95 protein-coding genes and 1 pseudogene (1 of these 96 only partly in view) are annotated in these 115343 nt (G+C 39.7%); 40 read left to right on the top strand and 56 right to left on the bottom strand.

Annotated elements, in window-relative coordinates; all coding sequences use genetic code 11:
* Positions 1–22: 22 nt before the first annotated feature.
* The 9 genes from ATS76_RS17240 to ATS76_RS17200 all read right to left on the bottom strand — a co-directional run bounded on the left by ATS76_RS17240 (position 23) and on the right by ATS76_RS17200 (position 13602).
* Positions 23–2686, bottom strand: coding sequence for a glycoside hydrolase family 16 protein (locus ATS76_RS17240; protein ID WP_058553064.1), 2664 nt, complete (start codon positions 2684–2686; stop codon positions 23–25).
* A 262-nt stretch (positions 2687–2948) separates the two neighbouring features.
* Positions 2949–3740: a sterol desaturase family protein gene (locus ATS76_RS17235; RefSeq protein WP_058553063.1), complete on the bottom strand. Its 792-nt coding sequence runs from the start codon at positions 3738–3740 to the stop codon at positions 2949–2951.
* Positions 3733–4377, bottom strand: coding sequence for a CDP-alcohol phosphatidyltransferase family protein (locus ATS76_RS17230; RefSeq protein WP_058553062.1), 645 nt, complete (start codon positions 4375–4377; stop codon positions 3733–3735). Before ATS76_RS17230 ends, ATS76_RS17235 begins: the two co-directional genes overlap by 8 nt.
* A 31-nt stretch (positions 4378–4408) precedes the next feature.
* Complete coding sequence (locus ATS76_RS17225; protein ID WP_058553061.1) at positions 4409–5047, bottom strand: ATP-binding cassette domain-containing protein; 639 nt, start codon at positions 5045–5047, stop codon at positions 4409–4411.
* 22 nt (positions 5048–5069) lie between these two features.
* Positions 5070–6824 (bottom strand): ABC transporter permease, encoded by a 1755-nt coding sequence (locus tag ATS76_RS17220; RefSeq protein ID WP_058553060.1) that lies wholly within the window; start codon positions 6822–6824, stop codon positions 5070–5072.
* Positions 6821–8098, bottom strand: coding sequence for an ABC transporter substrate-binding protein (locus ATS76_RS17215; RefSeq protein WP_058553059.1), 1278 nt, complete (start codon positions 8096–8098; stop codon positions 6821–6823). Before ATS76_RS17215 ends, ATS76_RS17220 begins: the two co-directional genes overlap by 4 nt.
* Complete coding sequence (locus ATS76_RS17210; protein WP_058553058.1) at positions 8085–8903, bottom strand: DUF547 domain-containing protein; 819 nt, start codon at positions 8901–8903, stop codon at positions 8085–8087. The genes ATS76_RS17215 and ATS76_RS17210 overlap by 14 nt, the downstream gene beginning before the upstream one ends.
* Position 8904: 1 nt before the next feature.
* Entirely contained in the window at positions 8905–11058 is a 2154-nt protein-coding gene (locus tag ATS76_RS17205; protein ID WP_058553057.1) for an FAD-dependent oxidoreductase, read from the bottom strand.
* Between the two features lie 189 nt (positions 11059–11247).
* Entirely contained in the window at positions 11248–13602 is a 2355-nt protein-coding gene (locus ATS76_RS17200) for a TonB-dependent receptor (protein WP_058553056.1), read from the bottom strand.
* A gap of 246 nt (positions 13603–13848) precedes the next feature.
* Here ATS76_RS17200 and ATS76_RS17195 point away from each other — a divergent pair, with 246 nt between their 5' ends.
* Entirely contained in the window at positions 13849–14262 is a 414-nt protein-coding gene (locus tag ATS76_RS17195) for a hypothetical protein (protein WP_058553055.1), read from the top strand.
* An 85-nt stretch (positions 14263–14347) separates the two neighbouring features.
* On the opposite strand, the gene ATS76_RS17190 is transcribed toward ATS76_RS17195, so the two are convergent.
* The 7 genes from ATS76_RS17190 to ATS76_RS17160 all read right to left on the bottom strand — a co-directional run bounded on the left by ATS76_RS17190 (position 14348) and on the right by ATS76_RS17160 (position 24775).
* Entirely contained in the window at positions 14348–14773 is a 426-nt protein-coding gene (locus ATS76_RS17190; protein WP_006792655.1) for a hemerythrin domain-containing protein, read from the bottom strand.
* A 247-nt stretch (positions 14774–15020) separates the two neighbouring features.
* Complete coding sequence (locus tag ATS76_RS17185; RefSeq protein WP_058553054.1) at positions 15021–16940, bottom strand: tetratricopeptide repeat-containing diguanylate cyclase; 1920 nt, start codon at positions 16938–16940, stop codon at positions 15021–15023.
* Positions 16941–17224: 284 nt separating this feature from the next.
* Positions 17225–18877 carry an RluA family pseudouridine synthase gene (locus tag ATS76_RS17180; protein ID WP_058553053.1) on the bottom strand — a complete coding sequence of 551 codons (1653 nt, stop codon included), beginning with the start codon at positions 18875–18877 and terminating at the stop codon, positions 17225–17227.
* 139 nt (positions 18878–19016) lie between these two features.
* Complete coding sequence (locus ATS76_RS17175) at positions 19017–21065, bottom strand: S9 family peptidase (protein ID WP_058553052.1); 2049 nt, start codon at positions 21063–21065, stop codon at positions 19017–19019.
* A gap of 145 nt (positions 21066–21210) precedes the next feature.
* Positions 21211–22437, bottom strand: coding sequence for a threonine/serine ThrE exporter family protein (locus ATS76_RS17170; protein ID WP_082664371.1), 1227 nt, complete (start codon positions 22435–22437; stop codon positions 21211–21213).
* Positions 22438–22544: 107 nt separating this feature from the next.
* Entirely contained in the window at positions 22545–23774 is a 1230-nt protein-coding gene (locus ATS76_RS17165) for a glycosyltransferase (protein WP_058553051.1), read from the bottom strand.
* Complete coding sequence (locus ATS76_RS17160) at positions 23771–24775, bottom strand: LacI family DNA-binding transcriptional regulator (RefSeq protein ID WP_039037561.1); 1005 nt, start codon at positions 24773–24775, stop codon at positions 23771–23773. Before ATS76_RS17160 ends, ATS76_RS17165 begins: the two co-directional genes overlap by 4 nt.
* 164 nt (positions 24776–24939) lie before the next feature.
* Here ATS76_RS17160 and ATS76_RS17155 point away from each other — a divergent pair, with 164 nt between their 5' ends.
* Positions 24940–27402 carry an alpha/beta hydrolase family protein gene (locus tag ATS76_RS17155; RefSeq protein ID WP_058553050.1) on the top strand — a complete coding sequence of 821 codons (2463 nt, stop codon included), beginning with the start codon at positions 24940–24942 and terminating at the stop codon, positions 27400–27402.
* Between the two features lie 71 nt (positions 27403–27473).
* Positions 27474–28091: a LysE family translocator gene (locus ATS76_RS17150; RefSeq protein WP_008129686.1), complete on the top strand. Its 618-nt coding sequence runs from the start codon at positions 27474–27476 to the stop codon at positions 28089–28091.
* A gap of 52 nt (positions 28092–28143) precedes the next feature.
* On the opposite strand, the gene uvrA is transcribed toward ATS76_RS17150, so the two are convergent.
* Positions 28144–30726, bottom strand: a complete 2583-nt coding sequence (uvrA, locus tag ATS76_RS17145; protein ID WP_058553049.1) for an excinuclease ABC subunit UvrA — start codon at positions 30724–30726, stop codon at positions 28144–28146.
* Between the two features lie 195 nt (positions 30727–30921).
* On the opposite strand from uvrA, the gene ATS76_RS17140 reads away from it, so the two are divergent.
* Complete coding sequence (locus tag ATS76_RS17140) at positions 30922–31326, top strand: hypothetical protein (protein ID WP_058553048.1); 405 nt, start codon at positions 30922–30924, stop codon at positions 31324–31326.
* Positions 31327–31343: 17 nt separating this feature from the next.
* Here the strand turns inward: ATS76_RS17140 and ATS76_RS17135 are convergent, their stop codons facing one another.
* From ATS76_RS17135 to ATS76_RS17125, 3 genes are read right to left on the bottom strand one after another with little or no spacing between them, the layout of a single operon-like run.
* A complete protein-coding gene (locus ATS76_RS17135; RefSeq protein ID WP_058553047.1) occupies positions 31344–32132 on the bottom strand; it encodes a LytR/AlgR family response regulator transcription factor in 789 nt (262 codons plus the stop codon).
* The gene (locus tag ATS76_RS17130) at positions 32129–33169 is read right to left on the bottom strand and encodes a sensor histidine kinase (RefSeq protein WP_010556810.1); all 1041 of its coding nucleotides are present in this window, start codon (positions 33167–33169) and stop codon (positions 32129–32131) included. The genes ATS76_RS17135 and ATS76_RS17130 overlap by 4 nt, the downstream gene beginning before the upstream one ends.
* Positions 33170–33196: 27 nt before the next feature.
* Complete coding sequence (locus tag ATS76_RS17125) at positions 33197–35050, bottom strand: CIA30 family protein (RefSeq protein ID WP_058553046.1); 1854 nt, start codon at positions 35048–35050, stop codon at positions 33197–33199.
* A 518-nt stretch (positions 35051–35568) separates the two neighbouring features.
* Here ATS76_RS17125 and ATS76_RS17120 point away from each other — a divergent pair.
* A complete protein-coding gene (locus tag ATS76_RS17120; protein WP_058553045.1) occupies positions 35569–35889 on the top strand; it encodes a hypothetical protein in 321 nt (106 codons plus the stop codon).
* Between the two features lie 450 nt (positions 35890–36339).
* Positions 36340–36774, top strand: coding sequence for a potassium channel family protein (locus ATS76_RS17115; protein WP_058553044.1), 435 nt, complete (start codon positions 36340–36342; stop codon positions 36772–36774).
* Positions 36775–36905: 131 nt separating this feature from the next.
* Here ATS76_RS17115 and ATS76_RS17110 read toward each other — a convergent pair whose 3' ends face one another.
* Positions 36906–38489 carry a tetratricopeptide repeat-containing sulfotransferase family protein gene (locus ATS76_RS17110; protein WP_058553043.1) on the bottom strand — a complete coding sequence of 528 codons (1584 nt, stop codon included), beginning with the start codon at positions 38487–38489 and terminating at the stop codon, positions 36906–36908.
* Positions 38490–38580: 91 nt separating this feature from the next.
* Positions 38581–40995: a TonB-dependent receptor gene (locus ATS76_RS17105; RefSeq protein WP_058553042.1), complete on the bottom strand. Its 2415-nt coding sequence runs from the start codon at positions 40993–40995 to the stop codon at positions 38581–38583.
* Between the two features lie 465 nt (positions 40996–41460).
* On the opposite strand from ATS76_RS17105, the gene ATS76_RS17100 reads away from it, so the two are divergent.
* On the top strand, positions 41461–42555 hold the full coding sequence (locus ATS76_RS17100; RefSeq protein ID WP_058553041.1) for an NADH:flavin oxidoreductase/NADH oxidase: 1095 nt from the start codon (positions 41461–41463) through the stop codon (positions 42553–42555).
* Between the two features lie 55 nt (positions 42556–42610).
* A complete protein-coding gene (locus ATS76_RS17095; protein ID WP_058553040.1) occupies positions 42611–43807 on the top strand; it encodes an MFS transporter in 1197 nt (398 codons plus the stop codon).
* A gap of 43 nt (positions 43808–43850) precedes the next feature.
* Here ATS76_RS17095 and ATS76_RS17090 read toward each other — a convergent pair whose 3' ends face one another.
* The 4 genes from ATS76_RS17090 to ATS76_RS17075 all read right to left on the bottom strand — a co-directional run bounded on the left by ATS76_RS17090 (position 43851) and on the right by ATS76_RS17075 (position 48158).
* Entirely contained in the window at positions 43851–44708 is an 858-nt protein-coding gene (locus tag ATS76_RS17090; protein ID WP_058553039.1) for an EamA family transporter, read from the bottom strand.
* A gap of 206 nt (positions 44709–44914) precedes the next feature.
* A complete protein-coding gene (locus ATS76_RS17085; protein ID WP_058404589.1) occupies positions 44915–45658 on the bottom strand; it encodes a FadR/GntR family transcriptional regulator in 744 nt (247 codons plus the stop codon).
* 470 nt (positions 45659–46128) lie between these two features.
* The gene (locus ATS76_RS17080) at positions 46129–47124 is read right to left on the bottom strand and encodes a Gfo/Idh/MocA family protein (protein WP_058553038.1); all 996 of its coding nucleotides are present in this window, start codon (positions 47122–47124) and stop codon (positions 46129–46131) included.
* A gap of 2 nt (positions 47125–47126) precedes the next feature.
* Entirely contained in the window at positions 47127–48158 is a 1032-nt protein-coding gene (locus ATS76_RS17075; RefSeq protein WP_058553037.1) for an AraC family transcriptional regulator, read from the bottom strand.
* Between the two features lie 96 nt (positions 48159–48254).
* On the opposite strand from ATS76_RS17075, the gene ATS76_RS17070 reads away from it, so the two are divergent.
* A complete protein-coding gene (locus ATS76_RS17070) occupies positions 48255–49859 on the top strand; it encodes a GMC family oxidoreductase (RefSeq protein WP_058553036.1) in 1605 nt (534 codons plus the stop codon).
* Here ATS76_RS17070 and ATS76_RS17065 read toward each other — a convergent pair.
* The 3 genes from ATS76_RS17065 to ATS76_RS17055 all read right to left on the bottom strand — a co-directional run bounded on the left by ATS76_RS17065 (position 49856) and on the right by ATS76_RS17055 (position 51545).
* Complete coding sequence (locus tag ATS76_RS17065) at positions 49856–50668, bottom strand: class I SAM-dependent methyltransferase (protein WP_058553035.1); 813 nt, start codon at positions 50666–50668, stop codon at positions 49856–49858. The genes ATS76_RS17070 and ATS76_RS17065 overlap by 4 nt on opposite strands.
* Before the next feature lie 6 nt (positions 50669–50674).
* A complete protein-coding gene (locus ATS76_RS17060; RefSeq protein ID WP_058553034.1) occupies positions 50675–51058 on the bottom strand; it encodes a hypothetical protein in 384 nt (127 codons plus the stop codon).
* Positions 51059–51125: 67 nt separating this feature from the next.
* Positions 51126–51545: a DUF3429 domain-containing protein gene (locus ATS76_RS17055; RefSeq protein WP_058553033.1), complete on the bottom strand. Its 420-nt coding sequence runs from the start codon at positions 51543–51545 to the stop codon at positions 51126–51128.
* A 263-nt stretch (positions 51546–51808) separates the two neighbouring features.
* Between ATS76_RS17055 and ahpC the strand changes: the two genes are divergently transcribed.
* Together ahpC and ahpF are read left to right on the top strand one after the other, a co-directional pair.
* Entirely contained in the window at positions 51809–52378 is a 570-nt protein-coding gene (gene ahpC / locus ATS76_RS17050) for an alkyl hydroperoxide reductase subunit C (RefSeq protein ID WP_058404596.1), read from the top strand.
* Between the two features lie 154 nt (positions 52379–52532).
* Positions 52533–54116 (top strand): alkyl hydroperoxide reductase subunit F, encoded by a 1584-nt coding sequence (gene ahpF, locus ATS76_RS17045; RefSeq protein WP_058553032.1) that lies wholly within the window; start codon positions 52533–52535, stop codon positions 54114–54116.
* Positions 54117–54232: 116 nt separating this feature from the next.
* On the opposite strand, the gene ATS76_RS17040 is transcribed toward ahpF, so the two are convergent.
* The 4 genes from ATS76_RS17040 to ATS76_RS17025 all read right to left on the bottom strand — a co-directional run bounded on the left by ATS76_RS17040 (position 54233) and on the right by ATS76_RS17025 (position 57841).
* A complete protein-coding gene (locus tag ATS76_RS17040) occupies positions 54233–54472 on the bottom strand; it encodes a hypothetical protein (protein WP_058553031.1) in 240 nt (79 codons plus the stop codon).
* A 31-nt stretch (positions 54473–54503) separates the two neighbouring features.
* Entirely contained in the window at positions 54504–56540 is a 2037-nt protein-coding gene (locus tag ATS76_RS17035; RefSeq protein ID WP_058553030.1) for a hybrid sensor histidine kinase/response regulator, read from the bottom strand.
* 158 nt (positions 56541–56698) lie between these two features.
* Positions 56699–56920, bottom strand: coding sequence for a hypothetical protein (locus ATS76_RS17030; protein ID WP_058553029.1), 222 nt, complete (start codon positions 56918–56920; stop codon positions 56699–56701).
* 81 nt (positions 56921–57001) lie between these two features.
* Entirely contained in the window at positions 57002–57841 is an 840-nt protein-coding gene (locus ATS76_RS17025; RefSeq protein WP_058553028.1) for a patatin-like phospholipase family protein, read from the bottom strand.
* Between the two features lie 414 nt (positions 57842–58255).
* On the opposite strand from ATS76_RS17025, the gene ATS76_RS17020 reads away from it, so the two are divergent.
* Positions 58256–59128 carry an SMP-30/gluconolactonase/LRE family protein gene (locus tag ATS76_RS17020; protein ID WP_058553027.1) on the top strand — a complete coding sequence of 291 codons (873 nt, stop codon included), beginning with the start codon at positions 58256–58258 and terminating at the stop codon, positions 59126–59128.
* Between the two features lie 15 nt (positions 59129–59143).
* On the opposite strand, the gene ATS76_RS17015 is transcribed toward ATS76_RS17020, so the two are convergent.
* The 3 genes from ATS76_RS17015 to ATS76_RS17005 form a co-directional block, all read right to left on the bottom strand.
* The gene (locus tag ATS76_RS17015) at positions 59144–59599 is read right to left on the bottom strand and encodes an NfeD family protein (RefSeq protein ID WP_058553026.1); all 456 of its coding nucleotides are present in this window, start codon (positions 59597–59599) and stop codon (positions 59144–59146) included.
* A 17-nt stretch (positions 59600–59616) separates the two neighbouring features.
* On the bottom strand, positions 59617–60570 hold the full coding sequence (locus ATS76_RS17010) for a slipin family protein (RefSeq protein WP_058553025.1): 954 nt from the start codon (positions 60568–60570) through the stop codon (positions 59617–59619).
* Positions 60571–60688: 118 nt separating this feature from the next.
* Positions 60689–62131, bottom strand: coding sequence for a sensor domain-containing diguanylate cyclase (locus ATS76_RS17005; RefSeq protein WP_058553024.1), 1443 nt, complete (start codon positions 62129–62131; stop codon positions 60689–60691).
* 217 nt (positions 62132–62348) lie between these two features.
* On the opposite strand from ATS76_RS17005, the gene ATS76_RS17000 reads away from it, so the two are divergent.
* Positions 62349–63242 (top strand): cation diffusion facilitator family transporter, encoded by an 894-nt coding sequence (locus ATS76_RS17000; protein ID WP_058553023.1) that lies wholly within the window; start codon positions 62349–62351, stop codon positions 63240–63242.
* A gap of 355 nt (positions 63243–63597) precedes the next feature.
* Here ATS76_RS17000 and ATS76_RS16995 read toward each other — a convergent pair whose 3' ends face one another.
* Positions 63598–68064, bottom strand: coding sequence for an EAL domain-containing protein (locus tag ATS76_RS16995; RefSeq protein ID WP_058553100.1), 4467 nt, complete (start codon positions 68062–68064; stop codon positions 63598–63600).
* Positions 68065–68266: 202 nt separating this feature from the next.
* On the opposite strand from ATS76_RS16995, the gene ATS76_RS16990 reads away from it, so the two are divergent.
* From ATS76_RS16990 to ATS76_RS16975, 4 genes are all read left to right on the top strand, one after another.
* Positions 68267–68818 carry an isochorismatase family protein gene (locus tag ATS76_RS16990; protein ID WP_058553022.1) on the top strand — a complete coding sequence of 184 codons (552 nt, stop codon included), beginning with the start codon at positions 68267–68269 and terminating at the stop codon, positions 68816–68818.
* Between the two features lie 129 nt (positions 68819–68947).
* Entirely contained in the window at positions 68948–70414 is a 1467-nt protein-coding gene (locus ATS76_RS16985) for a methyl-accepting chemotaxis protein (RefSeq protein WP_058553021.1), read from the top strand.
* Entirely contained in the window at positions 70380–70922 is a 543-nt protein-coding gene (locus ATS76_RS16980) for a DUF6436 domain-containing protein (RefSeq protein WP_082664370.1), read from the top strand. Before ATS76_RS16985 ends, ATS76_RS16980 begins: the two co-directional genes overlap by 35 nt.
* A 297-nt stretch (positions 70923–71219) precedes the next feature.
* Positions 71220–71414 (top strand): (2Fe-2S)-binding protein, encoded by a 195-nt coding sequence (locus ATS76_RS16975; protein ID WP_058404608.1) that lies wholly within the window; start codon positions 71220–71222, stop codon positions 71412–71414.
* 65 nt (positions 71415–71479) lie between these two features.
* Here ATS76_RS16975 and bfr (ATS76_RS16970) read toward each other — a convergent pair whose 3' ends face one another.
* Complete coding sequence (gene bfr / locus ATS76_RS16970; RefSeq protein ID WP_058404609.1) at positions 71480–71944, bottom strand: bacterioferritin; 465 nt, start codon at positions 71942–71944, stop codon at positions 71480–71482.
* 14 nt (positions 71945–71958) lie between these two features.
* Positions 71959–72429 carry a bacterioferritin gene (gene bfr, locus ATS76_RS16965; protein WP_058553019.1) on the bottom strand — a complete coding sequence of 157 codons (471 nt, stop codon included), beginning with the start codon at positions 72427–72429 and terminating at the stop codon, positions 71959–71961.
* Between the two features lie 457 nt (positions 72430–72886).
* On the opposite strand from bfr (ATS76_RS16965), the gene ATS76_RS16960 reads away from it, so the two are divergent.
* The 5 genes from ATS76_RS16960 to ATS76_RS16940 all read left to right on the top strand — a co-directional run bounded on the left by ATS76_RS16960 (position 72887) and on the right by ATS76_RS16940 (position 76829).
* The gene (locus ATS76_RS16960; RefSeq protein ID WP_058404611.1) at positions 72887–73369 is read left to right on the top strand and encodes a GNAT family N-acetyltransferase; all 483 of its coding nucleotides are present in this window, start codon (positions 72887–72889) and stop codon (positions 73367–73369) included.
* A 77-nt stretch (positions 73370–73446) separates the two neighbouring features.
* A complete protein-coding gene (locus ATS76_RS16955; protein WP_058553018.1) occupies positions 73447–74802 on the top strand; it encodes a DNA-3-methyladenine glycosylase 2 family protein in 1356 nt (451 codons plus the stop codon).
* Complete coding sequence (locus tag ATS76_RS16950) at positions 74799–75269, top strand: methylated-DNA--[protein]-cysteine S-methyltransferase (RefSeq protein ID WP_058553017.1); 471 nt, start codon at positions 74799–74801, stop codon at positions 75267–75269. The genes ATS76_RS16955 and ATS76_RS16950 overlap by 4 nt, the downstream gene beginning before the upstream one ends.
* 73 nt (positions 75270–75342) lie before the next feature.
* Positions 75343–76152 (top strand): hypothetical protein, encoded by an 810-nt coding sequence (locus ATS76_RS16945; RefSeq protein WP_058553016.1) that lies wholly within the window; start codon positions 75343–75345, stop codon positions 76150–76152.
* A 92-nt stretch (positions 76153–76244) separates the two neighbouring features.
* Entirely contained in the window at positions 76245–76829 is a 585-nt protein-coding gene (locus tag ATS76_RS16940) for a thymidine kinase (protein ID WP_058404633.1), read from the top strand.
* On the opposite strand, the gene ltaE is transcribed toward ATS76_RS16940, so the two are convergent.
* Together ltaE and rlmF are read right to left on the bottom strand one after the other, a co-directional pair.
* A complete protein-coding gene (ltaE, locus tag ATS76_RS16935; protein ID WP_058553015.1) occupies positions 76812–77816 on the bottom strand; it encodes a low-specificity L-threonine aldolase in 1005 nt (334 codons plus the stop codon). The genes ATS76_RS16940 and ltaE overlap by 18 nt on opposite strands.
* Before the next feature lie 18 nt (positions 77817–77834).
* Positions 77835–78767, bottom strand: coding sequence for a 23S rRNA (adenine(1618)-N(6))-methyltransferase RlmF (gene rlmF / locus ATS76_RS16930; protein ID WP_058553014.1), 933 nt, complete (start codon positions 78765–78767; stop codon positions 77835–77837).
* 127 nt (positions 78768–78894) lie between these two features.
* Between rlmF and ATS76_RS16925 the strand changes: the two genes are divergently transcribed.
* Positions 78895–79800: an alpha/beta fold hydrolase gene (locus ATS76_RS16925; RefSeq protein WP_058553013.1), complete on the top strand. Its 906-nt coding sequence runs from the start codon at positions 78895–78897 to the stop codon at positions 79798–79800.
* Here ATS76_RS16925 and ATS76_RS16920 read toward each other — a convergent pair.
* The 3 genes and pseudogenes from ATS76_RS16920 to ATS76_RS19145 form a co-directional block, all read right to left on the bottom strand.
* A complete protein-coding gene (locus ATS76_RS16920) occupies positions 79781–81217 on the bottom strand; it encodes a tetratricopeptide repeat-containing sulfotransferase family protein (protein ID WP_058553012.1) in 1437 nt (478 codons plus the stop codon). The two genes, ATS76_RS16925 and ATS76_RS16920, sit on opposite strands and share 20 nt — an antisense overlap.
* A gap of 85 nt (positions 81218–81302) precedes the next feature.
* A pseudogene (locus ATS76_RS16915) lies at positions 81303–83884 on the bottom strand (TonB-dependent receptor plug domain-containing protein).
* A gap of 302 nt (positions 83885–84186) precedes the next feature.
* Entirely contained in the window at positions 84187–84384 is a 198-nt protein-coding gene (locus ATS76_RS19145) for an oxidoreductase-like domain-containing protein (protein ID WP_082664369.1), read from the bottom strand.
* A gap of 102 nt (positions 84385–84486) precedes the next feature.
* Between ATS76_RS19145 and ATS76_RS16910 the strand changes: the two genes are divergently transcribed.
* Together ATS76_RS16910 and ATS76_RS16905 are read left to right on the top strand one after the other, a co-directional pair.
* Positions 84487–84909 (top strand): hypothetical protein, encoded by a 423-nt coding sequence (locus ATS76_RS16910; RefSeq protein ID WP_058553011.1) that lies wholly within the window; start codon positions 84487–84489, stop codon positions 84907–84909.
* Between the two features lie 88 nt (positions 84910–84997).
* Positions 84998–86362, top strand: a complete 1365-nt coding sequence (locus ATS76_RS16905) for a leucyl aminopeptidase family protein (protein WP_058553010.1) — start codon at positions 84998–85000, stop codon at positions 86360–86362.
* Between the two features lie 31 nt (positions 86363–86393).
* On the opposite strand, the gene gloA2 is transcribed toward ATS76_RS16905, so the two are convergent.
* Together gloA2 and ATS76_RS16895 are read right to left on the bottom strand one after the other, a co-directional pair.
* Entirely contained in the window at positions 86394–86780 is a 387-nt protein-coding gene (gene gloA2 / locus ATS76_RS16900; protein ID WP_058404621.1) for an SMU1112c/YaeR family gloxylase I-like metalloprotein, read from the bottom strand.
* A 68-nt stretch (positions 86781–86848) separates the two neighbouring features.
* Entirely contained in the window at positions 86849–87922 is a 1074-nt protein-coding gene (locus ATS76_RS16895; protein ID WP_058553009.1) for a ketoacyl-ACP synthase III, read from the bottom strand.
* Between the two features lie 153 nt (positions 87923–88075).
* On the opposite strand from ATS76_RS16895, the gene ATS76_RS16890 reads away from it, so the two are divergent.
* The 6 genes from ATS76_RS16890 to ATS76_RS16865 all read left to right on the top strand — a co-directional run bounded on the left by ATS76_RS16890 (position 88076) and on the right by ATS76_RS16865 (position 92398).
* Positions 88076–89380: a metal-dependent hydrolase family protein gene (locus tag ATS76_RS16890; RefSeq protein ID WP_058553008.1), complete on the top strand. Its 1305-nt coding sequence runs from the start codon at positions 88076–88078 to the stop codon at positions 89378–89380.
* A gap of 8 nt (positions 89381–89388) precedes the next feature.
* Positions 89389–89796: a nuclear transport factor 2 family protein gene (locus ATS76_RS16885; RefSeq protein WP_058553007.1), complete on the top strand. Its 408-nt coding sequence runs from the start codon at positions 89389–89391 to the stop codon at positions 89794–89796.
* A gap of 54 nt (positions 89797–89850) precedes the next feature.
* Positions 89851–91086, top strand: coding sequence for a sensor histidine kinase (locus ATS76_RS16880; protein ID WP_201023515.1), 1236 nt, complete (start codon positions 89851–89853; stop codon positions 91084–91086).
* Positions 91086–91610, top strand: a complete 525-nt coding sequence (locus tag ATS76_RS16875) for a response regulator transcription factor (protein WP_058553005.1) — start codon at positions 91086–91088, stop codon at positions 91608–91610. The genes ATS76_RS16880 and ATS76_RS16875 overlap by 1 nt, the downstream gene beginning before the upstream one ends.
* Before the next feature lie 17 nt (positions 91611–91627).
* Positions 91628–92050 (top strand): thiol-disulfide oxidoreductase DCC family protein, encoded by a 423-nt coding sequence (locus ATS76_RS16870; RefSeq protein WP_058553004.1) that lies wholly within the window; start codon positions 91628–91630, stop codon positions 92048–92050.
* Between the two features lie 69 nt (positions 92051–92119).
* The gene (locus tag ATS76_RS16865) at positions 92120–92398 is read left to right on the top strand and encodes a peptidylprolyl isomerase (RefSeq protein ID WP_004588770.1); all 279 of its coding nucleotides are present in this window, start codon (positions 92120–92122) and stop codon (positions 92396–92398) included.
* A gap of 62 nt (positions 92399–92460) precedes the next feature.
* Here the strand turns inward: ATS76_RS16865 and ATS76_RS16860 are convergent, their stop codons facing one another.
* The 5 genes from ATS76_RS16860 to ATS76_RS16840 all read right to left on the bottom strand — a co-directional run bounded on the left by ATS76_RS16860 (position 92461) and on the right by ATS76_RS16840 (position 96348).
* Positions 92461–93120 (bottom strand): DsbA family oxidoreductase, encoded by a 660-nt coding sequence (locus ATS76_RS16860; RefSeq protein ID WP_058553003.1) that lies wholly within the window; start codon positions 93118–93120, stop codon positions 92461–92463.
* Positions 93121–93229: 109 nt separating this feature from the next.
* Entirely contained in the window at positions 93230–94450 is a 1221-nt protein-coding gene (locus tag ATS76_RS16855; RefSeq protein ID WP_058553002.1) for a M24 family metallopeptidase, read from the bottom strand.
* 156 nt (positions 94451–94606) lie between these two features.
* Positions 94607–95215: a flavin reductase family protein gene (locus ATS76_RS16850; RefSeq protein ID WP_058553001.1), complete on the bottom strand. Its 609-nt coding sequence runs from the start codon at positions 95213–95215 to the stop codon at positions 94607–94609.
* 9 nt (positions 95216–95224) lie between these two features.
* Positions 95225–95953: an SDR family NAD(P)-dependent oxidoreductase gene (locus ATS76_RS16845; protein WP_058553000.1), complete on the bottom strand. Its 729-nt coding sequence runs from the start codon at positions 95951–95953 to the stop codon at positions 95225–95227.
* A complete protein-coding gene (locus ATS76_RS16840; RefSeq protein WP_058552999.1) occupies positions 95950–96348 on the bottom strand; it encodes a thiol-disulfide oxidoreductase DCC family protein in 399 nt (132 codons plus the stop codon). The genes ATS76_RS16845 and ATS76_RS16840 overlap by 4 nt, the downstream gene beginning before the upstream one ends.
* A 120-nt stretch (positions 96349–96468) precedes the next feature.
* On the opposite strand from ATS76_RS16840, the gene ppc reads away from it, so the two are divergent.
* Together ppc and cdd are read left to right on the top strand one after the other, a co-directional pair.
* Entirely contained in the window at positions 96469–99114 is a 2646-nt protein-coding gene (gene ppc / locus ATS76_RS16835; RefSeq protein ID WP_058552998.1) for a phosphoenolpyruvate carboxylase, read from the top strand.
* A gap of 433 nt (positions 99115–99547) precedes the next feature.
* Positions 99548–100474 (top strand): cytidine deaminase, encoded by a 927-nt coding sequence (gene cdd, locus ATS76_RS16830; protein WP_058552997.1) that lies wholly within the window; start codon positions 99548–99550, stop codon positions 100472–100474.
* 61 nt (positions 100475–100535) lie between these two features.
* Here cdd and udp read toward each other — a convergent pair whose 3' ends face one another.
* Positions 100536–101291, bottom strand: a complete 756-nt coding sequence (gene udp, locus ATS76_RS16825) for a uridine phosphorylase (RefSeq protein ID WP_058404050.1) — start codon at positions 101289–101291, stop codon at positions 100536–100538.
* Between the two features lie 444 nt (positions 101292–101735).
* Here udp and ATS76_RS16820 point away from each other — a divergent pair, with 444 nt between their 5' ends.
* From ATS76_RS16820 to ATS76_RS16790, 7 genes are all read left to right on the top strand, one after another.
* Entirely contained in the window at positions 101736–102845 is a 1110-nt protein-coding gene (locus ATS76_RS16820; protein ID WP_058552996.1) for an arginase family protein, read from the top strand.
* A 112-nt stretch (positions 102846–102957) separates the two neighbouring features.
* A complete protein-coding gene (locus tag ATS76_RS16815; RefSeq protein ID WP_058552995.1) occupies positions 102958–103659 on the top strand; it encodes a transporter substrate-binding domain-containing protein in 702 nt (233 codons plus the stop codon).
* A 133-nt stretch (positions 103660–103792) separates the two neighbouring features.
* On the top strand, positions 103793–105085 hold the full coding sequence (locus ATS76_RS16810) for a hemolysin family protein (RefSeq protein WP_058552994.1): 1293 nt from the start codon (positions 103793–103795) through the stop codon (positions 105083–105085).
* Positions 105086–105542: 457 nt separating this feature from the next.
* Positions 105543–106700 carry an efflux RND transporter periplasmic adaptor subunit gene (locus ATS76_RS16805; protein WP_058552993.1) on the top strand — a complete coding sequence of 386 codons (1158 nt, stop codon included), beginning with the start codon at positions 105543–105545 and terminating at the stop codon, positions 106698–106700.
* 12 nt (positions 106701–106712) lie between these two features.
* Positions 106713–109844 carry an efflux RND transporter permease subunit gene (locus ATS76_RS16800; protein WP_058552992.1) on the top strand — a complete coding sequence of 1044 codons (3132 nt, stop codon included), beginning with the start codon at positions 106713–106715 and terminating at the stop codon, positions 109842–109844.
* Positions 109844–111250 carry an efflux transporter outer membrane subunit gene (locus ATS76_RS16795; protein ID WP_058552991.1) on the top strand — a complete coding sequence of 469 codons (1407 nt, stop codon included), beginning with the start codon at positions 109844–109846 and terminating at the stop codon, positions 111248–111250. Before ATS76_RS16800 ends, ATS76_RS16795 begins: the two co-directional genes overlap by 1 nt.
* A gap of 156 nt (positions 111251–111406) precedes the next feature.
* Complete coding sequence (locus ATS76_RS16790; protein WP_058552990.1) at positions 111407–112021, top strand: TetR/AcrR family transcriptional regulator; 615 nt, start codon at positions 111407–111409, stop codon at positions 112019–112021.
* Between the two features lie 290 nt (positions 112022–112311).
* Here ATS76_RS16790 and ATS76_RS16785 read toward each other — a convergent pair whose 3' ends face one another.
* The 4 genes in view from ATS76_RS16785 to ATS76_RS16770 are tightly spaced (at most 42 nt apart) and all read right to left on the bottom strand, a layout consistent with a single transcriptional unit that may run on beyond the window.
* On the bottom strand, positions 112312–113412 hold the full coding sequence (locus tag ATS76_RS16785) for a HupE/UreJ family protein (RefSeq protein ID WP_058552989.1): 1101 nt from the start codon (positions 113410–113412) through the stop codon (positions 112312–112314).
* A 5-nt stretch (positions 113413–113417) separates the two neighbouring features.
* Positions 113418–114425: a tetratricopeptide repeat protein gene (locus tag ATS76_RS16780; protein ID WP_058552988.1), complete on the bottom strand. Its 1008-nt coding sequence runs from the start codon at positions 114423–114425 to the stop codon at positions 113418–113420.
* Positions 114426–114467: 42 nt separating this feature from the next.
* Complete coding sequence (locus ATS76_RS16775; RefSeq protein ID WP_058404060.1) at positions 114468–114974, bottom strand: Ig-like domain-containing protein; 507 nt, start codon at positions 114972–114974, stop codon at positions 114468–114470.
* Between the two features lie 11 nt (positions 114975–114985).
* Positions 114986–115343 carry the 3' portion of a DUF4331 domain-containing protein gene (locus ATS76_RS16770; protein WP_058552987.1) on the bottom strand. Its footprint extends 1235 nt past the window's final position, so 358 of the gene's 1593 nt are visible here — the last part of the coding sequence; its start codon lies beyond the right edge, outside the window; it ends in the stop codon at positions 114986–114988.

Genomic DNA, 115343 nt, shown 5'->3' with positions numbered 1-115343 from the left:
CACCTACCATTCAATGGTTGTTCTACGGGTTTGCGATAATTACGTTATCGATACGATAAACCGCGCCTTCACCCGTACTCCATGCTGGGAAAACCATTAACACGTTGATATCACTGATGTCTAAACCGGCGTCAAAAAGTGATTGCAATGTAAATGTGTACGTTTGCCATTGACCAATAACCGGTACTTGACCTTCAACACTTTCTGCAAGAGGAAGCTCCACTGCAGACGCAGCGCCAGTTGATTCAATTTTAAATAACCATTGAGCGTCTGTTGCGTTAGGTGGAGTCACCATTTTCATTTCAAATTGTACAACCCCATTTGCAAGGATAGACGAGGCATCAAAAGAAACACCTTCATCGGCTAAAAAGCCCATAACAGTTGGCGCTGAGCCAATTACAAATTCAGCAACGGTACCGTGATCGCTATCGTCTGTTTCCTCAGTAGGTGTTGAACCACCACAACAATCCCATATGCTCCATTGCTCAGCAGCAGTATCTTGGAATATTGTAATTTCACTTCCTGCAGTAGATGCTGCACTTGGGTCATAAACTTTAGCGTTATCTACACGGTAAACTGCGCCTTCACCCGTTCCCCATGCTGGGAAAATCATAACAACATCTATCGCGCTAACATCTAAACCTGCACCTGCTAGGTCGGCTAAGGTGTAAGTGTAAGTTTTCCATTCACCTGCAACTGGCGCGTCACCTGCGTCTGTTAACGGAAGTTCTACCGCTGAGTCACCCTCATTAGATTCAATTTTCATTAACCAAGTTGAGTCAGGGTTATTAGGGTTTGACATTACTTTTAGTTCAAACTGCAGAACGCCATTTTCTAAAATACTAGTCGCATCGAATGGTGTGCCGCTTCCGCCTGCAGAAGTGCGTGTGTTAAAGCCCATTACTGTAGGTGCTTCACCAATGCTAAACTCTGCAGTTAAACCGTGTTCTTCGTCGTCTAATGCTTCAACTGGTGTTGAACCACCACAGCAATCCCACATAGGCCAATCTAAACTTTGTCCGTTGTCGAATAAGACAACCTCAGGAGAAGCGCCCAAGTCACCTTCAATTGCTACATTAGTAATAAGGTACTCAGCACCTTCACCTGTTTGCCATGCCGGGAATACCATAAGCACATCAATTGCGCTTAAATCTAGGCCTTTTTCTTGAAGTAGTGATAATGGAAAGGTATATGTTTGCCATTGACCAGTTACAGGTGTTACACCTTCATTGCTTTCACTTAATGGTACGTCGCCTGTATTTGGGCCACCGTCACCTGCTTCTGCTTTAAGTATCCATGTAGTATCCGACGTTGGAGGTGTTACCACTTTCATGTCAAACGTTAAACGGCCGTTTAATTCAAGTAATGGAGATGCATCAAATGGAGACGATGTTCCTGTAAAGTCGTCTGGAAAGTGACCACCGCGCGTAGAGAAGCCAAGCACAGTTCCGTTGTTATCGTTTATATTAAATTTAACAGCGTCACCTTTGTCTGCATCAGTAATAACCTCTGGTACAGTGCCGCCACAACAATCCCATGCAATCCAGTTAGCGTCTAGGCTACCGTTAAATACATCAAGGTTTCGGGCTACGCCGTCGCTTGGTGGGGTAGGTACAGGTGCTGCACCTTCTACAAGTGCGTCGTCTAGGCTGTCGTAACCTGGGCGAACTGTTTCACAACCTTTGCCTGTGCTTGGGTCTGATGCACATTCGTATACTCGAACGTAATCAATTTCAAAGCTTTGGCCTTGTGCAAATGCGTCTGCATCAATACCTAGGTTGTTAACGTTTTCAGGCCAATCGCCACCCACTGCATGGTTTAATATAAGGTAGAAATCTTTATCGAAAGGGGCGTTATCCCAATGTGTTGTAAGTTCGCCGCTTCCTTGTTCAAAGTATTCCGCAAACCAGCCTTTGTGCTTAAGGCCAACAGCTTCGTCTTTTGAATTGTAACGAACTTCAGAACGACGTTGTGTAGCGTAAAGGTAATCATCTACATACCAGCGGATTTCACCCTCTTGCCACTCAATAGCGTAAGTATGAAAATCATCAGCTGGGTTCATATCTTCAGGTAACAAATAAGCTTTACCTGAGCTAGAGTTATTTGGCCACTCACGACCGTAATGAAGAGTACCGTGCACGTAAGATTCAATAGTGCCATCTTCAGCGGCTACTTTTAGATTTACAGCTTCTAAAATATCAATTTCACCAGAACGTGGCCAAGTGCCATACTCTTCATCAGTTGGCATCATCCAAAATGCAGGCCAGCTACCCTGACCAGACGGTAATTTTGCGCGCATTTCAAAGCGGCCGTATGTAAAGTCTGCGTTGTAACGGGTATTTAAGCGGGCTGATGTGTAAGGTTTAGCTGCGCCTTCTTCTGCAGGGAGTGCGACGATGTTCAGCATGCCGTCTTTGATAAAGGCATTTTCTTCGTTATCGGTATAACATTGCTTTTCGTTGTTACCACCACCAGCACAGTTTAATTCAAAGTTCCATTTGTTTGTATCAATGCTAGTGCCGTCAAATTCGTCATTCCATACCATGCGCCAGTCTGAGACTGGCTCTGAAGAATTAACGACTTCTGTATTTGTGTTTGTTGTTGCAGCGTCACCACCACAGCCGGCCAAAGACGCTAATGAAATAGCAGCCAGAAGGCGTGTAATGCGTGTTGTTTCAATGTTCATAACTGAACCCCGTTCAACTGATAATTGTCAGAATATGTGTTTAAGTTTAGTTGATTTTATAGCTTTTATACTTTCTGTAAGCGCTTACATTTGCGTGTGTAATTGTAAGCGCTTACAAATAGTATTGTGCAGTTGTGATTTGGTCAACATATTTGTCTAAATTATTTACAATTAATTTACTGTTTAACGAATAAATAGTAGTTCTAAAATCATTAAACTGCATAATTTTGTTTAATGATTTTATTTTTTAAGAGGATAGTTGTTACTTTTTTTGAAATGGCATGGTTAACAAAGCCCAAAGAGAGGCGTTTTGCTTTTCGCTTGGGTATTCTCTTAGGCCTACATCTATGTCGTTATCGGTTTTTTGCGCTTCATTTTTGTAACTACCAAACAGTTTATCCCACCAAATAACGCTAAATCCATAGTTTGAATTGGTTTCGCTCACGCGTTGGCTATGATGAATACGATGTAGTATTTGGGTCATTAATATTAACCGAAGGGGCTTTTCTATTGCATTTGGCAAGCGAATATTCGCATGGTTAAACAGCGCTAATCCATTAAGTGCTATTTCAAATATTAATACTGCAATAGCGGGTACCCCTAAAGCGGTAACGGCAATCAATTTTATAACTATGCTGAGTACAATTTCGATAGGGTGAAAACGCAAACCTGTGCTGGTATCTACATGGGCATCGGCGTGGTGTACGCGATGCAAACGCCACAAAATAGGCACGTTATGAAATAACCTATGCTGCCAATAAATAAGTATATCAAGCAGTAGCATACTTAAAATAATAGCAACACTACTTGGTGTGGCTATTTGATTAAATAAACCAATACCGTGCTCTTGGTTATAAAGCGCTACGGCGGTTAAGCCTATGGGTACACTTAAGCGAGCAATCAGTGATGAAGCAAACACGAGTCCAAAATTAGCAAACCATCGGGTGTTACTTTTTATAGGCGATTTACGTGCGGGCATACGCGATTCTAGCAGCATCATAATAATCAAAATGCTAAAAAAGAATCCTAAACGCCACCAAATTTCATTACTCATTGGCTTGTGTAACCTCATCAGCTTCTTGGAGTTTTAGCGTGTTATAACCACCATGTATACGTGTAAAAATAGTAATAGCGCACGCAGTGGCAAAAATACTCGCCATTATGGCAAAGTGCTGCGGCCAAATACAAAAGGCAATAAACAGCGCTATGGTTTCTGTGCCTTCGGTTAAACCATTTAAATAGTAAAAGCTTTTGTATTTAAACTGGGGTTTTTCGAGCTTAAATTTTTCGGCGGCTATGGCAAAGGCTAAAAAGCTTGAGCCTGTGCCTATAAAAGTGGCCAGTAATATGCTACCTGCAATGGCGTTTTGCTCGGGGTTTGCCAAAATAAAGCCAAGCGGAATTGCCGCGTAAAATAAAAAATCGAGGGTAATATCTAAAAAACCGCCAGCGCTTGAACTTAAATTTGCATGGCGTGCCAATGCGCCATCTAGCCCATCTAAAATACGATTTAAAGCAATAGCTGTTAACGCTGCGTACCACATTTCAAACGCAATTAATGGCACAGCTAATAGGCCTATTAAAAAACCAACCACAGTGAGTTGGTCGGGCGTTATACCACGCTTGTGCATTAATGCCACAACAGGGGTTAACAGTGGCTTTATTACCGGGGTGATGTATTTGTCTAACATGCTTAGTGCCTTGTGCTTTTTGTGCGTGTATTTATTTGGCTAAATTTAAGGTGATCATTTTGCCGTTTGCGGCTTCTGCATCGCTATGATCGTGGGTGACCATAATAGCGGGCAGTTTATGCTCACGTATTTGGCTAAATACCAGCTCGCGGGTATCTACTCTTAATTGGGTGTCGAGCTTGCTAAAGGGCTCATCAAGTAAAATCGCTTTTGGCTCGCTTAATAGCATACGCAATAAAGCAACGCGGGCTTGTTGCCCACCAGAGAGGTTGTCGGGGTGGCGATTAGCCATGCCTTTTAATCCTATTTGTTCAAGGGCGTTCTCTATTTTTTCAAGGCGTTGTTTTTTATTGCCTTTAGGCATAGCAAAGGCAATGTTACCGCTTACCGATAAATGCGAAAATAATAACGCGTCTTGATAAAGCACGCCTATGTGGCGTAAATTTGCGGGTAAATCATTAATACTTTTACCGTTAAGCCACACTTCGCCATTTGCGCTAAAGCCGCTGGGTAATGTGCCGGTAAGCCAGTTTAATAAACTTGATTTACCACTGCCTGATGGCCCCATAATAGTAAGTATTTCGCCGCCTTTTACCTGCTCGTTTAAGCTTAGTAATAGCTCGTGTTGACGATAAAGCTCACAATTTTTAATCTCTAAAGATGACTGCATTAAAAACCTTTTAATTTATGGGTTAGCGATGTGCGCTTTTAAAAAAGTACTTAGGTAAAACCCACGCCAGTATAAAGCCAATGAGTGGTAATGCCATTTGCATAATGGCATACACTGCACTGGTGCGCCTACTTGCGCCATTTGCAAGGGTAACCGCTTCTGTTGTAATTGTTGCTATGCGCCCGCCACCGGCTAAAAGAGTCGGTAAATATTGGCCAAAACTAATGGCCAAACCAAGTGCGGCCGCAATTAAAATAGGGGCAAATAACTGGGGTAATTTTACTTGTAAAAACACTTTGCAGGGTGTTGCGCCAAGGCTTGCTGCTACATGAGCAAAGCGAGGGTCTAATCGCCTATAACTGCTCGCAAGCGATAAAAACACATACGGCAGTACAAACAATAAATGGGTAAATACCACATTAAAAAACGCGGCTTGGTTATTTATTAGTTGTTGCAGCCACACTAGGCCAAATAAAAATGCAATACTTGGTACAAGCAACGGTAAATAAATAATTAAGCTGGTAAAGCGCGACATGGGTTTTGCACTTAACTGCTCTGACTCTAAGCACAAAAGGGTAATAATAATGGCAAATAACGTAGTAACTAGCCCTATAGCAAGGGTATTACAAAGCGGGCTTTGCATTTGCATTAGCGCACTTTTAAAGTGAAGTAGCGTGAGCTGATCGGGCAGTGCCGCCGGAAAACGCCAAAATCCGGCAACCGACCACATAATTAAGCCAATTAACGAGAGCAAAATAAAGCCAATTACAAATACTGTTAATACGGTCGTTATTTTTTGCCAATAAACACCGCCATATTCTCGCTCGCCATTGGTGAGTAAGTCACTAAATAATGCTTTTATGGTTTTTTCGCCGCCAAGCCAAAGTGCTAGCAAACCACCAGTAAGTACAAGCTGCAATAATGCCCCAGCAGAGGCTTTAATACGCAGGTTTAAATCTACATCGTTAAACCAGTGCATAATAGCTACAGCCAATGTGGGTGGTGTATTTGGCCCTAGAATAAGTGGCATTTCTACACTTGCGCTGGCATAAGCCAATACGGCTAAAATGGGTAGGCGCAGTAATGGGTAAAGGCTTGGTAATACTACTTTAAAAAAAGCAGTCATAGGGCAGTAGCCTAAATTAAGCGCTACTTTATGTTGTTGGCGCAGTTTTTTGCCAAGCTCAGGTTGGGCAAGCACACCTAGCGCCATTAACAGTAAAAAAGGCAGCTCTTTAAGGGTTAAGCCTAAAATTATACTAATACCAAAAGCGTCATGCGGAAACATGCCGTTAGGCGCAAGTTCCCATCCACTAAACCAAGGCGATACTAAACGCGAGATCATGCCCGAAGGAGCAATTAAAAAACCAACCGCTATAGCCGCTGCTGCGTGGGGAATTACCAGTATTGGGCTCAGTAAACGCTGAATACGGTTAAGCCACGGGCTATTAAAAAATGCCGCTAAAATCATTAACGTAATGATAAAGGCAAGTAAGGTACTTATTAATCCGCTGCCAACACTTAGCATAACCATGTGTGTTAGGCCGGGTGTTTGCATGAGCATAGTAAAGCCATGTAGGCCAAGTGTTGTGTGCTCAAGTACCGGCGCATAACCAAAAGCGGGCAATAGCACGCTAATTAAGCCGCCTATTACAGGTAAAATAAGCAATGCCAGTAAAAAGCGTGGGCTTAATGTAACTAATTTACTAAACATATCGGCGCTTTTATGCGGTTTAAGCGTTGGGCTTGCTGCTAACTTATTTGAAACAACACTCATTGGCTTACTCCAAAACGCGCTTGCCAACCTTCCATAATAGCGTTTACCCAGCTTGGGTGAGGCTCACTTAGCGTGCGTTTAATACTATTCAAAGGCAGCGCGCTTGGATGTGGTTGCGTTGTTTTAAATAAGGCTTGCTGCTGTGGTGTTAGCGTTGACTGAATAAGTACACTTTTATCGCCCCATATAGGCGCTTTTTGTTTTTGAGCTTGCGCCTTTGGGCTTAATAAAAAATTAGCCACTAACTGCGCACTTTGCTGGTGGCTTGCATTATAAGGTATGGCTACAAAATGGGTGTTACTTAAACTGCCATCTTGCATTGCATAACTGCGCATACTTTTTGGTAAATCATAACGTTTAACAGCGGCGGGGACTTCGGGCGCTGAAAACGTAAACGCTATGCTTAGCTCTGTGTCGCCGACTAAGCGGCGCATTTGTGCACCACTTTGCATAAAATGTTTCCCGCCGCGCCAAAGTGTTGGGTGCAGCTTATTTAAAAAGTCCCATAATGGGTTTAATACTTGGGCTGTGTTTTGTGCAGTAGCTGGCTGATTTAACTGCGCTTTAAGTGTATCATCACTTTGTTGATGTAGCATAACAAGCGCGTATTTTAAAAAGCTCATGCCTAAAAAGTCAGGCGGTTTGGGGTAGCTAAATCGCCCTGGGTTTTGTGCGCTCCAGCTAAGTAATTGGTTAAGAGTTGTTGGTAGTGTGTTATTTGCAGTGCCGTCAATTGCTAAACTGTCGTAGTAAAAGGTGAGTGAAGCTTGGCCCCAAGGAGCTTCCATCCCGTTGGTGGGTATTCCAAAATCAAAATTAACCGCGGGGTTATTGTCAGGGTCGGTGTAGCTAAAATTAGGCAGCTTATTAGCCCATTGTTTAAGTAATAATGAGTGCTCGCTCATGGTGGCAAAGTTAGCACCGTTTATCCAAATTAAATCTACGCTGCCTTTATCGTTATTGTTTGCTGCTTTTTCGGCAAGTACGCGGCTTACCGCTTCGCTGGTATCACTTAGTTTAACGTGTACTAAGTTAATGTTGTATTTGGTTTTTACTTGCTGTGCGGCCCATTGAATATACGCATTTATTTGCGCATCGCCGCCCCACGCATAAAAATATACGCTTTGGTCTTTGCCTAAGCTTTCAACTTGCTGCCAACGGCTTTGTAATTGTGTACTTGCTAGGCTTTTAAAGCTAATAACAAGGCAAATGCAAAACGCGACACAGCAAAAGCTGTATCGCGATAATGTTTGCCAACATTTATTGGCGAGCATTTAAATCCCAGTTGTAGTCTAAAAATTTAACTTTCATGTCATTATTTTTAAGCGCTTTTTGCTGAGCGGGTATCAGTTTTAGTGCTTTTGGGTATTGCATAAAAAACTGTTGCAGCGTATTCGCACCTTTAAAGCCTTGTTCAAAATCATCGCCGTACCACTTAAATATTGAAGACACACTTAGCGTGTTATCTTGCGCTATATTGCGGGTCATGTCTGATAAAAAACGTACCGTTTGCGCTTGCAATTGGCTTTCTAAATCAGTGGCTGTGTAGGCTTCTTCACGTAGTGCTGGGCAGCCAATACTTGCGCAATTTACAGCAAAGTGAATACGTGGGTCGTTGTATTTACCACTGCCACGTATTAAACCATGTTCTATATCATCAAGGCTGCGAGTTTTACCAAGTAATGGCACAAACTCTTTGCTCCATGGTGAGCTAAAAAAGCTGCCTAAATCTTTAATTGACTTAAGATCTGGGTATTTTGTTAATATAAGCTCAACAGTAAAGGCGTTATATGCGTTAATTAAAAACGCCAGCTGCTTAGGTTTTTCCCATGTATCAAACTCATTTTGCGTAACAGCCGATAGCGAATCTAAATAGGTTTTAAGCTCGCTTTGCTTAGCTTTTATTGCTGAATAATCAACCTCTGTGCTGTGGCCATGATTAATAGCTACAACATGGTTGTTTAATAAGGCGTTCCAGCCTTCGTGCATGTTTTGAGCTTGGGCCGAAAATGACGTTGCAAACGATGTTGCAAGCAAAGTAGACCCTAACAATAGCGCTTTTAAAGGTGTTTTAAACATATTAGCCTCTGCGCCATGTGTGGTATTTTTCAAGCATGTTAAGTACTTTCTCAGGTGCATGAGCGCGTTTCCACTCGCCTGCTGCGTACTTGTTACCTTCAGCCCAAGTAGGGTAGCTGTGAATAGTGCCTAGTATTTTGTTAAGGCCTAAACCGTGTTTCATTGCTAGTACAAACTCTGCTATTAAATCGCCAGCGTGCTCAGAAACCACAGTAACACCGAGTATTTTGTCTTTGCCTTTGGGTGTAATTACTTTAATAAAGCCTTTGGTGGCGCTGTCGGTAATGGCGCGGTCTAGCTCTTCAAATTCAAAGCGAGTGATTTCATAGTCAATGCCTTTATCAATAGCGTCTTGCTCGTTTAAGCCAACACGTGCTACTTCTGGGTCAATAAACGTAGTCCACGGAATAACACGGTAATCTACTTTAAACTTTTTAAGATTACCAAATAAGCCATTTACTGCTGCGTACCAACCCTGATGAGCGGCTACGTGCGTAAACTGATATGGACCTACAATATCGCCAGCGGCAAAAATGTTAGGGTAAAGCGTTTCAAGGTATTCGTTAGTGACTACAGTGCGATTAGTTTCAATACCGAGTTCTTCAAGGCCGTAACCTTTAAGGCGAGCGCTTCGGCCCACAGCACATAGTAGCTCATCGTATTCAATATCGATTTTGGTATCGTTATGTTTTACCACAATGAACTTTTTGCCATCGCGCGCTTCACAGCGTAGTGCCTGATGCGAGGTTAAAATGTTTACGCCGCTTTCGGTTAGTGCTTCATGTGCAAATTTAGACACCTCTAGGTCCTCTTTGATCATGATGCGTTCGCTCATTTCAATTTGCGTAACATTTGAGCCTAAGCGTGCAAAACTTTGTGCAAGTTCGCACCCAATTGGACCACCGCCAAGTACAACAAGCTTTTTAGGGGCTTCTTCAAGCTCTGCAAATTTAGTCCATAACGTATCGCTTGTTACATAGCCTGTTTCTTCGATACCAGGTAATGGCGGTACAAATGGGCGTGCGCCAGTGGCAATAACAATAGTACGGGCTGTTAATGTTTGTGTGCCGCCATCGTTAAGCTTAATTTCTACAGTCCACGGGTCTAATAATTTACCGTAGCCTTTAACCACATCTACACCCAGGTTTGTGTAACGTTCAACGCTATCATGTGGTGCTACATCGGCAATTACTTTATGTACACGTGCCATTACTTTTTTAAACGAAAACTGCGGTGCCATGTTTTCTAGGCCGTAGTGTTCACCGTTGCGAATTTGCTCGGCAATTTTAGCGCTTTTAATAACGGCTTTACTTGGTACACACCCGTAGTTTAAACAGTCGCCGCCCATTTCGCCGGCTTCAATTAGGGTTACTTTGGCTTTAACCGCTGCTGCAATATAGCTTGTCACTAAGCCGCCAGCACCTGCGCCAATAACAATCATGTTACGGTCGAACTTTTTAGGTTTAGTGTAATTTTTGTATACGCGACGTTTTTTAAACACGTTTAGGATTCCTTTAGCAATAAAAGGGAACACACCCAATAAAGCGAATGATAAAATAAGATCGAGCGATAAAATGCCAGATAAGCTCTCAATTTGCGCAAGTTGCGTACCCGCGTTTACAAATACAAAAGTACCTGCGAGCATACCTACCTGACTTACCCAGTAGAAGGTCCACGATTTAATTGCAGTAACACCCATTAGTAAGTTAATTAAAAAGAACGGGAATACGGGTACTAAACGAAGGGTAAATAAGTAAAACCCACCTTCTTTTTCAACGCCTGCGTCAATAGCGTCTAAGCGCTCAGGAAAACGTTGTTTAATTGTATCGCGCAGTAAGTAACGCGATACTAAAAAGGCAAGCGTAGCACCTACCGTAGAGGCAAACGAGGCAACCAATAAGCCTTCAACTAAGCCAAATAAGGCACCTGCGGCCAGTGTCAATATAGCCGCACCCGGTAAAGAGAGAGCCGTTACTACCACATAAAGTAAAAAGAAGCCGCCAATAACAAGCAACGGCGACTGTGCTTTGTACTGATCAAATTGATCCATTGACCCTTTTAAGCCATCAAGTGTTAGTAACTGGTGTAAATTAAAATGAAAGAACGCGCCAATAGCAGCGGCGGCAATCACTATTAATAATAATTTTTTTATCATGTTCTCTCTCTTAATTAGGGCCTATTACCCTTTTTGGATTGCACTAGGTAAATCCCTTGGGCTGCGCCTGTTTAGCATTAATTTTACTTTAACGCCTATGAGGAATAACCACACCACATAGGCTTTACCTCGCTTTATAAGAAGCAAATTTATGTATATTTAACCTTTAAAGCTAAATATTCATAAATATTAAAACTTATGGGTCAGAGTCAGCTTGGCATTTATTGGCAATTCAGGAAATGCCAAGGTTGCGCCAAAGTAGCCGCCTTCAAAAACAGGACGCCAATTTTTTTGGTTTGTGATGTTATTTACATCTAAACGTAACTTGGTACTAGGCGTAAATGCATAGCTAGTATTTACGTTTAGGGTGTATTGATCACGAATTTTAACTGTTTGTAAAAAGTCTAATGGGTAACTCTTTGTATATAGACCTGAAAAACCAGTTTGCCATTTCGAGGTAATTGAATAATTACCATTAAAACTAAACGATTGCTCTGGAATACCTTGTACTTGACTGTTTGACGGTGCAAATGGTGTAAAGCTTGGCGCGCCAACGCCCGTACCAGCAATAATGTCTGGGCGTGAGTTATCAAACGCATCAGCGACTTGAGCTGAATCTTGGCTGCTTGCAGAGTTGTCGTAGCGGGCATCTATGTAGCTGTAGCCCGCACTTAGCCAATAAGGGTAAGCATCGTAAAATACTTGGCTTTCAAAGCCCGTGGTACGAATACCCGTATTGCTGCCATCGCGATTACGCAAGCTGCGGCGTTGACTAAATACAGCGCCATCGGCATACCAATCACTGTCGATTGGGGCGTATTTTAAACCAAATTCTACGAGCGTGTTTTCTGTTGCAAAGTTTTGTGCACTAATCACGTTGCCTCCACCCAGTACATTACCGCCAGCCATACTATTTGATGTGGCCTCGTTATAACTTGCAGCACCGTAGCCTGTGAAATCAGCGTTTAGTTTGTAATTAAAGCTTACCTGACCTGACTGAAGTGTGTCGTTAATGCTATCACTTGCTGCAGTTTGGCCTTGTGGTGCAATAGGATCACGTGCTTCGACATCATAATAATCTACCCGGTAACCTACGCTTGTATGAAGTTTATCTGTCCAATCTGAGTCTTGCTGAATAGCAAAACCTGTTTGCCATGAACGTGAGTCAGTTGTGTCTGACAGGTTAAAGTCGCCGCTACCGTCGTTATCTATATCGTACTGTGCACCAGGTGATACGAACACACCCGGGCGAAGCTCAACCAAACGTGCCTTTTGTGCGTCTGTTAAAGGAATGCGGCGGTTTGATAATGGGCCTGTTAAATCAATAGGTGAGTCGGCCTCTGTGGTGAACTGGCTGTAGCCAAGCACTTTGTTATAGCGTACGTCAAAAGCAAAAATAGTTTGTTGTTCGTCGTTCCAACTATACGTTAGTTCTGTTCGATTTTGCGCCGTGTCGGCGCCGTCAATAATTTCAACAAAGCTATTTTTGGCAATCTCTTCACGCTGTAAATGTTGAAAGTAGGTGATGTTTTTAAGTGAGGCATTTGCACTTAGCTCACGTTTATAAATACTGTGAATTAAATAGGTTGTAGCTTCGTTTTGGTTATCAGGGTCAGTAAGTACAGTGCTGCGATCAATGTTTACTTGCCCAGTAGGCGACACAATTGAACCCGCCGCCGGTACTGTACTGCCATTTGCTTGCACGCCTTGGCCAGTAATATAAAGGCCATCATCAATTAAAGCTTGGGTAGGGCGGTTAATACCGGCGTTGTCGGTAAATTCGACTTGGTATAGCTCAAAGTTAATATCCCAAGTGCTTTTATCGTCTGGCAAAATGCGTAGTGCTGCAAATAAACTGTCGCTTTTAGTACCTGAATAATCGTAGTAGCTGCCATGGTCAAGATGTTCATAGCTTACTCTAAACCCAACTTTGTCTTTAATAATTGGCGCAGTGTAATCTATTTGCGCACTGTATTGGTCCCAACGACCGGCCGATAAACTCGCTTTGCCTTTACTTTCCTCCGTTGACGCTACTTTTGACTGTAAGTTAACAAACCCACCGTTGCGTTGGCTTGAACCAAACAAAACCGGCGGTGCGCCTTTTACTACATCTATTTGTTCGACAGAATTGAACGATAACGGCACGCCAAACCCATTGTTACCTGCTTGACGACGTGTACCATCTTGAAAAAGCTCACCCAATTGACCGCGAATAGTAGGTAAACTTGGCGCGCCAAAGCCACTTGCAGAGTATGTGTTTGGGCTTACTGCTAATACATCTTGTAAAGTAGTAATGTTAAGCTGTTCTATAAGTTCGCTTGAAATAGGCGTAACTGAGCGTGCTATGTCTTGAAGTGCTAAGTTATCACCAAAAGGACCGTCAATTGTTTCATTTTTAACAGAAAGTCCTTGAGACTTTATAACTTGACCGGCCACCTCTATGTGCTCAATCGAATCTTTTACTTGCGTTTTTTCAGCTGCAAAAGCAACAAGGGGAGTGTTTAATATGGTGGCTAACGATAGTGCTAAGTATGCGTGTTTCAAGGGTTGTCTCTCTAGTGTAATTAGTTATTGGCGATAAAGACCGAAAGGAATAAAAATATCTTTCAATTAAAGTATAACTTTTTTAATTTTTAGAATGGATGCGTGCAAATTATTCTTATTTTAGTCTTAAGTTTTAAGTGTTGTTGAATACCTACTTGGATTAAATCTAAATAGTTTGAAATTAATCATACCTTATACGGTCTTGTTCTGTTCTTGGTTTATTTATATATTTTTAAAGGAAATTTTATGACGGATTCTTTAAGTAGTGATGTTCAAAATCGTTTGCAGTGGTCACTTTTATCTTTGCGTGTAGGTGTGTTTATTGTAATGGTTATGTGGACATTCGATAAGTTTGTTAACCCTGGACATAGCGCACGTATTTTTGAGCATTTTTATGGGATTAGTGGCTCTACAGATATGGTGGCTTACATTATAGGTGCGGTGCAGCTAATACTTGTTTTAGCGTTTTTAGCGGGTATTAAAAAACGTATTACTTACGGTATTATTTTCATAATTCACGGCCTATCAACGCTTTCATCTTACAATCAGTACATTGATGGCTTTAATAACTTATTATTTTTTACTGCGTGGCCAATGTGGGCAGCGTGTTTTGCACTTTATTTATTACGGGATCAAGACGTAAAATATACTGTTAAATAAAACAGCCAGACAAAAAAATGGTTATAAGCCAATTAGCTTATAACCAAAAGTACACAGGGAGGTGTATGAATTCTTACTTTTGCGATTAATGCATTGCGTCGTTGTATTTGTCGCCTAAGCGCTCTTTTTGCCCTTCAGACAGCGCTTTACCTGCTAGTTGAAATACTTCATGTTCTTCTTCATCTAAGTGATGATGCACTAAATGGTGTAGTTTTTTAGCTTCTACTAACCATGCTGATGAGCTCATTTCGGTGTCTTCAAGTTGTTCAATTAGTTCATCAATTTCATGATGCTCTGCAACACTGTGGCGTGCTTTTTCTTGCGTTAGATCTTCACAAATTAATGGATTATAAAAGTAGCGCTCTTCAAATTTTGCATGTTCTTCTAGCTCTGTTTTTAGCTCATCCATTAAGCTATGACGTTTTTTTGTGTCGCCCTTGGTTTGAATAAGCGCGTCAACTAGTTTGCGTTGTTTGTCATGGTCATTACGTAGTGCTTCAAAAATATTCATAAATCATCCTAATCAATTACGTTGCTTAATAACTATTAAGCAAACGCAGTGCCAGATTTTAAGTTATTGAAAGTAATGCTTTTATAGGTTTTAGGCTATGTTTTTGGATTGTTTGTGTATTTTTTACAGACGAGAGGGTGAAATAATTTCTTACTTTTAATACGAGCTAATACTTCACGTGCAGCTATTTACAATTAGCTTGTTAAAAACATATTTGGGGGTATGTGTTTGTTAAGCTTTAATACGCCTAGGGCTGCTCAACATTAACCTGATTGCGGCCACTTTGTTTGGCTTTATAAAGAAGCTCATCAGCATGAATGATCAGTTTTTCAAGTGAGCGGTTAGAGGAGGAGCTAATTGCTGCACCTGCGCTAAACGTAATGGTTTCAGTATTATTTAAGCCTTCTATTTCGCTGCAAATATCTATCAGTGTATTGGCAATAGAATCGAACGTTGTTTTAACGCTTTGTTTATCAACGGTGTTTAAAATAAATAACCATTCCTCACCACCATAGCGGCCAAATTGGTCGTCACCAGCAAGTGTATTTTGTGCTGCACGAGCAAAAGCTTTAAGAACGGAGTCACCCACATCGTGGCCGTAAGTGTCGTTAATGTGCTTAAACAAATCTAGATCGACAATGGCAATTGTAGCATTGCTTTGCTTAAGTTTTTGAGCCGCTTTTTGCATAATACCGCGTCGATTTAAACTGCTAGTTAAGTAGTCAGTCAGCGCAATGTTATAATATTTTTTACGTTGTAGTACTTGTTTATAAATAAGTAATAACGACACAATAACTAAAATAAACGCAATTGTTGCGCTTAACCGCCAAATTATTTTTTGTTGATACTCTTCTTTAGCGAGTAATTCGTTAATGTTTTTGTCGTATTCTAGTTGGAGTATTTTTTCTTCTTTTTCTTTTACTTCAAATTTGATTTGCAGCGTTTTAATGTTTGTTTCGCTGGTGGCTTCGTAATGCTTTTTCATAAATGTAAGCATTTGCTCCATTGCGTCAAATGCATCGTCTGTTTTGTTGAGGCTTCGTTTTAACTGGTATCGCTTTTGAAGGTAATCGGCTTTATAAATGCTGCGGCTAAAATCATCGATCATCGAAAATACTTCATCGTTCATTTTATCGGCTTTTTCAAGTAAACCTTGTTTTTTATAAATATCTAGCATCAATATCATCGATGCGAGTTTCATATCACCTATTCCGGCTAGGTGGGCAACCTCAATATTTTTTGTGGCTAAGGCGAGCGCATCTTCGTAGTTTTCTTGTTTGTATAAAATATTAGCAATTGAATACTGAGCAAAAGACAGTCCTTTTTGCATGTTAACAGATTCAAAGTAAGAGAGTGCTTTGTCTAGATATATGAGGGATTCGTTTGGTTTATTTATTTCAAGTAATACATTGCCCAAGCTCCAGTAAGCTTTAGCTGTATATAAGCCATCTTGAGTTTGCTGATATGCGATCAGCGCTTTTTTAGCGTATGTTATTGCTTTTTCTTTGTTTTCTAAATAATTATACGCATCGGCTATCTTTCTGTAAAAATAGCCTTGCGATGCAATATCGTTGTTTTGCATCGCCAGTTCTAATCCGTCGAGTGCCACGCTCAAGGTTTTTTTCAGTTCATCTGTTTCGGTATAAAAGTATGCAAAGGCTTTTAAAATAATGATTTTTTCAGCCGGTGTAGATTGAGAAAATCGCGTTTTTAGTTGATTAACAACATCGTTTGCCTTTTGGAGTTCTTTTTGTAGGCTAAGCAGCTTTAATTGTGACTCCAAAAATAGCAGTAATACGTCAGGTTGTTTAGATAATTGCTGATTTGATAAGTAAACAGTGAGGTGTTTATCTAATATTTCGTACTTTTCTTCCCTAAAAAGCAGTTCGGCATAAATGGCTGCAGCTTCTAAATGCAAAGCGTCATTCTGTTTTAATTTACTTTGCTCGTAAGCTTGAGTGATTTGTTTTTTGTTTTGCAGGTAATCAAGTTTATCTGTTCTTACACTTTTAATTAGCGCCCGTACGTCTTGCTGACTGAGCTCAGGGGTAGTGGAATTGTTTGAATAAGCAATACTTTGAAAGGCGGCGAGTAAAAAAAACACAACAACAAGCTGTTTAACCAGCACCGATAGGTAACTTGCTTTAAATTGCATGTTATTAGTCATATTAAGCCCTTACTAACTTGATACGTGTAGCTTTTTTGAAAAACGTAGGGTTAGTTAAATTTTGGCTAAACCTCATCCATATACTTTTAGTAATCAAAAACTTAAGCAGGTTGTAGCCTTGAGAGACGTTTATATCTAGCATTTTCAATCTCTATTAAGTATTGGTTAACCATTAATTATCCAATTACATTACCATAAAAGTTATTTTATAAAAATATCTACGCCTATAATCCTAGTATAAGCGTGATAGCAGCCTTATTTATGGTGGTTTTAGTATTTATCTGTTAAAAATCAGCATCAATTTTAAACTCTAAGCGCTCGTGATTAATCGGGTGCGTGAATGCTAGATACTCAGCATGCAGGTGTAACCGGTCTGCTTTTTTACCATAATGTGTATCACCAATAATAGGGGTGTTTAAACCTAATACATGTGCGCAGTGCACACGCAGTTGATGTGTGCGCCCTGTTTTAGGGTAGAGCTGCAAGCGAGTTGTGTTGTTTTTTCGCTCAAGTACTTGCCATGTTGTAAGTGCAGGCTTTCCTTTTTGGTAACACACTTTTTGACGCGGCTTATCATCAAAATCTGGTGTTAGGGGTAACTCTATAGTACCGCTTTCTTGTTCTATATTCCCATCGACTAAAGCAACGTAGCGTTTTTCTATTGTGCGCTCAATAAATTGTTTTTGAATGGCTTTATGTGCCCGTTTGTTTAAGGCAATAATTAATAGTCCTGAGGTTGACATATCCAATCGGTGCACAATAAGTGGGCCTGTAGCTTCTGGAAATTGTGTTTTCATACGCAAGAATACAGAGTCGTCTATGGTAATGCCCGGGACCGATAAAAACTCTGCCGGTTTATTCACTATGACCAAATCGTCATCTTGGTAAACAACAGTAAGCTCTTTACCTTGTGCAGGGTTATTCAACAGTGGGCTAGGTTCTACATTTAAGCCTTTTAGCATGTGGCCTAAAATAGGCTGACACTTACTAAAGCAAGATGGGTAGTAGTTTTTATGCTGCCTAACCGTAGATTTAGGCGGGGCTCCCCACCAAAATTCACCCATGGCTATAGGTGTTAAGTTATGTTTAAACGCATATTGAAGTAATTTAGGGGCTGCACAGTCACCTGCCCCCGATGCCGGCGTATGCTCAGGTAATTTGGCAAAAATAGCATTGAGGTCTTCTATTTCGCCATCAATATTAAGAAATTGATATTGAGCAAATAGTATTTTTTGTAAGCTTTTGGAGAGCGTTTTACGGCGTTTTTTTAAATGTTCAAGTTCATCGTTTATTTTGCTATGCGCTTGTTCAAGTGTGACTAGCTGTGTTTGCCATTTTTGCTTTAATGCCTGAAGCTGCTTTTTTTCTTCAATGCTTTGTGTTGCTAGCTTTTTTTTGAGTTGTTGAATTTTGGTTTTACTCGATTTTTTTTCAGCGTCGCTGCGTTGTTTTTTACGCTTTTTTCTGCTTTTTTGCATTAAAGCATGCTGCGCTTGCAGCTCTTTTTCAAAGCCTTCGTTGGCGGTAGCTAATAATTGGCTAATGCTCTTTAGTTGTTCACTGTTTTCAAGTTCGTCTATTTGTGCGTTCAAGTCATTTATTATTTTACTTTTAGCTAAGTAATTTTCATCGTTTAATTGCATACTTGAAATAGGGGGCACAAAGTTAATACTGGCTTTGTTTGCGTCAACTTGCCCTGAGTAGGCAGCTAAAAAGCCCAGTTCGTTTTGCTCATTTTTAACCACTAACACGCCAAACATTTTACCCGCGTTTTCAGCTTTTAAATGTGGCAGTGTTTCGAGTTGCTGTTGCAATTGTTCGCTTGCTGCAATAGTTAACGGGTGTGGCTCGTAAAAAAAGGGGTAAGTAAACTGTTCCGGTAAAGGAATAGTGGAAACAGGTTGAGCAAATGGGGTAAAACAAGGGCTGTTAGACATAGCGGTCGAATCATGAAATTGAGGCGAAGAATTAATTTAGATTTTATCACAGCATGAGCTTGCTAGGGGATATTGGTTCTACAAATAATAAAAAAAGGCCAGCAACAATGCCGGCCTTAATATTTTAACTTACCACAAATTATTTATTGGCATCTTTTACTGCTTTAAGTTTTGCTGCGTGGTCTATTTCGTAATCAGGCATGTCTTTTTTACCCTCTATTAAATAGTTATCCATCCAACGCATTAAACGTAAGCTGTAGTCGTATTGTGCTGCCACTTTACGGTTGCCGTGGCCTTCACCCGGGTAATAAACAAGGCGTACATCTTTACCTTGTACTTTCATGTAGCGGTAAAGCTCCATTGACTGTGCAGGGTGTACGCGTGGATCGTCTTTACCGTGCATAATAAGCAACGGTGTTTCTGACTGACCAGCCCAGTAAATTGGGCTGCGCTCTAAATACCATTGCCATTTATCCCACGGGTATGAACGGGCATGCACTAAGTGCATTTCGTTTGAAATATCAGTGGTACCAAACTTAGAAAGTTGGTTAGTGACACCCACAAACATAACACTTGCTGCAAAATGTTCAGTTAGTTTTGTTGCACCCCAAGCAGAGGCGTAACCGCCGTAAGAACCACCTGTAATACCAACGCGTTTGCTGTCAACTAGACCCATGTCGACTAAATGGTTTTTAAAGTCCACTAGGTCGTCAAACTCTTTACCAGCGTAATCGTTTTGCCCTAGCTTTGAATAATCAACGCCTTTACCTGTAGAACCACGATAGTTTGGATAAAATACCGCGTACCCACGTGCAGCACCCATTTGGCCAGGGCGAGAGTAATTGGTGATCCACCCATCTTTGTCGTGACTTTCTGGGCCGCCATGTACTGACATTATAAGTGGGTAGCGTGTGCCTTTTTTGTAATCGAGCGGGTATACAAGTACGCCGTCTAGTTCAACGCCATCACGCGCTTTAAGTTTAATCGTTTCTTGTTTAGCAAAACGTTTATCGTTCAGCCAGCTGTTTGAGTCTGTTAAACGCTTTGCTTTTTTACTACGCACAATAAACACTTCGTTAGGATGCTTTGCACTGTTACCACGAAGTGCCAATGTTTTATCTGAGTCAGAAACACTTAACTGCGTTGCAATAAATTGGCCTTCATCAACTAGCTTTTTGTATTTATTAGAGCCTGCTTTGATACTGGCAACAAAGCTTTGCGTACCTACATTGGCAATAAAGTTAAGCGTGTTACGCTTATGCGACCATTCAAAATCAACGACGTGGCCCATAAATTTAGGTAGCCACTCAGTGATTTTTGCGGTTTCAGTGTCAGCAATAAATAAGCGGCCAGTTGCTGGGTCGTGCTGATCTTCTGCGCCTAAAATAGCGACGTATTTACCATCATGCGACAGCTCTGCATCGCCCAGTTTACCCTGTGTTTTAAACGATAAGGTTACTTTTTCGTTAGCAATATCGTAAAGGTGCCACATTGATTTAGTATAGCGATCGTCAATAAGTGCTGTAGGTTGAGTTTTAACGAGTAGCTTTTCACTGTCGGCTGACCAGTTAACATCGCTTACATAGCTATCAATGTTTATGGCTGTTGGCGATAATGGTTTATCTTCTTTGGCCAAATCAACAACAAAGAGCTGTTTGTTTTTTAAACCTAATTCGTATACTTCTGCTTTAAAACCAAGTTTTTTTAATTCTTTATCTGATTTGTCGGCAGCGGGCATCGCTAATAACGCAAGCTGTTTGTTGTCTGGGCTTAGTTGATAACTTGAAATAGAAGTCCCTTTTAACGACATAACTGCTTGTGCTTGTCCGCCATCAACAGGAATTTGGTAAAGCGAAGTGAATTTATCGTCTTTAAGCTTTGCCAAAAAGTAAATTGTTTTGCTGTCGTTTGACCATTGTAGGCTTTTAATATTAACCGAGCCGGTAATAAATGGGCGTTCAACACCTTCATCGTCTACAACGTAAAGTTCGCTGTAATTGCTGCCATTTTCGTCAATGTAAAGTTTGCGTGGTAACGAGCGTGTAAATGCAACGCTTTCACCATCTGGGCTAATACTTGTTTGTATTACCGATTTTACTTTTGGAATGTCTTCAACTGTGATTGCTGATTGCGCAAATGCAAGGCTGCTTGAAAGCCCGATTGCTAGCGCTAAGCTTGTCTTAAGCATTGTTATATCCTTTATTTTTAAAATCCAGATTAGTATAACAAGCTAAGGTTAATAAACTAAAAAATGCGATTAATGCTCAAAAGAGGGCGTTAAATGAAGGTGATAAAATAAAGAATGAATAGCGCGGAATGTACCGCGCTGCTTTTTATAAACTTTTTTTAGGCGGTAAGGCAACGTTTGCAAATATAAGCCCGGCTACAAGCGACATAAATATTAAAAATGTTTGCTGGCCTATATGCTCTGCATATATAAAGTCTTGGCCTTCAATAAGTGAATTTAAGCCAATGTAGGTTTTGCTACCTGGGACTAATACAATCAAGCCCTGCATTGCCACAATTGAAGCCGGCGCATTAGCAACACGGTTAAATAAATTACTAAAAATACCCACCGATAACGCGCCAACAAAAGTACCCAATGTGTAATCTAAATACATTGCTGACCCAATACTTGTGCCATAGGCTATAAAGCCTGATGCAATAGACCAACCCGCATGTTTTAGTTTGGTTCTAAATATAACTATTAGGCTGCTACACAGTAAAAATATAGCAAGCCAAGGTGTCCAGCTGGGTAAAGGCTCCGGTTGAACAAAGTCTGCTTGGCCAAAAAGTGCAAAGCCAATGCCTATACCTATAAAGCCACCAAAATAGAGTTTAAACAGCAACATAAATGAGTCCATTACTCTTGCTGTACCCGAGACCAAGTGGCGAGCTGCAAGCTCTGCCAATCCAAGTGCAAGCGCAAGGCCCGGTATAAATACAATAATGGCAGAAAGCACCACTAAGCGTATGTTTACTTCGGGTGTTATATAAACGCTTACAGCACAGGCCATAATTGCTGAAACAATAGCAACAAGTGGTTCAAGCATATGCGCTACACGTTTAGAGCGCATAGACCACAATACAAAGATATACACCACAAGGGTGAGTAACGCAGACCAAATTACATCGGTCCAACTGGTGCCCATAAGCATTGCAAATGCGCCGCCCGAGGTTGCAAATGCAATACCTGTGGTTAATTTATTGTAAGGGTTAGGGGCATCAAAAATTATATCTAGCTGTTGGTCTACTTCTTGAAGAGACAATTCTTCATTAAGCATTTTATTTACAAGGTCGTCGGTATCGGCAAGTGATCCTAAATCATGATCGCCAGGATCTACTCGTGCCACATGCGTATACTCATCTTCATGGCCGTCGGTCCAAATAACAAAGGTGACCGAGGTGGGCGACATAACAAACGACGATTTGAGGCCTAAGTATGTGGCGACTTCCATTAAGTGTGCTTCTAAGCGGTAGGCAGGCGTACCGTATTTATGAAGCATTTTACCCAACTTAACGATAAATTTGCGTTTTTCTGTAAAGGTTGCAGTTTTCAAATCTTATTTAGGCCAGTGTGTAAATAAATTAGCTAAAAGTATAGGCTAAAACGCCCATATGTAATGGGCGCGATTTTAAAGACTAATTGGTGTGTGTCTAGTCATTTTTAATCTAATTTTTTATTTTTTTCCGCTATCCATTGCGCCATGTATTGTGTGCTTCGCATTGTATGATGTTTGAGCATTTGTCCGGTAAAGTTTTTTTCACGATGCGCGCTTAAATCGCTGCCTATTGCATCTATTTTATTAATGAGCGCCGCGCTTAATTTTACTTTGTCGTATACGGTGTTAAGTAGCGTATTGCCAGCTTGCTGGGCATGTTTAAAATCGGTTTCATTGGTGTAAAGCTCAACGGCTGCATTTGCAAAGTCTTCGGTATTATTAGCCACTTTACCAGACCAAGGTAAATCGTTATGCATGCCCTCTACACCAATACTGGTGGTAACGCTGGGTGTTTGCATAATCATGGCTTCAAGTAATTTACCTTTAATACCGGCGCCAAACCTAAGAGGTGCTAAACATACGCGCGAACTTTGCATTACATCATAGGCGTTATCGGCCCAGCCTTTTATTAAAAAACCCGTTTTAGGGTTATTAAGTGCTGTGGCTTTAGGTGGCGGGTAAGAGCCATAAATATGTAGCTCAGCTTTTGGTAGTTGTTTACGAATTAACGGCCATATTTTTTGCAAGTAAAGAACTGCATCCCAGTTTGGCGCATGCCTAAAATTACCTATCGTCATAAAGTGCTGACGTTCATCAAAGCTTTTTGTGGTTTCGGGCAACGAGGTTAAATCGACCATAAACGGTAAATGGTGTAATAAGCTTGGTTCGACCTTAAATACGCTATTGAGTAATTCCATTTCGTAGCTTGAAATAATTAGGCTTAGGTCACAGCGTAAAATGGCTGCAATTTCACGCTTTGCGATATCAGAATGTAAGTCACTGGTTGTAAATTCGCGCTCGCCTTTGTGGGCTTCATGGCGTGCGTTTCGTAGGCATTGTAAATCTTCGGTATCGAGAATTTTAATAGCATTAGGGCAATGCTTATCTACGCGCCAACCAAATTGCTCTTCCATCATAAAGCGGTCAAACATGACTATGTCTGGGCTGAACGATTTAACGTATACGTCAAAGCTTTCGCAGTTAAGGGCAATGCTTTGGCTTGTTATACCAAAGTCGTCAAGGTTTACCATGTGCTCTGTGCGTTGAGCGGGAGTAGCAAACTCCACTTGCCAGTTTTGTGCTGTAAATGCGTTCAATAATGACATCATGTGCGTACCCGCAGCGGATGAGTTGGGCTCTGGCCATACGTAGCCAATTACCAGCACTTTTTTCATTGGCTAGACTCTTTAATTTGTAAGTTAACATTTACCAGTGTTTTAACTGGTGGGGCTGTATTTTGTAATAGTTCTTGTAGTACTAAAAGGCAACGTTTTGCGATTTCATGCGTGCTGATTGCAACACTCGTTAATGTGTCGTCAAGCAAGGCGCTATTTTTAACCTGCTGACAGCTTACTACTTTAATGCGTTGATTAGCTGCTAAGTTTAATGTGTTAATGCTTGCTAGCACGCCGTGGGCGATAATGTCATTCGCACACACAATAGCGTTAATAGCAGGGGTGCTTTTATAAGCCTGTGCAAAAGCATTTTTGGCACTAAGAGCGGAATTTTCACCACATTCGATTGCGTTTAGTGGCGATATACTGTGTTGGGCACATGCGGTATTAAAGCCATGTTGAAGTGTTAAGCAGCTGCTTAATTGTAAATTGCTGCCTATAAACGCAATGTTTGTAACCCCTTGAGAAAGTAAATGCATGCTAACTATATGGCTTGCTTTTTTGTAGTCGGGTAACACACAAGGTGCATTACTAAATGCAAGCTCTTGCATTAACGTAACAACGCTATGCTGAGAACTTAATGTGTCTAACCATTGGGTGCATGTATTAGTCACAGGGCAAATTATAAATCCGGCGGCGTTGTATTCTTTTAGTTTATTAATTGCCTGTGTTTGCTGCTCAACGTTATTGTTACTGCTAACAATAACGGCCTGAAAACCTTCATTGTTTAATATTAGCTCAAGCTCGGTGGCCAACTGTGCCATAACAGGGTCAGTTAAATCATTTATAACCACAGCGATTAAATTAGAGCGCTTTGAGCGCATAGCTGCGGCATCGCGGTTATAAACGTAGCCTAACTCATCAATTGCTTTTAATACTTTTTGTTTGCTTTTATCACTGACTTTTTTACTTTGAGTAAGCACCAAAGACACCGTTGACTTAGACACACCTGCAAGGTCGGCAACATCAAAAATTGTGACAGATTTAGCTTTGTTATGCATAGTTGTGTTTGTCGCAGTGATAAATTAAAAACGCGTTAGTGTAGCTTAAACATGGCTGTTAAGTCATCTTTTGCCATGTGTTGAGCCACCTTAATGCTTTATGAACAAAGCAAAACGTGTTTATATACACTTAATTGTGTAAAAAATAACAAAAGGATAAAAACATGAACGCTTTTAGGCTGTTAGTTGCCTTTATTTGTTGTGTTGTATTACTACCATTTAGTCATGCAGAGCAGGGCTACCAAACTCCTTCGCCTGATTTAGCGGCAGTGGTAGATGCTAAATTGGCGCCCACAAGTTACTTATCAAGTGATGGTCAGTGGCTTGCGCTATTTGAACGCAGGCGTGTTGTATCGCTTGATGAGCTTGCAATTGAAGAGTTAAAGCTTGCGGGGATTAAACTAAACCCGGCTAATTTTTCACGCACACGGGTGCGCGCAAATTTTAGTGCTGTAGAACTTAAACATGTGCAAAGTGGCACTGTTATTAATATTAATAACTTACCAAATGGTATTATTCGCTCGCCTAAGTGGTCTTCTAATAGCAAATACTTAGCGTTTATTGTTGAACAAACAAACGAAGCAAATTTATGGCTTTATAGTGTTGAAAGTAAACAAGCAAAAATGCTATCGAGTGCTGCGTTAAATTCAGTTTTAACGGCATCGCCATACCAATGGTTACCAGACAGCACAGCCATTATTGCAAACCTTGCTGTAAATGTGGGTAAACCACGACTAGAAAACAACAGTCAAAATGTTGTGCCAGTTATTCAGCAAAGCACTGGCGAAAAAGCCCCCGCACGCACGTATCAAAATTTATTAACGAGCCCATTTGATGAAGCTCAATTTAAGTTTTTTGGTCAAGGCCAGTTGGCTTACATTACCCTTGATGGAAAAGCCCAAGCTATTGGCAGTCCTGCACTTTTTAAATCGTTTTCGGTATCGCCCGACTCAACTAATATTTTGGTGGCGGGAATTAACGAGCCGTTTTCGTATCAAGTGCCTTACAGCCGCTTTGCGACAACGTGGCAAATATGGGGTATGCGCGGTTTTGCATTAGCCGAGCTTGCTAAGCAACCTTTGGCCGATAATATTCCACAAGGTTACGACAGTGTACGTACAGGAAGACGTAATTTTGAATGGCGAGCAGACCAGGGTGCTGAAGTTATTTGGGCAGAAGCGCAAGATGGCGGCGACATGAAAACTGACGTACCGCACCATGACTACATTTATAGCCTACGTGCACCGTTTAAACGCGAGCCAAAGTTATTTGCAAAAGTAGAACGTCGTTATGCGGGTATGGAGTGGGCTAATAACGACATTGCTATGCTGAGCGATTGGCGCTTTAGCGACCGTCAATTGCGTACGTATGTTATTCAGCCACGTAATGCCGATAGTAACCGTGTGCTGTTTTCGGAGCGCAGTTATAACGATGCTTATAAAGATCCCGGTAATGCTATTTACGAGCGTAACGATTTAGGCGCTAATGTAATTAAAGTGGTTGGTGGGCGTTATATTTACCTGCGTGGCAATGGTGCGTCAGAACAAGGTAACATCCCGTTTTTAGACAGGTACGATGTAAAAACAAATAGCAGCAAGCGTTTATGGCAATCTAAAGCGCCTTATTACGAGCGTGTAAGGGCGCTGCTTGATGACGAAGGCGAACGCTTTATTACTGTTCGTGAGTCTAAAACTGAGCAGCCTAACTTTTTCATTCGTGATTTAGATAACGATTCGCTAACCCAACTAACGCAATTTGAACACCCATACCCTGCTTTTAAAGGGGTAACAAAAGAACAAGTGCGTTACACGCGCGACGACGGTGTTGAGCTTTCTGGCACGTTATATTTACCACCAGGGTACGACAAAACACAAGGCACTTTGCCTGTGCTTATGTGGGCTTACCCGCTTGAATACAAAGACAAAGCCGTAGCGTCGCAAGTTCGCGAGTCGCCTTACGAGTTTACGTATATAGGTTACTGGGGCCCAATGCCGTACCTTGCCAAAGGTATTGCCGTATTTGACGATCCTAAAATGCCGATTGTAGGTGTTGATGGTAGTGAGCCAAATGATCACTTCAGAAAACAGCTGGTTTCTAGCGCCAAAGCAGCAGTAGATGTTCTGGTTGAAAAGGGGATTGCTGATAAAGACAAAATAGCCATAGCAGGGCATTCATACGGTGCATTTATGGTGGCTAACTTATTGGCGCATAGTGATTTATTTAAAACAGGTATTGCTCGCAGTGGTGCGTATAACCGTACGTTAACACCGTTTGGTTTTCAGGGGGAAGAACGTGATTTTTGGCAGGCGCAAAGTGTATACGCTAATATGTCGCCGTTTTTTCACGCCGAAAAAATCAATGAGCCAATGCTCATGATACACGGTAAAGAGGATCCTAATTCAGGCACTTTTCCAATGCAAAGTGAGCGCATGTATGCCGCGCTTAAAGGCTTAGGAAAAGATGCCCGTTTAGTTATGCTGCCTTACGAAGCTCATGGCTACCGCGCACGTAAAAGCTTATTACATGTATTGTGGGAGCAAGAGCAGTGGCTAGATAAGTATTTGTTAAATGATACACCACAGCCAGTAGAGGTCGTTAGCGAGCCTGCTGTTAATACCCAGCAATAACAATACACATAGGTAAGCAACAGCGCGGCTACTTATAGCCGCGTTTTTGTTATGAATACGAGAGTAAATTAATGATTGATGTAGCAGCACTGGCAGTTTTTATTCCTACGTTCTTTTTTGTGTCGATAACGCCCGGTATGTGCATGACGCTTGCCATGACATTAGGTATGAGCATCGGTGTGCGCCGCACCCTGTGGATGATGATAGGTGAGCTGTTAGGGGTTGCGAGTGTAGCTATTGCGGCGGTACTTGGGGTTGCAAGTGTTATGCTAAATTACCCTGATGCGTTCGCTATTTTAAAATGGGTCGGTGGTGCCTACTTAATTTACATAGGTATAAATATGTGGCGCGCCAAAGGTAAAATGTCGGTTAATACACATAGCCCAAGTGATGTAAGTAGGCAGTCGCTTTTTACGCAAGGATTTATTACCGCCGTTGCTAACCCGAAAGGGTGGGCGTTTATGATCTCACTATTGCCGCCGTTTATTAATGTTGACCAGGCTGTTGCGCCACAGTTATTTATTTTACTTAGCGTAATTATGATAACCGAATTCGTAAGTATGTTAGCGTATGCAACAGGTGGTAAAAGCCTACGCTTGTTTTTAGCCCGAGGCGATAATATTAAATGGATGAACCGAATTGCAGGCAGTTTAATGATGCTTGTAGGTGTTTGGTTAGCCTTAGATTAATAATAAAGAGCACGTGGCTCTTTATTATTTTGCGCATAACGACTATTAATTTTTAATTAGAACCTGCGTGATTTAACTGCGCTTTTAAAAATGGCGCCGTTTTACTTTTTTGTGACTCAGCGACCTTTTCAGGTTTGCCTTGTGCAACTATTACCCCGCCTTCGTCGCCGGCTCCTGGGCCAATATCAATAACCCAATCACTGTTACTGGCTACTTGCATATCGTGCTCAACCATAATGACGGTGTTGCCAGAATCAACTAAGCCATTTAACTGCGCCATTAGCATGGCTACATCTTTTGGGTGTAGGCCTGTGGTTGGTTCATCTAAAATATAAAGCGTATCGCCACGCTGTGTTCGTTGTAGTTCAGTGGCAAGTTTAATACGTTGTGCCTCGCCGCCCGAAAGCTCAGTAGCAGGTTGCCCTAAACGTAAATAGCCAAGGCCTACTTGTAAAAGCGCATTGAGCGCGCGCAAAATAGCGGGTTCATCGGCAAAAAATGTATGCGCTGACTCAACGGTTAAGTTGAGAACATCGGCAATGGTTTTCTCTTTATAGGTAATGTCGAGTGTTTTTTGGTTATAGCGCTTGCCATTACACACAGGGCAAGGCGAATACACGCTGGGTAAAAATAACAGTTCTACGCTTACAAAGCCTACGCCTTCACAGTTTTCGCAGCGGCCTTTTTTAACATTAAACGAAAAGCGACCGGCATCGTATTTTCGCTTTTTTGCCTCAGTGGTGTTTGCAAATAGCTTACGTACTTGATCGAATAAGCCCGTGTACGTTGCAAGGTTTGAGCGAGGCGTACGGCCAATGGCTTTTTGATCAACCGTAATTAGGCGCTTTATGTGTTCAATGCCCTGAGTTATTTGTCCGCCGGTTGCTACGTTGAGCTCTTGCTCGAGTAACTCTGCTTCGTCGGTTGGCATTTGTGGCTGCGATTTTTGCCCCAGTGCATCGTAAACCAAGTCAACAAGTGCTTGGCTTACTAAGCTTGATTTACCAGAGCCAGATACTCCCGTAACACTTGTAATAACCCCAAGCGGAAATTCTACATTAAGCTTTTGTAAGTTATTACGTTCAACATTTTTAAGCGCTAGCCACGCTTTAGGTTGGCGTTGCTTGTTTTGTATGGGAGCCTGCTGGGGTTGGTTATTTTTAAATAAATATTGACTAGTATGTGAGCTACTAATTTGCTTCAAGCCTTCAACGGGGCCGCTATAAACTATGTTACCGCCATGAGAGCCCGCATTTGGTCCAACATCGACTACCCAATCGGCATGTCGAATAACACTTACGTCGTGCTCAACCACAAATACAGAGTTACCAGCAGCTATTAGTTCATCTAATGCGCTTAAAAGTGCTTGTGTATCGGCAGGGTGTAAACCTGCCGAAGGTTCATCTAACACATACACAACACCAAATAATTTTGAGCGAAGTTGCGTTGCTAGCCGCAAACGTTGTAACTCCCCTGGTGATAACGATGGGGTGGTACGCTCAAGCGATAAATACCCTAAGCCAAGTTTAGCCAGTGATTCTATACGTTTAATAATATCGCTTGTAATACGCTTAGCGACGATGGCTTTTTCTGGGTGTGTAGCGTTACTTTTAGCAGGGAGATTAGCAGCAATGCTTAATTTATCTGCAAGTTCGTTTAGTGTTAACTGCGAAATTTCGCCTATATCAAGGCCTGCGACTTTAACCGATAACGACTCTTTTTTAAGCTTTTTACCTTTACAGCTTGGGCATGGGGATATTTGCATAAACTGCGACACTCGTTTTTTAATACGAGGACTTTGTGTTGTAGCAAAAGATTTAAGAACAAAGCGCTTAGCACTGGTAAAAGTACCTTTATAGCGAGGTTTTTCGCCATTTTTAATGGCGTTTTTAACCTCTAAAATAGTGTAGTCTGGATAAACAGGCACAGTGGGGGTATCGTCTGAAAATAAAATCCAATCGCGTGCTTTTTGCGGCAACTCATACCATGGTATGTCGATATCGTAACCAAGTGATACCAGTATGCGACTTAAGTTTTTACCTTGCCATGCTGGTGGCCAAGCTTCTATTGCGCCTTCGCGTATCGTTTTTGTATTGTCGGGCACAAGTAGTTGTTCGGTTACCTCAAAAGTGCGGCCAATGCCCGAACATTGTGGGCATGCACCTTCGGGGGTATTTGGAGAAAACGCATCGGCATACAAAATGCTCTGCCCTTTAGGGTATTCGCCAGCGCGTGAGTAAAGCATTCGCAGCGCGTTAGAAATAGTAGTTACGCTCCCAACCGATGAACGAACAGAAGGCGTACCGCGCTGTTGCTGCATTGCTACTGCTGGTGGCAGCCCTTCAATTGAATCTACATCGGGTTCGTCAACCTGATCGATTAACCTGCGTGCATAAGGCGACACCGAATCAAGGTAACGATGCTGCGATTCAGCAAATAATGTTCCAAAGGCGAGCGATGATTTACCCGAGCCCGATATACCAGTAAACACCACAAGCGAATTACGGGGCAGGTTTACATCCACATTTTTTAAGTTATGAACACGTGCGCCTCTTACTTGAATGCTGTGCTCAGTGTTTAATAAAGCCAATTGCGAATGTTCAATCGCGCCTGAACTGTTAAATGTGGTTGCCATGTAATTTTCTCCGTTTAATCGCCATGTTTATTAGGTGAAATTAAAGCTAAGGTTACACAAGCAACGCTGAATGAGCGCTTAGTGAGCATTATTGAATTTGTTGTGTATGTTTACATAATAGGTAAATGCTGAGAGTATGCTTAACTATGTAGACTATACAAACGTCAATAAGTACGCTTGAAGGAGGTTATTAATATGATTAAAGCATGGATTTTAATGTTGGTTATACTGTCGTCTTCGGTATTGGCAAATACTGAGAACGTAATTAACGTAGACAGAGCCATACCTAATAGCTTGCATTTAGCATTTCCAAACGATGCTAACATTACGCCTAAAAAAGGCGACTTCAATGTTTTAAATTACATATTAATGAGTAATAACGAGGGTGAACGCTGGGCAGTAATAACACTCACTAATTTATCGGCGGGTAATCGTGAGCTTAACGAAGACCACTTACTGGCTTTGTTCGCTGATGGAACGCGACTACCTCCTCAACCTTTTAAATTAAGTTTTAAGGGTAACGAAACGCAGTCGGTAACTGTCTCGTTTGCTGAATATAAATTTCCTATTTTAAGTGTTTACTCAAGTAATGATCAGTAGCTAACTTTAAAATAAGCCTAAATATGCAGTAATTGTTTTAGCTTATCGGCACCGGCTCTGCTGGTGCTAAGCTCCGATTTTACATCATCATTTACAATCACCATCAATTTGCCGTTAAACCAGCGCTGTATTTCTTTTATATGGTCAATATTAACCAAATAGCTGCGATGAATACGCACAAAGTTGTGCGCGGCTAGGGCGTGTTCAAGCTGATCGAGCGTGTCGCTCAAATGATTAAACGTTTCTCCATTCCACGCTAAGCTATTTCCTTGCTCTGATTTAATAAATTTAATGTCGCTTGGGGAAAGCAAAAATATGCGCTCGCCACTTTTACTAACCAGCTTGTTTAATGAACTTTCGGTGAGTGTAAAAGCGGGTTCACCTTCGCAGCTAGTTACATGAGTGTGCGCTCGTTGTTGCTCTAATTGCTGCTGCGCTTTGGCTAACGCTTTTTTTAATCGTGCAATTGGAAAAGGTTTGAGTAAATAGTCAGTTGAGGCGTGCTCAAATGCTTCAATCGCAAATTGGTCGTACGCGGTGGTGTAAATAATAATGGGTTGGTAGTTAAGTAAATCAATAAGTTCAAGGCCATTAATTTCAGGCATTTGAATATCAAGCAATACCACATCAGGAGTCAGCTCATTAATTAATGCAATGGCCTCTTTGCCATTTGTGGCTATGCCTACCACGTCAACATGCTCCATTAAACTTAATTGATGGCTTAATTTTTCGCGAGCAGGGAGCTCGTCATCGGCAAACAGTATGCGCATTTTAGTCGTTTTATTTGGCAGATTTATATTGTTCATAACGCTAGCTCCAGCGTAACAACAGCACCATTATCATTACTGAGCAATACTTTACTTTGTCCAAGTTGATTAACGCGTAACATAATGTTTTTCATCCCTATACCTTTTCCGTAGCCACATTTTAATACATCGTCAGTAAAGCCTTTTCCGTTGTCGCTTATCACAATTTTTACCCCGTTAGACATTTCACTCAGGGTAATATTAAGTGTGAGTGAGGTTTGTTTAGCATTGTGCTTAATTGCATTTTCAATAATAGGTTGAATAAGTAGCGGTGGTAGCGTTTTGTTTTTAAGGGTATTGGGAATGTGGTAATTAACCTTAAGCTTATCGCCAAAGCGTGCTTTTTCAATATTTAGGTACTTTTCTATTATGGTAAGCTCTTGCTGTAAAGGTATTTGCTGTTGCTCTGCGGTATCAAGCGAGTACCTTAAAATATCAGCCAGTTCATGCAGTACTTCATCGGCTAAATCGGGTTTTGTGTGTATGTAAGCGGAAATTGTATTTAAGCTATTAAACATAAAGTGAGGGTTTAGCTGGTATCGCAATGTAGCAAGTTGGGCTTGTTTAAGCGCATGTTTTTCGGCTGTTACGCGTTTTTTGCTTTCAATAAAAATACTGGTAAGGTAAATACACGAGCCCCAAAGTAAGCCGTTAAATACAACAAATATCCCCATTGATTTATGCCCATCAAAAAGCAGTGTCAGTAATACATCGGTAAGCACATTACCGAGGGCCATAAATACAACGGCAATTAACCATTCAAGTGCTGTTTTATTAATGTGCTTATTGCGCAGGTAAAAAATAACGGCTGCCGCACTCCATACCGGAACCCAATAAAAAGTAATAAACCACACGGTTGCAGCGAGTGCACTGCCGCCTGTTAAGGGCGCAGAGTTAGCAATTATCAGCCCAAGGGCGTAAGCAATATCAACAATTAGTAGAATAAAAAAGCTGTATTTGTAAAAAGGATGTTTGAGCATAATAGGTGCTTCTTTTTGTAAGTGATTAAACCATAACAAAAAACAGTCAAAACCCAAAGAGTTTGTGTTTTGACTGTTACTTATTTAAAAGTAAGTTAGCTCTTTGATTTGTAATGTGTTTTTTAACGGCTCGTTGCTTGCGCCTGGCATTTTACGCCACATTAAGTTAACTCCAGTTAATTCTGTTGCCGACCACGTAACGGGGCTACCAAACCCAAACTGTTTAAATTTAGTGAAAGGTATATCAAGCGTGGTCCACTCATCGCGTGGTTTTAAAAGTACACTAAAGTGATCCCAATCTTTTACATCACTATGATAAACAGACATAGCAAAAGGTGTAGTTGAGCCTTTATAGGTTAAGCGAATACCTTTAAATGCTGAGGCATCAGCTGGTGACGAAAACTTAATTTCAGCGCCCGCCCATGCACCAAAGCTGGTAGGCTTTGTAATGGTTGTATCAATGGTTAAGCTATTTTTATTCGTTGTAAGCGCTGCAACAGATTGACCACCCATTACTGAATCGCTTAAGGCTTGCCATGGTGTATCACCGGTAAAATCATCAATAACATGCTGCGCTTGGCTGCTTTTTATTACTTCATTACAAGCGGGACCTTGTGGCTTTATGGCTTTGTTTTGAGTAATAAGTGCTGGGCGGTCTACTTGTATACCTGATTTATAAACCTCTGAGATAGTGTGAATGTGGTTTATATCATCAAGCGGGTTTTGCTTAAGCAGTACAAAGCTTGCCTCAAAGCCTTTAGCAAGCTTGCCAATACTACTGGCTTTATTAATAGCCTTTGCGCCGTTAACAGTAGCCGCATTAATTATTTCACCATTAGTAAGACCCGCTTTTTTAAGTGCATCTAACTCGTTGTGTAACCCAGTACCGTGCAGCGTGTAGGGGTTTCCGGCATCAGAGCCTGTGCCAATAGTAATATTAGCTTTATGTAGCTTTTGTATATTTGCATAAGCGGTTTTACGCTCATCCCACGCGTGCTCTTTCCACTTTGAAGGTGCAGGCACCTTTTCAAACAAACACCCTTGAAGCTTTTCAGGAATGGTTTTTAGTAACTCGCTTTGTGAGCTAATAGTGTGGTTATGCTTTTCATCGCTATGATTGTGGTACACCGCAAGGGTAGGTATGTAGGTTACATCATGCTGTTTCATTAGCGTAATAAATTCATCGTCAATCGCTTCGCTATTAATACCGTGCGCTAAAGCCGTTGCACCGGCCTTAATTGCGCGTTTACCATCATTTAGTGTAGAAACATGCACAAAATACGGTAAATTAGCGGCTTTAGAGCGCTTACCTAGCTCAGCCAGTTGGCTATCAGTTAACGATTTACCTACACCGCCAAAGGTTTCAATAACCGCTTTAGTTACATGTGGATTAGTGCTTATATGTTTTTGCCACAGCGCTGCTATGTCTTCATCTTTTGCAATTTCGTATGCTTGGCCGCCAAACTGCGTGCCATGTCCGCCAGGGTTGGTAAACAAAGTACCTGCATAAAAAAGGTTAGGGGTTAGTTGGGTTGCTTTTAATTGAGCGGCTTCGTTTAGGGTTTGTTCAAACGAAAACAAATCAACAATATTAGTTACGCCTAAATACAAATTAGAATTAAAGTGCGACCTAACCGGCAAATACTGAAACTCAGTAAAGTTACTGCCCGATGAGCCCAAATGTACATGTAAATCAATTAAACCGGGTATTGCATATTGGTTGTTGGCATTAATAGTATTGTCGGCATTTTGTTGTGGGTCGGTCGCTTTAGTAATACTTACTATTTTACCATCGTCAATATAAAGCGAACTCGGCGCAGAAAAGCTTTGCGAACTACTTTGGTATAAACGAATGTTGTCGACTCGCAGGTCAATGGCATACGCACTAAAGTGGCTTGCTAAACTCAGTGCTATAACTGTTTTTGTAATAATGTTCATGACTGTATTCCTTATCAATAAATAGGTATTTGGCGTTTTGTTGATAAGAAATTTAGCGAGTTTTTTAACCAGCTTCATTAATGTTTATCTGAATCGACATTATTGGCAGTTGAACCGACACAAAAGTAAATAAGCGTTGTGGTGGGGCGCCCAAGCTAACTAAATTAAGTGTTTTGAATGAGCGATAGGTTCCATCGACGTGTGTGCCTAGTTTAAGGCAAAGCTTTAAAATTTGATCATGTTTGAATGGTTATTAAGGGCAGCTATGAGCGATAACCGGTCATTGAGGTTGGCTTAATTATAACAGTTAATTGATTTGTTAACTGTGTTGTTCGCGCATATATTCAAGCGAACAAGCGTCACGCGTATTTTGTTTCATTTAACTTTACTTAAAGTTATAGAAAACTCAGCTATAGTAATACCTTAGGTTATTTGTTAAAACTATATAAGGTAGATAAATGAGTGTGGCGTCGGCAGAAATATGCGCGATGAGCGCACCAGTAAATTGTTAGGTGTATATGATAATCGACAAGCTCGCAGGATTTAACAACCCATACAGCCTGATGGCAGAAAGAGATGTTAGAGCGTCAGCGTGGGTTTACCTAAAAAGAAGTACAATTACCGAAGTAGGAGCGTTGCTTTTATGGTGGCGTTTCCAATACGAAATTACTTTAGATTTCATCAATAAAGGACGACAATTTTACGACACCTCATCATTTAATGGTGGAGAATTAATCTCATTTAAAGAAAGGCTTAAGCTTTATCGTGAAAGTGGTGAAAAGCATCCTATTGAATTACCTTTGCATTGCAGCTCTTACTGGCAAGACAATCAGCTTTAATTCACTTAACAAGGTTGTAACCGGCGTCACGAACGGCCGGAAATGGCACTTTGCAGACTAAATCTTATCTATCGAGCTTAATGAGAATTGAATTAAATGTGAGTTAAAGCAAGTACAGGTATGACTTTTCCGTAATTTTTATATCATTGATGATTTAAGCCCCGCGTTTATATTTTTACTGCCTTACCAGCGGTTGCTTCGCGATTTGGCGATTATTAAGGGTACCGCCCCCCCTTTCACTTTGATTTTTTCACTTTTTTATTCAATTAAATATTTTTATGCTTTGGTTTTCATGGGCTTTTTTAGTTTTAGCAGGCACTAATAGTGGTAATAAACTGTTTAATACCGAGAGTGAAAATACTTTATTTTAGTTATTACAGGTGCCTACCTTGTTGTTAGTTTTATGTATAATGTTATTTAAAATATAAGGATTTATGCAGTGGGATTAAAATGCTCATACAGCTAATTATAGGAACGTTTGTTATTTGTGGCACGGTGCTTATACAAGCAATGTTTATTGGTGTTTTATCAAAAGTGTTGGCCAATATTAGCGACTGGTTATTAAAAGGCTCAAAAACCTTAAAAATGATTTTTGTGGTAACGGCGATGGTAATTTGGCTCGTTGGAGGCTTAACGGCGAGTGCGTGGTTATGGGCTGCTATATTTTTAATTTTTGATGTATTTAGTGAACTAGAGCCCGCTCTTTACTTTTCGGTTGTTACCTTTACAACACTTGGTTATGGCGATGTTGTGTTGGGCACTCAATGGCGGCTGCTTGGCAGTTTAACGGCTGTTAATGGGTTAATAATTGTAGGGCTTAATACGGCTTTTTTAATGGAAGCTATTTCTCAAATAAGAAAGGTTCAATCTAAAAAGCCAAGTTAAATACTCTCTTTTGCAATATATAAAAACTCTCTAGTTAAAGCTGGAAAGTTTATTGTGTTATGAATATATAAACCTAAGCTTTAACTTTGGCTTATAAATTCACTTTTACTAAAGCAATGCATAATTAATGGCTATTGCAACGTAATTCCTCGCTCTAAAAGGTATTTTTGAGCCTCATCAGTATGGGGCCTAAATGCCTTCCAACGGCCAATTGCTTTGTTGTTAAGTGGTTGGCGCACCTGCATTTTACTGGCAGTTGACACCGGTGCGGTGTTTAAGTGAAAGTCTATACATTGTTCTTGCCACGCTAAATCACAAAAGCTGACTAACTCTTTTATTTGCTGTTCGGGCTGTGCAACTAATTCTTCGTATTTTACAATTTTAATATTGCTGTGCAGGGAGCTGAAGTGCTGCATGAGTGAGTAAAAGCGGCTATAAAATTTAGCGGTGTCGAGTAAATCGAGTGAATACGCGTAGTAAGGGTTGTTAATAGTAAATAGCTGGCGGTAGTTACCAATACAGGTGTCCATTGGATCGCGCAGCATACAAATAATTTTAGCGTTTGGCAGTGCTTTAGTGATTAAGTCGATATAAAAAAAGTTAAACGGGAGTTTATCTATAAAATGTTTATGGCTGCCAGTAGTAACGCGGGTGGCGTTTAAATATGTTGAGCCAAGCTGATTAAAATCAAGTTCATACGCTTTAGTGAGTGTTTGTATGTCGAGCACGTTTGGTGTGGGTGTGTTGCCTAACCTTTTTACACTTAGACCGAAGTCTTGTAGTTCACCAGCCGATTGCACGTCGCTATGGCTCGATAATATTCTCTCAACTAATGTGGTGCCAGAGCGGGGCATACCTAATACAAAAATAGGCTCAGCAGTGGGGTTGCCGTTTACTTGTTGGTTTTTGTGTTCGGCACTGAGTTGTTTTATATGTTCAAACAATGCGTTTGACGATGCGTTATCAAACGGGGTAAGCGCATACTTTGCTGTTTTACCTTGTTGTAACGCGGTAAAGGCGTCAGAAAATGCGCCAATGTCTTGGTATTCTTTTGCTAGTGCGTGGCCTATGTGTAATTTGGCATCAGGGTGTGAAACCTGCTCAAACACTTGCTTTAACCGCGTAATATTATTTTTTTGCTTTGTTACTTTAGTTAAATCACTGAGTGCAAAGTGGCTTTGATAATGAAGCGGATTAATAGCAATGGCATGTTCAAACGCGGTGTGTGCTTTTTCAAATAGGCCCAAAAACTTGGCGCTTACTGCAAAGTTGTAATAAAACTGGGGTTGAGGTTGTTGTTTGGCATTGGCTAAAGTGAGTGCACAGTCAAAATAATTTAAGGCGTGTTCGTGCAGGCCTGCTTGCGTGAGGGCAACGCCTAAGGTGTCGGCGTCGAGTGCTTTTTTTATTTGTGCTGAGGGTACTGACAGCGCTACATTTTTTGCTTTTTTTAACTCACCTGTAAGTGCATAACATTTTGCCAGTTGTGCAGTGTATTCAATGCTAGAGCCAAGCGTTAAGGCTTTTTCGATTAGCTTGATGGCTTTATAAATTTGCCCAACTTGCAAGTTAACCATTGCCAGTAAAAAATAGCCGTCGGCAAAGTCAGGTTTTTGCGAAACCAGTTCTACTAAGCTTTTGTGGGCAAGTTGTACTTTGCCTTCGTTTAAATATTTAATAGCGCTTTGATGGAGTTGTTTTAAATTTGGCTGCATTTTTTATTTGTATTGTTTAGTTACGCGTTAATAAAGAAAAAAGGCCCAAATAAATTTGAGCCTTTTGATTGTACTTAAACTTAACGGTTAATTATATTTCAAACTTATAATTAAATTTAATGCCTACCGTTAATGGACGATTGATAAAGTAACCATAGTTACGTTGTATATCAGTTCTATTTGCTGAGGTAATATCGGCATCTGAACGGCGAACAGACGTAACGGCGTATTTATTAAATACGTTGTCTACGTAAACGGTCGCTGACCACTCATCGGCGGTTAGTTTAGCCGAAATATTACTTAAGCTATAACCCGGTAAAGTTTCACCATTGTCGCGTAAACCAACACGAGAAATTACATCGCTTTGTGCGGTAATACCGTAGTTAATATCAAGCGTTTTGTCGTTAAACACATCGGTTTGATAGTTTACACCCATTGAAAACTGGTGCTCAGACGAGCCTGGTAAACGGTCGCCATCTTCTGCACCATCTGTGCCGTCTGAATTAAATAAGAACGGTGCGTCAGATGTTAACTCTGCTTTTGTGTATGCATATGTAGAATACACAGAGAATGAGTCAGATAAAATTGCACGCGACGATATTTCAATACCTTTCGCATTGGCTGAACCCGCATTAGACAGGTACGGTAGTTGACCTACCTCAGTTGCACCGGCAACTTGTGCATCGTCCCAATCTATATTAAATAATGCGGCGTTAAAGTGTAAACGGCTTCTTAACCATGTGCTTTTAAAACCAAGCTCGTAGTTAGTTGTTGTATCTGCATCGTAAAGCATTTCACTTGGGTTACCACAACCCGCTTGGTTAGCTGGTAATGGATCAGGACAAGGTGCTAAACCATTTGAACCACCAATTCTGAAGCCTTCACTTATTGTTGCGTAACCCATTACTGAATTAGTAAATTGATACTTGGCGTTAAATTTAAATAGGCTGCCGTTGTCGCTTGCTTCATTTTGTTCAAAGTTAAGTGTTACGTCGTCTGGGCCTGCGCCGCCAAATAAGGTATTGAATAATGGAAAGTCGACCGCTGACTCAGACTCAACATCGTATTTGTAAAAACGAGCGCCAACGGTAATATCAAGCTTGTCGGTAACTTGGTAACCAATTTCACCAAATAAAGCTGACTCTGTTATTTCAACGCGATCAACTGAATAGTATTCAAGTTGGTCTGGGCGAGATTGATCTGCACCAAAGTTTTCTACTGCAAAATCACCAAAGCCCGGTGTGTACTCTTGGCTAGACGCATCGCTTTCAATTTTGTTGTAAAAGCCACCTACAATCCAGTTAATGTCGCTGTCGTTTTGCGATACTAAACGTATTTCTTGTGTGAATGTGTCTTGCTCTTCAAGCTCACGCGTGAACGATGAGAATGCAGGAAATTCTTCATAACCGTAATCAAGACGAATAAGTAAATCGGTTTGGTCACGTTGGCCGTCGGCATCAAAGTTTGAAATACCGGTTGCCGATACTAATTCAGCAAAACCTAGGTCTGCTTTTAGCTCTAAACTTAGTAATTGGTTTTCTTTTTCACGCGGTTCTTCGTAGCGGTACGCTGATTCGTATTTACCAACGATGTTGCTAAGGCCATTATCAGCACTTAATGTGTTGTAATGAACAATTGAACGACCTTCGCTGTCTTGGTTTTGGTAAAAGTAGTTAAGTGTGCCTTCAAATGTTTCGCTTGGTTTAAAGCGAACAGAAATACGCCCTGTAGTGGTTGATTCACCGTTAGCGTCTTCTACATTTTTAAGGTTGTTGTTAACTGCTGAGCTATCGGTCCAGTCTGGATCGGGTAACGATACGCCTGGCTCACGTACTACGTAGCCGTAGTCAATAAACCCTGGGTCTTCGTATACGTTTAAACTCGCACGAACGGCAAGTTTATCTTCAATTAATGGTAGGTTGAAGATGAATCCACCTTCGCCGCCAATAGAGTCGCTTTCTTGTGTTTGCGATACATTGCCAAATACTTCAACTGATGTGAAATCAAGCTCAGGCTCTTTAAGCATGTAACGAATGGCACCCCCTAATGTGCCCGCACCATAAAGTGTACCTTGTGGCCCAATAAGGACCTCTACGCGCTCTACATCAACTAGGCGCATATCAATAGCAACTGGGATTTCATTAATATAAGTAGCTACTGTGCCACCGTCTGACGATGGGCCAGATGAGTTTGTATTTAAACCACGCACAATAATAGGTGATCCAGAGCGACCACCTTGATCGGTAATTGTTAAACCAGGTACCCAGCGTGCTACGTCGGCAAGCTCGCTGATGTTTTGATCTTTCATTATGTCGGCATCAAGCGCTGTAATATTAAGTGGTGCGTTTTGCACTGAGCCGCTACGTCGTGTTGCAGTTACTTCAATAACTTCAAGTGATTTGTCTTTTGCGGTTTCTTGCTCTTGAGCAAGTGCTGCATTTGGGAGTAAAAAAGCGCTAGTAAGCGCGCCCGACATAGCCAAGGTCAACAGGCTTGGTTTAAACATAAAAATGATCCCTAGTTCAAAGATTTAACATAAGTAAAGTACATGGAATATATTATCAGTCACAATTAGATCTGGGAATGAATAAATTGAATTAAAATTCAGTTTTTTAGAATAAAAAAGGGTTAAAGTTGTGTTTTTCAGTTAATGGATGATGATTTAAGCTCTTACTTTATAATGCATACCTACTATAGGTACGTTTTTTGAACTGTTTTACTTGTATTGAGTGTGTGAATAGCTATGCATGTTCGTTAGATTTGCGTGTTTTTAATAATGTTAATTTTTTGTGTTTTTTTGGTTTTTTAAGTTATGAATCTTAATTTTTGTGTGTTTTGGTTATTTAAAAATTATTGTTACTCCCCATAATCTACTTTTAAACAAAGGTTTTTATTGAGTTTAATGGGCGAATAGGGGGGCTTGTTCGTACATTCAATTTGATTTTTACTGTGCATTCATCAAGGACTTGTTATGAGCCAACTTTTTTCACCGTTAACCATTGGTGAACTTACCCTCCCTAATCGCATTATTATTGCGCCTATGTGTCAATATTCAGCAATTAATGGAGAAGCTACAGATTGGCATACTATTCATTTAGGGCAAATGGGTTTAAGTGGTGCAGGGCTGCTAATTTTAGAGGCGACGGCTGTTAGCCCCGAGGGGCGAATAAGTTATGGCGATTTAGGGCTTTGGAATACAGATACTCAGCGTGCACTTGGCAAAAGTTTAAACGCGGTTAGGCAATACAGCGATATGCCCATAGGAATACAGCTGGCTCATGCCGGACGCAAAGCGTCAACCTGTAAACCGTGGGAAAACGCCGGCGCCATTTCACCAAGCGATGAAAATGGGTGGCAAACTATTGCGCCATCTGCATTGGCTTACGATGAGCATTCGTTTGTACCTGTTGCAATGAGTAAAGCGGATATAGGCCAATTAATTGCTGATTTTGCAAGTGCAGCCAAACGCGCCGACGAGCTAGGCCTAGATCTAATTGAATTACATGGTGCACATGGGTATTTGCTACACCAGTTTTTGTCGCCAATTACAAATAAGCGTGACGATGAATACGGCGGTAGCCTCACCAATAGAATGCGAATTGTAATGGAGGTATTTAACGCCGTGCGCACTGAGTTTAACCCTAGTAAACCAGTCGGTATTCGCATCTCAGCGACTGATTGGGTTGAGGATGGTTGGGATCTACAACAAAGTATTACACTTGCTCAAGCGCTAGATGACGCAGGGTGCGATTTTATTCATGTAAGTACCGCAGGTTTAAGCCCTTTACAGCAAATTCCTGTTGAGCCTGGCTTTCAAATTCCTTTCGCTACGGCAATAAAAAAAGCGGTTAGTATGCCGGTTATTGCGGTGGGTTTAATTACCGAAGCGCAACAGGCAGAAAATATTTTAAAAGAGCAACAAGCCGATGCAGTCGCATTAGCGAGAGGAATTTTATACAACCCACACTGGCCATGGCATGCTGCCGCTGAACTTGGGGCCACAGTAATTGCGCCTAAACAATATTTACGCTCAAGCCCACATGGAAAGCCGTCGCCCATAAAGTGACTTAATAGCCAACCTCAGTTGCTTGAGGTTTTATTTTATTTATTTTGAGAATGCCATGTCTAAATTAAGCGCCGAGCCTGTACAAATAAGCAGAGCTCTTGTGAGCGTTGTTGCGCTGTGTTGTGGGTTAATTGTTGCCAATATTTACTATGCGCAGCCTATTATAGAATTGTTAGCCCCCGATGTTGGATTAAGTGCACACAGTGCTAGTTTTATTGTGTCGTTAACCCAAATTGGCTATGCCATTGGGTTATTTTTTTTAGTGCCGCTAGCCGACTTAGTAGAAAATAAACGGTTAATGTTGATTACCCTGTCTATTACATTTTTTAGCTTAATTGGAGTGGGAGTTGTTCAAACACCAAACGCCATGTTGATTTTGTGTTTGCTGGTGGGGGCAAGCTCGGTATCGGTGCAGGTACTTATTCCGTTGGCGGCACATTTATCGTCAGACGAAAAGCGTGGGCAAGTTTTGGGCAATATTATGGCGGGGCTTTTGCTAGGTATTTTGCTAGCAAGACCTGTGGCCAGCCTAATTGCTGATCACTTTGGCTGGCGTGCCGTGTTCTTTTTTGCTGCGGGGTGCATGGTGTTTATCTCCTTGGTTATTTACTTTGTTATACCCACAAGGTTGCCAACGCATAAAACAAGCTACTTTGCGTTATTGAGGTCACTGAAGTCGTTGTTATTGAGCCAACCTGTGCTTCGTCAACGCGCGTTTTATCAAGGGTTAATGTTTGCGTCGTTTAGCGTGTTTTGGACCACAGTGCCCGTTGTACTAGCCCGAGAATATGGTTTTTCGCAAACGCAAATAGCATTGTTTGCTTTAGTTGGTGCCGCGGGGGCCGTTGCAGCGCCTATTGTTGGGCGCTTAGCTGACAAAGGCTATACCTACGAAATGTCGTTATTAGCTAAAGTTATTGCGGTGGTGTGCTTTTTACCTAGCTTATTTGATTTACCAAACGGCGTTATTATATTGGCGCTAACGGGTGTATTTATTGATTTTGCAGTGCAAGCTAATATGGTACTTGGTCAACGGGTAATATACTCACTTGAACCACAAAGCCGCGCTCGGCTAAACGCCATTTATATGACCAGTATATTTTTGGGCGGGGCTATTGGTTCGTTAATTGCTAGCCCATTATATGAATTTGGTGGGTGGGAAAGTATTGCCTTATTTGCAGCTGCTATGCCGCTTATTGCGTTATTAGGTTTTATTTTTTCTGCTAAAAGGGAAAACAAAAAGCACATTTAGTTTAACAAAAAAGCCATCTTAGTTGATGGCTTTTCGGTTTAGGCTACTTTTTTGACTCGCCAGAGAAGGAGCTTCCTGCCGAGGCAATAATTACTAATAAAATTGCTAACCACTGCCATATTGTTAGTAGCTCGCCCAAAATAACAAACGCAGCAAGTGATGCAATGGCAGGTTCAAGGCTCATCATGATGCTAAAGCCCTGAGAAGGCATATTACGCAGTGCAACCATTTCTAACGTGTAGGGTAACGCGCTAGATAAAACTGCAATACCAATTCCCAGTGGAATAACTTCCCATGCGAATGCGCTTGCTTGCATTATGCCTCCGTAGGGCACAAGCACTATAGCTGCGACTGTCATACCTAGGGCAACCGTTGCACCACCTGAGCTTTGCATTCCGGTTTTTTTTCCAAACAATATATAGCCTGCCCAACAGGCACCCGCTGCTAAGGCTAAAATAACACCAACCGGATCTAGGCTGTCTTTACCGCTCATATCGGGTAGTAAAAGTAATATACCGGCAATGGCACACGCAACCCAAAATAAATCGCGTTTACGGCGTGAAGAAAACAAGGCAACGGCGAGGGGGCCTGTGAATTCTAGTGCGACACCAATGCCTAAGGGGATACGCTCAATTGCGTAGTAAAATAAAATGTTCATTCCACCTAAGCTTAAACCATAAACCACAATAGCTAAGCGGTTTCCTCTGGCGGGTATATGTTTCCATGGTTTAAATACTAAACATAATATAAGTGCAGAAAAACCAAGCCTAAGCGCGGTTGTCCCTTCAGGGCCAACAATAGGGAATAGTTGCTTTGCAAACGACGCACCCGATTGAATGGTCATCATGGCAATTAATAAGCAAACAATTGCTAATATGAAATCTTTGGTACTTGATTGCATTGTCGTCCCTAATGTAAAGCACTGTTAATAGGGATTAGTAAACTTACCCTGTTTGAGATGCTATAGCTGTATTTTGTGGCGGGATAATATCTGCTTTTAGTCCGATTGGTAAGTGTTTGCGATTAAAAAATAAGTGTGGCTGTTTAGAGTAGGATTTAATGAAAGGCAACATACTAGCAAACAGGCATTTGCTAGTATGTTTAAACTTAATGAGCGTTTTTGTTAACTAAGCCGTCTAACGAGTACAGGCCGCGTTTTTCGTCATTTTTACGCTTTATTTCTTCAAGTGCGCGGGCTTCTACTGCATCAAATAATGCATTAATTAAGCGGTTAAAGTGTTTATGCATGGCAGTACGAGCGGCACTGGCGTCATGCGCTTTTAGTGCAGTATAAATCGCGGTGTGCTCATCCATTACGCATTCGTTATTGTTAGTACAAACGCTGCTGTAATCGGCAACAATTTGCGGGTTTTTTAATCGTAAATCCCACAAGTTAGAAACAGCAAACTCAAGTGCTTTATTACGTGTTGCTTTGGCGATAATCTCATGAAATTCGCGGTCAGCCTGTTCTACGTAGAGGCCTTTTTCCATTGCTATTAGCGTTTGATTTAGCTGCTCGAGTTCTTCTTCTGTAATGCTTTGAGCCGCCAGTGCTGCAATTTCACCTTCAATAAGCGCACGGGCTTGTGTTAGTTCAAATGCGCTGATCTCTTTTGATTTTATAGAGGCATTTTTTTGCTCAACAACATACACACCTGAACCGGTTTTAACCTCAACCCGGCCACGTACTTCTAATGCAATAATTGCTTCTCGAATTGTTGGGCGACTTACGTCAAACATTTCTGCAAGTTCACGCTCAGGGGGTAAACGACTCCCAGCAGTAAATTCGCCTTGATTTATTAAAGACTCTATTTTATCAACAATGCGCCAAAATAAGCGACGATTACCCATATTGTACCTTCATACCCTAAGGAATATTGACCATTTAGGTCTAAAAATTTATAACATTTGTTAACCAACAAGGTTACCCCAAACCCCACTAATTTGTCAAAATTCTAGCACCATCATTTGGTTATAAAACAACATTGTTGGCTGGTTTAATTTGTGTAATACCAATTTAGTTTAAAATTACACAATTGGCCAGCTTGATTGGTCACGTTTTTTTATGTTAGTTTAAATTTATGCTGTTAAGATTGTAATGGCTGTTTTCTGATTAGGATTAAGTAGTCGATCTATTATCAGTTAGGAATTGGTAAATACTTTAGGTCATTATATCAAATTGATTGCCCACGGATGGGGATCGTTACTTTAATGTGCGTAGGTAACAAGTGTGCAGTTGGTATAGTGATTTGCATTTCCCCATGGGCGTTAACTGTCGTTGGTTAACGCCCATATACAACTTACACCAGTCGAGGTCTAAATTAATCTGTTTTATCGTTAGGGTAAATCACGCCTAACTGTTTGCGAGCTTCGTCAAGTACATTCATAACATCTAGTGACAGCGCGAAGGTGTTTACATTAGACTCCCACTGATTTTTTGCTACTAACTGCATAAAATGAGCAACTTCAAATTTCATAAAATGCTCATCAAATTCTTCTGATAAGATTTCTGATTCGCCATTGTGAGCAATAAACTCTACTTTTTTGAGTTGCGATACGGCTTCAATACGAATTCTGCCCAATTCACCCTGTATTTCGGTTATGTTGTCACCTTGCGAAATTTTTGAGTAGCTAATAACGGCTTGCTTGTCTGAATAATTAAGCAGCACGTCGCCAGCACCGTCAACCCCAGTATCGAGTAATACGCCACTGGCATTTACATTTTGCGGTGCGCCCCAAAGCGCTATTAACAAGTAAAGCGGATATATGCCTAAATCGACCAAGGCACCGTTAGCAAATTCAGGTAAAAAGGTATTAGGGCGTTCGCCATTTTTATATTTATCGTAGCGCGAAGAGTACTGGCTATATTGCCCTATAAATTTTCTGGGAGTGCCTATTTTAGAAAGTGCATTTTTTAATAATGTAAAGTTAGGCAAGTGCGTTGTCATCATGGCTTCCATGTACAAGCACTGGTTTAGCTTAGCGGCGGCGATTATATTGTTTAGTTCTTGGCTATTGGCTGCCGATGGCTTTTCACCGAGTACATGTTTACCAGCGTTTAAGCACATAACTGCATATTGTTTGTGTAAGCTATTGGGGGCGGCTATGTAAACTGCATCAACCTGTTCGTCTTGGCAAACTTGTTCAATATGGGTAAATATTTTTGCTTGGCTATTTTTTGGGTGTTTTGCTAAAAAAGCTTCACCGCTTGAAAGCGCGCGTGAACAAACGCCATATAAATTAAAATCGGCTAGGGTATTTGCGGCGTCAAGTAATGTGTCGCTTATAAAATTAGTACCTACAATTACAAAGTTCATACTCACTCCTTAGAATAATGTTTATTTGAGTTTATCATTTTTTTAGATCTGTATGCTCGCGGAGAATACCCAAACCAACGTTTTACACTGGCACTAAGGGTCGCTTGTTCTTGATAGCCTAATAGCTCTGAGATGGTTGAAATACTGTAATGGTTTTGCGCCAAATAGTGCGCAGCTAATGAACGTCGGGTTGAGTCTTTTAGTTTTACAAAGCTTGTATTGTGTTTACTCAGTTCTCTGTGCAATGTTCTAGGGTGCATACCCAGCGCTTTAGCTATGATCTCGTTGGTGCATTGGTATATTGGCAGCATAGGCCTAATTAACGCGCTTACTTGGGTGGGAAGGGATTGATTATGCTGTTTACTTTGAGCTAAAAATTGCAGTGCGGCAGGTACTTTATCGTATTGAGGTTGTGCAACCATTAACGCTAAATCGGTTTTTAGAATAACAATACCGGCACTATTTCTATTTTGTGTGACTTTGCAACCAAAGTAAGTGTTATATGCGCGGGTATTAATGGGCTGTTTTTGGGGCAAGAATACGGCTTGTGGTTTACAGGCGTTATTACTTAATTTTTTTATTACGCCCATGGCAAGGCCGATAGTTAGTTCGAGCACTTGAGTTGTTTTAGGTAATGGGTTTAAGTTTATTTGAAACGATAAAAAGAGCGTTTTATCAGCTTCTAGCGGATGAATAGTCAAACTTAAAGCTGGGGTGTGTAGGTGCAAATATTTAATAACCCAGCTAAGCGCATCACCTAAATTAGTGCTACTTTTTGCTGCAATAGCAATAGGGCCAAGTATTTCAAAGCTTTGCTTATTGGCCAGTTGCAGCCCAAAGCTTGGGCAGTTGAGTGTATGTGCACAATGCTCAAGTAGTTCGGCGTAAGTGCTATAGGGCATGTATTGCTGCGCTAGTTTATTGAAGGGAATGTTAAGGCCAAACTGCGTCATTATTTGTGTTATGTCACCGCCTAGGTGCGTAACAAGTGAGTCCATTCCTTGTAGTGATGTGGCCTTAATAAAATTATTCATGTAGTGCTCCAATAACTTGGTTGTCTAAAAATATCAAGTTTTGGTGTGTTTTTCTATGCAGTATTAATAAGGTATTAATTTTTCATAAGGGCTTACATGCAAAGCACAACATTTGATTACATCGTAATAGGAGCGGGTAGTGCTGGCTGTGTTATTGCTTCGCGTTTATCTGAAGATAAAAATGTGAGTGTATGTTTAATTGAATCCGGCGGGAGCGATAAAAGCGCTTTTGTTCAAATGCCAGCTGGAATTGCTGCGAGCGTTCCTTATGGTATTAACAGTTGGCATTACAATACGGTACCTCAAAAAGCACTTAATAATCGGTGTGGTTTTGTACCAAGAGGCAAAGTACTGGGTGGCTCAAGTTCAATCAATGCAATGGTTTATATTCGTGGTAATAAATACGACTACGACCAATGGGAGAGTTTGGGCAACACGGGTTGGGGTTTTAAAAATATGCTTCCTTACTTTATAAAAGCTGAAAACAACAAAGCATTTATTAATCACCCATTGCATGGTGATGATGGGCCGCTTCATGTACAAGACCTCAATGCGCCAAGTTCTGTTAATCAATACTTTTTAAATGCCTGTGTAGAACAAGGAGTATCATTAAGCAATGATATTAACGCAGAAGAGCAAAGTGGCGCACGTTTGTCGCAGGTTACGCAGCATAATGGAGAACGCTGTAGTGCTGCAAAGGCGTATTTAACACCTAATTTAAATAGGCATAATTTAACAGTACTCACACATTGCCACGTTAATAAAATAAAGATAAAAAATAAAACCGCGCAAGGGGTGCAAATAACACGTAACAAACAGCAAATACAGTTATCGGCTAATAAAGAGGTGATTTTGAGTGCGGGGGCTATTAATTCGCCGCAAATTTTAATGCTGTCGGGGATTGGACCAAAAGAGCAATTAAAATTACATAACATTGATGTGAAGGTTGCGTTAGAGGGGGTCGGCCAAAACTTACAAGACCACCTTACAGTTGTTCCACTTTTTAAAGCTAATGATAGCGCGGGCACCTTTGGTATTAGCCCAAAAGGTGCCCTTAAAGTTGCCAAAGGGGTTGTAGATTGGTTTAGTAAACGAAACGGGTGTTTAACAAGTAACTTTGCGGAGTCACATGCGTTTATTAAATTATTTAAAGATTCACCTGCACCCGATGTTCAACTCGAATTTGTAATTGGTTTGGTAGACGATCATAGTCGCAAGTTACATTATGGCCATGGGTACAGTATTCATAGCAGTATTATGCGACCTAAAAGTAGAGGGACTATTAAGCTTGCAAACAATGACCCACACGCAGCACCGCTTATTGATCCTAATTATTTGAGCCACCCGGATGACTTAAATATAATGTTGTTAGGTTTAAAAAAAACACTCGCAATAATGAATAGCCCAGCCTTTGATGAAATTCGTGCAGATATGGTTTACCCACTGGATATAAAGAATGATCAGCAGCTAATAGACTTTATTCGCCAAACAGCTGATACAGAATATCACCCTGTTGGGACGTGTAAAATGGGTAATGATGCTATGTCGGTTGTCGATAGCACATTGAAAGTGCATGGCGTTAATAATTTACGCGTTGTTGACGCGTCAATAATGCCCACAATTGTCACAGGTAACACTAATGCACCCGTTATAGCGATTGCAGAAAAAGCTGCCGACTTAATAAAGGCAGCCAATAGTTAGCTATAAAAAGTGTTTAGCCAATGCTGCCAATCAGATTCTAGGCGTAACATTTGCAAGTGCTTTTTAGCTTTAAAATGTTTGATTTGGTCTTCGTCAGCTATAAAAGGCCCTACTCGGCAAAGGGGGCAATGGTTTGGTGATAAGTAGCTTGGCTTAATTAATTGTTTGGCTAATTGTGGCTCTATACAGCTACTTTTTGGGCTAAATACATACGTGATCCCGCTGGTGTCTTTAACGTGTTTGTCGCGGTCAACATTACGAATTTTATAACCCGAAAAATGTGATATATCAAATGGCATTTGGCCGCAGTACTCGCTGCTTAAACGTTCGTTTAAACTGCCTTCTATGTTCCATTCACGATAAGGTTTTACATCTTTAGAGGTAATAAAGCACAGCATTGGGCCATTTGGATTTAGCGCAAACTCAGTGGCGTATTTAATAAATTGATGTAATAAGGCTCTATTTAAAACATTCATACTTGATTGACGAGTATTAGCTTCATATTCCTTTTTACCTACAAATGCAGGAATAAGTGGAAACTGAAAAATAACAACGTCAAAGCATTGATTATAACTTTTTAACGCTTGCCAACACGCTTTGTTTGTCACATCAAAACTATTAAGAACTTCAACACTGCATTCACGCAATTTATTTAAAGCGTTATCAGGGTACTTTTGTTCTAAGGTTTGCGCGCTATCGTAAGTTGAGGCTACCAACGTGTTTGGTTTTACGTGCTCATAAATTGCATGAGAAAACGATAAGTCGCCATCGCCAACGGTAAGTATTCGCCAATTAGAGTTTAAATACATACTGTGCTAAGTGTCTTGCTTATTAACGTTTTGAGCTTTTTTATTTGCCGCATTTAAACGTTCAAAGGCAAGTCTTGTTTTTAGGCCTTCGATGGCTATTTGTTTAATAAGTAGGTTAAAGGTGATCACAATTGCAAACGCAAAGTGCAATGGGCCGTCTGTAAATCCGCCGTCTGCTTTATATAGCGTTACGCCAAATAATATGAGTAACACAACTAAAAATATCTCAATAAGTTGGTTTGAATAAAAGTTGAGGCGATTTTCATTTTTGTGATCTTTTTTTATGCTAATAGCACAAAAAAATGGAATGACCTTTATTTTAAAAGCGGCGTTTTTTTCTACGTAATTTTCGCCAAGTTCGTTAAGCTGCTGGCGTAATTGGTCAATCATGGTGAGTCCTCAAATAGCTGTGCGCGGATGGTACATTATTACCGCGCAATATTTAAGGTAATAGCTGCTATTTTGGGTAAATACTCATACCAATAATAAATATGTGGCACACAAACACGACTGACGTGAGCACAAAGCGCATTTTTTGATAGTCTTTATGGTAGGTTTGCCACTGTGGTGTAGATTTTTCAAAAAGTAAAACCAGCCAAAAACTCAGCGATAACCACCCTAAAACCCATTCAATAGGTAAAAATACTAAAAAGGGTACTGGAATAACAGGTAGTACCGCTTTTATTGCATCTGCATAGCTTTGCATCCCGGCATGCCAAAGGTTACCAGCCATAAAGGCAAGTATTGCAATGCTATAAAAGGTAAAAAACTCTAAGTTTACACTGTTACTACCGATCATTAGCGGCCAAGCTAAACAGGCTAAAAACGGGATTAGGCCAAGGTAGCCTAATTGAATGTGATTGATAAACTTGTTCATAACAGTGTGCCCTGAATATTTTAATAGTAAGCGAGGCAATTGTATCAGCCTTGCGCGTGCAAGCCGATATGTTGCAATAAATTAAATACGAATCTATCTGTAATTTAGTTTCATCTTAAAAATCGATTGTTTTAATCTAAACAATCAATTTTATTTAGTTTATTAATGGGCTTATTGTATTAATCAAGCCAGCAAGGTTAGCCAACAAATCTAGCCTTGCTTGGTAACTTAAATTAATACATTAAATATAAATGAGGAATACTATGAGCACTTCATTAATCAACACAAAAATTCAACCTTTCAACGCAACTGCATACCACAATGGAGATTTTGTAGAAGTATCTGAAAAAGATGTACTTGGTAAGTGGTCAATCTTCTTCTTTTACCCAGCAGATTTCACATTTGTATGTCCTACAGAGTTAGGCGACCTTGCAGATTACTACGCACAGCTTCAAGAAATGGGCGTAGAAGTTTACTCAGTATCAACTGATACTCACTTCACTCACAAAGCATGGCACGATACGTCAGACACAATCGGTAAAATTACTTACCCAATGATTGGCGACCCAACAGGCCGTATTACTCGCAGCTTCGGTGTAATGATTGAAGAAGAAGGTCTAGCACTTCGTGGTACTTTTGTAATGAACCCTGAGGGCGAAATTAAAGTAATCGAAACTCACGATTTAGGTATTGGTCGTAGCGCTAAAGAGTTAGTACGTAAAGTACAAGCTGCACAATACATTGCAACTCACGACGGTGAAGTTTGTCCTGCATCTTGGCAGCCAGGTGAAGACACACTTGCCCCTTCACTAGACCTAGTTGGTAAAATCTAAGTATAGATTTATCCCTACTATAAGGGCAGGCAACTGCCCTTAAACCAATAAATATTCGTTTATTGGTGCCTCCTATGTCAATTTGATAATTAAGCACATGCGTTTATTGGCATGGGAGGCTTGCTGTTTAAATTTTCCTAAAAAGGGTTAAGCCATGTTAGATAACAACATTAAAAATCAATTAAAAAGCCATTTTGAATCGCTTACTCAACCTGTTGAGCTGCTTATTGCCTTGGATGACAGCAAAAAATCAGCAGAAGTAGAAAGCTTAGCAAACGACTTAGCATCATTAAGCGATAAGTTTACAGTAGTTAACAACCCTGATACCAGCGCACGACGCCCGTCTATGGTTGTACATTCACCGGTTAAAAATACCCACATTACGTTTGCAGGCGTACCGATGGGACACGAATTTACAAGTTTAGTGTTGGCGCTTTTACATACTGGCGGACATGCAAGTAAAGCAAAAAGCGAAGACATTGAACAAATACAATCACTTGATCAAGAACTTAATTTTGAAATTTACATTAGCTTGAGTTGCCAAACGTGCCCACAAGTAGTGCAGGCGCTAAATACAATGGCCGCAACTAATAGCATAATTAAAGCAACAATGATTGATGGCGCACTATTTCAAGAGGAAGTAGAAGAGCGCAACATTTTAGCAGTACCGGCTGTTTATTTAAATGGCGAACCATTTAGCCAAGGTGCATTAAGCCTAACTGACATATTAAACAAAGTAGACAGTAAAGGTGCAGCACGCCAAGCTGCGGCACTTAGCGAAAAAGACGAATTTGACGTATTAGTAGTAGGTGGCGGGCCTGCCGGTGCATCAGCAGCTATTTATTCTGCACGTAAAGGGTTAAATACCGGTATTGTTGCAGAGCGATTTGGCGGGCAAGTTGCAGATACACTGGGTATTGAAAACTTTATCTCGGTTAAAGCTACTGAAGGCCCTAAGCTTGTTGCACAGCTTGAAGAGCATGTGAAAGAGTATGATGTTGATGTAATGCATAACCAACGTGCAGCAGGGCTTGAACGCGTTAATAACAAGTACGAAATTACGCTTGAAAACGGGGCTACTTTAAAAGCTAAATCGCTTGTTTTAGCAACCGGTGCACGCTGGCGCGAAATGAACGTACCCGGTGAGCAAGAATACCGCGGACACGGTGTAGCATACTGCCCACATTGTGACGGCCCTTTATTTAAAGGTAAACCTGTAGCTGTAATTGGTGGGGGTAACTCTGGTATTGAAGCCGCAATCGATTTAGCAAACATTGTTGAGCATGTAACAGTACTTGAGTTTGCAGATACATTACGCGCCGATGAAGTACTTATTCGTAAAGCGAATAGCTTAAATAATATTACTATTATTAAAAACGCCCAAACTACAGAAGTACTTGGCGATGGTAAAAAGGTGACAGGACTTACTTACACAGACCGAGTATCAGGTGATAGTAAGGCACTTACTTTAGCGGGTATTTTCGTTCAAATAGGCTTAATACCTAACACTGAGTGGTTAAAAATTAGTGACTTAGAGCTAAGTAAATTTGGCGAAATAGTAATTGATGCAAAAGGTGCTACATCATTACCAGGTGTTTATGGCGCAGGTGATGCAACAAATACCCCATTTAAGCAAATTATTATTGCCATGGGCAGCGGCGCAACAGCAAGTTTAGGTGCTTTTGATTACTTAATTCGCAACAGCGAAGAAAGCGAGCAAGACAAAACAGCTGCTTAAACTTTAATACCCTCTCTTGATATAACAGCAAGGTACACCCAAAGCTGTTTGTTAACCCAAGCCGCCCTCTCCAAAGGCGGCTTTTTTTGATCCAAATAACCTTTTTAAAAAATAGGCTAATCGCCACCACAGCTAGAATCTGAGCCGCTGCAACTATTATTATTATCAGAGTAACTTGCGCCGCCACTGTAGCCTGTTGTGCCGCTATTTGACTTTGAAGTTATGAAACTGAGCAATAGTAAAAAGCCGCTGATAATCAATACAACCATCACTGATTGCCAATCATCTGATGAGTAACCGGCGAAAAGTGCGATGCTAAAAATAGTAATTAATAGCGTTCGAGCTATTAGCTTCATTGTTATCTCCTTTTACCTATTTTTTAATTATTTATCTAATTAAGCTTAAATTTGGTTTAACAGTTTTTATTGCTGATGCTATGGCTGATTCTAACGAATACATTTTAAATGGCTTTGATATAAATAAATCCATACCCGCTTGTTTACACGCAAGTTTGTCTTGAGACGATGTATTAGCGGTTAAGGCAACAATATAGGTCTTATCAGTAGGGCAAATATTTTGCTCTCTTAACTGTTTAGTGGCCTCAAACCCGTCCAAAATAGGCATTATACAATCCATGAAAATAAGGTCATACGGCTTTTGCTTACATTTTAAAACAGCGTCTTGTCCGTCCACAGCAAAGTCGGGGTTTATATCAAGCTTATTTAAGGATGCGTTAAGCACTAATCTATTGATGTCGTTATCATCAACAACAAGTACAGATAACTCACTTGTATCAATATTAATATTAGCGAGAGGTTTGTCTTCAAGTATTTGCTCCTCGCCTCGGGTTATTGGAATATAAACTGAAAATGTAGAGCCTTTATTAATTTCGCTACTGACTTCAATTTTACCGCCCATGTACTGCACAAGCTCTTTTACAATTGCTAGGCCCAGACCTGTACCACCTTTTGTATTTTTAGCATCGACTTCTTGCGTAAATGGCGAAAATAGCGATTTAAGAAATTCAGGGGTCATTCCTCTGCCTGAGTCGGTCACGGTAATAGTGAGTGACAAATCACCGTCAGTATTGGTTAAAAACGTGTTCAGCTTTACAATACCTTGTTCTGTAAACTTTAATGCATTGCTGAGTAAATTAGAGGTGATTTGACTTAGGCGTGTGTTGTCGAAAAAGGCCCAGCAATCGTCATTAATTTCATTTTTTACTTCAAGTGCAACACCCTTTTCAGTAAATAAAGGGGTATAAAGTGAAACAAGGTCAGTAAAAACAGTTTTTAATAAAACATTATTCGGTTCTAATTTAAGCTCACCATGATTAATTTTTGAAAAATCAAGAACCTCATTAATTATATTCAATAATATATCCGAGCTGCGTAGCGCAACTTTGATTTTTTCTGTTCTTTTTTCTGGGTCATGCTCATCTATCAAGTTGGTGAGCATGCCTGTGATACCATTAAGCGGTGTTCTGAGTTCATGGCTTATTTTTGCAAAAAGCATGCTTCTGTCAAAAAGTAAGCGTTCAGCCTCTGCTTTTTTACTTTTAAGCTCTTCGCGTAATCTCATCGACTCAGTAATATCTTGAAATGTACCAAATAGCCTTACGCAGGTGTCGCCTTCAAATTCAGCTTCACCGAATGTAGAAACCCAGATGTTGTTATCATTTGCGGTAACAATTTCTAGTTCTAAATTCCATTTTTCGCCTTTGCCAACGGCTAATTCTACTGCTTTAGTAATATTTTCTCGGCTAGATCCTTCTTTGTAGAAGTTGATTGCTGTTTCCATCATTGGTTGATAGTTTTCATCAACTTCGTGAATAAGCTTGGTTTGTTTGCTCCAATAAATTTTATTGTGAGCAATATCAACTTCCCATGTGCCAATATTTGCTACGCTTTCTAGTTTTAATAGGCTATTACTGTTTTTTATTAGGCGGTCTTTAGTTTGGTTTCTGGCAAACTCAGCGCCTAACCACTGCGCAAATAACTCTATATAGTCATAGGCCTGATCGGTAAATACCGGAGATTGATTGGCTGAAGAAAAGTTTACTGTACCAAAAACCTCGTTTCCAACTTTAATTGGAGCACCAATGTAAGACTCTAGCTGAAAATTAGTAAAGCATGGGTGATCGGCTATTTCGCTTTGCGATACATTATGAAACGCAAGTGCGGAGCCTGCATTGAGCGTATGAACGCAGTAGGTATCATTTAAATTAAATTGTGTGCCGATGGCAAGCCCGTTGTCAGGAGTCACAGCATATAGAACAGTGTAAATACGTTCTTGTACTTCACTGATAATAGCTAAGTCGAGGCCAAAGACTTTAAGCCCAAAATTTAATAATTTTTGCGTTTTATCATCAAATGCCAAATTTTGATCAGAGACTATGTCGTGAAATTGCCTAAGAAAATTCAATAGAAAAAGATCCTTTAGAAATAATTTTTCAAATTCAATTTTAACTAGCAGATTATACAGATAGAACAAAATTGAAACAGTGATGATTTATTGCTCACAAACTAAATAATATTAAGATGCTTTTTATATAAACCATAATTAAAAAAAATATTAGTTATTTAGTAAGTTGAGTTAGGTGTGTATTCAGGGTTAATATCGCCATCAACTTCTTCTGGGTCAACATCGTTTATTAGCAGTGTTTCTCTTACCGCTTCAATATGACTCAGTACTGTTTGATAACGTTCTCCGTATTCGTATTTAGTTACTTCAATAGCTTTTGGCATATACGTAAATGCTATTTTAAGAGCATGAAGGGCATCTTCATTCATTTTCTCACTCATCAATCTCTCCTGACCAAATACAGTTAATAAATCAAGGTTACTATCGGCAGCTAATATTTTTTCTTTAATTATTTCTATAGCTTAACATGACAATAAATAAGTGCGGGCTTCTTCTAAACCTATGTTATAGCCATTATTTAAAACATCAAACGATTTAGTTGTTCTGCCTACCTTAAATTGTTTTGGTGGTGCAATAATATTAATTTTGCAATCACTGGGCGGGCTTAATATGAAGTCGATACTTTTATTATAAACTTCGGCTCTGTTTAAAGTTGCATTAATTAATGCAGGGTAGCCTTTATATATTTTTTTTGTTAACCAAGGTACTTTTGTTAATTTTTTACGATAACCAAGCGAGCGAGACAGTATAACGGTTATTTCGCGTGCTCCCATTTCGTATGCTTTAATCACAGGTATAGAGTCTGAAACACCCCCATCGGTCATTTGTATTTTATTGAGTGTTGGGTAATCACGATATGCAATGGGAATAGCACAGGATGCTTTTAGCTGCTCAACCATGCTATTGCTTGTTGCTTCTAAGTAGAGGGCTTTGCCTGAATCGACTGCCGTGGTAACAATGTAAAATGATTGTGGGTTTTGTTCAAAGACTTCTGTTTGCAAGGGAATATCACGAATTGTTTGCTCCCATAGCCAATCAAGGTCAAACAAATGCCCGCCTTTAACAAATCTTGCCAGATTAATAAACTCAGGCCTGCAAGAATAATCGGTTATTACTTTGTGGTTTCGCATAGGTTGATTACATAAAAACGCGGCGACATTTGTTGCCCCTGCTGACACACCAAAATAACAATCAAAGGGTTGATAACTTTGCGTTAAAAATTCATCAAGCACGCCCGCCGCAAATATACCGCGCATTGCGCCGCCTTCAACTACAAGCGCATGTTTTATATTTTTGGCCATAATTATAACTCCTTTTAATCTGTTTTTATGCTAGCAATTAAGTTTGAGTAGAGCGAGTAAAAAGTTCATATATTAATTCATTAACACTAGTTTAGTGATATTTATAAATATTTGTGAATCGACACAGTAATAACCTTTGTTCTGCAAGTCTATGTTAATAGGAAAGAATATTTAATACTAATTCGTTTAATTGAGTCTTAGCGTGAATTGGTATACGAGTTTTTTCTATACGGTTACTTAAAACGATGTTGTTGTAGTTATAAACGGCAGTTTGAGGAAGTGCTATATATTTTTTACTAAATCGATGTTATCTATAGGGATTACCAAAAAGTAGCTATTTAGGCAATTTAGTTTGTTGCCTTAAAAATGCCCATTTATACAAAATTTTAATTCTGAAAGGTCACAGGCTTTAGTATGGCTGATTTTAAGACAATCCTATTTAGTAAAGTACAAAACCAGCTTGGAGAAAGCCCTCTATGGCATCCAATACTTGATATGCTTTTTTGGGTTGATATCAATAAAAAACTGTTATTTTGTCGCTCATTCGATGAACCAGAAATAATACACTCGGTTGAAATGCCTTTTATAGTGACCGCTATAGCTTGGCATGATGCAGAATATTTGATTTTAGGTACTGAGTTAGGTATTTATCGCTATAACATAAACAGTAAATTCACTGAATTAATTATAGAACTTGAAAGTAATGAGCTTAATAGGCGCTCAAACGATGGGCGAGCCGATCCGTGGGGTGGCTTTTGGTTAAGTACCATGGATAAGAGTGCCCAAAAAGGGCAGGGGAAAGTATACCGCTATTACAATAAAAAGCTTGATTGCATTATTACTGATTTAACTATCCCAAATGGTTTGTGCTTTGATAAAAACCGCTCACGTGGTTACTATTGTGACTCTTTTACAAGCTGTATCTACCAGCTTGACCTTGATGATATTACAGGCGAAGTTGTTGGTACTGAAAAGGTATTTTATCAATTTAGTAATACAGATATAGATCCAGATGGATGCGTAATCGACAGTAAAGGTAACTTGTGGCTAGCGGTATGGGGAATGGGGTGCGTTATGTGCTTATCGCCTGATGCCGAATTACTCCACACAATAAAAGTAAACATCCTTAATCCTACATGTACAGCATTTGGTGGAAAACAAGGTGAGCTGCTATTTGTAACTTCTGCACTGTGCGAATCTAATAATGATTTACAAAATATACAAGGGGCGACATTGCAAATTAAGGGAATAAAAAACGGGCAGTTAGAGCCGCCCGTTATTTTATAATTAGCTTACAGATTGCTAGGCAACGGGTTTGACCCACATAACGCCAACATCTTTTTTTATAACGTATACGCGAGTGCCTGCACTAACTAGCTGCTCACTTTTTAATTTCCAGCTAATACCTGAATAATTATAAGTAGTTAACCCTTGATCGGTAACGTCGTCATCAAGAGTAAACGTAAGCTCTGCAAAATCGTTTTTTACGGGTTTGGTATCCACACGATTTTGCATTTTTTTTAGAGGTTTCCACAGACCGATGGCTAAAATAGCCGTTACCACGGTATTGCTCCAAAGTGCTGTTGTTAATGAGTCAGGTAAAATACCAATACTCATTAAAAAACCAGTTATCAGCAGCGATAAGCCAAAAAACAATAGAATAATAGTAGAGAGACCAAGCACTGCTACCTCTACTATCAAAGCAAGTATACCCAGTACCATGAGTGCTTGCGGTAGGTTTTGCAAAATAAAGTCCATACTAGCCTCTCATATTCTTAGCTTTTGTTTTGTTTATTTAAGCTATTAATAATAGCCATACCTTGAGCAACCATTGAGCTTGCATCCGTTGCGTTATCAGGTAGTAAAACAACCGATGATTCGCGTGCGATTGCTTCTTTAGCTGATATGGCTTTAGTTGCTAAATCAAGTTGAATTGCTTTTTGACCTTGTTCGGTATCTGCAGCTTCACCCACTTTTAGTAAGGCATTTGCTTGTGCTTCTGCAACGGTTGTAATTGCAGTTGCTTCACCTTCTGCACGTAAAATTTGTTCAGCTTTATCGGCTTCTGCTGCAAGAACTTGCGCTTGCTTTTTACCTTCGGCCACATTTATGTTTGCTTGGCGGTCGCCTTCAGACTCTAAAATTTGGGCACGTTTTACTCGCTCAGCTTTCATTTGTGCTTCCATAGCTTCCATAATAGAGTTTGGTGGCACAATGTCTTTAATTTCGTAACGCAATACTTGAATACCCCAAGGCTCAGATGCTTGATTGATTGCAGCTACAATATTGGTATTAAGTAAGTCACGTTCTTCAAACGTTTTATCTAGCTCCATTTTACCGAGCTCAGAACGCATTGTTGTTTGTGACAGTTGCACAACCGCAAATGTGTAATCGTCAACACCATAGGTTGCTTTATATGGATCGAGTACTCTGAAGTAAAGTACGCCGTCTACAATTAATGAAATATTATCTTTTGTGATAGCCGATTGAGATGGAACATCTTGCGCTTGCTCTTTTAAACTGCGATCAGCAGAAATTCTGTCAATAAACGGAATAATAAAGTTCAGTCCGGCTTCTTTGGTTGATTGGTATTTACCAAAACGTTCAATTAGCCAAGCTCTATTTTGAGGGACAAATTTAACACTGCTTTTTAGAAGCACAATAACAAAGATGAGTAAAAATGCCTCGACGGTAAACACGACATCGAGTATTTGAGATACTGGATCCATTTAAATATTCCTTTTATTAGTTAGTCATAAAATGGTGTATTGTTTTAATTTTAAACGGATTAAGATTATCACTCATCAGGGCAATTACCTACAAAAACAACATTGTTAGCAATATATATTATTTAGGAGAATACTCTGAAATTTTATTTCGGCCTGATTCTTTAGCATCATAAAGAGCAGCATCGGCTTTTGAAATTATATCTTTAGCTCTTGTTTTAGTATTAGGGATAACACTATAAAAACCAATACTTAAAGTAAGCTGTTTGCTTACATCTGATTGATTATGTTCAATGTTTAGTCGCGCTATGTCATTTTGAATTAAGGTAGAGAAACAATTTGCATTCTCTGAGTCTGTGCAGGGTAAAATAATTGCAAATTCTTCACCGCCATATCGAGCTGCCAGGTCGCCGGGGCGTTTACATAAATTTTGAAGTGTTTCTGCAACGTATTTTAAAGCCTCATCTCCTTTTTGATGACCATAGCTATCATTGTATTTTTTAAAAAAGTCAATATCGCAAATAATTAAACTAATGGGTTGCTGATAACGAACACAGCGTTGTATTTCATCTTCAAAGGTTTTGTCAAAACACCGACGATTGGCAATTGTTGTTAAACCGTCAGTGTTTACTAATTCGCTTAATTTTTGATTGGCGGTTATGAGTTGCTGCTGCGCTAGTTCTAGCTTTTGTTTGTAGTTTATATTTTTGAATGCATTAGTGAGTATTTCACCAACGAGTTTAATTCGGATTAAATCAAGGTTCGTCCACTCACGTTTTTCAGCTACGCAGTCGCAACCAATAAAACCAACCAGCTCTTTTTCGTAGCTTAAGCCAATACACAATACAGATTTAATTTTTTGTAGTTCAAACTCTTTTTTTTCACCTCCCGCAGAGGCTGGTAGATCCGAAACATCATTAACTTTAAATAAGTATGTGTCGTTCATTAATTTAAAAAAATAAGGTAGTTCACTTTTAGGTACATCTTGCAACGAATCCTTAAAAGGCACTATACCTTTATTTACCCACTCATGCGTATTACTCATTTGAGTGTTTTCGTCGTTGAATTTAAAAAGGTAACTACGGTCTGCATGGCATACTGTACCAATTGCTTTAAGTGCATAATTTATATGACCATCTACATTATCGTTTTGAATATCAATGAGGTCTGCAGATATATTCGATATAACAACATCAAAATTATATTGTTCATCGATTTTGTGTTTTTCTATTTCAAAGGTAATCATTGAAACGGTCTCGGTAATATAAGCAAATTTAATATTTAATAAAAAGGCTGTTTCATTAATTTCAAGTACAACGTTATTTAACACATTTGGTATTAGGTAAACATCAAACAGGTTTTGCAGTAATAAAGGTTTTTTACTTAATGGGCTTATAAGCTTAATGTGGCCAAAATGGTTTGCGCACAGGTCATCACCCTGCTCTAAATTAAACAGTTTTAAGGCTTGATTATTCGCTTTGTAATTGCGTGTTTTTGAGTCATGTACTAAAACAGCAAAAGGGAGGCACTTTAATGTTCTCCATATGTCTTTTATTGAATTCAAGGCTTATGACTACCTCTTGTTAGTTCGAAGCTTGGTTGCGTTCGTTTATTATTATTCTTATATAATATGTTTTAGTACACTTTTGTTGATATTACTAACTTTTTAGTGCGTTTAAATGAACGACGTATTATAATTGATACTGTATATCATTACTCCTTTCTCCAGTGAGCCTCAAATGGCTTACTTGCATTTTAAGTATAGGTAATCCAAGCATTTCATGACAGAGATCACAACACATCAAGCTTCTCGCCGGCGCTTACTTATTGCACTTGCCATTACATGTTCATTTATGGTGATACAAGTGATTGGTGCTTACTACGCTAATTCATTAGCTGTATTAGCGGACGCAGGGCACTTATTTGTACACAATAGCTCGCTTTTTATAGCGTTAATCGCATCAAGTTTTGCAATTCATTTAGCAAAAACATATAACGATGGATATCAACGTGCTGAGTTAGTGGGGGGGCTTGTTAATGGCATATTGTACCTTGCGATTAGTTTGGTCATTTTATATGAAGGTGGTGAGCGCTTTATTCATCAGCACGAGGGTAATGAGCTTGAGATTAATAGTTATTTGATGTCAGTTATAGCTGGTTTAGGCTTTTTGTTTCATGGTGCAGCTGCTTGGGTTTTGTACAAGGGGCGTAAAGCAAGCATTAATGTATACGCTGTGTTTTTACACTCATTTTTTGATTTAATTTCAACAGTATCTACATTTGTTGCTGGTGTATTAATATATTTAACAGGCTTTGCAGTTATCGATATTTTATCGAGTATGCTTATTGCGTCATTTGTGTTGTTTACGGGTATTAAAGTCATTATTAGTTGTATTAAAGGATTACGTTTAAATAAAGCTAAGCTTCCTAAGGTAACTGATATTGAAAGCGAAATCACAGATATTGAACACGTGCATAACGTACATAATGTGACTGTAACACGTAACTACGATGGCTTAGTAGTGGGTGCTCACGTGGTACTTAAAAAGCATTGTACTATTGAAAAACACGATGAAGCATGTCGCTTAAAGGTGGAAAACCTGCTTGCTGAAAGGTTTAAAGTAACCAGTAGCGTACTGCAAATTGAAAGCCATGAGTGTCATCATATTCACTAGGATTTATTAATCTTTCAAAGTTCAATCTTTAGTATTTTGTATGGCATTTAGGCAAGGTAACGCCTATGAAATGTGTAACTCTCTCAAATAAACTTTAGCGCAGCATCGATGCCAAATAGACGTGTCCCCGAAGGGGCTTCCTCAGAGCAATTTACTGTTTGTTGCTTGGTATTGGCTTATTTTTATATGGATGTACTTCATTAAAGTTACGCAGTAGCAATTATTAAGCCCAATAGGTTATAAAACCTTGCGCTGCGATTAAATCCCTCCTAGCTTGAACGGGGTTTAGTCCACAAGGCCAATTAGCCCTAATATTAATTAAGTGCCAAGGTTTTAAATCCTCTTTTTAGATATTTTAAATAAGCTCAATAATTTTGCTAAAACAACTACTTTCTTTAAGAGCCTCAGCACTCATCGGCCTTGCAAAGTAATAACCTTGAAGCACATGGCACCCCGAGTTAGCTAAAAACTCCATTTGCTCACGATTTTCAACGCCTTCGGCAATACAATATAAGTTTAGGTTTTCAGCTAAAGAAAGAATAGTTTTAATAATTGACTCGTCTCCTTTATCTTCACCAATACTATTTACAAAACTCTGATCTATTTTTATAACGTTAATCGGAAATTGGCTTAAATAAGTTAATGATGAATAACCTGTGCCAAAGTCATCAAGTAATAATTTAAACCCTGCTGTTTTCAACGCCTGTAATTGCTTTGCAGCTTTGTATTTATCTTCGAGCAAAATGCTTTCTGTAATTTCGAGCCTTAGCTGCCTGGTTTGAACATTAAATTCTTTTAAAATATGCTCCAACCGATCCGTTATATTCGCTTTTAAAATGTGTTTAGGCGACAAGTTTAAAGAAATATAAAATAAAGGATTCTCATTAAGCAATGGGGCTAATTGAATAAGCGCACGTTTTAGTGCAAGCTCAGTTAGGTGTTCTATTAACCCTGTTTCTTCTGATATAGGAATAAACACCGCAGGTGAAACAAATTGTCCTTTGTTTTTCCAACGCATGAGTAACTCCACGCCGTTAATCGTTTTTGCTTCTATATCAATAATGGGTTGGTAATGATTAAACAAAAGGTCGGCTTTTACTGCATCTTTTAAATCATTTTCGAGCAGCAGTTTTTGTTTGATTTGTTCATTCATTTCATCGCTAAAGAAACTGAAGTCATTCCTACCATTTTGCTTAGCTTGCATCATTGCAACATCGGCATTGCGAATTAAAATGTCGGTTGTGATGGCATCAAAGGGATAAAGAGCTATCCCTATACTGGCAGAAATATTAATGGCAAAGTCTTCAATCATTACTTTATTTGCTAATTCTTTACTAATTAGTTTAACGGTTTCCTTCAACGAGTCTTGCGATTCTACATTTTTGATAAGAACTAAAAATTCATCCCCGCTTTGTCGGCCAAGCTGTGCATTTTCGTTAAGTATATTATTGACCCGCTCAGTAATATTGCAAAGAAGCTTATCACCCACGGCATGACCAAAAGAGTCATTCACTGGTTTAAACTTATCTAAATCTATAAACAGGAGTGCGCAATGTGTATTTGAGCTTGCAGCTTGCTTAATAGCTTCCTCAATGTTTTGGTACATTAAACTACGGTTTGGCAGTTTTGTCAGTGCGTCATAGTTAGCTAAATATCGCAGCTCATTTTCAGCTCTTTTTTGCTCAGTTAAGTCAGAAATAACAATTACATAGTAGCTTACTTCTGTTGTGCTTTTAGCAACTGCAGTCACATTAATGTGCACTGGGTGCTTATTATTTTTAGCTGTTTTTATTAAGGTATCGATATGCCAGTTTTCAGTTGGCTGCAATGCATTTAATGTTTTTGCAAATTCTTTGCACTTTTCTATACCAAGCGATTTTATAAATAGTTTAGGGCTAATATTTGTAGATGTTTGTGTATCTGAAAACGTTCTTATAAAACTAGTATTCGCGGAAAAAGGCAGTAAGTGGTCGTCTAAAATCAGCAACCAATCGTTTATTTGGCCAAATGCTTCACCTAATATTTTAGCTTGCTCTTCATTAGCACGCTGCTCAGTAATATTGGTATAGATACCTGATACATATAAAGGCTTGCCTGTTTGAGTATCAAAAATTATTTGGCCGGTGTCTTGGTACCATAACCAATGGCCATTTTTATGGCGAAGACGAAATGTTAATTGCCAATTTTTATTTTTACTTTTATTACTTATATAATTTTGCCATTTGGTTTCAAAGCGGCGCTTATCGTCAGGATGTATAATAGAAAAAAACTGCTCTATAGCTACCCGTTCTTCTAAGTTTTCGTAACCCAGTTCTGTGCCACGTAAAGTATTTACTGAACGGTCTAAAAATTGATAATCCCATACGCCACTTTTATTGTTTTTGAGGGCGAGTTCTGTTTGTTTTTTCGAGTTTATGGTGTCTGTATGCGCTTGTTGAATAACATTTTGACGGTTTCTGTACTGCCAAAAAAATAAAGCGAAAAGGGTGAGCGTAATTACAACATATGAGAAGAGTGCAAAGGGCGACTTCCAGGGAGCATGGGCTACATTTATGCTGAGCTTCACGGGTTGGGTTTTAATTACACCATCTTTAAAATGCGCGTTTATAGTGAGAGAGTAGTCGCCTGGTTGAAGTTTAGTAAAAAACACCTGGTTTGCTTTTAAGTTTTCATAAGTAAGTGATGTTGGGCCATCAAGAACCACATCATAAAACGTTTTGTTTGTATCTGGGTACGAAAAATCAGAAAAGCTTACCGTCAACCCCATATCATCATGGTCTAGTTTGAGCGCTTGATTACTGTATTTAATGGGGGAAAAAGGCAATTCCCTCGTTAATAAACTGACATCTGTAATTGCTAGTTTATGTTTTTTGGTTGTTTTTTTTGTTTTGAAGTCAGCAGGGCTAAAAAGTAGGGCGCCTGCATTACTGCCAATTATTATTTGCCCATTATTCAATTTCTTTTGTGTGTAATCTGTGAATTTATTAGTATTTAAACCATCTTTAACCGAGAAACTTATAACATTAAGTGTGTTGAGATTTATTTTGTAGAGTCCATTTTCAGAGCTTGCCCACAGGTAATCTTTTTCATCAGGGACTAAAGACAAAATTGAATTAGAATTTAACGAGTTTTTAAGGCTTAGAGAATGCTTTTTTTCGTAGCTTTGTGGGTCTACGCCAATTAAACCTTCATGAGTCGTTGCAAGCCATAAAATATTTCTTTTTAAGTCAAGGTAGTAATTATCTACCGTATAATAAATGTTACCTTTAGTATTTGATGACTGAAATATTGAGGTTAAGTTTTGTGTTTCTTCGTTATACCTAACCAAGCTATTACTCATACTAATTAAAAGTTCATTAGGATGAGTTTCCAATGGCGGAAGAAACACATAGGCATTTATCGGATCTAGTAGGTTTTTAAGTCCTTTAATAACCCTAATATCACCCGTTTTTTCGTTAAACACGTAAAAGTTTTTGTCGTTAGCAAACGCATATTTATGGGTGTCAATTTTGGCAAAACCAAAAATAGTCGGTTGAGTAAGTAAATCGTTATTACTACTTAAATTTGACACTAATTGTTTACTGTTTTTATCAAATAATTCAAACCCATTGTATGTATACAGCCATAAATATCGGTTGTTTCCTAGGGAAGAAGCAAAAATATCATAAACTGCTGATGAGCCAAACACTGCTTTAGTGTCTGTTGAATTTAAAAAAGTACGCGTGGTTTCTGTTTTAGGGTTGTATTGAGCTAGGCCATCGTTTGTGCCAAACCAAATAGTTTTATCGTCGTCTTCGTGAATTTTGTTTATGGTATTATTGACGGGCAAATTAATATTTTTAAATCGCCTAGTGTTAATTGGCCATGTGAATACCCCCTGGCTTCTTGAGGATAACCAAAGCACTCCGGTTTGGCTTATTGCTAAATTGCTAATCGTGTTATCGTTTATATTAAATTTACTTTTTTCATAATTTAATATGAGCTCTATTTCGCTGTTTATTCGGCTAAAACTATATAACCCTTTTTCGGTTGCTACAAAATCACCATCATCAGAACTAATGTAATCCCAAATATTAAGGTCGGGAATAAGCGTTATTATTTTAGAACTGAGTAATTGGTTATCATTTGAAAATGCGAATCTATACAGTCCCTCTACCGAACCGACTAGGAGACCAAGCTCTTTATCTACCTGCAAAAACTTTACATTAATGTTGTCTATTGTTATTTGTTCGGCAGGGTGAAGCGGTACTTCTGCAAGTTGATTACTAACAAGGTTAAGTGCATATAGCCCATCATTGGCACCAATATAAAGTGTATTATTATGTAGTGTTAGAGCACGTATATATGAGGTTTTATTAGCTAAAGCCGCTGTTTGTGTAAAAGCCCCCGTGGTTTTATTGTAAGTGAGTACTTGGTTATCAATAGCTAAATAGTAAAGCTCGTTCTGTCCCGCCATTGCTGAAACAGGAGAATAAATTTGTGTTTCTTTATCTAGCTGGCCAGAGTAGATTTTTTCTGTTTTGAGAGTTTGTGGGTCAATTAGGTATGCACCGGCTATATCAGTGGAAACAAGTAACTTACCATCGTTTGTTTTTAACAGTGTAGAGATGTAGTGTTTGTCTAGATCAAAACCACCGTCGAATGTTTCAACGGTATAGCCATCAAACCTGTTTAATCCTTGTTGTGTTGCAATCCAAATGTATCCAATCTCATCTTCTTGTATTTTTTCAACATAATTTTGCGAGAGTCCTTCATCGGTAGAAAGGCGCTGTAATTGTTGGGCGTAATTTTGCGATGAAAATGCATTAGAAATACACAACATGAAAAATAAAATAAAAAGGCAACGTTTACTAAATGGCACTGATGACCGATCTCCACAACAGGTAATGCATTATTCAGCTAAGTGTTAAATATAGCACAAGTTTTATTTTTTAATTACAAATAATAAACAGAAAATATCAATGCTAATGTAATGTATTAAGCTAATATTTAAGGCTATTAAAGAGTTTTAGAGAGGTCTTTGAATGGTTTTAACAAACATACAAGCTAAAGATAGTCTTTTACTGATAATAGACATTCAAGAGCGACTTTCCCCTATGATCAGTGATTTTCAAAATCTTTTAAAAAACACGCTAAACTTAGCGCAGGCGTCTTATGTGCACGACATACCGACACTAATTACAGAGCAATACGTGGATGGATTAGGAGAAACTAATAAAAAAATTAAATCGGTTTTACCGCGGGCTACGTTCTTAAGTAAGGTTCATTTTAGTGCCTGTGAAGAGGCAGGTTTTTTAGACAAATTAACCAGTTTTAACAAAAAAACTATTGTTGTGGTAGGCACTGAGGCGCATGTATGTGTTTTGCAAACGTGTATCGATTTATTAAAAAGTGGATTTGAAGTAGTTTTAGTAACAGACGCAATAGGTTCTCGTAATGAGAAGCATAAAAATATCGCAATAGATCAACTAAAGCATGGTGGAGCGGTAATTTCATGTGCGGAAATTATTATATTTCAATGGACAAAAACCGCAGCTACGCCTACGTTTAAGAAAATATTAGCTATAATTAAATAGGTTACTTGTATACAATGTAAATAAAATGTTTACTGTTTTTTAGCTTTAAATTATTCATTGACAATACCGATATTATTTGGCTTTTTTATTAAGTTAAATTTATCCGCAAAACTAAAAATTAGGGTCTTTATGTCTAGTGTTAGTCGTTTATTAACAATTATTTTTATTCTTTTATTTGTTGAATCTATAGGCCTTGGCCTTTATTTTGATACGTTAACTCAGGCATTTGTAGTTGGTTTGCCGTTGTGTTTATTACCAATATGGCTACTAAAAACCCAAGAAAACAATCCTGTCACCCCTCACATAGTTGCTGCAGCAATTATGATGTTTTCTTTTTTACACATACAACAAGCGTTTGGCTTAATTGAAGTACATTTTGAGATTTTTATATTAATGCCAATATTGATTGTTTTTGTCCAGTGGCGCGTTTTTATAACAGCTATTTTGTTTGTAGCCGTCCATCATCTGTCTTTTTACTACTTACAAACGCAAAACACGGGGTTTTATGTTTTCGACCCTGATAGACTCGTATTCAGCACTGTAATTATTCATGCAGTATATGCAATAGTTGAGGTGCTTGTTGTTGGTTATATAGCCATTACCTTGGAGAGAGAGCGCCGGGCTGGAACATCACTTAGTTCAGCAACTGAGCAAATAATGGAAAACTCTGAGCATATAAAATTATCTCTTAGAGCTGATTACACGCAAAGTGAAGCTGTTGTAGGTTTTAACACCTTACTCGATTACTTGTCGGACGTTATTAAACAAGTTAAAACTCAATCGTATTCTCTTAAAACCAACTCGGGTGAATTAATTCATGTTCACGATAGGCTAGCAAATGGTGCACAGCAGCGTACTCAGCAAACAGATGATATAGCTAATTCAGGCGCTCAAGTCGCGCATGGTTTTAAATTAGTTGAGCAAGAAAGTGAAGTGTTAAAGCATCAAGTCGATAGCATTACAGAATCTGCTAAAGGCGCTTTAGATGACGTATTACAGACCGACAGCAAAAGTAGAGAACTACTAAATTTGTTAAATCACACTGAAGAGCAAATTAATCAACTCGTTGCTGCTGGTGATGTTATCTCAAGCTTATTAAACGAGATATCTGGAATTGCTGAGCAAACAAATTTACTGGCGCTTAATGCAGCTATTGAAGCAGCTAGGGCTGGCGAGCACGGTAGAGGCTTTGCTGTTGTAGCAGATGAAGTACGATCATTGGCGAATCACAGTAAAGCGACTACCGATAAAATTGGCTTGACGCTTAAAGACCTTGTTACAAATAGTAAAACATCTACTCAGTCAATGACTCAGTGCGTGAGCTTTGTTGTTGATTTAACTGAAATAAGCACTGCAATGAAAGAGAATATTTCAGCAATGAGTGAACAAATAAAAGCGGTGTCGAGTAGTACTAGCTCGGTTGCACAAGTTGTTTCGGAGCAAGCTGGCAATACAGAACAGATTGCTAACAGCACAGACCAAATGCGCCAAAATCAGTACGAAGATTCCAACATTGTTAAGCAACTTACTGACAAAGTTCAGTTAATTGACGTAAGTATTGATGTACTTGAGCAATCAATTGCCAAATTTAAGTAGCCCACGTTGTTTAAAGCTTATAATTCTAGCTTGGCTAGGGTTTGTTATATCGGGCTTAGTTTACTTTCAAGCTGAACAGTTAAAGCCGTTTGATAGTGACAAAATCTTATTGCAAAATGGTTGGTTTTTGAGTTTTAAAAACCAACTAGGCTTGAATACGCAAACACACGAGGCGTCTTTGATTCTTGTTTTAGAACAAAACTGTGGTTGCACAAAGCAGGCTAAAGCACATATTACCGCTCTTAAACGCTTTGCAGAAGAAAAAGGCTTTAACATCATTCAGCATCCTTACTCAGCTAAGCTACAGCACGTTATTCCAGCAACACCAGCCGCGATAATTATGGATAAGCATGGCGAGTTTGTTTACGCAGGGCCATTATCGGAAGGGTTAGCTTGCTCGCAGGGCAGCGGATTTGTAGAAACGGCAATTAATAACTTAGTTGCGGGGTTTAATTCGGATTTACTCGTCGCAGATACAAAAGGCTGTTATTGTAAAAATATCGTATAGCTTCATAGCACTGCTGATTTAAAAACAAATTCCTAGGGTGTTAATTCACACTCGACGTCCTCTTTCAATGACAAGCTAATAAACTTAGTACTTATATATGGTTTGAATCAGTGTAGCAGGCAGATTTAAGCAACACTTTTAGCTGTTCACTGAGTAATCACTTTTTATGTTGATGGTTATTTTAACGGCGTTATGAGAGTAACAATAAAATTCAAATAATGCTCGAATGACTATTGATAACTATTACCATTTAGATTAAGATGAGCATATCAAAAGTAATTAGAGTGGTTTGTATTCATGTATATTTGTCTTTGTCACGGTGTGACAGATAAAAAAATTGAGCAAACAATTGACGATGGTGCAACCACCATGCGTGAATTAACTAAAGAGCTTAAAGTGGGCAGCCAATGTGGTAAGTGTTGTGGTTGTACTAAAAAGATCCTTAATCGTAAACTTATCGAAATTGCAGATATTACCGATCAAGTAGCTTAATTACATTTCAAAAATTTATAAAAAAAGCAGCTTTATTAAGCTGCTTTTTTTGTAACTAAAACTGTTTAAAGTTGAGATTGTAGGTAATTTTCGATCCCTACATTTTCAATAAGCTGCTGCTGTGTTTCTAACCAATCCATTTGCTCTTCTTGCTCGTTTAAAATGTGGTCGAGCGCTTCTCGGCTAATGTAATCTTTTTTACTTTCAGCTAGTTTAACGGCAGCGCGGAGTTCGTCTATGGTGTCGAGTTCAAAGCTCATGTTAGCTGCAATCATTTCTTCGCTGTTCTCACCTATACGTAAACGACCTAGGTCTTGAAGGTTTGGTAAACCTTCTAAAAACAAAATACGTTCAATTAAACGGTCAGCGTTTTTCATTTTCTGAATGGACACTTTATAATCGGCTTTATCAAGTTTACTAAAGCCAAAATCTTTAAACATTCGTGCGTGTAAAAAGTACTGATTGATGCCAACAAGCTCGTTAGCAAGTACGTTGTTTAACGCTTTAATTACCTCTAAATCGCCTTTCATAAATTTAGCCCCTGCTAACCCATTTGAGATTGGTGATAATTTTCTGAGCCAATTTTTGCAATTAAGCCAAGTTGTTGTTCTAACCAGTAAACGTGATCTTCTTCTGTGTCAAACAATAGCTTTTGAAGTATTGCACGAGATTGATAATCTTGTTGCTCTTCACAGATGGCAATAACATCTTTTACGCAGGCAACCACTTCTAGTTCGAGTGTTAAATCATTTTGCATCATGCTCTTAACATCGTTACCGATAAGTAAATCACGACGCTTAGTAAGGTTAGGTACACCTTCTAAAAATAAAATACGTTTGATCAACCAGTCTGCATGGTCTTTTTCTTCTTCCATTTCATGATTAAGACGCTCATAAAGTTTATTCAATCCCCAATCGTCGTACATGCGCGAGTGTATAAAATATTGATCGATTGCAGCTAACTCATTGGCAAGGAGTGCATTAAATGCGTCGATTACTTTTTGATTACCTTTCATGATAAGTCACCATAACTTTCTTTGATTGTAGCCAGTGTAGTACAAAACTATTTAATTGCAAGGTTTTCTCTATAAAAATCATTGCGTTACTATTGGTTTTGATTCTTATTTAAGTTTGCATTGCTGCTTACTTTACATACAGTGTTTTTGATTTCAGTTTAAATAAAATTTTAATTATTATCAGGTTAATATAGTTAAGTACTTCTGACGGGATGTAAAATAGGTGTTATGAAGTAGCTACACCGTTAAAGCATGTATGGTAGGCTTTATAGACATAATTAGCTGTACTCACGAGCAAAAGATTTCAGCAATTAAATACAGCAATTAAGTTAAACCATTAATACAGGGCAAAATAACGCTTTAACTATTTAAATATATTGATGCTTAATACTTAATTAATTTTATGAAAAATATACTTTAATCTAATAAAAGCAAAGTACACCAGAGGAAAAACACTATGAGTCAGTCGATTATAATTCGCGATGCTAAACCAAGCGATGCAAATACTATCCTACATTTTATTACTGAGCTCGCAATATACGAAAAAGAACCCGATGCTGTAAAAACAAATGAGCAAGCAATTTTAGACACTTTATTTAGTGAAGGCGCCACTGCGCACAGTATTATATGTTTAGATGGCGATGAGCCAATTGGTTTTGCGGTTTATTTTTACAACTATTCGACTTGGTTAGGTAAAAATGGGTTATATCTTGAAGACTTATACGTTAGTCCAGATAGTCGTGGTAAAGGTGCAGGTAAAGCTATTATGAAGCATTTAGCCAATAAGGCGTTGAACAACAATTGTGGCCGATTTGAGTGGGTTGTGTTGGATTGGAATAAGCCTGCTATAGATTTTTATGACAGTATAGGTGCAAAACCACAAACTGAATGGATTATTTATCGTTTAACGGGCCAAGAGTTAATAGATTTCGCTAAATAGTTGAGTACCGATTGTGGCTAGCAATGGTTTAAAATTTATTTAAACTTTGTCGCAGTCAATTATTAAAAGAGCTGTTTATGATTTCATCTTACTGGCAAAAAGCACGTCAAAGTCGCGATCACCGTTTTGATGGTCTTTTCTATGTTGCAGTAAAAAGTACAGGTATTTATTGCAGGCCTATTTGTCCGGCTCCCACTGCGCTTGAAAAAAATGTTGTTTATTATGAGTTTGCTCATAATGCGGCACAAGACGGTTTTAGGCCATGCATTCGCTGTAGACCTGACAGTGCACCTGGAAGTGCTGCTTGGCAAGGGACTAAAACAACCGCTCTGAGGGCAAAGCAGCTCATTGATCAGCACAATGAACATGATTGTGAGAAGCTAGCTGAAAGATTAGGTGTAAGTAGTCGATATTTAAGACGGTTATTTAAACAACATTTTGGCTTGTCTGTAACGCAGTACCGTATTTTTAACCAGTGTCATTTTGCAAAAAAACTAATTCAAGAAACCAATTTACCGCTGACCGAGATTGCATTTTCAGCTGGCTTTAAAAGTACTCGACGCTTTAACGATGCATTTTTAAAGCAACTCAACATAGCCCCTTCAACACTGCGTAAAACTACTAATGTCAAACGCTCAACGCTTGAATTGATCCTGCCTTTTAGACCGCCTTATAATTGGCTTACTTTACGCTCGTTTATAGAAAAACGTTTAATTAAACCTGTTGAATGGGTCTCAGAAAATAGCTATGGTCGCACGTTTTCAAATGTACTGTATAAGGGGAGTTTCACTGCTGAATTTATTAAAGATAAACACCACTTTAAAGTTAAAATAGACATAGACAACACACAATATTTGCAATCTGTTATTAATAATATACGTCGAGTGCTAGATTTAGATGCTGATGTTAATTTAATAGAAACTCATTTAAGTAAAAACATAAACGAAGCATTTCCACTGTGTATTGGGCTAAGGCTGCCTGGTATTTGGTCAGACTTTGAGGCAGGTATTCGAGCGGTGCTTGGTCAGCAAGTAAGCGTAGCTGCAGCGCATAACCTAGTCACTAAACTCGTTGCTGAACTCGGAGAAAATGACCTAAAGCATGCGTATTTTCCGAGTGCTGAACAAGTAGCACAAAGCAATTTTGATTTTTTTAAAATGCCACAGGCGCGCAAAAACGCACTGCATAATTTAGCCTTGTTTTGTACTAATAATCCCGGCAACAGCGACTTAGATTTATGGCTTGATTTAAAAGGAATCGGCCCATGGACAGTAAACTACGCTAAGTTAAGGGGGCAGAGTCAACCCGATGTGTTACTTGAAGGTGATTTAGGAATTAAAAAAGCACAAGCTGCGACGAATTCATTTAATAGTGAAAAGTGCACTCCATTTCGTTCATATTTAACGTTTCAACTTTGGCAGCAACTATCATGATTATTCAAACATACATATCAAGTCCTATAGACAATATAATAATTCAAGCAACTGAAAAAGGGGTGAGTTACGTTGGCTTTTATCCGCTTGAAACCTACCCACATGTGCCTCTTACTAAAGTAACTAATGAGCCGATATTGAGCTGTGCGCTTCAATTAAATGAGTATTTTAATAAAAAACGTAAAATTTTTGATGTTCCCTTAGATACTAAAGGGACTGAATTTCAAAAAAGTGTATGGAACGCACTTTTAGATGTCCCTTACGGTAAAACTAATACGTATGGTGATATTGCTCACGCATTGAATAATCCAAAAGCGGTAAGAGCGGTGGGGGCAGCTAACGGTAAAAATCCGATTAGTATTATCGTACCCTGCCATCGAGTTATTGGCGCAAATGCAACGCTTACAGGGTACGCTGGTGGACTAGAAAGAAAGCGTTGGCTTTTACAACACGAAGGATTACTGTGAATGTGTTGCTATAAACTTTGTATCGTATGTCATAAGGGTTAAACTATAAAAAACACCCTAATAAAAAATAGCCATGCAAGTTGTTACACTATTTTACATATTTACTTTTTTAGCGCTCGTGACATTCAATAGCGCGAGCGCGGCTGGTAAAGAGCTGCTTTTTTGCTATGAAGACAAAGAAATTGCGCCGATGTTTTTAGGTGGAGGACAAGAGATCCCGATTCAAAGGCCCGGTGCTTCGGCAGACGTATTACGGCTATTGGACGACGCGGTTGATGGCGTTGATATTGAGTTTGTAAGGAAACCTTGGCGAAGATGTTTGAAAGATCTTGAATCAAATAAAGTAAATGCGGTTATTGCAAGCTTTAGAAAAGGCAGAGAGCGAATAGCCGTTTACCCAATGAATGAAAATGCAAAACCTAACACCCAGTTTGCCATTAGTAAGTTTGGTAGTTGCTTGTTAGGTCGTGATAAGTTCCGCTCACAATGGCAACTGCGTGATGAGTTAAACACCAAAATATTTACGATTGCAGTGCCAAGTGGCTACGGCTTGGGCACAATTTTAGACAAAGAACCTCTTTTTGTTCACGAAACAGTGTCTAAAAAAAGTGCATTTGAATTACTTAATAAAGGCGTAGTAGATTCAAGTATCGATATTTGCCAAGTTGATAAAACCAAAACGTCAAGTTACCCTCATAACGACACTGATGTAGCAGCGATATACCCTCCATATGAGTTCACTTTTGGTTATTTAGTTTTTTCGCATCAATTCTATGAAAATCATCCGGTGCTTAGCCATAAAATGTGGCAATGGATTAGTGAATTTGATACCGCTCCTATCTACATTAATTATTTAAATTCTGCAAAACAGCCTGAAAACTAATGCTTTAAACCATAATCTTATTTAGCGTTTGAAATTGGTATTCATTGCATATTAGGGTAGCATAAGCGCACTTTTTGCAACTTGGCACCATCATGGCTCAATTATACTTTTACTATTCTGCAATGAATGCGGGAAAATCTACCACCTTATTACAATCGGCTTTTAATTATAAAGAGCGAGGAATGGAGCCGGTAATCCTCACTGCTGCTATTGATAATAGAGCAGGTGTGGGTAAGGTTTCGTCTCGAATAGGTTTGCAAGCAGATGCACATGTATTTGATGCAAGTAAAGATGTATATGAATTGATTCAATCGCTTAATAGTGAAAGAAAACGCCATTGTATATTAGTTGATGAATGTCAGTTTTTATCCAAAGAGCAGGTAATGCAGTTAACGGATGTAGTTGATGAGTTAGGTATTCCTGTGCTTTGCTATGGTTTACGAAACGACTTTAGAGGTGAGTTGTTTGTCGGTTCGCAATATCTTTTAGCTTGGGCTGATAAGTTAATTGAGCTTAAAACAGTGTGCCATTGTGGGCGCAAAGCCAATCACGTATTACGTACCGATGAAAATGGTGATGCGATTGCCGATGGTAATCAAGTTGAAATTGGCGGCAACGATCGTTATGTATCGGTGTGCCGCAAACATTATAAAGCGGCTTTAAACATGGGCCGATAACACGTTAATAAACGTGTCTATATCTTTTCGTGTTATCCCTAAATGCGTTACTAGCCTAAGTTGTTTGCTTGGGCTTATTAAGATACCTTGCTGCTTTAGCTTCTGGGCTATATCTGCAATATCAAAACCTTCTACATAAGAGGCATACACCATATTGGTCGTATTACTCATATCTACGTTAAAGCCTTTGAGTGCACTTAAACTTTCAGCTAGGTAGCGCGCATTAGCATGATCGTCTTTTAGGCGGTTTACGTTATTTTCAAGCGCATATTGCCCTGCAGCAGCGAGCATTCCGGCTTGTCGCATTCCACCACCGAGTACTTTACGCCAGCGTCTAGCTTTGTTTATTAACGCTGACGACCCCAATAATAATGATCCAACCGGTGCACCTAACCCTTTAGATAGGCAAATAGACACAGAATCAAAATGTTTGGTTATTTCTTTAATATCAACTTTCAACTCAGTAGATGCATTAAATGCGCGAGCGCCATCTAAATGCAGCGCTAAATTATGTTCATTAACAAAGTCTTGTGCTTGGGCTAGGTATTCTAGGGTAAGTACTTTGCCGCCAATGGTATTTTCTAGGCTTAATAATCGAGTTTTCGCAAAGTGACTATCGTCTGGTTTAATTGCTGCGGCTATTTTATTGAAGTTAATGGAACCGTTTTGTTCGTTTTCAATAGGTTGTGGTTGAATAGAGCCTAAAACAGCTGCACCACCGCCTTCAAATTTATAATTATGCGCATTTTGCCCGCAAATATATTCGTCCCCACGTTCACAATGTGCCATTAATGCAAGTAAATTAGCCTGCGTGCCAGAGCTGCAAAAAAGCGCGGCTTCAAAATTAAAACGGGTAATAGCGAAGTACTCTAAGTTATTGACACTTTCATCATCGCCGTATATATCATCACCGACTGGTGCGCTGTACATGATATCACGCATTTCTTTTGTTGGTTTGGTGACCGTATCTGAACGAAAATCTATCATAGTTTTCCTTATTCTTAGTTAATCAAGTTCATTACAAATTTGTTCACGCGTTTCTTTGTCAAAGTAGCTCCATGCAATAAATCGACTGACTTTTTGTCCATGTGCCATTTCAATAATTTTATATTCGGCAATAGGGCATTTTTTTAGTTTTGCTTCAAGTGCAATAAGTGAGTCTTTTTTAGAGATTAAAGACGTAAACCATAATACCTGTTCAGCAAACTCTTCACTTTCAGTAATCATTGTTGTAATGAATTGTACTTCGCCACCTTCACACCAGAGCTCGTTACTATTTCCGCCGAAGTTAAGGGTGTTATTTGGCGATTTCCCTAGGTTTTTCCATTTGCGCTCACTGCCTTTGTTTGCTTGTTCCTCACTGGCATGAAAAGGTGGGTTACAGAGCGTTAAGTGGTATAAATCTTTTTGGTTGATAACACCTTTAAAAATATTAGCTGAGCTTTTTTGCAGCTTGAGCGTTATTTTTAAGGCATTAAATTGCGCAATTTGCTTGGCTATTTTTATAGATATAGGGTCTATATCTGAGCCAGTAAAGTGCCACTTATATTCACTTGTTCCTGTTAATGGGTAAACTAAATTTGCTCCAGTGCCTATATCAAGTACTTTAACCTGCTTACCCCTAGGAATTGTTTGCTGATTATCTTCGCTTAATAGATCGGCTAAGTAATGGATGTAGTCTACACGTCCAGGTATTGGCGGGCATAAGTTGTGCTCTGGAATATCCCAAAACTCAATATTATAGTGCGCTTTTAGTAGTGCTTGGTTGAGTGTTTTTACTGCTTTATTATTTGCAAAGTCAATACTTTTAGTACCTGCAGGCGTATTCACTATATATGGGCAGAGAGCCGGCAGGGCAAGTGTTAGTAAGTCAAAATCGTAACCACTATTATGCTGATTGCGTGGGTGTAGTTTTGCTCGTGGCGTATTTTTAGTCATGGATTTATTTTGGCAATCTATATCAATAGTTAATTGTAACAAATCCTGGTAATTAAAGTGCAGACAATTACTTTGGCATACTTAAAAATACTGGTACGATGAGTTAGGGTAATAATAAGGAACAAGCGTGACCATCTCTCAACACTCAATAACTATAAATTTAGCAGCTGAACAAACACTGCATTTACGCAAAATATTCGATGAAAAACAAAATGGTCCCATTGTATTTTTTATGCATGGTGCAGTTGAAAATGGCAAAATTTTTTATACGCATAGCAATAAAGGCCTTGCTCCATTTTTAGCTGAGCACGGCTATCGTTGTTATGTTGCTGATTTGCGTGGGCGCGGTGAAAGTAAGCCCGTCATTTCTAAATCTGCTGCGTATGGTCAAACAGAGGCTATATTAGAAGATATTCCCGCGTTTATAAATAAAATTGAGCAGCTTGAGGGTCATAAACCCGATTACTGGGTTGCGCATTCGTGGGGTGGCGTTTTAATGAATAGTGTCTTCGCACGTTTTCCACATTATATTGATGATGTAAAAGCATGTGTTTATTTTGGTTCAAAACGTTCTCTGTTTAACAATCATCCAAAAAAACTACTTCAGGCCAATTTTATTTGGTATTTTATGGCGCCATTACTTGCAAAAAAACACGGATATTTACCTGCAAGGCGCTTAAAGTGGGGCAGCGACGATGAAACCCAAAAGTCTCATTATCAAAGCATGCAGTGGGCTAAAAAAAGGCCTTGGATCGATTCAGACGATAATTTTGATTACGCAAAAGCATTGCAAACACTTCATTTACCTCCTACGCTGCATGTTGCAGCGGTTAAAGATAAAGCGTTAGCACAGCCAATTGATATTCAAAGGTTTATTGATGAATCCGGCCCTGGTATACAACAAATGCGCATTTATGGTCGCCGTCATGGACACCGCATAGATTACGATCACATAAACATGTTAACTCATCCGACAGCCCGAAAAGAGCAATTTAACGATTTACTTGAATGGTTTAAGCGTCACCCTTGTTGATTAGTTTGAGCAGAGGGACTTGGTATCGCTCCCATTTACTAACGGCATTTGTATTTACTGGCTGACGAACAGCTTGTTTGCTGAGTGTTGTGACGGCTCTTTTTTGTTTGTGAAACGTTAAGCAATTTTGCTCGTATTTACAGCCTAAAAAGTCAAAAAGAGCACTTAGTTGGTCTTCGGGGTTATTTACTAAGTCTTCATAAGCTAAATTAAACACCGGTAGTTTTAAAGTATTCCAATGTGTCATTAGTTTTTCATATAAGCCATGGTAGTGCTTAAACTCAGTTAAAGAACAAAAGTACGGTTCGTTTTCAGAAAAATAGTTACTAAATACCGAGAATGCAGTGGCGTTAATGTTACGTGTTAAATTTATAAACTTAGCGTTAGGAAATAACATGTAAATCAGTCCGAGAGATTGATAGTTACTTGGTAGCTTATTAATAACAATAGGCCTTAACGGTTTGGCTGCTTTAAGAGTATCAATATAAATATTGCGAGCTTGATTAATTAGGCTAGGCGTTAAATTGGTTAAGCACTGAGGATACGGAGTTTTGGTTTGTTGTTCTAAAAAGGCAACAACACTATTACTAATACTCGCGTTTTCACCTAGGCTTGAACATTGACTATGATTTGAAAGCATTTGTTCAAGTAGGGTTGACCCGCTTCTGGGCATGCCGATTATAAATACAGGCGTGATTGTGCCAGAAAAGTTTTTTTCACGTGAGGCTAATATATCTTGAGTGTTGTAATTAATGATCTGATCATAAAAAGGGTCGAGCTCTTTGGTTTTAAATGGGCTTAATTTATATTGCAGCGTATTTGCTAGTTCAAAATAGTTAAAAGCTTGATCTGTATCACCTAGTTTATCGTAGCTCTTGCCCAATGCGTAATAACACACCATTTTAAGGCGTAGGTTGTTTGTTTGAGTTAATAAGTGATGCAAATTACTAATGTAATTGTGTTCTTTATTAAAACGACCTAGTTGTACTAATTCAAATAATATATAGGCCGTAACAGGGTACAAGCCCATGCTTAATGCATGTGCAAATGTGGTGTGCGCTTTATCTAAATTACCATGTGTTAAATAATGCTGTGCTAAGTAATAATGTGGCTCAGGGTTATGGCTTGCTATGCTTTTTGCGTATTCTAATACGGTAAGTGCGTCGTGTGGTGAATTAACACCATTAAAAGCGTCTGTCAACGCGTGCAGTGGTTCTAACATGTGGGGTAAACGTTCACAGGCTTTTTGTAGTAAATAAACTGCGGCATCAAACTTTTCTAGTCTTAGTGCTATCTTACCTAAACCAAATAAGGCTTCGCCATTTTCAGGCTCACTAGCAAGTAGCGTTTTGTAATGAAACTCTGCTTCTTTTAGCTTGTTTTGTTCGAGTAGTTTGTTGGCTTTATCTAATAACATAGTAGAACATTTTATTTTTTATTCACTATAAAATAAAAAAGGCGAAATGTCTTAACATTTCGCCTTAGTGCTTTCATTCTAAAAATTAGAAAGTATACGTGGCCTTAGCGTAGTAGAAACCACCGTTAATACCGTAAGGAGATGTTTCGTAGTATTTACCACCCCAGTTATTATTTGGGATACCAGTCGCATCTTGAAAATCAAGTTTTTCAGCATCTTGGTCAAGTAAGTTTTGTGCACCTACAGAGAAGCTGATTGAGTCATTCACAAAGTACGTAATTTCTGCATCAAGCGTTACAGATGCATCTGCTGTTTTAGCTGTTGCGTCGTAATCTACGTGAACGCCTTGATATTCGCCATAGTAGTTAAGACGAGTAAATGCAGAAATTGACTCCCACTGTTGTGCCCACGTAAGTGTTGCACGGTGGTTAGGTAAGTCTTCTTCTAAGCGTTTAACTTTAAACTCACCGGTAATGTCACTGAATTTAGTTACTTCAGTTTCATTCCAGTTGTAAGCAAGGCTAAATGTAGAGCTGCCACCTAAAATATCTGCTGTGTAGTTAGCTACAACATCAACACCTTGAGTTGTTGTATCAAAGTCATTAGTGAAAAAGCTAACTTGCGCAAGGCCTTCAACATTAGGTACGCCGGCAGCTGTTAGTGTATCTTTATCTGCTTGGCTAAGCGTAATTTTTTCAGATTGACTGATACGGTCTTCAACTTGAATGTTGTAGTAATCAATTGTTAGGAACAAATCGCCAAGTGTATAAACTGCACCAAATGTGTAGCTTTGCGATTCTTCAGGCTCAAGCTCTGTACCACCTAGTTGAACAGCAACTGGGTTTGTTGGTGGTAACAATGCAGAATCTCTTAGCACACCATCGCTTAGGTTTGTTTGAACGTTACTAACGTTTGCTTGACCAACGGTTGGTGCACGGAAACCTGTGCTGATTGAACCACGTATATTTAGATCTTCAGTTACATGATACTGAGCCATTAATTTGTAGTTTGTTGTGCTACCAAACGAGTCATAGTCTTCGAAGCGAAGCGCTAAGCCCATTAAGAAGTCTTCTGTAAATGGTGCTTCAATGTCTACAAATGCTGCGTAGTTACGGCGTGTAAATTCACCCGCTTGCGACGGTTTAAAACCAGGGAAACCGTTTGAACCAATGCCAAAACCTTGCGCTGTTAATGGGCCCGCGGTGTATGATGCTTCATCACCTGAGATGATTGTAAATGTTTCTTCATGCCACTCTAAACCACCGGCTACGTTCACATCGTAAGCTAGACCAAAATCATAGCCTTTAGATAGGTCTAAGTTAAAGTTTTTCTCTAACTGCTCATATTTACCTGGGCTAAAGTCACGTGGTGTATCTGGACCTAAAGACGCATTAACTGTGTTGTAAATAAAGTAACGAGATTCATTTAGGCCAACAGTACCGCTTAAATCATAAAGTACGTCTTTCATGAAGCCGTCTGTAAATTCACCTTTAGTACCAATGGTTAAAGAAGTATCAGTGATGTTGCCACCAAAGTTTGGTGTAAAGCCACCTGGGATCATTTCGTTAAATGCAAAACAATCTGGATTGTTAGCTACACCGTTAATGTAAGCAGGGTCGTCTAAAACATTACCGTCTGTAATTGAAATAGTAGGACAGTTGGCGCTCATGTCGTCAGTTAAGTCTGCAACAAGAAGTGTTGCGCCATCATCGTTTGAGTATACACCAGAGCGAGTATGCGGGTTACGGTAGTAAAAACCACCACGTACATCGCGCTCCGAGTAGTTACCAAACATGTAAAATTGTGAGTTGTTTGTTAGGTCTAGGCCTACATTACCAAAAAGTGAGATATCGTCATCAACTTCTGGTGCACCCCAAACTTGAGCAAGAGACGAGACTTCAGGTACACCTGCTGCTGCAAAACCTGCCGCATCTGGGCGTTGAACTGAGCGACTAGTAGCATCTGCTGTTTTATATTGGAAGCTTAAGTTGGCAAAACCACTGTCTGTAAATGGTAAACCTACGTTACCAGAAATTTGAGTTGTATCGCCGTCGCCTTCAAAATATTGACCTTTACGAACTTCGAACTTACCGCCTTCTGAAGCGTCTTTTAATTGGAAGTTCATTACACCTGCGATGGCGTCAGATCCGTACTGAGCAGCTGCACCGTCACGAAGTACTTCAACTTGTTTAATTGCAATGCTAGGAATAACTGAAATATCTGAACCTTGTGCACCATCGTTAATACCACCACCTAAAAAGGCGATTACAGATGCACGGTGACGACGTTTGCCGTTTAAAAGTATTAAAGTGCTGTCTGATGGTAAACCACGAAGGTTAGCAGGGCGAACTAGTGATGCTGCATCACTAATCGGGTTTTGATGAACGTTGAAAGAAGGAACAGAGCCTTTTAGAAGTTCTAGCATGTCAGTATTGCCTGACTTTTCTAGTTCTTCACCACCAATATATCAATAGGTACCGGTGAGTCACCAATTGAACGTGGAGCTGAACGCGTACCTACTACAGCGATTTTCTCTACATTTTTATTAACTTTAACTTCGCTTTGTTCATCTGCTGCTATTGCAGAGCCCGAGATGAATAATCCGGCGGTGGTTGTGGCTAATGCAAATTTAATCGCTTGGTTTAGCGCATTGTTTTTTAATTTCATTCTAAATTTCCCCAGTTAGAATAATTTTGTTTTAGTCGTGCTTTAAAGCACGCCTTAATCATAATTGTGGAACGAACAGAGTGGTTTAAGCCGATTGAAATATCGATTCAAAAGAGCATAAATGCTCAGCTTCCGTTAATTCCTGAATACAGACTATACATAAAAAACAACAAGAGCAATTATTAATTAACTATTAAATAACAAAACTTTAATTGGGTAAAAAATCCAAAAGTGGTGCATTTTAGCGCTGCATGTAACCATTTGGGTGCAGGTTGAGTGGTAATTGGGAATATTAATGCAGGTTAGGAGAGGCTTTTCGAGGTTGGTTTTTTAACTTTCATCCTGTTTTTTGTTTTTGTTTGCAAATTTGTTAATTTCCATGTTGCTAATTTTTCTCTATATTCGTCCCACACACATGAATAACAATTGCCACTGCCGCAACATTCATCAGATTTTGGTTTTTCAGGTTTTTGTGGAATTTGAGTTGTGAAATCAGGCATAGTTTATTCTTTTGGGCACTAGTTTGGTGCAAATGATAAAGTATAGTCATAATCAAGTAAATTATTCTTTGTTAACCCATCAGCATGTGTGAAAATATACACATGCGATTATATAAAGTTATCCACCGTGCTCCTTGGCGTGTAGTAAAAATTAGTAAAAGACGTCAGCAGCTTCGTTTTCGTCGTGCTATGGTGGCGCTTAAAATTGCACTTGCTCAAGAAAAACAAGAAACCAAAGAAATGCTTTCTATTTACAAGCGATACACACAAGGGCAAACAAACAGTGCAGAGCTTAAACGCGCCAATGAGCAGTTTGTTGATATACTGAAAGGTTTAGGCTTAGGTATATTTGCAGTGCTTCCTTTTGCTCCACTTACTATCCCTCTCGTCGTTAAGTTAGGTCGCCTTGTTGGAGTTGATGTTTTACCCAGCTCGTTTAGCATAAATAAATCAATAAAAGAACTTGATAACGAGATAGTTCAAGCAAATCAAAATTCAACTAAAAAAAACATATTAAAAAAGTAACAACAAAAACCCTTTAATTAGCGATACCTTTTAATAGTGCTTATTGGTATGCTCACAAGTACCATTTTTATAATATATGAGCTATTTAATGAGTGCATTACTTCGCAATACATCCTCTGGTATCCCTTTATCATTTATTCTTAAAAGCGAACTCTCTGATTGGCAAGCAAAGCAGCCTTTATTTATACAAAATTGGTTAAGCAATACCGGTTTTGAAAAGCAAGGTTTAGCGTTAATTCCAGATCCTGACTCAGGGCAGCTAAACCAAGTAATTTGCTTAATGCAAAGCGCAGATGACTTTTGGGCTGCGGGCAATTTAGCTAATGCGTTACCTGCAGGTAGTTATCAAATTCAAGGTGATGACACGTTTACAGAGCAAGTTGCTTTAGGCTTTGTTCTTGGCGGATACGAATTTAGTGAATACAAAGAAAAACCGACGGTAAAAGCACAGCTGTGTATTGAAAACGAGCTTTTATACACACGAATTAAACAACAAGCCGATGCTATTTTTTTAGCGCGTGATTTAGTCAATACACCGGCGGTTGATATGATGCCGCAACATTTATCGCAAGTGATGGAAGATTTAGCTTCATCTCACGGTGGAGAGTTTTCACAATGGGTTGGTGATGAACTGTTAGAGCAAAACTATCCAACAATCCATATGGTAGGCCGTGCTAGTGAAAATAAACCGCGCTTACTTGATTTGAAGTGGGGGGCCGATGATGCACCACTCATAACGCTTGTTGGTAAAGGGGTGTGCTTTGACTCTGGCGGGCTCGATTTAAAGCCAAGCTCTGGTATGCGCAACATGAAAAAAGACATGGGCGGTGCAGCGCACGTAATTGCATTAGCACAGTTAATCATGGCGGCTAAATTGCCTGTTCGTTTACGTGTGTTAGTACCCGCAGTTGAAAATGCGGTATCACGAAATGCATTTCGCCCAGGTGATGTAATAAAAACGCGCAAGGGTATTATGGTGGAAATTGATAACACGGATGCTGAAGGGCGTTTGGTTTTGTGTGATGCGCTAAGTGAAGCACAAAATGATAATCCAGAACTTATTATTGATTTTGCAACATTAACAGGGGCATGTCGTGTAGCGTTAGGTACTGAGCTACCTGGTTTCTTTTCTACAGAGCGTGATGTAGCTAACGGTATAATTGATGCGGGCTTAAGTGTGAACGACCCTGTTTGGCAATTACCCTTGTTTGAGCAGTACCGCGGATTTTTGAAAAGTGACGTTGCAGATATGGCTAACTGTTCAAGTACGCCATTTGGTGGCGCAATTACTGCTGCGCTTTACTTAAAAGAGTTTGTAGAGCCAACCACACCTTGGGTACATTTTGATGTAATGGCGTGGAACCTACGTTCGTTACCAGGTCGCCCAGCAGGCGGTGAAGCGCTTGGTATTAGAGCCGTGTTTAACTATTTACAAAACCGCTTTAATCATTAATTAACCGTGAAACATTAGCGCTATATGAAGCTTAAACTTCATATAGCTCTAGCGGCAAATCATCAGGGTCGGCAAAAAAAGTAAACTTTTTACCTGTAATTTCATCAATTCTAATTTCTTCCACAGCCACACTTTTACTTTCTAAATATTCTTTTGCTTTAGTTACATTGTTAACTTTAAATGCTAAATGGCGTAAGCCTTGTGCTTCGGGGTAACTAGGCCTTGATGGTGCACCTTCAAACGAAAATAACTCAACTTGGCTTCCATCAGGCATAGCTAAGTCTAACTTATACGAATTACGCTCAGCCCTGTAATGCTCGTTAACAATATTAAGTTTTAAAATTTCACTGTAAAAATGTTTAGATCGAGCATAATCACTGCAAATAATCGCAGTGTGATGAATACCTAAAAGCTCCATAAATGTATCTACCTTAAATAAAAAACGCACTAAAAAGTGCGTTTTAATTCTATGTTTTCAGAGCGAGTTTATTCAGCGTCTTTACATGCTTTAACAGCCGGGGCAACTAACTCTAAACCTGTTTGAGTGCAAGGCGTTAATTGTGCGTCACTAACGCGAATTGGGGTCACACGTTCACCCCATTTTATATAACTTGCAGCCCATGTTAAACCAGCACCAAATGCAGCAGACATAATGTTTGAATGAGGCTTTATCAACCCTTGTTCAACCGCTTCACATAGCGCAATTGCAATAGTGGCAGCTGATGTGTTGCCATAATCTGCAATGTTAACCATTACTTTTTCATCAGGCACTTTTAAACGGTGCTGAATTGCTTGAATAATGCGTAAGTTAGCTTGATGTGGTACCAGTACGTTTATGTCGTCTAGGCTTAAATTAGCTTGTTCGAGCACGTCGTCACAGGCTTCACTCATTCCTTTTACGGCACGTTTAAATATTTCGCGCCCTTCAAATAACAGATCAGACGGACCAATGGGCTCATATTTGTTTAAATCACTACCAAAGTTAGTGATATGAAGAATGTCGCGGTCTTCACTATCACACCCTGTTTTAGTGCCAAGTAAACCTGCGGGTGTTTCTGCCGCTTCTAGTACAACGGCACCAGCGCCATCACCAAATAGCACGGCACTGTCGCGGCGCGCCCAGTTTACGTACCAAGTCATTCGCTCAGCAGCAATAACAACCGCTTTTTTGATCATTCCAGCTTGAATTTGCGCAGTAGCAGCTTGTAATGCATATAAAAAGCCAGAGCACGCAGCATTTGTATCCATAGCAGCTGCGCCTGTTGCGCCAATATTTTTTTGCACTTGCGATGCGGTATTTGCAACAACTGTTGAAGGCGTACAAGTTGCAAGTATGACAAGATCAATCTCTTTTGCGTCAACACCTGCGCAAGCAAGCGCGTGTTTTGCAGCAATGGTTGCCAGCTCTGCTGTACTTACATGGCTTACACGGCGAGATTTGATGCCAGTACGCGTGGTGATCCACTCGTCGGTGGTATCAACTATTTCGCTAATTTCATCGTTGCTAATACTTGCTGGTGGTATGCATTTGCCCCAACCAGTGATATGTGCGTATGGCATAGTGTGTTCTCTTAAGGTGGTATAACTTCAATTTATTACCGGCAAGTTATACCAAAAATCAACTTATAAGACTAGTTTATAGCGTGCTTTGTATCGTAAATATTCGCTATTAAAGGTTTTTTAAGGTAAAGCTAGTATAAAAAAGGAGCATCTATGAAAACAGCACTCATAACATTATTGTCAATTGTATTGGCAATGTACGCTAATAATGTAAGCGCAGCACACTCTAAAATTATTTACGCGGGTAGTTTACTTGTTGCACCTGAGCAAGCGCTAAAAAAAGAACAAACCTTGGTTGTTACCCATGACAAAATAGTGTCAATTAAAGATGGTTATATATCAAAGTCAGCACTTAATTTACCCGATGCTGACATAATTAATTTAAAAAATCAGTTTGTTATGCCTGGTTTGATTGACATGCATGTGCATGTAACTTTTGAACGTGATGCTAAAGCAAACCCTCACCGTTGGGCTACAGAATATGAGGCCGATTACGCGCTGCGTTCTATTAAATATTTAGAACGTACGCTTGATGCGGGCTTTACGTCGGTGCGTGACTTAGGCAGCGATTACCAAGTTATTTTTCCGCTAAAACGCGCTATTGAGCGACAAGATATTGCCGGTCCTCGTATTTTTGCGGCGGGTAATACAATATCCCCAAGCGGCGGTCATGCTGATATGCATGGCTACAGAAAGGACATAACTGATGTTTTTAAAACGACATTAGGTATTTGTAATGGCGCTGACGATTGCCGCCGTGCAGTGAGAGAAGTTATTAAAAGCGGTGCTGATGTAATTAAAATTACTGCAACGGGTGGTGTGTTGAGTAATACCGCAGCGGGAGTGAATCAACAACTCACTGATGATGAGCTGGCTGCTATTGTAGATACGGCTCATCACTTAGGACGCAAGGTAACAGCGCATGCCCACGGAACAGAAGGTATAAAAGCAGCGCTTAGAGCTGGGGTTGATTCAATAGAACATGGTTCTTATTTAGATAAAAAAACAGTTGATTTATTCAACAAAACGCAGGCCTATTTAGTTCCCACATTGCTTGCTGGTGCTACGGTAAGTGAAGAGGTACTTACTAATCCTAATATGCCAGCGGCAATTGCCAATAAAGTGCGAGAAGTAACGCCTAAAATGCAAGCATCGTTTAAATTAGCGCTTAAAAATAAGGTCAATATTGCCTTTGGTACCGACTCGGGCGTATCTCGTCATGGTCTTAATGCAAACGAATTTAGTTTAATGGTTGATAATGGAATGAGTGAAGCGCATGCAATAAAGTCAGCCACGGTGTATGCTGCTAAATTGTTAGGACAAAGCCATCAGTTAGGCGACTTGAGTGTTGGTAAACAAGCAGATATTATCAGCGTAAATGGCTCGCCACTTGAAGACATAAGCGTACTTAAAAACGTGCAATTTGTCATGAAAGCAGGGCAAATTTACAAGCAATAGGGAAGCACATGAGCAGCAAAATTAAAGCGTCGTTGTTTAATCATTTAATTGAGGCTGAGCGTCAATTACTTGAGCCTGAAGTTCGCCAATCAGAACGTGCACTCGATGCTTTACTCGACGATGAGTTTATCGAAATTGCTGCTAATGGCACGTCATTTAATAAATACCAAGTACTCACTCGCCTACCCACTGAAGTGGTGCCGCAGTTTTATAATCAGCATTTTAAAGGCCGAATGTTGAGCGTTGATGTGGCGCAAATAAGTTATCAAGCAGCGTATAGACGCTCGGCCCGTGCCGAATTTAATTATTCACTTCGCATGTCGTTATGGCGTAAAAATAGCGCACAGCAATGGCAAATGGTGTTTCATCAAGGCACACCCTGCGCTGTTTTTACAATTTCAATGGACGATGAGTAAAGTTCTACCACAGTTCATTTTTGTATATTAAATTGGAAAATCATTGTTTTGTTAATGCAAACCGATCCCACTATCAGCCGTTTACTTATGTTACGAAGCGGCGCCATTGCGGTACAATTAGTCGCTGTATTAAGTGTCTATTTTTTGCTTGATTACCAGCTAGCGTTACTGCCATTACTTGGTGTCATTGCTTTAGAGGCGGTATTTCAACTAATCAGTCTATTTGCCTACCGGCACGTTAGCCACGCTAAGCCCTCAGTTATGTTGATGCAACTCACTGCTGACGTTTTATTTTTAACTATTTTGCTTTCTTTAAGTGGCGGAGCTACCAATGCCTTTGTGTCTTTATTGCTGCTACCCATTATGATAGCAGCGGTCACATTGCGTGAAAAAGGCTTAGCTTATATTGCGTTACTTGCCATTGCTGCATACAGCTTTTTATTAATAAATATGCCCGATCACAGTATGCATCAAATGAACATGAGCGGCCATTTTATTGGCATGTGGGTTAACTTCGTTTTAAGTACCAGTGTAATAGCGCTCGTAATAGGGGCCATGAGCCGCACGCTAAAAGAACGCGAACGCATTATTGCCAAAGCAAGAGAAAAACAATTACGAAATGAGCAGTTAGTTACACTTGATGGCGCAGCAGCACAAATAACTCATCAGTTAGCAACACCGATAGCTAACTTACAATTACTGTTTGAAGAGTTATTAGAAGATCAACCTGACAATGCCATTGTTAAGCAAATGCAACTCCCTCTTATACAATGCCGTGAGCAACTTAATAGTTTTAGAGCGCTTTCAGAGCAAATAAGGGTTAAAAATGCTAAAGATCAAATAACCATAACGCAGTTACAAACAGCCATCAGCGATACCTTTGTATTACAATACCCAGATCAACACATAGAATGGGCTGCTTCCTCAATTACCGCCGTGCTTTTAAGTGACGCAATGTTGTTACCGGCTATATTAAATTTGTTGCAAAATGCGGCTATTGCAAATCAAAAGCAAGGTAAAACAAAGCTTGAATTAAGTTGGGAGCTTAGCCCACAAGAAAACCACATATACTTATTAATTCGTGATTTTGGTAATGGTTTTACCGATTCACAATTAGCGGAGCTAGGCGGGCAAGTGATGCCTAGTGAGCAAGGCATGGGGTTAGCTGTATTGTTATCTAACGTCACGTTTGAGCGTCTAAATGGCTCGTTAACGTTATTTAACCATAAAGAAGGCGGTGCCGTAGCAAAGGTTAAGTTAGCCATTATTAATAGCGAGCAAACAGCATAATGAAGTTACTGATAATTGAAGATGATATAAATTTAGCCAGTACGCTTGCTAGGCGTTTAACTAAGCAAGGTTTCACTTGTGATGTTGCGCATAACCAAAGCGACGCATTATTGCGTGCGCGCCAATTAGTACCCGACTCAATTTTACTGGACATGAAACTTGGAGACGACAATGGCTTAATGCTTATAAAGCCACTGCGCAACTTATTAGAAAATACACATATAGTCTTACTAACTGGGTTTGCTAGCATTGCCACTGCGGTTGAAGCAATGCGCTTAGGGGCAAACGATTATTTAACTAAACCTATTGATATGGCAACATTATTAAAAGCACTCAATAACGAAACAAGTGAACTTCAAACGAGTATCGATGATGCCGTTATGTCGCCTGAGCGCTTAGAATGGGAGCATATTCAGCAAGTGCTTCACAGTAATAATGGCAATATATCGGTCACAGCTAGGCAATTAAATATGCATAGACGCACATTGCAACGTAAGTTACAAAAAAAGCCGGTTCAGCAGTAACCGCTTAAGGAAAATAAATGAGTGAAAATACAGCCACACTAATGCGTAATCGAAAAATTATATTATTCGACTCACAATGTAAATTATGTAGTGCGTGGTGTAATTTTATAATTAGTAACGATACCAATGCCATTTTTAAACTATGCAGCGTGCAATCTCCAAAAGGTGAGTTGCTATTAACTCACTTTGGCTTTTCAACTACACAATACGCCTCGATGGTGTACTTACAAAACGGCAAAGTATTCACGCAAAGCCATGCTTTTTTTGAAGTAGTAAAGCAGCTTGGTTACCCTTACAAACTAGCAACTATTTTTAGTGTTTTACCTAACACCTTTAATAATTGGCTGTACGATAAAATTGCTCTAAACCGTTATATCTTATTTGGCAAATATGAGTATTGCCGTATCCCTTCTAAAAGTGACGAGCTTCACTATTTATAAAGCCAATTAGATGCCCTCAAACTGGAGCTGTGCTAAAATCGCCGCGTTTTAAATTATCAGGACTTTGAAATGGCAAGTACAGCGCACGCACTCCACATATTGGTTAAACACAAAGAAATAGCAGAAGACATTATTAAGCAATTAGGTAAAGGTGCAAAGTTTCAAACCTTAGCTAAAAAATATTCGTCGTGCCCATCGGGTAAAAAAGGCGGTGATTTAGGTGAATTTAGACGCGGACAGATGGTCCCGCAGTTTGACAAAATAGCCTTTAATGGCGCTATTTTAGAGCCGCACCTAGTTAAAACTAAATTTGGCTGGCATGTTATTAAAGTACTTTATCGTACTTAAAGTAAATTTATTGGGTTATTAAAAAGGCTGCAACGCGCAGCCTTTATTGTTTGCCTAACTCATTAAGCTTCTTGCTTAGCCTCTTCTTCACTAATTTGTTTAAGTGCTTGAATGAATGAGTCGCTTGGTTGTCCGCCAGTGAGCGCATATTTATCGTTTATGATAAACGTAGGCACTGAGGTAATACCCATTTGTTTAAAGTTATTTTGCTCTTGGCGTACAGCTTGAACGTATTTGTCTGAGTGTAAAATATTGCGGGCCTCTTCTTTATCAAGGCCAACACTTTGCACTACATCAAGCAGAGCGTCTTCTTGATTTAAATATTTTAAATCAGTGAAGTGTGCCTCAAAGAAGGCGAGTTTAAGCTGTGTTTGTTTATCTTCTTCACGTGCCCACATTAATAAACGGTGCAAATCAAAGCTGTTGATCATGATACGTTTACCATCAAAGTTAAACGTGAACCCAGCACGTTTTCCTGCTTCGAACATGTTTTTACGATTTTCATCGCCTTGCTCTTCAGTTAGGTTGTACTTTTGCATTAAATGTTCGTTTAAGTCTTGACCCTCAACTGGCATATCTGGATTTAGCTCAAAAGGATGCCATGTAATATCTGCACTCATTTCACCTTTGAGTTGGCCAAGCGCTGTCTCTAGGTTTTTATAACCTACCACGCACCATGGGCACATTACGTCTGACACGATATCAATTTTAAAGTTTTTCATATTCATCCTTTTGCGGATTGCTTTGGTATGACAGGGATATTGGGATGAAGTATGCATTATCAATCCTTAAACTAAAAAGAGCAGCTAATTGCTGCTCTTTATAAAGGGTTTAAGCATTAAGCCCAAACGGGTCGTCGATACTATAACTTGGTTGTGTAAACCAATGTGGGCCACTGTCGGTCATATAAAAGTGATCCTCTAAACGCACCCCAAACTCATCGGGTATAACTAGCATTGGCTCGTTACTAAAACACATGCCCGATGCAAGTGGAGTTTTGTTTCCACCTACTAAATAAGGCCATTCGTGAATATCTAAGCCAATTCCATGGCCCGTACGATGCGGGCAGCCGGGTGTTTGATACTGTGGCCCCAATCCTTGAGCCGCTAAATAGTTACGGGCCCCTGCGTCAACATCTTCGCAAGTAGTACCAATGTTAGCGGCGTTAAATGCGGCGAGTTGCGCTGCTTTTTCATGATCCCAAAACATGCGCTGGCGCATAGTGGGCTCACCAAATACATACGTGCGGGTTATGTCTGAAAGGTAGTCGTGTACTTTGCAGCCGGTATCTATTAATACCATATCGCCTTTTTTAAGTACTTGCGCATCTTTAACACCATGTGGAAATGACGTAGCAACACCAAACAATACAATGCAAAAATAGTTACCTGGTGCACCTACCTTTTGATGCGCTTTTTTAATAAAAGCTTCTACTTCTGTGGTGGTAATACCTTCGTAAAGCATACTGGCGGTTGCTTGGTGCACAGCTAAGGTCATGTCCATTGCACATTGCATAAGCGCTAATTCGTTTACCGATTTATGCATTCTGCAATGTGCAGAAACGCTTTGCGCATTAATTATATTTAAGCTTTTTTGTGCTTTGTTAATACCATCGAATATAAAAAACTGCGCACTTTCATCAATGCCGATGGTGGCGTCGTTACTAATATTGAGTTGCTTCAATACGCTAACAAATAGCGCATAAGGATTTTCGTGCTCTTGCCAGCCGTGTATTGGTCCTTCAACCACTTTAAAGCCATTAAGGGTACCAATTTCAAAATACGGGGCTATGTATTGTACTTCACCAATCGCAGGTAAAATTGCGCCAACCATTCGCTCACTGGCGTACCACTTCATGCCTGTAAAGTAGGTCAGGTTAGTGCCTGCATTTAAGTATATGGCATCGATGTTGTTAGCCGCCATATAAGCTTGTGCTTTTGCTATACGTTCAAGGTGTTCGTCAGCCTGAATAGGCGTTAACGATTGGGTCATATTATTTAAGCTGGCTAATGCTTGTTCTGGGGTTTGTGTGCCAATACCGATTGTGCTCATTAGGCTTCTCCTTGGAATTTTAGCCATTGTGAGCAATGCCTATTCTAAATTCAATGTTATGCGACTAGTAGCATGGTTAAGTATTTAAAGATTGCTTGGAATGAGTTAGGTTGGGTGGTTGTTAAAATAAAAAGGGGTGAAATACACCCCTTGATGTTATTTTTTTGCGTAGGGAAGGCGCGTTAATTTATTGGCTGTGTGGTAGCTGTCAAGGCCCGTCACAGCTACAGTATCAATGGCTTGTAAATCAAGAAAGCCATCGCTTTGCAAAGCGGTTTCATCTAAATACACGTCTACAATTTCACCGATCACCAGTTCAGTACCATTTATTTCAAGATGTTTGCTTTCAACAAATTTAACAGAGTATTTTAATCGGCTTTCTTCAACAAAAGGGGCTAAAAACTCATTTAAATACTCAGGAGTAAGCCCCGTTGCGTCAAATTCAGATTCGTCTTTATCGTAGCGTGCTGAGGTTTGATGAGCTTGTTTATAAATGGCTTTATTAACCTGATTAATAGTGTAAACACCTGTTTGTAATATATTTTCAAACGTGTGGCGCGGTACACTGTGTGGTCGCATTATCATGCCAACCAGAGGAGGATGAGCCCCTAAATGAATAACCGAACTGACAATCGATAAATTAGTGTTGCCTAGTAGGTCTTGTGTGCCTATTAAGTTTGCACTTTTAAACCCAGATAACGAGTTTATTAAATGTGTACGAGTACGTTTTTCAAGTGCGTCGATGCGCGCTTTAGTAAAATGCATTTTAAATCCTTACCACGGTATAGTTGAGCCTTGCCAATCTAAGTAGGCCGGCTCGCCATTTAATTCTAAATGAGGGTTGTTATTTGTTAAGTCAAAAAGTTGGTGTGCTACAAATTCGGGTGTAAACAACTTGCCTTCGGGTACATTTTTTTGAAATGGCTTAGACAGCTCGGTATCGGTTGTACCGGGATGGAACAGCACAAGTTTGGTGTTCTTTGCACGACGAGCGAGCTCTACTGCGGCAGTTTTAAATAGCATATTTAGGGCTGATTTAGATGCACGGTAAGTGTACCAGCCCCCCATTTTGTTATCGTTGATACTTCCCACACGTGCACTGAGGGCTGTTATTGTACAATGCGTTTTATGATTAATTAAAGGTAAAACGCTTTGCAAACAAAGCAATGGGGTGAGGGTATTAGCGTTTAGCAACAAGTTAAAATAATCAGCGTTGATGTCCTCAAGCTTTTTTTCTGGCATGTGTTCGGTGTTATGTAACTTACCGTTAAACATAATTACTTGGTGTATGTCTGCTTGTTCATCTTTTAAATGCTGAGTCAATCCAGATAAGCTATCCGCAGAGTAGTCAGTATTATAATAACTAATGTTGTCACTATTTTGTGAAACTGTGTTGCTTGAGCTTACACATACAATGTTAAATTTAGTTGCTTGGTTTTGAAGGTGCTTTACGTAGGCTTTAGCTATCGCGCTACTAGCACCAAAAAGGATGATAGTTTTCATTTTTTACCTTTTGACTTTATGGCGCACTGGCCGTTATTGCATTGGGTGTTAGGCATTAAAAACTGGCTAATAGAGTGCCTATGCTTTGCAAAAAAAACATACCCCCAATCTGCAAAAATTCGAATAACGGGTAGGCGAAGTAGTTTCAGCCACCTGTGTTTACCAACTGTTTTCCAAGACTGGTACGTTACATCTAGCCCATAAATCATCTCACCAGTGTCTAATTGCGCTTGCAAGTAAGTAAGTGCTTGAGTTTTATTCACATGAGCATAACGATGGTTAAAGTCGTTTGCATTTAAGTCTTCAAGCGTGATGAGATTGTGCTTGTCGGCTTGCTTTAGCTGCTGCATTTCGGTGCTACAAAGGGGGCAGTTGCCGTCGTAGAAAATGATCATATCGATGCTTTGTGATTATTTTATCTATACTTTTTTACGACATGACATTGCAAATGGATCTATTAAATATGTGCTCTTAATGATATTAATAGTCTTCCATGAAACAAAGGAGACTGAGAAATGAGTGAACAATATGCCGCCCTGCGAGGTAATGTAGGCCTACTTGGACAATTATTAGGTCAAACTATAAAAGATGCCCAAGGCCAAGCAATTTTAGATAAAGTAGAAGAAATTCGCGCTTTATCAAAATCCTCTCGCAGTGGTAATGAAGACGATCGCAAGGCGTTAATTGAAGTATTACATTCGCTAAGTGATGAAGAGCTTTTACCGGTTGCCCGTTCATTTAATCATTTTTTAAATTTAGCCAATGTGGCAGAGCAGTTTCATACTGTATCGCGTTTTAATGACGCTGGTCTTGGCCAGCAAAACCCTCTCACTCAAACATTAAAAACGTTAGCCGCTAAAGCACAAGAAGGTCAGCTAGATTCGAACCACCTTGCTGACACACTCTCAAAACTCCACATTAATTTAGTATTAACTGCTCACCCCACTGAGGTTACTCGTCGTACAATCATCAATAAGCACGTAGAGTTGAGCGACTGTTTAGCATCGCTGGAACGAAAAGATAACTTGGAACATGAGCGCGAAGCTATTTTAAATAGAATTGCCCAGCTAATAAGCCAAGCGTGGCATACCGACGATATTCGCCGCTCGCGCCCAACGCCTGTAGATGAAGCTAAATGGGGCTATGCAGTTATAGAAAATAGCCTGTGGCATGCAGTACCTCGGTTTTTACGTGAGTTTTCGGAACACGCAAAAGAGCAGCTTAGTTTAGAGCTGCCCATTGATTACAGCCCTATTGAATTCACATCTTGGATGGGGGGAGATCGCGACGGTAATCCATTTGTTACTGCGCAGGTTACTTCACAAGTACTTGACCATGGTCGTTGGATGGCGCTCGATTTATATGGCCGAGATATTGATACGTTATGCGCTGAGTTATCTATGTCTGATGCTAGCGAAGAGCTTATTGAGTTAGCTGGCCAAGACTTTGAACCCTACCGCACAGTGCTCAAAAAGCTTAAAGGCGAAGTGTCTGAAACAGTGGCACATTTAGGTGCAAAAATTAAACACAAACGCACTGATGCACAAGACCTTGTGACTGATATTAACCAACTCAAACACCCAATTGAGGTGTGTTATCGTTCTTTATTAAAATGTAACATGAAAGTCGTTGCTGACGGGTTACTGCTTGATTTAATGCATCGTTTAAACAGCTTTGGCCTGCGTTTGGCAAAATTAGATGTGCGCCAAGACTCATCGCGCCACAGCGACGTTTTTTCTGAACTTACGCGTTATTTAGGGCTAGGGGATTACAACCAGTGGCAAGAGCAAGATAAGCAAGCCTTTTTATTAGCAGAGCTTAATTCGCGTCGTCCGCTTATTCCCAAGCATTGGCAACCAAGCCCTGATGTACAAGAAGTGCTCGACACCTTCGATGTAATCGCACAGCAAGATGAAAAAACATTTGGTTTGTATATTATTTCAATGGCACGCACTGCATCCGATATTTTAGCTGTTCAGCTTCTTCTTAAAGAAAGTGGCTGTAGTTTTGAGTTGCCGGTTGCCCCATTATTTGAAACATTAGACGATTTAAATAACGGTAGCGACGTGATCACCACATTACTCGATAATGTGTGGTACCGCGGCCATATTCAAAATACGCAAAATGTAATGATCGGTTATTCCGATTCGGCAAAAGATGCCGGTATGATGGCTGCCGGATGGGCTCAATACGAAGCCATGGACAAACTAGTGCAACTTGCCGATGAGCGTGGCATTGAGCTTGTGTTGTTTCACGGCCGAGGAGGAACCGTTGGTCGCGGTGGTGCACCGGCTGCGCAAGCATTGCATTCGCAACCGCCAGGCTCACTTAAAGGTGGCTTACGGGTAACAGAGCAAGGCGAAATGATACGCTTTAAATTTGGTTTGCCAGATGTTGCACTACAAAGCTTAAATATATATGCAGGCGCTGTACTGCAAAGTAACTTATTACCACCGCCAGAGCCTAAGCCACAATGGCGCGAAGTCATGAAGCTTATTAGTGAGCAGTCGTGTGAGCATTATCGCAATGTTGTTCGCCATGATGAGAATTTTGTTCCTTACTTTAGAATGGCAACGCCAGAGTTGGAGCTCTCTAAACTTCCTCTTGGTTCTCGCCCTGCAAAACGCAACCCCAACGGGGGCGTTGAAAGTTTACGTGCTATTCCGTGGATTTTTGCATGGAGTCAAAACCGGTTAATGTTGCCTGCTTGGTTAGGTGCGTTAACAGGCTTAAAAAAGGCACTAGATCAATATGGCTTAGAAACACTAAACGAAATGAGCCTCAATTGGCCATTTTTTAGAGCCCGTTTAGAAATGCTCGAAATGGTATTCAGTAAAGCCGATAGCTGGTTGAGTGAGCATTATGATAATGCGCTGGTGGAAGACATGTACAAGCCATTGGGTGTAACTTTGCGAAAAGAGCTTGAAGAAGCCATTGAGCTTGTGCAGTCATTAAGTCCACAAAAAAGCTTACTTGCCGGTCAGCCTTGGATCAAAGAGTCGATTAGTTTACGAAATCCGTACACCGATCCGCTCAATGTATTGCAGGTTGAGTTGCTTCGCCGTGCTCGTTCTAACGAGGAGCATAACGAAGGTGACATCGATAATGCATTAATGATCACTATGACAGGTATTGCTGCAGGTATGCGTAATACTGGTTAATCATTAACGTTTATTATTTAGCAAGGGAACACGCTGTGTTCCCTTTTTTTGTGTTTAATAACCGAGGGCCTGTTTATCTTTCGAGGTTAAATTTGCAGCAGTGTGTTTGGTACTTAGGCAAGGCAGAGCCTATGTAGTGTGGTTATTCCCCATAAATAGGCGATAACGCAGCATGAATACCAAACACGCGCTGCCAGAAGGTTCGTCCTAGGGACGATTAACTCTTTGTTGCCTACATGGATGTAGGTAAGGGGCGTGAGCAGGACGCGGAAGCTTTGCTCGGTCTTTACTTAGCCCACTAGGTTACAAACCTCGCGCCACGATCAAATCGTCCCTAGTTAGAACAAATTTTAATCCTGAAAGGTCAACAGGCCCTAGCAATTTGGGTCTTAACCTTTTAAACTACTTAGCCATTGAATAATTAAAAAACCTTATGGCTTCATCAACTTTTACTGTGCAACAAGACACAGCACTTATTAATACACACATTTCTTTAAACGTAGCGCAAACAGCGTCTTTACGTAGCCAATTAAAGTCGCAACGCGGCATATTAAACGCAAACAACATTGAACAGCTTTGCAAAGAGTTTAATGTTTCAGTCGATTCATTGTTACAAGGTTTAGTACCTTTAGCGTCTGAGTTTTCGGTGGCTCCAGTATCACATTTTCATGTGGGTGCAATTGTCAAAGCCATGGATGAGCAGCAACAAATCAGTTTTTATTTTGGCGCTAATGTAGAGTTTGCTCACCAAGCGTTGAGTTTAGTTGTTCATGCAGAACAGTCTGCCATTAATAACGCTTGGTTAAATGGCGCTAAAAAAATCCTTAAAATTGCTATAAGCGATGCTCCGTGTGGTTACTGTCGCCAATTTATGAACGAATTAGCCGACGCGAAAGAATTTGATATTTTACTTCCAAGTCAACATTTTAAATTAGCAGAGCTATTACCTCATTCGTTTGGACCAACCGATTTAGGTAACGAATTTAGCTTGTTTAATCCAAAACCTCAGTGTGCGGTTTTTGATGATGAACAGATTGAAGAGACTTTTGCTGGCTTTGCGTTAAATGCGTATGTACCGTACAGCCAAAATTTTAGTGCGGTAAAAGTAAGTACATTTAATAATGGAGATTTTTACGGCAGTTATGCAGAAAACGCAGCCTATAGTCCAAGCTTATCGCCTCTACAAAGCGCGTTGAGTCAGTTCTTTTTAGCTGGCCTTAGTTTTGATAAGGAGACAGTGAAAGGCATCACACTGTTAGAAACGAAAGGGCACGAAAATCAAGCGGGCGTATCGAAAGCGGTATTATCGGGATTTACTGATTTGCCAGAGCTACAAGTAATTAGCGCTGCGCTTAAATAGAGTCAAAAAAGCACAGTTAATAAGCTGTGCTTTTACATATCAATTTACTTATAAATAAATACTAACCAAGTAACACTTTAGCGGCTTCTAACACAACAGCCACTGATTTCCTTTCTATTTCACCGTGGTCAACGTTAGGGATTTCTTGACGAGTACGGTTAACTAATACACCGGCAACACAGGCAGCTTGCAAGCCAAGAGCTGCACACATAGTGAATAATGTGGCCGACTCCATTTCGTAGTTCATTACCCCTAGTTTTTGCCATTCTTCACAGCTACCTTGAAATGCTTTTGGCACATAACCAGAATGTGTATCGTAGCGTTCTTGGCCTGGGTAAAAAGTGTCGCTAGATGCAGTAATACCAATGTGAAAATCAATGTTTAAATTTTTACATGCTTCAACCATGGCCTGTGTTGCATAAAAGTCAGACACAGCCGGGTAGCTAAGCGGTGCAAAATGTTGGCTTGCACCGTCCAAGCGCACAGACGCTTGGCTAATTAATATTTCACCTTCATTAATGTGAGGCTGAATAGCACCCGTAGTACCAATACGTAAAAATTGACGCACGCCTAGTTGAGCAAGTTCCTCTACTGCAATCGATGTAGATGGGCCGCCAATACCTGTAGAGCATATAACAACTGAATGGCCATTTAATTGACCAAGATAAACATGAAACTCACGTGTTTGAGCAAGACAGGTTGGGTTGTCTAGGAATTTTGAAATGCGTGCAGCGCGATCTGGGTCACCGGGTACTATTGCAAGTTTTGCACCTTGTAGATCGTCAATACATAGTCCTAAGTGAAATACCTTTTCCATATCTAAGCCTTTTTAAAATAATTTTTTTCAATCTAGCATCTTTGCTAGAAACCTACCTTAAGTACAGGACGTATGTCCGTATTTATAAAATTGAGCGCGTGTCTAGGCCAGTAAAACAGGGCTGTAGCGTATTTTATGCACCAACTATGAATATTCAAGCACACTCTTAAATTAATGGTTTACTTGTGCAGTTGACTTGTGTGCGTAGACATTATAAGTATCACTCAATCAAGTGGTTAACCATGAATTATAATTGCCTGTACTAATTAAAACCAATTAACTATCAACTACTTATATTTTTATTTTAAGTTTTTTTTAGAAATAATTTTAATGATACATACGTTAAAAAATTCCAATTTTTAATTTTTTAAAGTTTAGGTCTGTTTAATCATTTTGCATAAATAATCACTAAAATACGCACAGAACAATTCATAAGGATTTATTATGAGTCAAGAAATTCAAGCATTTAATAGTAAAGTAGAGCACTGCTTATGTGCTCCTGGCGATGGTGTTTTTACTGTTAATACTGCAAAAGAGCGAAAAGCGGCACTTCGAAATAAACTGTACGGTCAAACCGAAAATGTAGAGATGTTATGGCGTGAATCGTTAAATGAGTTGCCACACTCTCCTCATAAAGCGGTAATGCTTGGAATTAGTTCTGATTGTGGTGGTGGTATCCTACGTGGTGCTAATTGGGGTCCTTTATTTGTTCGTTCAGCATTAATTGATCAGCATCCCGAATGTCATTCGTTTGACTTAGGCGATGTACGTGTTATTCCTCATTTATTGCACGACAAGTATCTAAACGACGCAACTATCTCTAATTGCCAAAAAGCGCTATACGGAAACGAAAATAACGATTACTACGTCAGTCCGCTATCAATCACCGAAGATGTGTGCGACAGCTTTTACGCGACGTTTAAAGATAAAGGTATTTTTGGTATTGGTGGCGATCACTCTATTAGTTACCCATTAACCAAAGCCTATTTAAAAGCTAAGCGCGAGCAAGGGAAGCGCACGGCTATTATCCACTTTGATGCGCACACCGATTTACTTGTGGAGCGCCTAGGCATAGATTTATGTTTTGGGTCTTGGTGTACACATATTTTAGAGTTTTTACCTGCACCACATCACTTAATTCAATTTGGCATACGCTCAAGTGGAAAACCAAAATCACATTGGGAAAACACATTTGGGGTTAAACAACATTGGGCGCATGAAATTATTGAACGCGGTGCAGCCGCTATTGCCGCAGATACTATCGCACAATTAAAAGCTGATAATGTTGACGAAGTGTATGTTAGTTTTGATATAGATGCCCTCGATGCTGAATTTGCTTCTGCAACCGGTACTCCTGAGGATAACGGGTTAACACCTCAACATGCATTAGATATTTTATCGGCCATTGCAGGTGAGTTTCCTATTACAGGCGCTGACATGATGGAAATAGCACCATTTACCGACAGTTCTTTAGTTGGGCAAGCGAGTTCTGAAACAACGTTAAAAGAAGGCGCAAAAATTTCAGCCTTTTTGATTAATGCGATGAACAAATAAAAATTAATACTATAGGCTTAATTGTATCTAATTGACTACTCAAAACTAGCAGTCTACTCAGCCTCAACTATATTTATTGAATAATTACACTAATTTAGTTGAGGTTTATTGAATGAAGGGATTCGTTTTTTTACTTTGTTTTTTATACCCTGTTGCTCATGCTAACGAAATTAATATAGTGACGGAAGTTTTCCCTGACTTTCAATATCTCGATACAAACAACCAGTTGGCAGGGCGCTCTGTAGAAAAGGTAAAAAACGCCCTTAATGCTGCTGGCATTAATTACACTATGTCGGCTAACAATTGGAGTGTGTCTTATAATGCAGCCCTTAGAGATAAAAACACCTGCATTTTTTCAATTGTTCGTTTGCCACCAAGAGAAAATAAATTTGTGTGGATAGCTGAACTTGAAGAGTTTGAGTCAGCGATTTTTGGACTAAAATCTCGTGGTATAAAATTAAAGACCTTACATGATGCCAAACGTTATAAAATAGCAGTATTAAGAGATAACTTTAGCCATCATTATTTACTTGAGCGCGGTTTTAACGAAAGCCGACACCTGTTACTAATTGATAACCTAGATAAAATAGATAAGTTAATTAGTGCACGCCGTGACATTCTTGATTTTGTTGTCCTAAGTAAAAAACAATTTAATTACCGTCTCAAAACATCACCAAAATTAAATTTACTCGAGCCAGTGCTTGATTTAAATACGGCTCAATCTCCGTTATATTTTGCGTGTAACATAAATATGGATGAGTCGTTAGTTGCACAGTTACAGCTTGCATTTAGACAAACCTCCTCCCTTAATTAGTGCCTAAATTTTATTTAACTAACTGAATAATAAAAACTTAAACATAAAGTAAAAATATCAATTGCTGCGATTAAAAAAGCGACTATAATCAGCTGCTTTTTATATAAAAAGCGCTAACTTTTTGGAGCGTTAAATGGGTGATTTAATCGGGATTAGTCTATTGATCTTGATCAGTGCGTTGTTTGCTATGTCGGAAATAGCAATTGCAGCGTCACGAAAAATAAAACTTCGCGTAATGGCAGACGAAGGCAGTTTAAATGCGGCCGCAGTATTAAAACTGCAAGAAAACCCGGGCGCGTTCTTCGCCATGATACAAATAGCACTTAATGCTATCGCTATATTAGGCGGCATTGTAGGTGAACAAGCGTTATCGCCATACGTTGAAAAAGTATTGGTTTTATTTTACCAGGGTGCGTATGTAGAGAAAATTAGCTTTTTATTCTCATTTTTTACTATTACCTCGTTATTTATTTTATTCGCCGATTTAATGCCAAAGCGATTAGCGATGATCATGCCTGAAGCTGTTGCTGTTAAGGTCGTTAATATAATGCGTTGGGTTACATTTGCCTTGACGCCTTTGGTGATGTTTTTTAATGGGGTGACTAACTTTGTGCTGCGGCTATTTAAAGTTCCCGCAGAGCGTGAAGATAACGTAACCACAGAAGACATTGTTGCCATGATGGAAGCTGGCGCTGAGTATGGCAGTTTGCAAAAACAAGAGTATGATTTAATAGGTAATGTGTTTGATTTAGAAGCACGCTTTTTATCAAGCGTAATGACACCGCGCGACCAAATTGTGTACTTTGATTTAAACGAAAGTAGCCATGACATTGCGACCAAGATTATTGATCATCCGCACAATCATTTTTTAGTTGTGTCGGGTAACTTAGATAAATTACATGGCTCTGTTGAATCAAAAGATATTTTACGTCAAGTACTCAAAGGTGAAGCTGCTAATATTAATGACGAATTAGTTGATACCGATGTATTTTACTTGCCAGAAACCTTAAGTTTATCAGAGGCGTTAAATGCATTTAAAAGTGCCGCTAAACCATTTGCTATTGTGGTAAACGAATATGCGCTACTTGTTGGTATTGTTACTGTAAAAGATTTGATGAAAGGCTTTATGGGAGATTTAATAACTCACCAAGGGGATGAGTTAATAATCGAGCGAGATAAAAGCTCGTGGTTAGTTGACGGACTGACGCCAATTAGCGATTTAGCTAAAGTACTCGATATAGAGGAGTTCCCAGAGCAGATGCATTTTGAGACGGTGGCAGGCTTTTTAATTTATACAATGAAGCGTATACCAAAACGCGCTGAACACATAAGTTATGCGGGCTTTAAATTTGAAGTGGTTGATGTTGAAGGTATACGTGTTGAGCAGTTGCTTGTATCTAGGTTAGCCTCAAATTTGTCATCCTAATCACTTTATAAGCCGTTTTAATAAGCGCTTAACTTCATCATTTTAAACAAAGCCAAGCTTGCCTTGGCTTTTTTGTTAATAAAAGTTTATTAGTTTGTTCATTACATAAACTATGTATGGCTATACTCAGACTGTTACGTAGCAGAATGGCTTTTATTTTTAATTATCTGAAATATAAAATTTAAACCTCTTCACTATCTACTTTTAGGCTTTGCTATGAACAAGCAGGTTTTTGCGTAAGTCATCTTCGATTTTAAGATAACTCTTTGCAGTGAAGGCGATAGCTAGCTTGTAGGTGTAAATATATTTTACAAAGAACGTTATTAACATTACTTAGTGTTTAAGTATGAGACTGAATGGTTGAGTGTAATTTTGTGTAAAGATCTGCTTATTAAGATGTATTCTCACTAATATTTAATTTAGAATGATCGTTCACTCTAAATTAAAGGTATTTAACATGCAGCGTTCTAGCACCGCTTTATTTGTATTTTCAGTTCTCCTAGGCTCAGTTGCGTTGACTGGTTGCGACCAAGTGGCAGAGCAGTCGAAGGCATCAGCTCCTAAAGCTGTGCCAGTCGGGGTTATTACGCTAAAAAAACAAACGCTAACTTTAAGGCAAGAGCTGCCTGGACGTATTAGTGCATTTCAAATTGCAGAAATCCGCCCGCAGGTAAGTGGTATTGTGCAATCGCGCTTATTTACCGAAGGGTCTCAAGTAGAAAAAAATCAAGCGCTATATCAAATTAATCCTGCTACTTTTGAAGCCAACTTAGCGGCAAGTGAAGCTGCTGTTGCCCGCGCTCAAGCAAGCATTGCAAGTAGTAAAGCTAAAGCGTCTCGTTATAGTGAATTATTAAAAATCAAAGCGGTAAGCCAGCAAGATTACGACGAAGCTGATGCAGCGTATAAACAAGCAAAAGCAGAACTTCTTACTGCCCAAGCGCAGCTGCAAACCTCAAAAATTAATTTAGAATACAGCCATGTATCTTCGCCTATTAGTGGGCAAATTAGTAAATCGAATGTCACCGTAGGTGCATTAGTGAGTGCTAACCAGGCTACTTCTTTGGCAACAGTAACACAACTTGATCCTATCTATATTGATTTAACGCAGTCGAGTAACGAATTAACTAAGCTTAAAAAAGCGATTGTTTCGGGCGATTTAAGTGTAGATTCAAGCAGTCAAACCGATGTTGAACTCACTATGGAAGATGGCTCTTTGTATTCTCATAAAGGCACTTTACAGTTTTCTGAAGTGACAGTTGACCCAAGTACAGGGTCGGTTACATTACGCGCTAAATTTCCTAACCCTGAAAAGTTACTACTTCCGGGGATGTATGCTCGCGCCTCAATTGTTGAAGGCGTTAAAAACGACGCTATTTTAGTTCCACAGCGTGGTGTTAGTCGAAATTCAAAAGGTGAACCGACAGCAATGGTTGTTAGCAAAAGTAACACAGTAGAGAGCCGTGTTTTGAAAACAGACCGCACCATTGGATCTAATTGGCTTGTCACCGATGGTGTAATGGAAGGCGATAAACTGATTGTAGAGGGGTTACAAAAAATTCGCCCTGGCGCACTGGTTAGTCCATCTGAAGTTCAAACCGCTAAAGCGCAATAACGGAGAATTTACATGTCACGGTTTTTTATCGATAGACCTATATTTGCTTGGGTACTTGCCATAGTAGTGATGCTAGCAGGTATTTTAGCTATTAAAAGTTTGCCTATTGCGCAGTATCCATCTATTGCGCCACCTGCAATAAGTATTACGGCGACCTACCCAGGTGCATCGGCTCGTACGCTTGAAGATACCGTTACCCAGGTTATAGAGCAAAAAATGAAAGGCTTAGATGGCTTGCTTTATATGTCGTCAACGTCAGAGTCTAGCGGCTCAGCAACGCTTACACTTTCGTTTAGCGCTGAAACCGATCCTGATATTGCTCAGGTTCAGGTGCAAAATAAACTAGCTACTGCTACACCACTTTTACCTGAAGCCGTGCAGCGCCAAGGTGTTGTGGTTGCAAAGTCAGCTCGTAACTTTTTGATGGTTTATGCGTTTATGTCAAAAGATGGCAGCATGACCAATATTGATATTGGCGACTATGTGTCATCAAACGTGCAAGACATTGTTTCGCGTGTTGAAGGTGTGGGTGAAGTACAGTTATTTGGCTCACAGTATGCGATGCGTATTTGGTTAGATCCTGCCAAGCTTCAAAACTATAAATTGACGCCTGCAGATATTAGCGCGTCTATTAGTGCACAAAACGCGCAAGTGTCAGCCGGGCAATTAGGCGCTATGCCTGCAGTTGCAGGTCAGCAACTCAACGCAACTGTGACTGCGCAAAGCCGCTTACAAACACCTGAGCAATTTAGGGACATTTTAGTTAAAACGAATGCTGATGGCTCTTTTGTTAAATTGAGTGATGTTGCTCGGGTTGAGCTAGGTGGTGAAAGTTACCGGGTTGTTGCGCGTTATGATGGAAAACCAGCCTCAGGCTTGGGTATTAAATTGGCCAGTGGTGCTAATGCGCTAGATACTGCGCAGGGCGTAAAGGATGCAATTGCAGAATTAGAGCCATTTTTTCCTGAAGGGCTCGAGGCGGTTGTGCCTTACGACACAACACCGTTTGTGGCGCTTTCAATTGAAAAAGTAATTCATACGCTTATAGAAGCTGTTGTATTGGTGTTTGTTGTTATGTATCTGTTTTTACAGAACTTTAGAGCAACGCTTATTCCAACAATTGCAGTGCCAGTGGTATTGCTGGGTACGTTTGGTATTTTGTACACATTTGGCTACTCAATCAATACACTAACTATGTTTGCCATGGTGCTTGCCATAGGATTATTAGTTGATGATGCCATTGTTGTTGTAGAAAACGTAGAGCGTCTGATGACCGAAGAGAAACTCTCAGCGTTAGAAGCAACTCGTAAATCTATGGATGAAATTAAAGGGGCGCTTGTTGGTATTGCAATGGTGCTTTCTGCTGTATTTATCCCTATGGCCTTTTTTAGCGGCTCTACAGGAATAATCTACCGTCAGTTTTCTATCACTTTAGTATCTGCTATGGGGTTATCGGTTCTTGTGGCGCTTATACTTACGCCGGCATTGTGTGCAACTCTTTTGAAGCCTAGCCATGTTCATAATGATAAGTCGTTATTTGGTAAGTTTTTTATAGGCTTTAACCGTGGGTTTGATAAAACAAATTCGGGTGCACAAAGCTTTGTAAGCCGCATGATCAAGCATGCTAAACGTTACCTTGTTATATACTTTTTAATTGTGGGCGGAATGGCTTATGTGTTTTCAAATTTACCTACCGCATTTTTGCCTGACGAAGACCAAGGCATACTGTTTAACCAAGTTTCATTGCCTGCGGGCTCTACAACTGAGCAAACACTTGAAGTGGTTAAAAAAGTAGAAAACCACTACTTGAACGAACAGTCTGAGGCAGTAAACGGTATTTTTACTGTTACCGGGTTTAGCTTTGCAGGTTCTGGGCAAAACTCAGCCATAGGGTTTGTTAATCTTAAACATTGGGATGAACGACAACGTGATGATTTATCTGTACAAGGTGTGGCAGGTAAAGCTATGGGGTATTTTTCCAGTATTAAAGAAGCGTTTGTGTTTGCTTTCCCACCGCCTGCAATCGTAGAACTGGGTACAGCGAATGGTTTTAATATATTTTTACAAGACAGAGTAGGCTTGGGCCACGATGCGCTTTTAGCTGCGCGTAATCAGCTATTAGGTTTAGCAAGCCAAAGTCCTGTATTGGCCGGTGTGCGCCCTAATGGCCAAGAGGACATGCCTGAAATACAACTCGATACCGATTTAGCTAAAGCACAAGCATTGGGTGTCTCGCAAACCGATATTAATAACACCCTTGCTACTGCTTGGGGTAGTAGCTATGTCAATGACTTTATTGACCGTGGGCGAGTTAAAAAGGTGTATATGCAAGGTGATGCTAAATCTAGAATGGTGCCTGAAGATTTAAATAAATGGTATGTGCGCAACAAAAATGGCGATATGGTTCCGTTTTCTGCATTTGCAACTGCATATTGGACTTACGGCTCGCCTCGTTTAGAGCGCTACAATGGTTTTTCTGCAATGGAAATACAAGGGACCGCTGCGCCTGGCTACAGTACAGGGCAAGCAATGGATGAAATGGAACGTTTAGTGAAGCAGCTGCCAAGTGGTATTTCGTCAGAGTGGACAGGTATTTCGTTCCAAGAACGTTCTAGTAGTGGCCAAGCACCTTTGTTATATGGTTTGTCGTTGTTATTTGTATTTTTATGCTTAGCGGCACTTTATGAGAGTTGGTCGGTACCGTTTGCCGTCATGATGATTGTTCCGTTAGGTATATTTGGTGCTGCTATGGCTGCATTAGGTAGCGGATTATCAAACGATATTTACTTGCAAGTGGGCTTATTAACTACGATAGGGTTAGCGTCTAAAAATGCCATATTAATTGTGGAATTTGCCATACATAAAATGGATGAGGGGCTTGGTTTAGTTGAAGCGGCCGTAGCTGCAGTAAGACTGCGTTTACGCCCAATTTTAATGACTTCAATGGCCTTCATTTGTGGCGTTATCCCATTAGCTATTGCATCTAGTGCGGGTTCTGGTGCGCAAAATGCGCTAGGCATTTCAATTATTGGTGGAACACTCGCCTCTTCTATATTAGTTGTTGTTTTTGTGCCGTTATTTTTTGTATTAGTACGCCGGGTTTTTCCTGCAAAAGAAAAAAGCACTAACGAGGAGGCTGCATAATGGCTACAAAAACGTTTTCGTTAAGTGCACTGACTCTAATTGTTTTAAGTGGGTGCCAGTTGGCACCTGAACAGCAAGATTTACTGTTGCCAGTGCCAAAATCGTATGCAGCTCAGACAGAGCTGGCAACAGTTAATACGCTAAAGTGGCAGCAGTTTTTTAGCGATAAAAAACTTCAGGTGCTTATAAATCAAAGCCTTGAGCACAATAAAGACCTACAAATTGCGATGCTCAATGTGCAGCGGGTGCGTGGGTTATATCAAATAGAAAACTCAGCATTGTATCCGTCGTTAAGTGTAAATGGCTCGGGCACGCGTCAGCGCCTGCCAGCAAGTTTGACAGGTACTGATGAGGCCAGTATTAGTTCGCAATACAGTGCGACTGTAGGCATTACCTCTTATGAATTAGATATATGGGGTAAGGTTCGAAACCAAACACAACAAGCGCTACAGAACTTATATTCTTATGAGTTGACTCAATATAGCTCGCAAGTATCGTTGGTGGCAGAGCTTGCAAATGCATGGCTTAATTATGCAACAGACCAACAATTACTTGGGCTTGCTGAAGAAACGTTAAAATCGCAACAAGCGTCGCTTGCGCTTACTCAGCAAAGCTTTGATTTGGGCGCAGCATCAAAAATTACGTTAGAGCAACTTAAAAGCACCGTTGCCAGCGCTAAGGTTGATATTGCAACGTATAAACGTTTACTGAAACGCGATAAAAATGCACTTGATTTATTAGTAGGAAAACCATTAAGCCCTGAACTCCTGCCAAATAAAGAGCTGGACTCGTTATTAGCGTTGCCCAAAATACCGGTTGGTTTACCCTCCGATTTATTAACTCAACGCCCAGATATTAAAGCAGCAGAGCATCAGTTACTTGCGGCTAACGCCAATATAGGTATTGCCCGTGCAGCATTCTATCCAAGCATTAGCTTAACGGCTAATGCAGGCACTGCCTCTAGCGATTTAGGTGGTTTATTTGATGCAGGGTCGGGTACATGGAGTTTTGTTCCATCAGTAACTTTACCTATTTTTAATATGGGCAGGAATCAAGCTCAGTTAGATGTTGCTAAAGCTGACCAACAAATTGCGGTAGTTACTTACCAGCAAAAAATTCAGCAAGCATTTCGTGAAGTGTCTGATGCGTTAGCCGATAACGAAGGCTATCAAGCGCAATTAAATGCGCTTGATATGTTACTACAAAGCCGCGAGTCTACCTTTTCGTTATCAAAGGCGCGTTATGAAAAAGGCGTAGATAGCTATTTACAAGTCCTTGATGCACAACGCAGCTGGTACAGTGCACAGCAACAGCAAATTTTAGGTCAACAAGCGTTGCTTGCTAGCCAAATTAGCTTGTATAAAGTGGTTGGTGGTGGCTGGGAGAAAAGCGCTCAAGCCAATTAAGTAAAGGTTTACAGCTGTAAACACTGTGTTGCAGCTAGTTAAAGTTAACGAGATTTTAAAAGGGCTGAATACTTATTTTTTAGTGGCAGGTTTGTTTAAAAATAAGTAAGTATTTGCCCTACTGTCGAGTTTAATAATTCGACAGGGGAGCTTTGTATGAAAACTAAAAGACAAACAGATCCAGCTATAGCAAAAGCGCGTCGTGATCAGGTTTTAACTGCGGCGGCAGAATGCTTTCGTCGTAAAGGCTTTCACGCTGCAGGAATGGCAGAAATATCCAGAACAGCAGGGATGAGTGCTGGCCATATTTACAATTACTTTGAAAGCAAAGAAGCCATTATAGAAAGTATTATTGAAAAAGATATGGAAGAAATGTTCTCTATTTTTGAACATTTTGAAGGACAACCAGAAGACACGCTCACTGTATTGTTGAACGGCTTAAACATGGGCGTACAAAGGCACATGGATACTGGGGAATGTGCGGTCGATTTAGAGATGTTAGCCGAGGCCGGGCGAAATAATAAAGTTGCTAAATTATTACGTGATGCAGATACGCAAGCACGTAATAGAATGCACCAGCTTTTAATAAGTGACCGCAGCGTGATAAAAGACATAGATGAGGCAGAACTAGAAAGCCGCATAAATGTTATTTTTTCAGTAATGGCGGGCTTACTTTTACGAAAAGTACTTTACCCCGAACTTACCGAAGAGACTGTTTTAATTGCGCTTCGCCCTGCAATGAGAACGTTATTAATGCCCTTTAAAGATTAAAGTTATGCTATTAAAGTGTAGATACTATACACCCGCAATATTAGCGGGTTTATAGTATTAACGGCCGTTTAAGGTAATACCAATTAGCAATAATACATAATCATTTTGAGGGCTAAACGTATCGCTATTTGCGTTAAAAATTCTCATTTACGACTGCATGTATACAGAAGGTAGAGCCATGCAGGAGCAATTACCGAGAACAACTAAATAGCGAATTTTTTGCTCAGCTATCAACACGTTTTTTATCCTCAAAATAGATCATTTACATAAGCTAATTGGTATAATTATGTTTAAAAACGTTCTATAGACCATTTTAGAGCCACAATGGCAATGCCTATAGACCCTGCAGGCATTAACCATTTTACATACCAAGTGGTTTTTCTAAGTGCCATTAACACAGGTAACGCCACTAATAAAATACTCAGTTGGCCTATTTCTACCCCTAAATTAAATGCCAGTATGCTCATTAATTGGTAGTTACTCGATAAACCTAATTCTCCAAGTACACTCGCAAAACCCATACCGTGTAGTAATCCAAAGGCAAATGTTAACCAGCCTAGGCGAAGTATGAGTGGCCATACATTATTCAGTGCCGCAAATAAAACGGATATAGCAATAATTAGCTCAACCCAGCGAGTATTGAGTGATATTAAATCAAGCGCTGTTGCTGTAAGCGTTATAGAGTGTGCAAGCGTAAATGCTGTAACAATCCATGCAGTGTGTTTAATGATGTGTTGTTTAGAGCCAATGGCCTGCCACGTGTTTTTATCACGGGTTAAAACACAGGTAAGTAATAGCGCAATTAAAAATAAAATATGATCAATGCCTATCCAAATATGCAGTACGCCTTGGTATACATATTCTGTAAAGGTGTCTAAATAGCTTGATTGCTTTGTATTAAAGGTTTGGTTAGGTTCATTTATACTAAAAACACGTGCTATGTCGTCTACATTAACAATAACTTTATGATTTGCGTCATCTTGAAAAAAAGCTGAATACTTAAGAGTAATAGGGTCATTTTTTAAACATGAAAATGACACGGGCAATACCAAGTAAGGTTGATTAAAGTGCTCATTTAGCTGGTAATTATTATTTACAGTGAGTGCACACGTTTGCGTGTTTTGTTCCGCGATAAGATTGTTTTTAATAAATGTGTTAATTGCTACACGTTTTGCTTTTATTTCAGCCCAAGTAATGTTGGCGTTTTGGTCTAAGTCGAGTGCTATAACGTGCTCTAAATCAGCCACGTTGATTTCCCAATTTCCGCTGTATTGAGCTGTATTGTTGCTATTAAGCGTAATATAGCCAGTACTTAACTGGTGTGCAAAAGCTGCTGTTGTAAAAAATAAGCTTAACAACATAATCGAAAATACGCGTATTAATTTACTCATATTATTTACATCCTTTTAGCTTGAATAATAAGCGCTTGGTCGATATTCATTTTGGCCTGTTGCCAGTTAATATTGGCCCAATACAGCGCTTTTGATTTGTTAGGCTGCACATGAATATAGTAGTTTGCTAAATCACTGGCATGAAAACTGTCGTGGCGCACTTCTCTTAGCTCTACTCGTTGCTTCATGGTGTTTTGCCATGTGTATTGCGTCGTGTTTAGTTGTTTTTCTGCAATGGCTAAGCGAAGTAACAGCGCGTCTTCTAAATCGTGTGGTTCTTTTATTAAGTTACTTAATTTGTTGATTACTTGCTGTGGCTTATTTAAGCCTAGTTGTATGTCTGCCCATAACACAATAAGGCTTACTGGCGCGTTTAATAAGCTTATATTTTCAAGATGCTTTAATGCGTTTGTGTAGTTTTGTAATCTAAAGCTCATTTCAGCTAATACATGTTTTGTGTTGAGGTCAATAGGCTTATTATTCGCAAGCTTCACTAAAGACTGATAGCTACCTAATAAATTACCGTGCTGACTTTGCACATCTAGTACACAAGTACTTGCAGTTAATGTGCTTACTCTAGTTATAAGTGCTAAACAATGCTGCTTGGCAAGTTCAAATTGGCCTTGTGTCATGTACAAGTTTGCGAGTAATAGATGAGTATTACTGTGATCAGGCATTATTTTTAAAACATTGTTTGCTACGGTGATAGCGTCATTAAATAAATGCTCTTTTTGCAAAACGCGTGCATATAAGTAGCCTATGTCAGGGGTTGGCTCGCTAATATATAATTTAGAAAGCTTATTTTTTAATACGCCCTGCATATTTTCTGTTTGCCCTACAAATTGGCTTTGCTCCACCACGGTTTTTATTTCATTGAGCGATAAAGACGCTGTTATATTTGATTTAGTAACAGCAATTACGTCGTTATCTTTTGGGGTGTAAGCATTTGCAAAAAGGTTAAATGAGCATACTAAGCTTAATGCAATAATGAATTTAATGAGCCCTAGTTTCATATTCGTATCCTTAAAATAGCCATCCATGGCCGGTCAGCTTATTTACTGATTACTATTAATTAAATTATTAATATCGGTGTCTTTGTTCGTGAACTCACGTCCATTGATAGAGAGTGGCTCTGCATTAGGTGCTTGGTTAAATGCATCAGTAGCAAACTGAGCAAAGTCAACTTGCAAGGCTTCAATAGTGATATTTACTATTGCACTAACTTGGCTATTTACGCCATCAGATACGCCAAATGTAAAGCTATCTATGCCTGTAACCTCTTTATTTGGTGTGTAAGTAAAGGTGCCATCAGCATCAATATTTACCATGCCTAAAGAGGGCTCGCTGACTAATGAATAAGTAAGTGAATCACCTTCTTTATCAGTGGCTGTCAGTGAGTCGGTGATATTTACCTCCGTTTGCGTTGTTAACATAATGTCGCTCACAGATGGGGCTGTATTAACCACAGGCAACGGCTTTTTATTGTCGTCGTCATTGCTACATGCCCCCAGCGTTAATGCGCCAAGCAATACACCTATATGCGTTAATTTTAAATGTTGCATTAGTTTACTCCTTATTTAGAGCCCGCAAGAGGGGTAGCTAAGTACGGAAAGGTTGAGTTCATCATTGTTGCATCAACAGGTGCACCATCAGTAAAAGGCACGGTGCCAACGCTTGCATCTTCAGGCGCACACAAACCTAGGTCAGTATCTTCGCCTGCTACAGGAATAGGGTGACATAAACGACCCATTACTACACGCAGAGCAATATCAACAACGTCATCGCCAGGGCGTCGACCGTTTGGAAAGCCAGCTAAATCGTTTCCTGCAACACCAAATGCAGATTGCTCATTTTGCGGTGTTGCCGCAATGTTTGTGTTTAAACGCAGCATTTCAGACGGCGTCACCGTGGCTTGTTGATTTACACCCGCA

This window comes from Pseudoalteromonas sp. 10-33 (assembly GCF_001469195.1).
In the GTDB taxonomy this organism is placed as follows: domain Bacteria; phylum Pseudomonadota; class Gammaproteobacteria; order Enterobacterales; family Alteromonadaceae; genus Pseudoalteromonas.
The sequence above is the reverse complement of the archived record's forward strand: the minus strand, read 5'-3'. Positions and strand labels throughout refer to the sequence as shown.

Coding starts and splice junctions, on each gene's coding strand:
- ATS76_RS17240 (WP_058553064.1), bottom strand. CDS start 2,686: ATGAACATTGAAACAACACGCATTACACGCCTTCTGGCTGCTATTTCA.
- ATS76_RS17235 (WP_058553063.1), bottom strand. CDS start 3,740: ATGAGTAATGAAATTTGGTGGCGTTTAGGATTCTTTTTTAGCATTTTG.
- ATS76_RS17230 (WP_058553062.1), bottom strand. CDS start 4,377: ATGTTAGACAAATACATCACCCCGGTAATAAAGCCACTGTTAACCCCT.
- ATS76_RS17225 (WP_058553061.1), bottom strand. CDS start 5,047: ATGCAGTCATCTTTAGAGATTAAAAATTGTGAGCTTTATCGTCAACAC.
- ATS76_RS17220 (WP_058553060.1), bottom strand. CDS start 6,824: ATGAGTGTTGTTTCAAATAAGTTAGCAGCAAGCCCAACGCTTAAACCG.
- ATS76_RS17215 (WP_058553059.1), bottom strand. CDS start 8,098: ATGCTCGCCAATAAATGTTGGCAAACATTATCGCGATACAGCTTTTGC.
- ATS76_RS17210 (WP_058553058.1), bottom strand. CDS start 8,903: ATGTTTAAAACACCTTTAAAAGCGCTATTGTTAGGGTCTACTTTGCTT.
- ATS76_RS17205 (WP_058553057.1), bottom strand. CDS start 11,058: ATGATAAAAAAATTATTATTAATAGTGATTGCCGCCGCTGCTATTGGC.
- ATS76_RS17195 (WP_058553055.1), top strand. CDS start 13,849: ATGACGGATTCTTTAAGTAGTGATGTTCAAAATCGTTTGCAGTGGTCA.
- ATS76_RS17190 (WP_006792655.1), bottom strand. CDS start 14,773: ATGAATATTTTTGAAGCACTACGTAATGACCATGACAAACAACGCAAA.
- ATS76_RS17185 (WP_058553054.1), bottom strand. CDS start 16,940: ATGACTAATAACATGCAATTTAAAGCAAGTTACCTATCGGTGCTGGTT.
- ATS76_RS17180 (WP_058553053.1), bottom strand. CDS start 18,877: ATGTCTAACAGCCCTTGTTTTACCCCATTTGCTCAACCTGTTTCCACT.
- ATS76_RS17175 (WP_058553052.1), bottom strand. CDS start 21,065: ATGCTTAAGACAAGCTTAGCGCTAGCAATCGGGCTTTCAAGCAGCCTT.
- ATS76_RS17165 (WP_058553051.1), bottom strand. CDS start 23,774: ATGAAAAAAGTGCTGGTAATTGGCTACGTATGGCCAGAGCCCAACTCA.
- ATS76_RS17160 (WP_039037561.1), bottom strand. CDS start 24,775: ATGCATAACAAAGCTAAATCTGTCACAATTTTTGATGTTGCCGACCTT.
- ATS76_RS17155 (WP_058553050.1), top strand. CDS start 24,940: ATGAACGCTTTTAGGCTGTTAGTTGCCTTTATTTGTTGTGTTGTATTA.
- ATS76_RS17150 (WP_008129686.1), top strand. CDS start 27,474: ATGATTGATGTAGCAGCACTGGCAGTTTTTATTCCTACGTTCTTTTTT.
- uvrA (WP_058553049.1), bottom strand. CDS start 30,726: ATGGCAACCACATTTAACAGTTCAGGCGCGATTGAACATTCGCAATTG.
- ATS76_RS17140 (WP_058553048.1), top strand. CDS start 30,922: ATGATTAAAGCATGGATTTTAATGTTGGTTATACTGTCGTCTTCGGTA.
- ATS76_RS17135 (WP_058553047.1), bottom strand. CDS start 32,132: ATGAACAATATAAATCTGCCAAATAAAACGACTAAAATGCGCATACTG.
- ATS76_RS17125 (WP_058553046.1), bottom strand. CDS start 35,050: ATGAACATTATTACAAAAACAGTTATAGCACTGAGTTTAGCAAGCCAC.
- ATS76_RS17120 (WP_058553045.1), top strand. CDS start 35,569: ATGATAATCGACAAGCTCGCAGGATTTAACAACCCATACAGCCTGATG.
- ATS76_RS17115 (WP_058553044.1), top strand. CDS start 36,340: ATGCTCATACAGCTAATTATAGGAACGTTTGTTATTTGTGGCACGGTG.
- ATS76_RS17110 (WP_058553043.1), bottom strand. CDS start 38,489: ATGCAGCCAAATTTAAAACAACTCCATCAAAGCGCTATTAAATATTTA.
- ATS76_RS17105 (WP_058553042.1), bottom strand. CDS start 40,995: ATGTTTAAACCAAGCCTGTTGACCTTGGCTATGTCGGGCGCGCTTACT.
- ATS76_RS17100 (WP_058553041.1), top strand. CDS start 41,461: ATGAGCCAACTTTTTTCACCGTTAACCATTGGTGAACTTACCCTCCCT.
- ATS76_RS17095 (WP_058553040.1), top strand. CDS start 42,611: ATGTCTAAATTAAGCGCCGAGCCTGTACAAATAAGCAGAGCTCTTGTG.
- ATS76_RS17090 (WP_058553039.1), bottom strand. CDS start 44,708: ATGCAATCAAGTACCAAAGATTTCATATTAGCAATTGTTTGCTTATTA.
- ATS76_RS17085 (WP_058404589.1), bottom strand. CDS start 45,658: ATGGGTAATCGTCGCTTATTTTGGCGCATTGTTGATAAAATAGAGTCT.
- ATS76_RS17080 (WP_058553038.1), bottom strand. CDS start 47,124: ATGAACTTTGTAATTGTAGGTACTAATTTTATAAGCGACACATTACTT.
- ATS76_RS17075 (WP_058553037.1), bottom strand. CDS start 48,158: ATGAATAATTTTATTAAGGCCACATCACTACAAGGAATGGACTCACTT.
- ATS76_RS17070 (WP_058553036.1), top strand. CDS start 48,255: ATGCAAAGCACAACATTTGATTACATCGTAATAGGAGCGGGTAGTGCT.
- ATS76_RS17065 (WP_058553035.1), bottom strand. CDS start 50,668: ATGTATTTAAACTCTAATTGGCGAATACTTACCGTTGGCGATGGCGAC.
- ATS76_RS17060 (WP_058553034.1), bottom strand. CDS start 51,058: ATGATTGACCAATTACGCCAGCAGCTTAACGAACTTGGCGAAAATTAC.
- ATS76_RS17055 (WP_058553033.1), bottom strand. CDS start 51,545: ATGAACAAGTTTATCAATCACATTCAATTAGGCTACCTTGGCCTAATC.
- ahpC (WP_058404596.1), top strand. CDS start 51,809: ATGAGCACTTCATTAATCAACACAAAAATTCAACCTTTCAACGCAACT.
- ahpF (WP_058553032.1), top strand. CDS start 52,533: ATGTTAGATAACAACATTAAAAATCAATTAAAAAGCCATTTTGAATCG.
- ATS76_RS17040 (WP_058553031.1), bottom strand. CDS start 54,472: ATGAAGCTAATAGCTCGAACGCTATTAATTACTATTTTTAGCATCGCA.
- ATS76_RS17030 (WP_058553029.1), bottom strand. CDS start 56,920: ATGAGTGAGAAAATGAATGAAGATGCCCTTCATGCTCTTAAAATAGCA.
- ATS76_RS17025 (WP_058553028.1), bottom strand. CDS start 57,841: ATGGCCAAAAATATAAAACATGCGCTTGTAGTTGAAGGCGGCGCAATG.
- ATS76_RS17020 (WP_058553027.1), top strand. CDS start 58,256: ATGGCTGATTTTAAGACAATCCTATTTAGTAAAGTACAAAACCAGCTT.
- ATS76_RS17015 (WP_058553026.1), bottom strand. CDS start 59,599: ATGGACTTTATTTTGCAAAACCTACCGCAAGCACTCATGGTACTGGGT.
- ATS76_RS17010 (WP_058553025.1), bottom strand. CDS start 60,570: ATGGATCCAGTATCTCAAATACTCGATGTCGTGTTTACCGTCGAGGCA.
- ATS76_RS17000 (WP_058553023.1), top strand. CDS start 62,349: ATGACAGAGATCACAACACATCAAGCTTCTCGCCGGCGCTTACTTATT.
- ATS76_RS16995 (WP_058553100.1), bottom strand. CDS start 68,064: ATGTTGTGTATTTCTAATGCATTTTCATCGCAAAATTACGCCCAACAA.
- ATS76_RS16990 (WP_058553022.1), top strand. CDS start 68,267: ATGGTTTTAACAAACATACAAGCTAAAGATAGTCTTTTACTGATAATA.
- ATS76_RS16985 (WP_058553021.1), top strand. CDS start 68,948: ATGTCTAGTGTTAGTCGTTTATTAACAATTATTTTTATTCTTTTATTT.
- ATS76_RS16980 (WP_082664370.1), top strand. CDS start 70,380: ATGTACTTGAGCAATCAATTGCCAAATTTAAGTAGCCCACGTTGTTTA.
- ATS76_RS16975 (WP_058404608.1), top strand. CDS start 71,220: ATGTATATTTGTCTTTGTCACGGTGTGACAGATAAAAAAATTGAGCAA.
- bfr (WP_058404609.1), bottom strand. CDS start 71,944: ATGAAAGGCGATTTAGAGGTAATTAAAGCGTTAAACAACGTACTTGCT.
- bfr (WP_058553019.1), bottom strand. CDS start 72,429: ATGAAAGGTAATCAAAAAGTAATCGACGCATTTAATGCACTCCTTGCC.
- ATS76_RS16960 (WP_058404611.1), top strand. CDS start 72,887: ATGAGTCAGTCGATTATAATTCGCGATGCTAAACCAAGCGATGCAAAT.
- ATS76_RS16955 (WP_058553018.1), top strand. CDS start 73,447: ATGATTTCATCTTACTGGCAAAAAGCACGTCAAAGTCGCGATCACCGT.
- ATS76_RS16950 (WP_058553017.1), top strand. CDS start 74,799: ATGATTATTCAAACATACATATCAAGTCCTATAGACAATATAATAATT.
- ATS76_RS16945 (WP_058553016.1), top strand. CDS start 75,343: ATGCAAGTTGTTACACTATTTTACATATTTACTTTTTTAGCGCTCGTG.
- ATS76_RS16940 (WP_058404633.1), top strand. CDS start 76,245: ATGGCTCAATTATACTTTTACTATTCTGCAATGAATGCGGGAAAATCT.
- ltaE (WP_058553015.1), bottom strand. CDS start 77,816: ATGATAGATTTTCGTTCAGATACGGTCACCAAACCAACAAAAGAAATG.
- rlmF (WP_058553014.1), bottom strand. CDS start 78,767: ATGACTAAAAATACGCCACGAGCAAAACTACACCCACGCAATCAGCAT.
- ATS76_RS16920 (WP_058553012.1), bottom strand. CDS start 81,217: ATGTTATTAGATAAAGCCAACAAACTACTCGAACAAAACAAGCTAAAA.
- ATS76_RS19145 (WP_082664369.1), bottom strand. CDS start 84,384: ATGCCTGATTTCACAACTCAAATTCCACAAAAACCTGAAAAACCAAAA.
- ATS76_RS16910 (WP_058553011.1), top strand. CDS start 84,487: ATGCGATTATATAAAGTTATCCACCGTGCTCCTTGGCGTGTAGTAAAA.
- ATS76_RS16905 (WP_058553010.1), top strand. CDS start 84,998: ATGAGTGCATTACTTCGCAATACATCCTCTGGTATCCCTTTATCATTT.
- gloA2 (WP_058404621.1), bottom strand. CDS start 86,780: ATGGAGCTTTTAGGTATTCATCACACTGCGATTATTTGCAGTGATTAT.
- ATS76_RS16895 (WP_058553009.1), bottom strand. CDS start 87,922: ATGCCATACGCACATATCACTGGTTGGGGCAAATGCATACCACCAGCA.
- ATS76_RS16890 (WP_058553008.1), top strand. CDS start 88,076: ATGAAAACAGCACTCATAACATTATTGTCAATTGTATTGGCAATGTAC.
- ATS76_RS16885 (WP_058553007.1), top strand. CDS start 89,389: ATGAGCAGCAAAATTAAAGCGTCGTTGTTTAATCATTTAATTGAGGCT.
- ATS76_RS16880 (WP_201023515.1), top strand. CDS start 89,851: ATGCAAACCGATCCCACTATCAGCCGTTTACTTATGTTACGAAGCGGC.
- ATS76_RS16875 (WP_058553005.1), top strand. CDS start 91,086: ATGAAGTTACTGATAATTGAAGATGATATAAATTTAGCCAGTACGCTT.
- ATS76_RS16870 (WP_058553004.1), top strand. CDS start 91,628: ATGAGTGAAAATACAGCCACACTAATGCGTAATCGAAAAATTATATTA.
- ATS76_RS16865 (WP_004588770.1), top strand. CDS start 92,120: ATGGCAAGTACAGCGCACGCACTCCACATATTGGTTAAACACAAAGAA.
- ATS76_RS16860 (WP_058553003.1), bottom strand. CDS start 93,120: ATGAAAAACTTTAAAATTGATATCGTGTCAGACGTAATGTGCCCATGG.
- ATS76_RS16855 (WP_058553002.1), bottom strand. CDS start 94,450: ATGAGCACAATCGGTATTGGCACACAAACCCCAGAACAAGCATTAGCC.
- ATS76_RS16850 (WP_058553001.1), bottom strand. CDS start 95,215: ATGCATTTTACTAAAGCGCGCATCGACGCACTTGAAAAACGTACTCGT.
- ATS76_RS16845 (WP_058553000.1), bottom strand. CDS start 95,953: ATGAAAACTATCATCCTTTTTGGTGCTAGTAGCGCGATAGCTAAAGCC.
- ATS76_RS16840 (WP_058552999.1), bottom strand. CDS start 96,348: ATGATCATTTTCTACGACGGCAACTGCCCCCTTTGTAGCACCGAAATG.
- ppc (WP_058552998.1), top strand. CDS start 96,469: ATGAGTGAACAATATGCCGCCCTGCGAGGTAATGTAGGCCTACTTGGA.
- cdd (WP_058552997.1), top strand. CDS start 99,548: ATGGCTTCATCAACTTTTACTGTGCAACAAGACACAGCACTTATTAAT.
- udp (WP_058404050.1), bottom strand. CDS start 101,291: ATGGAAAAGGTATTTCACTTAGGACTATGTATTGACGATCTACAAGGT.
- ATS76_RS16820 (WP_058552996.1), top strand. CDS start 101,736: ATGAGTCAAGAAATTCAAGCATTTAATAGTAAAGTAGAGCACTGCTTA.
- ATS76_RS16815 (WP_058552995.1), top strand. CDS start 102,958: ATGAAGGGATTCGTTTTTTTACTTTGTTTTTTATACCCTGTTGCTCAT.
- ATS76_RS16810 (WP_058552994.1), top strand. CDS start 103,793: ATGGGTGATTTAATCGGGATTAGTCTATTGATCTTGATCAGTGCGTTG.
- ATS76_RS16805 (WP_058552993.1), top strand. CDS start 105,543: ATGCAGCGTTCTAGCACCGCTTTATTTGTATTTTCAGTTCTCCTAGGC.
- ATS76_RS16800 (WP_058552992.1), top strand. CDS start 106,713: ATGTCACGGTTTTTTATCGATAGACCTATATTTGCTTGGGTACTTGCC.
- ATS76_RS16795 (WP_058552991.1), top strand. CDS start 109,844: ATGGCTACAAAAACGTTTTCGTTAAGTGCACTGACTCTAATTGTTTTA.
- ATS76_RS16790 (WP_058552990.1), top strand. CDS start 111,407: ATGAAAACTAAAAGACAAACAGATCCAGCTATAGCAAAAGCGCGTCGT.
- ATS76_RS16785 (WP_058552989.1), bottom strand. CDS start 113,412: ATGAGTAAATTAATACGCGTATTTTCGATTATGTTGTTAAGCTTATTT.
- ATS76_RS16780 (WP_058552988.1), bottom strand. CDS start 114,425: ATGAAACTAGGGCTCATTAAATTCATTATTGCATTAAGCTTAGTATGC.
- ATS76_RS16775 (WP_058404060.1), bottom strand. CDS start 114,974: ATGCAACATTTAAAATTAACGCATATAGGTGTATTGCTTGGCGCATTA.